The sequence below is a fragment of the Pantoea sp. C8B4 genome (assembly GCF_051336905.1).
GTDB lineage: Bacteria > Pseudomonadota > Gammaproteobacteria > Enterobacterales > Enterobacteriaceae > Pantoea > Pantoea rwandensis_B.
Genome location: NZ_JBGMNK010000004.1, coordinates 1 through 115,343, shown reverse-complemented (window position 1 = coordinate 115,343; position 115,343 = coordinate 1). Strand labels below are relative to the sequence as shown.

Below are 115,343 nucleotides of genomic sequence, written 5' to 3'. Positions count from 1 at the left end.
CCTTTTTGCGTGTTACCACCGAGACCCAGCAGAGGCATCAGGGTTTTGAACGCGAGGATAATGTCGAGATCGTTACCGCCCACGCGGCAACCACTGTGGCCCAGCAAACTTTCACGACGGTCGGTTTTATTGCGCCACTCTGGGCCCATCAACAGCATCGAGCAGTCGGTCGTACCGCCGCCGATATCCACCACCAGCACACGCGTCTCTTTCTCCAGCGTGGCTTCAAAGTCCAGCCCGGCGGCAACCGGTTCAAACTGAAATTCCACGTCGCGGAAACCCGCACGCTTCGCCGCACGCAGCAGAATACCCTGCGCCTGCTGGTTTGCCTCTTCGCCGCCCAGGCCCTGGAAGTTGATCGGGCGGCCGATCACGGCTTGCTCAATCGCACGGTCTAGTTGGGTTTCGCCCTGTTGGCGAATGTGCAGCATCATGGCGCACACCAGATCTTCGAAGAAGGCAATTTGCTGTGGTTTAAGGCCGTTGGCGCCAAGGAAAGATTTCGGTGATTTCACGAACCACACTTCTTCCGGATCCACCATATAGTGTTGCAGCGCGGTCAGGCCGAACTGCACGCTTGCCGCGGTCACTTCGATATCTTCTTCGCGGTTATAGCGCAGGGCACGCTGGAGCAGCGCGGTACCCTCGGTGTCCGGTGTTGGCACCTGATGGTGGCGGTGCAGCCATTCGCTGATCGCTTCACGCGTGGGTGCACAAATCATGGAGGGAAGCAGGCGCTGACCCTTCTCCAGTGTCAGCAGGCGCGGTGTACCGTTATCGCTGACCGCGATAGAACAGTTGGCCGTGCCGTAATCGAATCCAATGAACATTTTATCCCCCATGCCAGAAAAAAGGGGGCGACTTTAGCGCAGCCAGCGCGGGCTGGCAATGATCACATTTGTACTTCCTGATAAACGTGATATTGACCACGGCCCGCATGTTTCGCGCTGTAGCAGGCGACATCTGCCTGTGACATCACCACATTGCGGATGCAGTTTTGCTGATCAATCTGCGTGATCCCGGCGCTGGCGCCCACATGATAAGGATGATCGTGCCACAGGAAGGTGTATTCGTTGACTGAGGTGACAATGCGCTGAACCACATCGCGCACCTGGTCAACGTGACTGTTCGGCAGCAGCACGCCAAATTCATCGCCGCCCAAACGCGCCAGCATATCGCTGCTGCGCAGATGTTTTTGCATCAACTCCGCCAGTTCACGCAGCAGGGCGTCGCCTGCCGCATGACCAGCGTTGTCATTCACCGCTTTGAATTTATCCAGATCGATAAACACCAGCACATGCTGAGTGTTGTTAGCCGCGGCATCGTTCACCACGCGTTTGAGTTGCTGTTCAAAGCTATGGCGATTCGGTAGCCGCGTCAGCATATCGTGCGAAGCACTGTAGCTGAGGCGTTTCATCATTTTGCGTGATTCACTGACATCCTGAATAACCATCACCGCACCGATGCTGGCGCCGGTAAGGGTTTTCAAGGGGGTAATGCTGTAGTGAATTTCCACCTGCACACCCTCTGGCGTATGCAGCACCAGCTCTTCTTCCAGATCGGGTGAGGTTTTTATGCCTGGCAAGTTACACAGCAGCAAATTCTCTACGCGCGGACCGTTAGCACCGCGCGTGATATTTAACAGCTCGCTTAACGCCACTCCCGCCGCTTTTTCCTGCGGCCAGCCGCTCAGTGTTTCGGCCACCGGGTTCATAAAGGTCACGCGCATCTCATCGTCGGTACTGATCACCGCTTCGCCAATCGAATCGAGGGTGATCGCCATCCGCTCTTTTTCCTGGAACAGCGCTTCGTTGAGCGCGCGCAGTGGCGTAATGTCCTGACAGATGCCGAGCATGCGCTCGATTTGACCATCCTGACTGAGAATACGGTTTGCCTCGGTGCGCACATAGCGCGGGCCGCCGGGCAGATTGACACGATATTCCAGGTGGAAAGCGCTGCGCCGTTCGATCGCCTGCTGCACGGTCAGCGCGGCGTTTTCACGTTCGGCGGGATCCAACAGATGCAGCCACACGTCATAGGTGGGCACCTGATGGGGTCCGAGCGCGAACAGTTCATACATGCGTTTATCCCACAGCATCTCACCGCTCAGCAGGTTCCACTCCCACACGCCGATACCGCCCGCCTCGTTAGCCAGCGTGATGCGTTCCATCAGGCGGCGATTCACCTGTTCACTCTGTTTGAGTTCAGAAATATCGACTATCTGCGCAATAAAATAGAGCGGCTGGTATCCAGCATCGCGCACCATGGAAACCGTCAGGCGCGCCCAGACGATTTCGCCATCTTTGCGGAAATAGCGCTTCTCCATGGTGTAAGTCATGATGTCACCCGCCACCAGACGTTCCAGCTGTTGCAGGTCGCTGTTGAGATCGTCGGGATGGGTAATCTGCTGGAAAGTGAGTTTTTTCAGTTCGTCAGCCGGAAAGCCCAGCGTGTGGCACAGCGACTGATTGACCTGCTGCCAGCCACCGTTGGGCGACACCAGCGCCATGCCAATCGCCGAGTACTCCATTGCATTACGGAAGCGGGTTTCACTCTCGCTGATATGATGCTTTTCGCGCTGGAACGCATCCATCACCAGCGCCATGACATGGCTGGGAAGGAGCACTAACAAGAACGGCAGCCAGGTGCTGACCTGGCCGAGCAACAAGCCGTTTTGCGCCAGATTAACAAAGTTAAACGCCAGCAGAATCGAGATGAAACTCGCATTCAGGAAGAACAGCACAAAGGCTTCGAATTTCGGTAGCCGCACGGCGCACCAAAACAGGATCACCACGATAAAAGTGAACGGCCACGGCAGAAATCGCAGCGATAAGTAACTGGCGAGCAGGGTGACGATCAGGGTCAACAGGGTTTCCAGCTGATGGCCGGGGCTGATTAATTGGCGCAGTGGCTTATTGGGCCACAGTAACAGCACGGGTCCAAATGCCAGTACGCCGATCACCTCGGAGATCACCCATGTCGAAAAGAAGGGCAGAGACGCGCGATGCCCCACATGCAGCATCCACACTGCCACCACACCGCCAATCAGGGGGGCAATCAAACCGGCGCAAACGGCGAAACGCACCCAGTCGAGTAGCGAGTTAAGGGGATTTCTGCGGTCAAGCAGCGCGCGCAACATCAGGCCGCCCAGAATGGCCTGTACCATATTCAGAATGGAAAACTTTATGTTGCTCAGCGCCGGGCCAATAACGATTAAGTTGGCCAGCGTGGTGCCGATGACACAGCTTAGCAGCAACAGCGGCACATGTTTTGAGGGGGCGCGGAACACCACCACCGTCATCAGGGCGGTGGAGTACCAAAGCGGGGAAATACGTCCGCTGACCACAATCAGTTCGAGACAAAATAGCGTCAATAAAAAGGCCAATGCACCCAGAAACAGTGCGTTGAGCCATTTTCTTTGCGGTCTATCCTGTGAGGTTAATATTTCCAGGGTCATGCACGAATCCAGCAGCGCGCATTCGTTACACGTCGAAAAATGCGCCAATCATTCTCTGTTTTGCATGCTAGCACATCTGCATAAGATGTCTGCGCAGAATCTAGTTTAGCCCTGATTCAATGAAAGTTTTGGCCCTGACAGAAAAAAGATTAATCGCGAAACAGATCGGCGCGCGTATAGGGTTTTTCTAATCCGGCGAGATGGGCGGAAAAACGTTCAAGAAATTGCTGCGTGGTGGCAACGCGGCCATGACTCATCAACACCAGCGGTACCAGCAGGGCGACACACACTTGTGCCAGGCTGAAGCCCTTCAGGGCGGTGCGGCGCTGTGTCAGCAGGAATGCACTGCTCAGCGTAAAGCCCAGCATCAGGCCGGTGAGCACTTCACTGAAGGAGTGCGCGTGGATCACAAGGCGTGACAGGCCGACCATCATCGGGATCAGATAGCCAATACCGATGGTGAATGCGCGCCAGAAGATGGGGAAGCGGCCCGAAACCAGCCACATCATCACCGGCCAAAGCGTCGCTGACATGGCGCTGTGGCCGCTGAATCCGGTGAAGTTAAATCTGGCGCTGCCAATGCCAAACCCGAGAAACAGGATTTTAGACAGGCTAACCAGCAGGCCCGCCAGGCCAAACGCGAGCAGCCAATACCAGACAGTCTGGCGGTTGTCGCTTTTCCACGGCAACACCAGCGCGATAATCACGGCGGTCGGGATCAGCAACATGCTGTCACCAAAATAGGTCAGGGTTTTCCAACTCATATTTTTCCTTGGGCTTTATTGAGTCAACCTGGGTGGTACACCACTCAGGCAGGAGAACAGTGTATCGATTAAGCATCTGGCTGCAAAAGGGGATATTCTGAAAAGCGGCGGGCCCATTTCTCTGGCATCAAACAGGTGAAATACCTATAATTGCCGCCAACTAACCCTCTCAATCGGCCCATTGCGGTTTCGGCTTCAATTGGCTCCAGTTATCAGGTCTTAAAAAAGTATGACTGACAAGTCTCATCAGTGCGTGATCGTTGGCATCGCAGGTGCATCCGCATCCGGAAAAAGTCTTATCGCCAGCACGCTCTATCGTGAAATCCGTGACCAGGTCGGTGACGAGCATATCGGTGTGATCCCCGAAGATGCCTACTACAAAGATCAGAGCCACCTCACCATGGAAGAGAGGGTGAAAACCAACTATGACCATCCCAGCGCCATGGACCACGATCTGCTGTTGCAGCATCTGCGCGCGTTAAAGGCGGGTCAGGATATTGAGTTACCGGTTTACAGCTACGTTGAACACACGCGCACCAGTGACTGTATTCATCTTAAGCCGAAAAAAGTGATCATCCTTGAGGGCATTCTGCTGCTGACCGATGCGCGTCTGCGTCAGGAGATGAACTTCTCCATCTTCGTGGATACTCCGCTGGATATCTGTCTGATGCGTCGCATGAAGCGCGATGTGAATGAGCGTGGTCGTTCGATGGATTCGGTGATGAGCCAGTATCAAAAGACCGTGCGTCCAATGTTCCTGCAGTTTATTGAGCCATCCAAACAATACGCTGACATTATCGTGCCGCGTGGCGGGAAGAACCGGATCGCCATCGATATTCTCAAAGCCAAGATTAACCAATATCTTTGAAATTACTGCGTCCGGATGGACGTGACGCGTGAAGGTTGTCACAACAGTGGCGACCTTTCGCTACACTTAAAGCATGGAGACTCTGCGATGAGATTATGCGATCGCGACATTGAAGCCTGGCTCGACAACGGTAAACTGGCGATTGACCCGCGCCCACCGGTTGAGCGCATTAATGGCGCTACCGTGGATGTGCGCCTCGGCAACCAGTTCCGCACTTTCAGTGGTCACACTGCACCGTTTATTGATTTGAGTGGCCCAAAACACGAAGTCAGCGCCGCACTGGATCGCGTCATGAGCGATGAGATTGTGCTGCCGGAAGGGGAAGCGTTCTTCCTGCATCCGGGTGAGTTAGCGCTGGCAGTGACGCTGGAATCGGTCACGATTCCGGATGATCTGGTGGGTTGGCTCGATGGCCGCTCATCGCTGGCGCGTCTGGGCTTGATGGTGCACGTGACGGCACACCGTATCGATCCAGGCTGGCAGGGCCGCATCGTGCTGGAATTCTACAACTCCGGTAAGCTGCCGCTGGCGCTGCGCCCGGGCATGCTGATTGGCGCATTGAGCTTCGAGCCATTGTCTGGCCCGGCAGCACGCCCCTATAACCGCCGCGAAGATGCAAAATATCGTGGTCAGCAGGGTGCCGATGCCAGCCGTATCGACAAAGACTGATGTTCGCCTAATGATTCAACGTGCGGCAAAGCGGTAAGAGGGTGAATCCCCGGTAGCTGGCATCAGTGTGTGACTGGGGTAAATGAACGCAGCCAACGCCGCTGCAGCATGAAGAATGACGGTGATGAGGGATTATGAGAAGAGTGATAACGACGCTGGCCATCCTGTTAGTGGTGGTCGTGGCGGGCATGACGGCACTGGTGTTGCTGGTCAATCCCAACGACTTTCGTACCTATATGGTACAGCAGGTAGAACAGCGCAGTGGTTATCAACTTGAAGTCAGCGGTGGCCTGCGCTGGCACGTCTGGCCGCAGCTCAGTATTCTCGCCGGGCGCATGAGCCTGACCGCACCTGGCGCCAGTCAGCCGATGGTCACCGCAGAAAATATGCGTCTGGATGTCAACCTCTGGCCGCTACTTTCGCATCAGCTGAGTGTCAGCCAGGTGATGCTGAAAAATGCCGTGATTCGCGTCACGCCTGACAGCGCCGCCCAGAAACCGAGCGGTTCACCGGTGGCACCCACGGACGCGGAGCCGGTGGTAACGCGTACCAATGGTTGGTCATTCGATATTGCTAAACTGCGCCTTGCCGATAGTCTGCTGATCTGGCAGCAACCCGGCGGCGACGAATACAACTTCCGTAATCTCAATCTCAGCCTCGATCAGGATGCCAGCAAAACCGCCAGCATCGAACTCGCCACGCGCATTTCACGCAATCAGCGTAATGTGAGCGTCAACCTGAAAGGGCAGATGAATGTGGCGCAGTATCCACATCGGCTGGTGGGGCAGATAGAGGAGATGGATTACACGCTGGATGGCGCTAACCTCCCGCCGCAGGGCATCAAAGGGGCGCTGAGCGGGCAGGGCGAGTGGAATGCCGATAAACAGCAATTCGCGTTGCAAAAGATGCAGTTGACGGCCAACGACAGTACGCTGGATGGCAGTGCCGAAGGGCGTTTAATGTTGCCGCAGCAGCTCAATCTGGCTTTACACGCCACGACGTTGAATCTTGATAATCTGATGGCCAGCGCGCCCGCCAGCGACAACAGCACCCCGCAGCATGCCAGCGTGACGCGCACGCCCGTGATCGCTGAACCACGCACGCGTACCAACGCTGACTCGCCGTTGAATCTGATGGATTTAACGCTGAGCCTGAATGCGGATTCCAGCGTGTGGCGCGGATTGACGTTGAGCAATCTGCAGATCGATGCCAGCAATCAGGAAGGGTTAATGACCCTGAACAAACTGCAGGGGAAAATCGGCGATGGGCACTTCTCGATTCCGGGCAGCATTGATATCCGCCAGCCGGCGACAAAAGTCGCCTTGCAGCCGGAAATTGAAAACATCGCCATTGCACCATTAATGAAAGCGCTGGAACTACCGGAGAGTTTGCAGGGCACGGTCTCTCTGAAAGGCGATCTCAGCGGCACGGGCCTGAGCGTGGATGAAGCGAAGCGTAACTGGCAGGGTAACGCCGAGCTGGAGGCCACCAACCTGCAACTCGCCCAGCTTAATCTGCAACAGATGGTGCGCCGTGCTGTGGCGCGCGTGAGTAATAGCGTAACCAATGATGAGCCTGATGATCAGGGGATCCAGCAGCTGAGCGGTCGTATTAGCCTGAATCAGGGCAAGGTTGTCATGCCAGATCTGCAGGGTGGCAGTAGCCGCCTGGCAGTGCAGACCAAAGGCACGGTTGATGTGGTGAACCAGCAACTCGACGTCACCTTCAATATGATGCTGCGCGGCTGGAAAGGTGACGCTAAGTTAGCGAGTCTGCTCAACGGCCAGTCGATTCCACTGCGGATGTACGGTGGCTGGGACAACTTGCAGTACTCACTACCGGTTGATGATGTGGTGCGCCAGCAGTTGCAGAGCGAAGCGAAGTCGCGCCTGAACGAGTGGCTGGATCGCCAAAAGCCTGCGGTGCAACAACATTAATCTACCTGTGATGCCGTTATGCCTGACTTGATTGGGCATAACGGCGTCGGTTACTGTGACAACTCAGGCGCGGGCACAATTTCCACTTTCTGTACCCGATGATTTTCCACCTGCAGCGTGCGCAATAAATAATCTCCCACCTGTAACTCTTCTCCCTCTTCAGGCACATGTTGCAGGCTGTCCATTAATAATCCGGCCAGCGTGTGGTAATTGCGTTTCTCATCCAGTGGTAAGTGCACATAGGCTGCCAAATCCTCTAAAGGAATATGTCCGTTCGCCACCCAACCGCCATGCGGTAATGGCTGGATATCATAGCGCGCATCAATCTCCTCGCCTTCATTCGGCAGATTCCCGGCGATCGTCTCCATCAGGTCGCTCAGGGTGACCACGCCTTCCACCGATCCAAACTCATCGACCACAAACGCAAAATGGGTGCGGGCGTGGCGGAACTGCTCCAGTGCCTGCAATAACGTCAGGCGTTCGGGAAAAATCAGCGGTTGCTTCACCAAAGCACGTAAATCAAGAGAATGGCTGTGCAGCGACTGATGGAGCAAATCAATCACATGTACCACGCCGAGCGGATCTTGCCCGCGCTCGGTAATCAGGATGCGGGTGTGCTGATTGTTATCCAGCTTAGTCATGATTGCGGCCGGATCTTCACTCAAATCGATGTGCTCAATATCGTGGCGTGACGTCATGATGCTGCTGATGTGCCGCTGCCCTAAACCGAGTACGCGGGCAATCATGCGCCGCTCCTGGCGATTGAATAACGCGCCTTCATCGCTGTCACTGAGCAATGAAGCGGTATCGGCGTCCAGTTCGGCACGCTGGGCTTCACCGCGCAGAATGCGCAGCACGGCTTCTGAGGTACGCTGGCGCAGCGGGCGTCCGGCGGTGAGGAAGCGGCGGCGATTAAACAGCGCCAGCTGATTAAACATCTCGATCACTATTGAGAAACCAATCGCCGCATAGAGATAGCCTTTTGGAATAATAAAGCCGAGGCCTTCCGCGACCAGACTGAAGCCAATCATCAGCAGGAAACTCAGGCAGAGAATCACAATGGTGGGATGACCATTCACAAATCGCGTGAGCGGCTTACTCGCCAGCAGCATGAGCAAAATGGCAATGGTGACCGCCGCCATCATCACCGGCAGCTCGTTCACCATGCCGACAGCGGTAATCACCGCATCAAGCGAGAAGATGGCATCCAGCACCACAATTTGCGCGACCACTGGCCAGAATTTAGCACCGTTCTTACTTTGACCGCTCTCTTCGTCGCTCCCCTCCAGGCGACTATTGAGTTCGGTCGTCGCTTTATAAAGAAGAAACAGCCCGCCGGAGAGCAGCAGCAGATCGCGGGCGCTGAAATTGTGCTGGAACAGGGTAAACAGCGGTTGCGTGAGAGTCACTAGCCAGGAAAGCGATGCCAGCAACACCAGTCGCAACAGCAACGCCAACAGTAAACCGATCACGCGCGCACGGTCACGCGCTGCAGGCGGTAACTTTTCGACCAGAATGGCAATAAAAACCAGGTTATCAATACCCAGCACCAGCTCGAGAACGATTAGCGTGACTAATCCTGCCCAGAGCGACGGATCGAGGATCCACTCCATCATGCTTGCATCACCTGAATGTCTGAAAATGCGTTTTGTCTGATGATAGTGAATCAACAGGCAAGGTACAAATGAGGCAAATCGCGCTATATCACCCCGTTGACCTGGGTTTTAGGCATATTCTGAGAAGCGACATTTCGTCGATAAGATGAATGTATGGATAAACTTCACCGCATCGTGATAGTGACGATTAATTCTAATATTCACGCGCAAGCGTACGTTTTTAATGCGAAGCAGTCCGAAGGTGAGTATCGAATTATTCTGAATTTTACGCAGGAATGGGCTGAAAGGGATGGCATCAATACTTATGGCTGGTAGTCTTTTTCCTAAAATAGTGCAGGGGACACGGGGCCTACTTGTAAACAAGCCAGTAATAACTAGTATAGCAACGTGTTAGTAAATGTCTGCGCCGAAGTTGTTAATAGCGCGCTGTTTAGCTTCTTAATGTTATGAATTGTGATCGTGCACGGGATTAGTCTGGCGCTGGCTAAGAATAATCTCAGTGAATGCGATAAAAATAGATGCGATTGCAGCGGTATTGGCAGCGACAGCCAAGGGCGGTAGCGTGCCTGAAGTGCTTTTCTCCGTTCAGATTAGGGCTAAATCGTGGCAAGGGAAGTCAGACTAATCTGTTGGTATTTATTGCAATTCTTTGGCTTTACTAAAAAGAGAATTGGCATAAACACCGGAGCGTTTGCCGCAGATAGCCTCTCCGTTAGCAGTGGATATATCGCTCATTTATTACACAGGGCAGAGGCGTTAGGGATTAGGGAAATAAAATAAAAGAGTTAAATATGCGCGATAACCAAATTACATATAAAAGTCTCCTCACTAAAATTTTACTGGCGTGCTCGGATTTAATTTGTTTCAACGCGGCATTGTTTATTGCTCTGGCGGTGATTAATTCGTTCACAGATTCTCCACTGGCAGATATATCTGAAAAATACCTGCACTTAAAAATCGCCACCCACGTTTGTTTATCGATTATTTGCGTAGGCTGGTTCTGGGTTCGCCTGCGTCATTACACTTATCGCAAGCCATTCTGGTTTGAGCTGAAAGAGATATTTCGTACCATTCTTATTTTCTCTGTCATCGATTTGTCAATTTCAGCCTTATCACAGTGGCAGCTGTCGCGCTTTGTCTGGGTCACCACCTGGATTCTGGCGCTGATTTTAATTCCACTGGCACGCGCCATCTCTAAGCGCGTACTCAATCACTTCGGTATGTGGAAGAAACAAACCATCATCATCGGCAGCAGCCGGAATGCTGAAGAAGCCTGGCAGGCGCTGCAGAGCGAAGAGGTGATGGGTTTTGATGTGATTGCCTTCTTCGATGTCGATGGCAGTTGTCCGCAGGCCAGCATCTCTGGCGTACCGGTACTGCACAATGAACAAGAGTTGTGGCAGCTGACGCACAGCGAAACCCAGTTCATCGTGGCGGTGGAGTTTGAACAGAGCCAGCATCGCGACAACTGGCTGAAAATGCTGGCAATGCATAACTGCCGTTCAGTCTCAGTGATTCCAACCCTGCGCGGCGTACCCCTTTACGGTACCGACATGGCCTACATCTTCAGCCATGAAGTGATGATTCTGCGCGTGAACAATAATCTGGCGAAACGCACTTCGCGCTTCCTGAAACGTGCTTTCGATATCGTCGGCGCCCTCGGCATCATCATTGCGCTGTCGCCAGCGCTGCTGGTCCTCGGCTTTATGGTTGGACGCGACGGTGGCCCACCGATTTACGGTCATGAACGCGTCGGTTTGAATGGCCGTAAGTTCAAATGCCTTAAATTCCGCTCGATGGTGATCAACTCGAAAGAGGTGCTGGAGGAAGTCCTGCGCACTGATCCGGTCGCTCGCGCCGAGTGGGATAAAGATTTCAAACTGAAGAATGACCCGCGTATTACCAAAGTTGGCCACTTCATCCGTAAAACCAGTCTGGATGAACTGCCGCAGCTGTGGAATGTGGTACGCGGCGACATGAGCCTGGTGGGCCCACGTCCAGTGATTGAAGACGAACTCTGTCGTTATGCCGGTGATGTTGATTATTACCTGATGGCGAAACCCGGCATGACGGGATTGTGGCAGGTTAGCGGTCGTAACGACGTTGACTATGAAACGCGCGTCTATTTCGATTCGTGGTATGTCAAAAACTGGTCGCTGTGGAATGACATCGCGATTCTGTTTAAGACAGTGGGTGTCGTGCTGAAACGCGATGGCGCTTATTGAGAGTAGAAGGGCAGGGGACGACGTCATTATCCCCGTCTGAAATGCCGGTGCTGGGAGTGCCTTAACTGACAACTGCCATTATCGAGCCTGAATAGAGTCGGTGACTTGCCGGCAGGGTAATCACCGACTTTAGTTGATGTCGTCTCAGGGCACGGTGACAACATAAAACCAAGGGAGCGCATAATAATGACCCACAGTTTCAGTGTTTAACCCGTCAGTTTTATTTTTTTATAAGACGCTACACAGCGGCGTTTTCGCCTCTATCAATCATTAACTGATAGCGAAGAATCAGATGATAATGAAAATTAAATTGATACCTTTACTGGTATCCGCGACTTTTCTCTCCGGGTGCACCATTGAACCAGGTTCGCACCTTTCCACTAGCGGAAAAGATGTCATTGAGCAACAGGATAGCAACTTTGACATCGATAAATACGTCAACGTCTTCCCGCTGACGCCGCGTCTGGTTGAACAGATGCGTCCGAAGCCACTGGTTGCGCAGGCCAACCCGGCGCTGCAAACCGAAATTCAAAGCTACGAATATCGCGTGGGCATTGGCGACGTGCTGAATGTCACCGTATGGGACCACCCGGAGCTGACCACACCAGCGGGTCAGTATCGTAGCGCCAGTGACACCGGTAACTGGGTACAGGCCGATGGCACGATTTTCTACCCGTACATCGGTAAAGTACGTGTAGCCGGCCGCACCGTAACGGAAATCCGCGCTGAAATTGCGCGCCGCCTTGCGCAGTTCATTGAAAGCCCGCAGGTGGATGTCAATGTTGCGGCGTTCCGCTCACAGAAAACCTACGTGACCGGTTCGGTGACCACCTCCGGCCAGCAGGCGATCACCAACGTCCCGCTTACCGTACTCGATGCCGTCAACGCCGCCGGTGGCTTAGCTGCCGATGCAGACTGGCGTAACGTCGTGCTGACGCACCAGGGTAAAGAGCAGCGCATTTCGCTGCAGGCGCTGATGCAAAACGGCGACCTGAGCCAGAACCATCTGCTGTATCCGGGCGATATTCTCTACGTACCGCGTAACGATGACCTGAAAGTCTTCGTGATGGGCGAAGTGAAACAGCAATCCACGCTGAAAATGGACCGCAGCGGCATGACGCTGGCCGAAGCGCTGGGTAATGCGGCTGGGATGGATCAAACCACGTCCGATGCCACCGGTGTCTTCGTTATTCGTCCTATTCGTGGTGCCAACCGCACCAAGATCGCCAACATCTATCAGTTGAATACCAAAGATGCGGCATCGATGGTGATGGGCACTGAATTCCAACTGGAGCCGTACGACATCGTCTACGTCACCGCCACGCCAATTACCCGTTGGAACCGTGTGATTTCTGGGCTGCTGCCAACCATCGTGGGTATCGACGATGCAAGCTCCGCAGCACTGCGTTTCCGCAACTGGTCTAACTAAGGTTTCAGTATGATCAAGTCCGTGTTAGTCGTCTGCGTCGGCAATATCTGCCGCTCCCCTACCGGGGAGCGTCTGTTCCAACGCGCGCTACCTTCAACTCGGGTGGCTTCTGCAGGGCTAGGCGCTCTGAAGGGGTTCCCGGCGGACCAGACTGCCAGCGATGTTGCCGCATTACACGGCGTATCGCTGGAAGGCCATCATGCTCAGCAGTTAACGGCCAGTATGTGCCGTGACTATGACCTGATTCTGGTGATGGAGAAGCGCCACGTTGAGCAGGTGAATCGCATCGACCCAGCCGCACGCGGAAAAACCATGCTGCTTGGGCACTGGCTCAATCAGCAGGAAATTGCGGATCCGTACAAAAAAAGTCGCGAGGCCTTCGAAGAGGTCTACGGGTTACTGGAAAACGCTACCCAGAAATGGGTCAACGTACTAAGCCGATAGTTGGGAATACCCATGAATATTAAAAACAAGGTTATGACCGCGCCAAAAGAAGATTCGAGTGGATGGGATCTGGCGCATCTTGTGGGACAGCTAATTGATCATCGCTGGATCATTGTGGCCGTTACCGCCTTCTTCATGTTGGCAGGAACGCTCTACACACTGTTTGCAACGCCTATTTACAGCGCCGATGCCATGGTTCAGGTAGAGCAGAAAAACACGGCTTCTGTTCTGAATGAACTGCAGGATGTGATTCCAACCACACCCGCTTCCGACACTGAGATTCAAATCCTCGAATCCCGTATGGTGCTGGGCAAAACGGTCAATGACTTAGGTCTGGATACCGTGGTGGAGCAGAACTACTTCCCAGTGATTGGTAAAGGTCTGTCGCGCCTGATGGGCAACAAGCCGTCTGAAATCGCCATTTCTCGCCTGGAAATTCCGCGCACTATCGATAAGCGTACGGTGCAGTTGGAAGTGACAGGGCCGCAGACTTACACCGTGACCAGCGAGGGTGATGAGCTGTTCAAAGGCCGCGTGGGTCAGTTGGAGCAGCATGGTGAAGTCACTATGCTGGTCAGCGGTATCCAGGCTGATGAAGGGACCAGCTTCAACGTCACCAAACTCACTGACTTGCAGGCCATCAGAGCGGTGTTGAACGCGCTGACCGTTGCCGATAAAGGCAAAACGACCGGTGTGCTGGGTCTGGAATATCAGGATGAAGATCCGGAGCGTGCCAGCAAAGTACTGAATCAGATCGTGAACAACTATCTGCTGCAGAACGTTGACCGCAAATCTGAGCAGGCTGAGAAGAGCCTGGAGTTCCTGCGCAACCAACTGCCACAAGTGCGTAGCAGTCTGGATGATGCGGAGAACAAGCTCAACGCCTATCGCCGCCAGAATGAATCGGTGGATATGTCGCTGGAAGCGAAATCGGCGCTCGACTCATCCGTTAGCGTGCAGAGCCAGTTGAACGAACTGACCTTCAGAGAAGCTGAAGTGTCACAGCTCTACACCAAAGATCACCCGACTTATCGCGCGCTGCTTGAAAAACGCAAAACCCTGGAAGATGAGCAGGCAAAACTGAACAAGAAAATTGCCGGTATGCCGCAGACCCAACAGGAAATTCTGCGTCTGACACGTGATGTGCAGTCAGGTCAGGAAATCTACATGCAGTTGCTGAATCGCCAGCAAGAGCTGGGAATCAGTAAAGCCAGTACCGTGGGTGATGTGCGCATCATCGACCGTGCGGAAACCGCCGGTAGCCCGGTGGCACCGAAGAAAGTGTTGATTATTGCCGCCAGCTTTATTCTGGGTCTGATTATCTCGGTGGGTCTGGTGCTGCTGAAAGCGCTGTTCCATCACGGTATTGAGAATCCTGAGCAGCTGGAAGAGCTGGGCATGAACGTCTATGCCAGCGTACCGCTGTCAGAGTGGCAACGTAAGAAAGATACCGAAGCGCTGGCGCGTCGTGGTCACAAAGAGAAGAGTGACCCACATAATACGCTGCTGGCGTTGGGTAATCCGACTGACCTCTCCATCGAAGCGATTCGCAGCCTGCGTACCAGCCTGCACTTCGCGATGATGGAAGCTAAAAACAACATTCTGATGATTACCGGTGCCAGCCCGGGAATTGGTAAAACCTTTATCTGTGCCAACCTGGCGACTCTGGTATCGAAAGCAGGCCAGCGTGTGCTGTTCATCGATGGTGATATGCGCCGTGGTTATACCCATGAGCTGCTCGGTTCGGAAAACAAAATGGGTCTCTCCAATGTGTTGTCCGGCAAGAGTGAGTTCTCACCGGCCATGATTCAGAAAGGCGTGTACGGTTTTGATTTCCTGCCACGCGGTCAGGTACCACCGAACCCGTCTGAACTGCTGATGCATCGTCGCATGAGTGAGTTGCTGGATTGGGCGAGCAAGAACTACGACCTGGTGCTGATTGATACCCCACCAATTCTGGCGGTGACCGATGCTTCCATCATCGGTAAGTTGGCCGGTACGTCGCTGATGGTGGCGCGTTTCGAAACCAACACCACCAAAGAGTTGGATGTTAGCTACAAGCGCTTCGCGCAGAACGGTATCGAGATTAAGGGTGTCATCCTGAACGCCGTGGTGCGTAAAGCGGCGAACTCCTACGGTTATGGTTACGACTATTACAACTACGAATATAAACAGAAAGTGTAACGCACCCTGTTATTGACTTAGAGGCGGCATCTGCCGCCTCTTTTTGCGTAAGGAATGACACCATGGCACCCTATTGGGTTATATCCGGATTGTTGCTTCTGATTTCATTGAGTGAGCTTATTGTCAAAAAAGATGAGCGCACTTCGGGTCTGATGCTCTACCTGCTGTGTATCGCCACCGCTATTCTGATTGTGTTTGCCGGGATCCGCGGTTTGGGTACCGGCATGGATGACCTGCAGTATCGGACATTTTATACCGGCTTTATTGAAAGTCTGCAGATCAACGGCTTTAGCGCCACCGTCGAGCTCTTCCGTTATGAGCCGCTGATTTTTGCCATCGCCTGGCTAACCAGCCTGATTTCCAGTAATGCTGACACCTTCTTATTTGTATTCAGCATTCTGGCGGTGGGGACCAATGCGGTATTCTTCCGCAAAATGTCACCGTACCCGATCCTCGCGCTGGCACTCTATTCCGCCCATATCTACATCAACAAAGACATGAACCAGATTCGCTTTGGTCTCAGTTCTGCGCTGTTTTTGGGGGTGCTCTGGTGTCTGTATCTGAAGCGTTACTGGGGAGCGTTCGGCTTTTTCCTGCTCTCTTTCTTCAGCCACAACACCGGAATTATGGTGGTCACGGTCTTGCCATTCTTGTTTATCCGTCAATGGCGCTATTGGCCGGTGCTGATTATCTTGCTGAGTATCCCGATGTCGAAGTTCGGCGGGACAAACTTTATCAGCTTGATCAGTGCGCATATGGGCGCGATGGGGGAGAGGGCGGAAGGCTACAGTGCTGAAGCATCGAATACCGCGGATGGCAGTATCTTCTCGGTTTCTAACCTTAAAAACATCATGCTGGTGTGTATGTTTGTCTATTTCATGCTCAGCGATGAATTGAAACGCAACAACGCTGAGCAGTGGCGTTTTAACTATCTGATGATTGTGACCTTCGCGCTGGGCGGGGCCATCAGGATCTTCTTCTATAACTATTCATCCGGGGCAAGGCTTTCCAACTACCTGTTGCAAGTTGAGCCTATTTTACTGACCTCGTTGATCTATCAATCACGGCAATTACTCAAACCGGCGATGTTCGCGATGTTCAGTTTCTTTCTTGTTTATTACCTCTACTACAACACCATCTCGCAGAAACAGGCCGTTGTCGGCTACGAGGTGGCGCAGGAGTTCAAAATCTTTAGGTAACAGAGAGGTAACATGACAAGAAAATTGATGGTTTTAGCCTTCGCGCTGGCACCGATTGCGGCGATGGCAACACCGGGTTTAAGCACGTTGCAGATTGACGCATTCGGTGATTCCACGACCGCGGGTGTCATCAGCAAAGACCGTAAAAGCAGCATCACCCAAGCCAGTGAAATCGGTGAATTGACGCAAATGCTGCAACAGCAGTATGGCGATCGGGTCAACATCGTGGTGAAAAACCACGGCGTTCCCGGTGCGCAGGCCGCTGAGTTGTTGTACCCGCATGGCGGTGATGATCAAAGCCATTGGGAGGACTTAATGAAAACCTCCCCAGCCAAAATCGTTTTGATCAACTACGCCATTAACGATGCCCGACACTATTTTTTCAAGGATAAGAAGGTGCACCTTGAAAGCCCTGAAGAGTATGGGCGGATTATCACGCGCCTGGTTGAAGTGGCGAAGGAGAACCATAAACAGGTTATTTTGCAGGAGCCGAATCCCATTTGCGGCAAAGCGGAACGTTGGAATGTTTGGCCCTACGTCTGGCAACTTAATCAGGTGGCTAAGCAGCAACAGGTTGCCGTGGTTCACCAGTATAGCGTGATTAAAGAAGATCGTGACTGGCAGTCGCAGATGTCTGACGACTGTATTCATCCGCTGGAGTCACTGTATAAAGCCAAAGCGGATCGTACCTTTAGTATTGTAAGCCCACTTGTTCAGCAAAGTCTTGCGCAGCAAAGCCCCTAACCTTGTTGTGTCGATTTTATAAGGGATCCTGATATGTACATCATGATTATGGTGGTTTCGTTCTGCCTTGCATTGCTCATTTTACATGCCTGCTCATATCATCGCGGTATTTATAATGATAAAGGCGTGAAGAGTATTTCTGGCCTGCGTGCTTTCCTTGCCAGTATTGTCGCCTTTTCTCATTTTGTTCATTATATTTACGGGCTGGATCAACCGTGGATATATGATAAAAACTATTTTGCCTGGTTCTCTGAGGGCAACTTTTTTGTGAACTCGGGTAAATTCGGCGTCTTGCTGTTCTTTATGATTTCGGCATTCCTGTTCTATCGCTGGCTGGATAACGATACGCTCACCCCTGCACAGTTGAGTGGAAAACTCTGGCGTTCACGCGTTCGACGTATTGTGCCGATGTTTTGGTTCTCAGGTTTCGTTATTTTTACCATTGGTGCGCTGCAAGGTGCGCTGGTGCCGCCGTTGCAAGCGCTGAAAGATGCCGTTTTATGGCTGCTGTTCATTGGCAGTTACAACGTTGGCGAGATGTCTACAGCGGTGGTGAACTCCGGCGTGGAGTGGACGCTGCGTCTGGAATGGCTGCTGTATTTGTCTATTCCCGTGATTTATTTCCTCAACCGTTTAACGCGCGGGAAATACAAAACCCTGCTGATCCTCTCGTCCATCGGCGTTATTTTCATCATTGCCGTCGCATTACGCTTGTATGGGAAAACCTATACCGATCCGCGTCCGGTACTCGGCTTTGCGATGGGATATTTTGCTTATAAGTTCCGCGATAGATTTGCTGGTTTACGCCATTCCCGCAGTGCGGCAATCCTCAGCCTTGGATTGGCCGTATTCTCTCTGTTCTTCACCTCAAATACCTTCTTCTATGTCTTCTTCCTGATATCCCTGACGGTGATCTTCTTTATTGTCAGTAGCGGTAATTCGCTGATGGGACTGCTGGAAAATAAGACCTTGATGTCGATTGGTGAAGTGAGCTATAGCCTCTATTTGATTCATGGCGTGGTGCTGTACGGTATTGAGCAAATCCCACCGACGTTATATCCGCATAATTACTGGATGTTCACGCTGTTATCTACACTGTTCTTTGTTGCGGCGTTTTATGTCGCAAAAATGACCTATCTTTGGGTGGAAAAACCGTTTATCGGCAGCAGTGGCGGTAAGTCTAAAGCAGCAACCAAAGCAGCAGCCGAAAATTAAGAATTTGACTGATTACCTTCGCTTAATATTCGTATTACTGTTAACCAGAAGTTTTTAGAGGTACTGGCAATGCAGGATATTCGTTTCTCAATTGTAATTCCCGCGTATAACGCGTCGAAGTCGATTGTAACGACGCTGGATTGCGTCAAAGCGCAAACCTATCGCAATTTTGAAGTCATCATCGTGGATGACAAATCGGCTGATGCCGCTGAACTGGCACAGGTGGTGCGCAGTGAGCGTTATCAGGATCTGGACATCAAACTTGAGCTGTCTGAGGTGAAACTCAACGGTGCCGGTGCTCGTAACAAAGGTATCGAACTGGCTGAGGGCGATTTCATCAGCTTCCTTGATGCCGATGATGAGTGGGGCGTTGATAAGCTGCTCACCGTTTATGACACCATCACCAAACTTGAAGCGCAGGGTAAGTCGAACTATCTGATTTTCAGCCAGGTGAACATTCATCAGGATGGCCGTTTCCTCAAGGTGATGCCGATGCAGGAACCGGGCAAGAATGAAACCATCGCTGAATATCTGTTTGGCTGTTACGGCTTTATTCAAACCAGCACCATTGTGTTGAAGCGCGAAGATGCCGATAAAATCCGTTTTGATGCGCGTTATATTCGCCATCAGGATTACGATTTCTGCATCCGTGCTGACCGCATGGGCTATGAATTTGTGATGATCGATAAGCCGCTCGCCACCTACCATCTGGTGACCAAATTTGGTTCCAAGCACAAAGGCGAGTCGGTGAAGTACTCCTTCTTCTGGCTGGACACCATGAAGCCGCACCTCACGGCACGTGACGTCCATACCTATAAGGCGTTCAAGCTGCCGCTGCGCTACAAGATGGATGGTAAATCACTGCAGGCGAGCCTCAGTTTCGCGCGCTACTTCTTCCTGACCAATCGTGATAACCGGGCTTATTTCCTGAATCGACTGTTCGATAAGGTGAAGTCCCGCTTCTCTGGCGGGCGAGCCGTCTCCTGATTCACTTTATATAAATTTCACTTGCTCCCGCACCGGGAGCAATTTTTTGGTTCCTGACACTCCGGGTATGCAAATGACAAATCATGTTGGCACCGTCGGTATCGTGATGCCGATGTATAACGCGCGTAAAACGGTATTGCGTGCGGTAGAGTCGATCGTCAATCAGACCTATAGCGACTGGCATCTTTATTTAATAAACGATCAGTCCACCGATGATTCGCTGGCCTTTGTACGCGAACACTGCACTGATGCGCGCATCACCATTCTTAACAATGACGTCAACCTCGGTGCGGCGGAAACACGTAACGTGGGTCTGCGTGCCGCGAAAGAAGAGATCATCGCGTTTCTTGACAGTGACGACGAATGGCACGCCGATAAACTCGCCGAACAGACTGCGGCGATCGCGGCGGGTGATGATTTTGTCATCACGCATTATCACTACAAAACCAAAACCGCCGACCACGATATTCTCTACAGCAAACCCTATCTCCAGCAGGAAAACTTCGTGAAGAAGCAGTATCGCGTCTGCTTCTCTTCCGTGTGTTTTCGCCGTCCTCCTCAGGGCATCTTCTTCCAGCGTAAAGGGCATGAAGATTTCCTGTTCCTCTACGAACTGTTCCTCCGCTACAAGCAAGCTCGGGTGATCCAGAAGACGCTGGTCAACTATTACGAGCTGGGCGATTCCCTCTCGCGCAATAAGAATAAAGCGGCGAAATGGCACCTCGAATTATTAAGAATTATCTATAAAAACAATCCGTTAAAAATCTATTACTATTACGGCTGGTATATGGTGAACGGCGTTCTCTTCACCCTGAAGCATCGTTAAGACCCGGCATCCTTCGTGTTGTTACGACGTGAGCAGCACGCAGGCGTTGGGCCTTAAGTTCACATTTTGAGGTGGAAAGCGTTATATGAAAAAGATCGTTTTAGTGATTAAGGATGCCTACTCCTACGCGGGCACGGAAAACATCTGTAATTTCATGTCGGAGTGCCTCGGAGAGCAGCACGCCGTCACCATTTATTCGCTGGAAGGGCACGGAAAAACCTTTTATCCGTTCGATCGCGTGAAAGAGATCGTCAGTTTTGAAGGGCACAGCAACCCGATTAAAAGCGCTGTCGCCAGCATTCATCAGCAAGGCTTCGACAGCGTATTTCTGATCAGCATGGGCCGGCTGAGCGTGATGTTCGCCTTCTGGAATTTGATGGCGATGAAGAAAAAACGCTTTAAAGCCTACGCCTGTGAACACATCGCGATTAACTCCTTTAGCAAGCCGATCAAAGCGCTGAAGTGGATGCTGCTGCGCTATTACGACCAGGTCATCGTGCTGACGGACAAGGATCATCAAGTGTTCAGCCGCTGGAATATCGCCAGCAAGCAGATCCCCAACCCGGTGGTGTACAAGGCCTTTCAGCGCCAGAGCCGCAGCCGTCAGGCGCTGGCGGTGGGGCGTCTGGATAATCAAAAAGGCTTCGACCTGCTGCTGGATATCTGGGCTGATTTCAGCAAAACCCATCCTGAGTGGACGCTGGTGATTGCCGGTGACGGTGAATTGCGTCAGCAATTGCACGATCAGGCTGCGGCGTTGGGCATCACCGACAGCGTGAATTTCGTCGGCAAAGTCAGCAACATCAACGATTACTACCGTGACAGCGACATGGCGCTGATGACCTCGCGTTATGAGGGCTTGCCACTGGTCCTGCTCGAAGCGAAATCCTGGTCATTGCCTGTGGTGGCGTATGACTGCCCAACCGGCCCACAGGAAATCATCAACCACGGGGAAGATGGTTTCCTGGTGCCGATGAATGACAAATCGACGTTTCTGGCGCGGATGGAACAGCTGGCGAGTGACGATAGCCTGTTCTACGCCATGAGCGAAAAAACCAAAGAAACTGCGCTGAAGTTTGACGGTAACCAGATCAAACAAAGCTGGCTGGCGCTGGTTTAAGCGTCCGTTCTCGTGCCTCCGGGATCACATTTATGGCTGTTACGCAGCCCCATGACCACGGGATTGAAAGCATGAAAAGAAGAGAAGTCTTGCAAACTGCAGCCTCCTCCATTGTTGCCGCGCTCTCAGTGAGCGCATTTTCCAGCTATGCAGCAAAAAGTGGTCAACCTGCTTTGAAAGCAGTCGATCCGTCCAGCGTACCGCAGGGCGATGTGCCGATTTTAACGCCGGAAAATGTCTACACCATGCCACCACAGTTCTGGCAGAACTTTGAGGGCAAATTGTGGATTGGGCAGGCCGGTCAGGATGCCAGCAAAGCGGGCAATCAGATTCCGGTCTTCCTGCGCGATGCCAGCGGTAAAGTGTCACAAATCAGCCAGCCTATTGCGCTGAATAAGGGCAACTTCGCGCAATTCATCCACGATAATGCAGCGTTGATCGCCAATCCTTCGCACTCCATGGTGGTGGAAGACGACCAGGGGAATACGCTGTTTTCGATTGCAGATGTTTCGCGACCCAACCCGAGTAACTTTAGTCAGCGTCTGGCGCAGCCGAATGGCTATCAGTTGATTGGCGAAATCCCGTCGGTCGATGAGTTACGGAAAACGCGTCCGCTGTTCGCCGGTGCCAAAATCAAGCTGAAAAGCTGGCATGAAGGCTTAGAAGTGGGCGGCGGGGAATTCGTTGGCGCTTTTGGTGACGACAAAGATGATGGCGGCGTTATCTTCAGTGGACAAGGCTTCTATTGGCGTCGCGTGGTTGAAGATTTTAACCGCCTGACGCTGTTCGATTTTGGCGCCATTGCCGATGCCAAAACCGATGCCGCACCGGCGATAAAAGCGATGTATCAATGGTCAATTGATGCCAATCAGCAGATCTGTGTGCAGTTCCCGGCAGGCAATTTCTTCGTCACCGAGTGCGATTTCGGCAATGAACAACGACGCTACTTCCGCATCTCCGGCGCGATGGTCAATTTTGGCTATTTCCCGGCGACCACGCTGACTTCAGACGGCCGCTCTGAATTCCTGTTCCAGGTGAACGCGCGTTGGACGGAAATCTCCAATCTGATTTTCAACGGCCAGAACGATAAGCGGCCTAATAAGCAAGGGCTGTTCCGCAACACTTGTCCCGGCGGGCAATTTTTCCGCGGTGCCTGCCTGCGCCTTAATCAGGTTGGCGGGGTGTCGTTGAGCTTACTGGATACGCTGGATTGTAAAATCGACCAGTGGTACGCCAATGCCTGTACCGGCGATGTGATCAAAGCCAGTTGGTCAGGCCAAAAGGCTGGCGCCTGGGATCACAGCACGGCGATTGAACTCTCCAACTTCAACGCCCAGCACTGTAAAGGCGGTAAGGTGTTGAATCTGCCGCGTTGCAGCCAGTCGATCATTCATAACGGCTGGATCGAGCACAGCGAGTTTCCCGGTGACATTTCCAATGGGCAGTGGATTATCGACGCGCTCAGCATTGAAGACTGTAAAAATCCGCTGATCGCGCACAACTCGCGACTGAACATGCGCCAGACCAACCTGCAAGCGGGGAGTTGGATCGACAACTCGATGGAAGGCGAGCGTTGGCTCAACATCTGGGAGATGGGATCAACGCGCGTGGAATCTTACGGTGTCGCCATCGATGGCAGCCTGAAATACAACTACATCACTTCACGCTTCCGCCTGGCGAATAACACCAACCAGGAAACCTGGTTTGAACTCGGCAACTTTTACTCACCTACGGTGGGTGACAGCTGGGAGATCGAGGTGTTTGGTCAATCGCAATTCAATAATGGCACGGCTAATCAGCCGTTAATGAATGTCATTGATGGCAAAGGCACCGGCGGTCGTGCGGTGATTCATCTGCAACGCAAAACCAAAAATGCGGAAGCCAGCTGGTCAGCCGAAGGCAGTTCACCGGTGGTGGATGTTCGCTTTGAACCGCGTTCAGAGACGGACACGAAAGTGTTCGTCAAGCTGGCCGGTTGGACACCTACTACCGCGATTTTGATTAAAAGCACCGCCAAGGACCGCTTCCTCACCGGACGCTGTGCGCGTGTGGATGCCACCATGGCGCAGGGCAGTCCTGCCAGCGGCAGCCAGCAGGCACCGCAGCGCTTCAGCCTGCACAACGGTAAAGCGGGTATCGGCGGCAACGAGCAGGGCGATCTGCTGCTGGCCTCGCGCGCGCTGAAACCGGAGCAGGTAGATACGCGTGCGCCGAAAGGATTTGTCTCGGTGGTGATTAACGGCGAGCAGGTAGCGTTACCCTATTTTGCAGTGAAGTCGTAATGCACGAACCGGAGAGAACGCAGCTGTTTGCGTCCTCTCCGGGAAAAGTTGGGAGCGGCCTTCAGGTCGCCCGTTTGAGAACAGATTTTCTATTTTGGGCATTGTTCCCATTGCAGTTTTTTAACACAGAGTTCACTTTGCCCGTGCAGGAAATGGCGTGGCTTGTAAAAAATTAAAAAAATTTTTCTGGAGTGTTTATGAAGATTTTATTGGTGGGAAACCATACCTGTGGAAATCGTGGGGATGGCGCGATTTTACGTGGACTGATCGACTCTTTGCAGTCTGCGCGTGGCGACCTCGATATTGATGTGATCAGTCGTTATCCAACAAGCTCCGGGTACTTATTGCAACAGGATATCCAGCAGGATTCCCTGTTTCTGCATAACAGCAAATCAGCGAAAGGGCTGGTGGGCAGCGTTAAACGTAAAGTGGCCAACCGTCTGATGCCCGAGATCATGATGGCGCATCTGGGCAAGGGTGGCCTGTACAAATCGTTTTCTGTGCCGCCACATTTGGCGCAGTTCACCAAAAGTCTGGAACAGTATGACGCCATCATTCAGGTGGGCGGTTCGTTCTTCGTCGATCTGTATGGTGTGACGCAGTTTGACCACGCGCTCTGTGCATTGATGGCGAAAAAGCCGCTGCATATGGTCGGTCACTCCGTGGGACCCTTTGAGAACCCGCGCGTGAATGCGCTGGCCAACTTCGTGTTCGATCGCGTCGATAGCCTGGTGCTGCGTGAAGAAGTTAGCTTCGATCGTCTAAAACAAGACGGTGTCACCACCAATCGAGTGAAGAAGGGCGTGGATACCGCCTTCCTGGTGAAGGCGCGTGATGTGGAGAACCCGAGCCACAATCTGCTGCACTGGAAAAACATCATCAGCGCGCGTAAAACCATCGCCATCACCGTGCGTGAACTGGCACCGTTCGATAAACGTCTCGGCGTGACGCAGAAAGAGTACGAAGCGGCCTTCGGGAAAGTCATCAATGCGATGATTGCTGAAGGCTATCAGGTGGTGGCTTTCTCTACCTGTACCGGCATCGACAGCTACGCCAAAGACGACCGGATGGTCGCGCTGACGCTGCGTGACCACGTCGAAAATCCCGAGCATTACCATGTCATCATGGACGAGTTCAACGATCTCGAACTCGGCATCCTGCTAAGCCATTGTCACCTGACCATTGGCACCCGCCTGCACTCCGCCATCATTTCCATGAACTTCGGTACCCCAGCCGTGGCCATCAACTATGAGCACAAATCGCTCGGCGTGATGAAGCAGCTTGGACTGCCGCAAATGGCCACCGACGTGCAAAGCCTGATGGATGGCTCGCTGATCGACAAAGTGCAAACCGTGCTGGCCGATTACGACAATGTGAAGCGCAAAGTGGATACCGCGGTGGCGCAGGAGCGTGAAATTGGTAACCGCATAACGGCAGAAATTCTCAACGTGCTGGGGTAAGTGATGAAGCTGACCTTTTTCACCATGCGTTTTCCGGTTGCCTCTGAGACGTTTGTCCTCAATCAGGTAACGCATTTCATCGATGCAGGCTATGACGTGGAGATTATCTCCGTGTTTCCAGGCGATATGATCAATCGCCACGCCGCGTTCGATGATTACAATCTGGCGGCGAAAACTCACTATTTACTGCCGGAAGAGAAAGTCTCGAATCTCGATAAGCTGACGCAGCGCATTGGTTTGATGCTGCCGAAAATCGCTAAGCCGGCGTTGATCAAATCACTCAATGTCGGCCGCTACGGCCAGCAGGCGAAAAAGCTGCTGCTGCCGGCGATTGTTGCTAACGCGAAGCAAACCTACACTGCGGATGTGTTTCTGGTGCACTTTGGTTATGCCGGTGCGCTGGCCAACAAACTGCGTGAGCTCGGCGTGCTGAAAGGCAAGCAGGCAACGGTGTTCCACGGCGCGGATATTTCGCGCCGTCACATTCTCGAAGAGCACAAGCTCGATTACGTCAACCTGTTCAAACAAAGCGAGTTGATGTTGCCCATCAGCCATTTGTGGGAGAACAAGCTGATTGAGATGGGTTGTCCACGCGAGAAGGTGCACGTGACGCGCATGGGCATCGAGCCGGAGAAGTTTAACTTCAGGCCGCGTGAGGCGTTTCATCAGCCGCTGCGAATTGTCTCGGTGGCGCGCTTGACCGAGAAAAAGGGCTTAGACGTGGCGGTAAAAGCCAGTGAAATTCTGCGCAACAACGGTGGGCAGTTCGAGTTCACCATTATCGGCAACGGTGAGCAGGACGGCATGATGCGTGAACACATCGCGCGTGCCGGACTGGAAGCCTTTGTCACTATGCCAGGTTTCAAGCCGCAAGAGGAGATTCGTCAGGCGTTGAACGATGCCGATATCTTCCTGTTGCCGTCCAAAACCGCGGCGGATGGCGATATGGAAGGCATTCCGGTGGCGTTGATGGAAGCGATGGCGGTGGGGCTGCCGGTGGTCTCGACCTATCACAGCGGCATCCCGGAGCTGATTCAGAACAACGTCAGCGGCTGGCTGGTCTCGGAAAACGATGCCGAAGAGTTGGCCGACACGTTGCTGCGTCTGTCACGCGGTGATGTTGATGTCGCGCCGGTAGTGGCTGCCGCGCGACACAAAGTGGAAACCGAGTTCAATCAGCACATCGCTTATGGTGAGCTGGCTAAAATTCTGGAGCGCATGGTGTGAGCGGATTAAAAAAACAGGCCGTCTGGCTGTTTGGCAGTACCTGCTTCGCGGCATTGCTGCAGGTGTTACAGCTCAGCGTTCTGGCGCGAAAACTGGAAGCACATGAGTTGGGTTTATTAGCCATTATCAACGCCATTCTGGCGGTGGCAACGGTGTTGCAGGATATGGGGATGAGCAGCTACATCGTGCATCGCCAGGATATCAACCGCCGCCAGCAGAGTACCATTTATTGGGTCAACGTCTCGCTCAGCTTGTGTACCGGCTTGATTATGCTGGCGATTGCCTTCCCGGTGGCGTGGTTCTATCACCTGCCTGAATTGACAGGGCTGATTATGCTCACCAGCCTCAACTTCCTCGTACTGGGACATCTGTCGCAGTATCAGGCGCACTATGTGAAATCCAAACGTATGGTGACGCTGGCGAAGATTGAGATGGCGACCAAGCTGTTCGCGTTTATCTGTACCGTGGCGATGCTGTACTTTACTTCGCTCACGGTGGCGGCGGCGATCCTTGGACTGTTCATCAATGCCTTTACGCGCATCCTGTGCATGATTTACTTCGGGGAGAAGTCGTGGCGTCCAACGTGGGAGTTTGAAGGGGCGACCTTCATCAGCGCGGTGCGTTACGGCATTTACCAGCTGGGTTCACAGACCATCAACCAGCTGCGTACCCAGGCGGATGCACTGATTGTGGGTAAAGTGATGGGGGCGGAGATGCTGGGGATCTACTCGCTGGCCAAAGAGTTGATTCTGCAGCCGCTGAAACTGGTCTCGCCGGTGATTAACCGTCTGGCGCTGCCGCGTTTCGCCGAGAAGCAGCATGATCCGGAGCAGCTGAAAAATCTGTTCCTGAAAGGCACCTTCGTCATCATGTTGTTCAGCAGCGCGATGTATCTGGCGATTGGCATTCTTTCGCCGGTGATCGTACGCGTGCTGTATGGCGCGTCGCATGAGCAGGTTTACCATCTGATACCACTAATGCTGCTGTTCGGTATGCTGCGCCCGATGGGTGGCTTAACCGGCGCGATTTCCCAGGCGAACGGCAAGACTAACGTCGAGTTCTACTGGAACATCGTCGCCAGTCTGGTGGTGGTGGTGGTGTTGGCGACAACCTACATCTGGCCGAACGTGCTGTATGTGGCGCTGACGTTGTCTATCTCGCAGGTGCTGATTTCTGCCTTCGCCCATCCGTTCTTTATCAAGCCGGTGATTGGTATCCGCTTTATGCCGTATGCCCGCCAGTGGGTTTCGGTGTCGGTGGTGTTTGTCGGCCTGATGATGCTGGTGAATCACTTTAACTTGTTTGTGATGCCGGAGTGGTTTGAGGGTTGGCTGTAGGTTTTGCCATCACTACGTGATCTGCGCGGGCATGCACTTGCTGTCTGCACAGATCCGTAACGGCGACATGTATGGCGTAATGCCGCTCGCTTAAGCCAGGGAGTGCGTATTCAACCCGGTTCTCCCTCAATGCGCACCCTACGAAATTCGCACCGAACAATGTAGGGTTGCCATTTATGGCGACCAAAACGCGCTCAACTGACAAGCATTACTCCATTTATGGCGCAGTCTACCCGCACGCACCACGATAAAATCCCGCTGAACTCATTCTGTAAACCACTGGTCTTAACCTCTGCCACTTTTCCATTGACCTCTCACTGTTTTTCAGCGGTTTAGCGCCTCCATTTTGCTTCGGTCAGGCGAAGCGGCAGCCCGCCATTTTGGCGATTTTTGATGTGGTGACAGAGAGTTAGTGCCGGATTTTCAGATAAAGATTATACTTGCTGCACCGGCCGATCCTGCATAATCGACCCCACGTATTCACTTCATGAAATGGAATAAATATGACCAAGCTTAAAGCAGTAATCCCGGTTGCGGGTCTCGGTATGCATATGCTCCCTGCAACGAAAGCCATCCCGAAAGAGATGCTGCCTATCGTCGACAAACCAATGATTCAATACATCGTTGACGAGTGCGTAGCGGCGGGCATCAAGGAGATTGTGCTGGTCACCCATGCTTCCAAAAATGCAGTGGAAAACCACTTCGACACCACTTATGAGCTGGAAGCGCTGCTTGAAGCGCGCGTAAAACGTCAGCTGCTGAGCGAAGTGCAATCAATCTGTCCTCCTGGCGTGACTATCATGAACGTGCGTCAGGCGAACCCGTTGGGCCTCGGCCACTCAGTGCTATGTGCGCGTCCAATGATCGGTGATAACCCGTTCGTCGTGGTGCTGCCAGACGTGCTGCTGGATGACTCAACCGCTGACCACCTGCGCTACAACCTCGCCGCGATGGTCGCACGCTTCGAAGAAACCGGGCACTCACAGGTGCTGGCGAAACACATGCCGGGCGAAGACCTGACCGAATACGGTGTTCTGACTACCGAGCAGCCAATCGACAATCCTGGCGACATCAGCACCATCACCAACATCATCGAAAAACCAGAGGTAGGCCAGCTGGATTCAGACCTGACTGCGGTTGGTCGTTATGTGCTGTCTGCGGATATCTGGCAAGAGCTGGAAAAAACCGAGCCGGGTGCATGGGGCCGTATTCAGCTGACTGATGCCATTGCGTCTCTCAGCAAGAAAAAACCGGTAGATGCACAACTGCTGACCGGTACCAGCTTCGACTGTGGTAAAAAAATGGGCTACATGCAGGCCTTCGTTTCTTACGGTCTGCGTAACAACACGCAGGGTCGTGATTTCCGCGAAGCTATCCAGAAAATTCTGGCGAAATAATCCATTCTCATGCCGCGCCGCTTGCGCGGTTTAAAGGAGTACACATGGCTATTTTGGTAACGGGCGGAGCAGGGTACATCGGCTCCCATACGGTGCTGGCGCTGTTAGAGCGTGGCGACGACGTTGTGGTCCTGGATAACCTTTGCAATGCTTCGCGCGAAGCCGTCAATCGCGTGGAGAAGCTGTCTGGCAAGAAAGCGGTGTTCGTTGAAGGCGACATCCGCGATCGCGCTTGCCTGCGTGACTTGTTTGCGGCCAACGACATCTCTGCAGTGATTCACTTCGCGGCGTTGAAAGCCGTAGGTGAATCGACCCGCATGCCGCTGGAATACTACGAGAACAACGTGGCGGGTACTGTGGTGCTGCTGGAAGAGATGCGCGCTGCAGGCGTGTGGAACTTCATTTTCAGCTCTTCTGCGACCGTATACGGCGCCGATGCACCGGTTCCTTACGTGGAAACCACGCCAATCGGTGGCACCACCAGCCCGTACGGTACCTCTAAGCTGATGATCGAATTCGTGATGCGCGATTTCGCCAAAGCAGACCCAAATTTAAAAGCCATCGCGCTGCGCTACTTTAACCCGGTTGGCGCGCATGAGTCTGGCGAGATTGGTGAAGACCCAACCGGTATTCCTAATAACCTGCTGCCGTATATCGCGCAGGTGGCGATTGGTCGCCTGGAGAAGCTGGGCGTGTTTGGTGATGACTACGACACGCCAGACGGCACCGCTCAGCGCGACTACATCCACGTGGTGGATTTGGCCGAAGGCCACCTGAAGGCGCTGGATCATCTGCCAAAAGTTACCGGTTACAAGGCGTATAATCTTGGCGGCGGGGTAGGGTTCTCGGTGCTGGAAATGATTAAGGCTTTTGAGAAGGCTTCTGGTAAGGCCATTCCGTTTGAGTTTAAGCCGCGTCGTGATGGCGATCTGCCGGCGTTCTGGGCGGATGCAAGTCTGGCGAATACCGAGCTGGACTGGCGGGTAACGCGTGGGATCGATGCGATGATGCGCGACACGTGGAACTGGCAGAGTAAGAACCCGGATGGGTTTAGGTAAGTCGTCAGCTCTCTAAGCAAAAAGCCTGTCAAAACTGACAGGCTTTTTGCATTTGAGACCTCACTGATTGGACAAATTAAGCTGGGTGCTAAGCTTTATTCAAATCAGTCAAAATGATAGGATTTGTCGCATATCAGTTATTTTCGCGCCCTGTGATTCTTAAGCGAACAGTACTCATGATGCTTGAGGGTTTTGAAAATACCTGGAAACCCTGAGAACATCTGTGAGTTTCATTTAAACTATCAATCGCTGTGGATTTAGCGACTTAAATGAAATTCACGCAAGATAGCTTTCAATTGACTGTTGCAAGTAGCAAGCTGGTAGCTTTGAGCCAGGGGCGGTAGCGTTGTGTTTTGCAAAGAGCAATGCTGATAAGTTCAAATATTATCCTTCCAGGATGTGGTTCTGTTGATTTTTAAAGCTAACGATGTTTTTTTGCACAGGACTACAGTATTTGCATCGGTTTCATGATTTCGCTTTACAAATATTAAAAATCAGAACTGCTTTGTTAATGTGAAAGTTAATATCTTTCGCAATAGATTGTTTGTTGCAAGTTGACGCGAGAATTGAGGCTTGAATTATAGTTAATCACAGTTGTGAGAAGTTTGATAAAGAATTCGAAGTTAATAGTTTATGTGAGTCCTGTTAAGTAGATAAGACTTTTAGAAAGCTATATGTATCCAATCTTTCTGAATTAAAAGTTAAACAGGTCTCGAGTTTTTAGTTGAAATGTAGTGCGAGCAAGAGCGGAACATACACGTGAAAATACTGGTTACTGGTGGTGCAGGATTTATTGGGTCGGCAGTTATTCGCTATATCATTAATAATACGAAAGATAGCGTTGTTAATATTGATAAATTAACTTATGCCGGAAATCTCGAATCGCTAACTGAAATAGAAAATAATGAACGCTATGTTTTCGAGCGAGCAGATATCTGCGACAGCGAAGCCATGGTAGGCATTTTTGCTAAATATCAACCTGATGCTGTAATGCACTTGGCTGCGGAAAGTCATGTTGACCGTTCTATCACTGGCCCCGCGGCTTTTATTGAAACAAATATAATTGGAACCTATGTGCTCCTTGAAACAGCACGCACATATTGGAACCAACTTGATGAAACGCGAAAAAAAGCATTCCGGTTTCATCATATATCTACAGATGAGGTGTATGGAGACCTGCCTCACCCTGATGAATGTGCAGAAGGGGCTGTTCTACCGTTGTTTACTGAGAAAACAGCCTACTCCCCAAGCAGCCCATATTCATCATCTAAAGCATCAAGTGACCATTTAGTTAGGGCCTGGAGCAGAACTTATGGATTACCGACATTAATCACCAACTGCTCAAACAACTATGGCCCTTATCATTTTCCTGAAAAACTCATTCCATTGGTGATTCTCAGTGCATTGGCAGGTAAACCATTACCGGTTTACGGCAATGGCGAGCAGATCAGGGATTGGTTATTTGTTGAAGATCATGCCAGCGCTTTGTATAAAGTTGTGTCAGAAGGGAAAATAGGTGAGACCTATAACATTGGCGGTCATAACGAGCGAAGAAATATAGATGTAGTAAAAACCATCTGCAAAATCCTGGATGAAGTGGTTAATGAAAAACCTGCTGGCATTCGCCAATTCGAAGAACTAATTACTTACGTTACAGACCGACCGGGGCATGATAGACGTTATGCTATTGATGCAAGCAAGATACAAGAAGATTTAGGTTGGGTCCCGGAAGAAACTTTTGAATCAGGAATTCGTAAGACTGTAGTTTGGTATCTTAACAATCAGCGCTGGTGGCAGCGTATTCTTGATAAAAGTTATGCAGATACTAACCGTCTTGAGGGAGGGGAATAATATGAAAGGGATTATACTTGCGGGGGGATCTGGAACCAGGTTGTACCCAATTACTCGTGGAATATCTAAGCAGTTACTGCCAATATACGACAAGCCGATGATTTATTATCCTCTTTCAACTCTGATGTTGGCAGGGATAAAGGATATTCTTATTATTACAACGCCTGAAGATAATGAAAGTTTTAGAAGACTGCTAGGCGATGGTAAGGATTTTGGCGTTGAAATTCAATATGCTATACAACCTAGTCCTGATGGATTAGCACAGGCATTTCTAATTGGCGAAGAATTTATAGGAAAAGAAAAAGTCTGTTTAGTATTGGGCGATAATATTTTTTATGGACAGTCTTTCACTCGTTCATTAGCAGATGCAGCAAACAGGATGGAAGGTGCAACGGTATTTGGCTATCAAGTTAAAGACCCTGAGCGTTTTGGCGTTGTAGAGTTTGACGCGCAAATGCGGGCTGTTTCAATTGAAGAAAAACCATTAAAGCCAAAATCTAATTATGCTGTTACTGGCTTATATTTTTATGATAACCGTGTAATTGATTTTGCAAAAAAGGTTAAGCCTTCCTCCAGAGGTGAATTAGAAATTACGACAATTAATGAAATGTATTTAAAAGACGGTTCACTTCATGTGGAACTTCTTGGGCGTGGTTTTGCATGGCTAGATACAGGTACACATGAAAGTCTACATGAAGCTTCATCTTTTGTGCAAACTATCGAAAATGTGCAAGGACTTAAGATTGCATGTTTGGAAGAAATAGCCTGGAGAAATGGCTGGCTGAGTTCTGAGCAGGTGAATAATTATGGCATGTCTATGAAGAAAAACGACTATGGCCAATACTTAATAAACCTGGTCAAAGACTCCGGAAATAAATGATGAAAGTACTCGTGACAGGAAAAAATGGGCAAGTAGGATACCTTCTTTCACAAAAGTTAGCTCTTATTTCCAACATTGAATTACTTGCAGTTGATAGGCGTGAGTTAAATATAGTTGATTCTGCTGAAGTGAAATATAAGGTTTCGGAATTCAAACCTGATGTAATAATCAATGCTGCGGCCTACACTGCTGTTGATAAAGCAGAACAAGAAAGAGAATTAGCATTCGACGTCAATTGTAGAGGCGTTAAGAATCTGGCTGAAGCTGCAGAAATGTGTGGTGCATTGTTAATTCATATTTCAACAGATTATGTATTTCCCGGTAACAAAATAGGGGACTATAAAGAAGATGATTTAACAGGGCCGACAAGTGTTTATGGCCAGTCAAAGCTTGCAGGTGAGGATGAAATAAAGAAAATTAGCAGTCGGTACTTTATAATCAGAACTGCATGGGTATTTGGCGAGCACGGAAATAATTTTGTTAAAACCATGCTTCGCTTGGCAGAAACACACTCTAAATTACGTATTGTTTCAGATCAATTTGGCGGTCCAACATATGCCGGAGATATTGCCGATACCATTATTCACATGCTAAATAAAACACCTGAGCAACAATTATCTAATGGTGTTTATCATTATACGGGATTGCCGCATGTGAGTTGGTGCGAGTTTGCTCAATCAATTTTCAAAAAGGCTCGTGAGCAGGGTTTAATTGAATCCATTCCCGAGGTATCACCCATTACTACAGATGAATACCCAACACCGGCACAGCGGCCTGCCAATTCAAAATTAGATACAACACGAATCACGCAAGATTTTGGTGTGCCAGCAAGTAACTGGATGAAAGCATTAAACTCAATTAAAGCTTATAAGAGTTAATAAACAATGAAAGTTATTGGAACTAACATCCCAGACGTAAAAATCATTGAACCGATGGTTTTCGGTGATGATCGAGGTTTTTTCATGGAAACATGGAACCAAAACAAATTTGAAGAGCTTGTTTCTGGCAAACCCACCCGATTTGTTCAGGATAACCATTCGAAGTCCAAAAAAGGGATCCTTCGTGGCTTGCATATTCAGAGCGAAAACACACAAGGGAAATTAGTTCGCGTGGGCGTTGGAGCTGTGTACGATGTTGCTGTTGATGTACGTAAAAACTCACCAACCTGCGGGCAGTGGGTTGGGGTTGAACTTTCGGCAGAGAATAAACGTCAACTTTGGATTCCTGAAGGTTTTGCTCACGGTTTTTATGTGTTGTCCGAATCAGCCGAGTTTATTTATAAGTGCACCGATTACTACAACCCAAAAGCAGAACACTCAATAAAATGGGATGATTCTGACTTGAATATTTCCTGGCCTATTGACCACGATATCGAAATTCTCTTGTCAGAAAAAGACATGAAAGGCCTATCTTTCAAAAACTTTATGACAATTTGAGGATAGTAATGAAATTTAGCACTCATACAGACTTAGTATTGCAGATCGCACGGCGAAATGTTTATTCACGCTACAAGGGGTCAACACTTGGTATCTTTTGGAGCTTGCTTAACCCTCTTTTTCTTTTAGCTGTATATACGCTGATATTTGGCTTTGCTTTTAAAACAAAATGGGGTGGTGGTTCACTCGCAAGTTACCCCGTCATACTCTTTTCTGGTTTAATATTTCATTTCTTCTTGATTGAACTGCTAATGAGTAGCACGCAGTTAATTAGCAGCAATTCAAATTATGTTAAGAAAGTTGTTTTTCCATTAGAAGTACTGGTTTTATCCAATTTTATAGCGCAGTTTTTTAACTTGCTTATTGGTGCAGTTTTACTGTTGGTCGCTGTTATCATCACCGGCGAGAGTTTTGTGCGATCTGTTTTAGCCTTGTTAATTGTTCTCCCTCCATTTCTTATTTTAACGCTTGGGCTTTCTTATATTTTTAGTGCACTTGGAACATATATCAAAGATATTACGCACGTGGTCAATTTAGCTTCTACAATGTTTTTATTCGTGAGTCCTATTCTGTTCCCATTAAGTGTGTTTCCAGAAATCGTTAAAGCAATTGTTTATTTAAACCCAATATCTTTAATTGTCATCGATTTTCGCTCTGTAGCATTTAACATTGAGGCATTTTCCATAGTTGGCTATGTTGTTTACACTTTGTCTGCAGTTGCATTGTTTGTGATCGGCCGTTGGATGTTTAAAAGGTTGAGTAGAGGGTTTGCCGATGTCGTCTGATTATATTATTAATATCGAAAACTTATCGAAAGATTTTTATCAATATCGTTCGCCGTTCCATAACGTATCAAGCCTGCTAAAGAGAACTCCCGGAGAAGGGACTGCAAAATTTACAGCTGTCAACAACGTTACATTTGGCGTACGCAAAGGTGAAAGGGTTGGTATTGTAGGCGCCAACGGTGCAGGAAAATCTACCATCTTGCAAATGATTGCAGGAACTTTACAGCCCACTCGTGGAAGCATCGAAGTTCGTGGAAAAGTAGCGGCTTTACTTGAATTAGGGGCCGGTTTTAATCCTGAATTTACAGGGATAGAAAATATCTATCTCTATGCTTCATTACTTGGGATAAATAAGCAGACAACCGAAAGCCGTATTGATGCCATACGCGATTTCGCAGAAATCGGTGATTTCATCTACCGCCCTGTGAAAACATATTCGAGTGGTATGTTTGTACGATTAGCATTTTCAGTGGCAATTAATGTTAGCCCTGATATTTTAATAGTAGATGAAGCGCTATCAGTTGGAGATTATCTCTTTCAGACTAAATGTCATCGTGCATTTGAACAGTTTCAAGAAGAAGGAGGAACGGTTCTCTTTGTTTCGCATGATTTGACTGCAGTCAGGAATACCTGCGATAGGGCTATTTTGATTGACAAAGGTTGTGTGTTATTAGATGACAAACCTGATATTGTCGTAAATTCTTATCAGGAGTTAATGAAAACCAAAGAAATCCAATGGCTAAAAAGCCAGGTAGCTTTGAGATCAGAATATCGGTTCGGTTTAGGTGGGGGTAAGATCGAAGATGTGATGTTCTCAACAGCATCTAATCAAAACGTGACTGAAGCACAGGTTGGTGAATCGCTCACCATTTCAATTACCCTCGATTTAGAAAGTGATTTTGAAAATCCTGTTTTTACACTTACTCTTCGTAATACATCTGGGATAGATGTCTGGGGTTTTAATAGCAAGAATTTAGGTATCTCAATTAAACCTGGTGCAGGTAAACGTAAGATCACTTTCAATGTGCCAAATAATTTAGGTTTAGGGTCTTATACTGTAAATGCAGGCCTAATTGATATGCTTTCTGATGGACAATTCAGTGAACATGATCATCGTTGGGGAATGAAATTGTTTAGCATTATTGGCACCAGTAAAACAATTGGATTTATAAATATGGAACCAATTTTGATTAAACAAGAGGACTCATTCTAATGGCAACTGAAAGACTATACTTCTCATCAGATGAAAACCTCGATATTAAACAGAATGCGTATGACGTAGAAAATATCGAAAGACATGAATCCCGTTACTATTTTGCGGCAAAACATCTATCTTCAAGTATGTCTGTGTTGGATTGTGCCTGTGGCAGTGGATACGGTAGCGACATACTCAAAGATTATTGCAATAATGTCACGGGGGTAGATATTGATCAAAGTGCAGTTGATTTTGCAAAATCGAAATATACATCTGAAAAAATCAACTATCTTTGCGGCGACATTCGTGAGTTAGCCGACTCATTGCAAATGGTTGATACTGTTGTCTGCCTTGAAACTCTTGAACATGTCCCGGATCCGAGGATTTTGCTCGATGGATTCATGAAGGTACTAAAAGATGATGGACAATTCATTGTTTCAACACCTGTAAGAGAAGTTAGCAGAAGTAATCCACTGAATAGTTATCATTACTTAGAGTATACCAGTGACGATTTACGTCGAGTCCTTAATTATTACTTCCTTGAAGTTGATATATATTTACAGGATCAAGATAAATTCTATCGTATTGACGATGAAATACACTGGGGTTTTGTTGTGGCAGTCTGTAAATATCCAAAGAACAGAACAATTCAAGATATTAGCTTACTGATTAAAGATAAAGAGACTAAAAAAATGAGCGAACAAAGAGAACAGTCTTTCATTTCAGAATCAGCAAGTGTAGCAGATTCAGTAGTGTACAAGCCTTCCTTCGATGACGGAATTTATCATATCAACGATGGGGCTGAAATTCGTGAAAATGTCGTCCTGGAAACACACCATGCCGGCATATTAGCGTTAGGGAAAAAGTCAGTCATAGGTTATGGGTGTTGGCTTAATGCTACAGGTGGAATAGAAATTGGTGAAAACACTTTAATTGGTGCGAATACGATAATCACTTCTTCTTCGCATCATTTCAAATCAGAGGTGCCAATTAGCGAACAAGGTATGTCATTCAAAAAAGTCACTATTGGTTCCAACGTATGGATTGGCAGCAATGTTTCAATCCTCGAAGGAGTGACTATCGGAGACAACTCGGTTATTGGTGCTAATAGTGTAGTTAAAGATGACGTTTTACCAAATTCAATGGTTAAACCAGCAGACGGATTAGTAACCCAAAAACTCGTAAAAAACTCAGTTGTTTTCTACTTACTACCATTCTCTATTCGTAATGATGCATTAACCTTCCAGTGCATCTATGACCGTTACAAAAAGTTAGCAAATTCATTTATTGAACAAAATTGGGATGTTGCATTTATCTCTACTAATGAACTTGCAAACGTAATTCGCGAAGATGGGTGGAAATGCATTTCACCCGCTGATTTTAATACGGATTATAATAATAATGAATGGTTCGAGCGCTGGAAAGGGGTGTTGAATGGTTCTGAGGACGTTCTGCATGAAGCATTTATCTCTCAATCTATTGAGCATCTCTCTCCGCAAATGATTTTTTGTTGGAACTATGATGGGCTTCTTAAAAAGCACTGCTTAAATAATAATATTAGTGTGTATTTTAATGAGTTAGGGTTGTCGCGCAATCCTAATCCAACAATTTATTATAGTGACGCAGAAGGTGTAAATAGCACAAGTTCGCTGGTCGATTTTTGGCAGGAGTTCCGACACTTTGAACTTTCTGAAAATGAGCGAACTATTGCACGCTTAACACAAGGTAAGGTAAGAGCTAATTATCGCATTTCAACTGAACGACAATCCGAGATGCGTCTGCAATTGGGACTGTCAGATAAAAAAATCATATTGATCGCATTACAAGTTGAAGATGATTCTAATATCGTTGCTGGTTCTAAGTTCGATACGATGCAGGAATTTGTCGCTGAATGCCTGAGCCATGCAAGGGATGATATCCAGTTTATTATCAAAAAACACCCTGCGCAGGCGCAATGTAAAATTGAAGTCGAAAATGTTCCAGTGATCACAAATGAGTATTCCACGCAGGAACTTGTAGCAATCGCCGACGGCATTTTTACTATCAATTCTTCGCTAGGTTTTGAAGCATTAATTGCGGGTAAAAAAGTATTTACATTTGGTGTTGCTCCATATGCAGTTGATGGTCTCGTTGTCGACATGACCAAAGAAACGCTCTCAGAACCGTCTTTCAAAGGTGACAAGATCGCAGGACATGATGATGAACTTCTTAAGTTCACTTATCTCACATATCATCAATATTTCTTTAGTGAAGATAAGTTTTTCAATGCTGAGTCACACATACGCAGATACCTATTGAATAAATCTGCAGGTAAGATGAGTACCTCTTATTTATTTGATAGTGGTTCTTTCTTTAAAGATCGCGAAATTTTGATTAATCGCTTCCAAAATAAAGTATTACAGAATTCAATTCTGGGTTATGAAAAATGGATTGAGTCACTCAAAGTTACGGAAAAAAATGCGATGGAAATTTCAGAATGGGCACAGACACTCAATGCCAGGTTGCAAGAGTATGAAAACAGCAGTCGTGCACAGAGGTTGATTAATCGTATTCGTCGTATTTTTAAATGATTTAGGAAAGAATGATTATGAAGGATTCTATTAAAAGCATTGTAAGGCCAATTTATTACCGCATGTCACCTTTAATGCGCGCCAGGGTTAAAAAATTATATAGAAATCTAAGGGGCATCAACGATGTCCAACAGCCACTGTCTACTTCTTTTGATGATGCGGCCCGGGTTCAAGGCGATATTTCTTGTCTTAGATTATTGGGAGAAAAAAAATCAGGTTTAGATATCTTGTTATTCCCTGTTATTGATTGGGATTTTCGCTTACAACGACCCCAGCAATTGGTTAGAGAGCTAGGAAAGCAAGAGCACCGCATTATATATTTCGCAACTACGTTCAATGTAAGTACTGTGCCTGGGTTTGTTATTCAGAGAATAGCCTCAGACGGTGTTGTGCTATGTAAATTGAACATTAATAAGCACGAAGTAAATATATATAAAGATAAGTTGGATCCTGAGCAGGTAAAATTCCTGATTCATAGCGTTTATTTAGCGAGGCAAGCATTTGGCTTCGGTTTTACAAACTCGATAATCGACTTACCGTTTTGGCGTGAGGTTGTTGAGGGGCTAGCATCTAATCATATTATTTATGATTGTATGGATCACCATGCAGGATTTGAAAATAATGAATCGTCGATGCTAACAGAGGAGGAAATGCTCTTTAAATCTTCTGATTTAGTCATAACTACGGCTCAGCGGTTGTCCGAGAGTGTTGCACAATATAGTGACAACATCATTATTCGTAATGGCTGTGAGGTTGAGTATTTTTCTCGCATTCCTGAAAACGGAGTATTAACTAAATCGCGCCCAGTCGTTGGTTATTATGGTGCTATTGCAGAATGGTTTGATTTCGATCTGCTTATTGCCGCAGCAAAAGCATATCCACAATATGACTTTGTTTTAATTGGGGGCGTAACCGGAGATATCTCTGCTGCGAAGAAAATTGAAAATATCAAGTTTCTTGGCGAGGTACCTTATGCTCAATTAACGCCATATTTAAAAGATTTTGATGTTTGTTTGATACCATTTAAACTCATTGAGTTAACGCTTTGCACCAATCCTGTTAAAGTCTATGAATATTTAGCTGCTGGTAAACCCGTAGTTTGCACTGCAATGCCAGAAGTTATCATTATGGATGAAGTTGTTCATGTAGCTTATTCGCAAAACGAGTTCATTCAAAAAATCGCCCTGGCAATGAGTGAAACCGACAATGCAGCACTAAGAGAGACTCGCAGAGAGTGGGCGAAAGGTCATGATTGGGCAAGCCGCGCTCATCAATTAAGTGAAGCTATCTACTCATTAGAAAGTAGTAAACCCAAAGTTAGCTTAGTGGTTCTGACCTATAATAATCTTAATTTAACCAAAGAATGTTTGCACAGTATTGAAAGAAATACTGAGTATGATAACTACGAAGTTATTGTTGTAGATAATCTGTCAACTGATGAAACTCGTGAATACCTCATTCAAAATTATTCTAAAAAAGAAAATTACACAATTATTCTGAACGATGAAAATGTAGGTTTTGCTGCGGGTAATAATATTGGATTAGAAAAGGCAACAGGAGATATTCTTGTTGTTCTTAACAATGATACCTATGTCTCGCCATTCTGGCTCGGCGGATTGGTTAAAGCGCTCAAACAGAATCCAGATCTTGGTCTGGTTGGCCCAGTGACCAATAATATAGGTAATGAATCTAAAATTAATATTCATTATGATACTTGGTCTGAGATGAATGTTAAATCTCTGCAATATATTACCTCCCATAGCAACCAACTTTATCGCATGGATTGTTTGGCCTTTTTCTGCGCAGCGATACGTCGCGATGTTTATGAAGAAATTGGTGGTATATCTCTGGATTATGGGCTGGGCTTCTTTGAGGATGATGATTATTGCAAGCGGGTTAAAGAAGCTGGATGGGGAATGGCGGCAGCAGAAGACTCATTTGTGCATCACCATTTATCTGCCAGTTTTAATCAGCTCAAAAACAATAGAAAAGAACTGCTGATGCAAGAGAACAAAGTCATCTTTGAAAAAAAATGGGGGCCGTGGGTTCCACATAAATACCGGAAAGGTGTACACTAAGATGATCCTTGTCTATTTATCGCCTGTACGCTGGGATAGTATTGCTCAGCGTCCTCACTTTTTTGTTAAGACAGCACTCAATTCTGGGTTTAAGTCGGTAATTTGGATAGAGCCAACAGCATCCCGATTACCAAAGCTTGCTGACTTAAATACTAAGGTAAGGTCAGTTGAAGCAAAGAGCTTTGAAAAGCCCGATAACGTGCACATCATCAATAGTCATTTCTTACCCATAGAACCTCTTGGTAAGATATACGATATTGTTAACTGTAAAGCGATTGAGTCTGTATCAGACAGCGTTAAAAAGATCATTTCGGGAAAACGGAGTGTTCTAGTTATTGGCAAGCCAAGTCGTCTGGCGATTTCACTTCTCGATAATATCTCATTTGATGATACAGTCTTTGATGTAATGGATGATTATTCACATTTCTCAAAAGGTATTTCATCAAAGAATATATCTCGTAATTTTAATTCAATAATTTCGCGTGTTAATCGCAGCTTCTTTTCATCTAACAACTTGATGAATAAGTATGGCGGTTTATGTGACTCCAGCCATCTTATATTGAATGCATGTGATCAAGAGTTCTATCAACGTTGTCTTATGATAAAAAAGGACAATGACCGCGATCACAGGGTTTTTGGATATGTTGGGAGCATTGCTCAATGGTTTGATTGGGATGTCATCATTAAGCTTGCATTGGACAATCCTCAAGACAAAGTCGTCTTAATAGGTCCGAATTATGAAGTTAGCATACCTAACCTGCCTGCTAATATTGAGTTAAAGAAAGCTGTATCTCATGACAAAATACCTGAGATAATGTCTTCTTTTGATTATGGTTTAATACCATTTAAGATTAATGAGCTAACTCAATCTGTTGATCCAGTGAAGTATTATGAGTATTTAGCTTGCGGTCTGACAATAATAAGTACGCGTTTTGGTGAGATGACATCGAGGATTGAAAAAGGAGAGGTTTCAGATTTTGATAACTATGTTAACTTCAAATCCCCTTTGAGATCATCACCACCGCAATGGCATGAACGTTTTTCCTCGATTATCGAAGAGTTAACTCATGTTTAACGATATCTTTAATCGTTTAGTTTTAAGTTAAAATAATTATATTTTATAGTTTGAGTATCAATTGGCGTGGTTCCAGCTTTGATAGATATATGTGGTTTTTAGCCGTGAAAATTGGATTCATAGCTCCGTCCATGATGTTGCAACGCCAGTAGGTACGATAATTATATCTGCTATTAGTGTAATTGTTGGTTTTCATCTTCTTCTTTCTTTTTTATCTTATGATATTAATAATTATCCTCAAGAAGCTGTAACTCCAACACTGGTTGACACGAACAAAGATAAAATTGGTTAATTAAACTCGTAAAATTTAACGTAGGATAATTTATGAACAAAATTAAAATTCTTTCGGTTTTTGGTACTCGGCCAGAAGCCATTAAAATGGCACCCGTTGTCGAGCATTTAAAGAATGATTCCCGGTTTGATAGTAAAGTTTGCGTGACTGGTCAGCACCGTCAAATGCTTGACCAGGTATTGAATCTATTTAATATTAAACCAGACTTTGACCTCAATATTATGAGGCCTGGGCAAGACTTAACTGATGTAACAACATCCATATTGTTAGGCCTACGAACAGTTTTTGAGGAATTTAAGCCTGACTATGTATTAGTTCACGGTGATACCGCGACCACACTCTCAACGACTATTGCTAGTTACTATCAACAGATTAAAGTCGGACATGTCGAAGCAGGATTACGCACTGGCAATATCTACTCACCTTGGCCAGAAGAAGGAAATCGTAAAATTACAGGTGCATTAGCAAGTTTAAACTTTGCGCCTACTCAAACTTCTGCCGATAATCTGCTTCGGGAAAATATTTCTCCAGATTCTATAATTATTACAGGCAATACGGTTATCGATGCTTTGTTCATGGTTAAACAAAAGTTATCCGATAGTCCTGAGCTTACAAAAGAAGTATCAAAAACCTTTGAATTTATTAATTCAGAAAGAAAGATTGTTTTAATTACTGGCCATCGTCGCGAAAGTTTTGGCGGTGGATTTGAACGGATCTGTAATGCAATTCTCAAGTTATCGAAAAAATTTACAGACGTCGATTTTGTGTACCCCGTACACATGAACCCCAATGTTCGCAGTGTTGTTAACAATACGTTAGTGGGCCAAAATAACGTCTATCTCATCGAGCCTCAGGATTACCTGCCATTTATTCATCTAATGGACTCAGCGTATATCATTTTGACGGATTCAGGAGGTATCCAGGAAGAAGCTCCTTCATTAGGAAAACCTGTATTAGTCATGCGTGATACTACGGAACGTCCTGAAGCGGTCTCAGCAGGAACAGTCAAACTGGTTGGTACGGACGAAAATAAGATATTTAACGAAGTCGCATTACTGCTGGAAAACAATGATGCTTATAATGATATGAGTTATGCTCATAATCCATATGGCGACGGAATGGCATCAGCACGAATTGCTGATGCTATAGCCGAATCATTGAAGGGTTAATTCGATAAGTGGTAAATAAAGTAACTCATTAAATACCACCGGAAGTGTCTCGAAAAGAGCTTCCGGTTGTTAAATGCCCCTTTATGAATTGCTTTTATATTTGGTAGGTAAGTGACTTGCATTTTCATTTTATTTGCACGTCTGCAAATATCGACATCTTCAAAATACATAAAATATTTTGGATCAAACCCGCTCAATTTCTGATAGACTGCCTTTTTAAAGAGCAAAAATGATCCAGCTGCCCAATCCACTTTTTTGGGTTTATTGATTGCTGATTTATCGTATGCATCTGAACGGTGATCTTTGCTAAGAAGACCTTTCAATGGCCCCGTCAACTTTGGAAATCTTCTCACCGACATCTCTGGCTTAAGATAATTTTCGTCATAGAAGAGATTAATTGTGAAGATGTCTGATTCACTATTTATTATCTCTTCGCGTAATTTAGCCATTTCTGAAGTTTCGATTATTACGTCAGGGTTGATAACCAGGAAGTAGTCATCTTCATTAATCTTCTCTTCGCGCACGAGATAATTAAAAATGTAGTTGTTATTTTCTCCAAAGCCAAGCCCATAGTTTTCGTCAAGTAGTAAGATATTATTTTTAACTGAAAACTCTTTTAATAGCGTTGTCGCAGGGGTATTGGATTTTATTACAATAAAATTGTCTTTTGCGAGATTTGGTAGTGTGGCATTGTTGACGATCAACTGGTCATGGTTGTGATTAATGATGCTTAAAAATATCATACTCAGTTTTGCCATTGGCCGTTTTTAGGTTGCTATTCTGTAGATGTTACTTTCCTATGTCTGTATTGGCAACTGCATTTGACAACTTGCTAAAAAATAAGCAATTGGTGTGTGCCTATCTTACTAATCACTGGTACTCTCCAATCAATTTTGCTCGCCTGGCGCGATGATTTAATCGGTTAGCTTGCCATGAGTTCGTTTTTTAAACAGATTGCATACTAGACTCTGACATTTACGTCTTATTTATAAGACATTCGCAGGTTATCCTTTACTAACCCCTGCATATCTCATTTTTAGTATCAATTCCTTCATTGATATCTCCCTGAAATATCCATTATCACTGTAGGTGCTTATCTTATCTTGCTGAGCGCACGATTTTCCCGTCGATATAACCGTGCTTGATGTTATAAACTATGATTTTACCCCTGTGGACATGTTTCGCAGGGTATCCACACCTGACAGGAGTATGTAATGTCCAAGCAACAGATCGGCGTTGTAGGTATGGCAGTAATGGGCCGTAACTTGGCTCTTAACATTGAGAGCCGCGGTTACACTGTTTCTATCTTCAACCGTTCACGCGAAAAGACTGATGAAGTTATCGCTGAAAGTCAGGGCAAGAAACTTGCTCCATTTTACACCGTTGAAGAGTTCGTTGAATCGCTGGAAAAACCACGCCGTATTCTGCTGATGGTGCAGGCTGGTGAGGCAACTGATAAAACTATCGCTTCTCTGACTCCTCACCTCGACAAAGGTGACATCCTGATCGACGGCGGTAATACTTTCTACAAAGACACCATTCGTCGCAACAAAGAACTTTCAGATCAAGGCTTTAACTTCATCGGTACTGGCGTTTCCGGCGGTGAAGAGGGCGCACTGAAAGGTCCTTCCATCATGCCTGGTGGCCAGAAAGAAGCCTATGAACTGGTTGCGCCGATTCTGGATAAAATTGCCGCACGTGCAGAAGATGGCGAAGCTTGCGTTGCTTACATCGGTCCAAACGGTGCTGGTCATTATGTGAAGATGGTGCATAACGGCATCGAATACGGTGACATGCAGCTGATTGCTGAAGCCTATGCGCTGCTGAAAGGTGCGTTGGGTCTTAATAACGAAGAACTGGCTAAAACCTTTACTGACTGGAATAACGGTGAGCTGAGCAGCTACCTGATTGACATCACTAAAGATATCTTCACCAAGAAAGATGAAGATGGTAAGTATTTGGTTGATGTGATCCTGGACGAAGCCGCTAACAAAGGTACCGGTAAATGGACTAGCCAGAGCTCACTGGATCTCGGCGAGCCGCTGTCTTTGATTACCGAATCCGTGTTTGCACGTTACCTCTCTTCACTGAAATCTCAGCGTGTTGCTGCTTCTAAAGTACTGAGCGGTCCGCAGGCTAAAGCCTTTACCGGTGACAAAGCTGAGTTTGTTGAGAAAGTACGTCGCGCACTGTATCTGGGCAAAATCGTTTCATATGCTCAGGGCTTCTCTCAGTTGCGTGCTGCTTCAGAAGAGAATAGCTGGGATCTGCACTACGGTGAAATCGCGAAGATCTTCCGTGCTGGCTGCATCATCCGTGCTCAGTTCTTGCAGAAGATTACCGATGCTTACGCAAGCAATGCGGACATCGCAAACTTGTTGCTGGATCCATATTTCAAAAACATTGCTGACGAATACCAGCAGGCGCTGCGTGATGTTGTTTCTTACGCGATTCAGAACGGCATCCCGACTCCGACCTTCTCGGCAGCCATCGCCTATTACGACAGCTATCGTTCAGAAGTTCTGCCAGCAAACCTGATTCAGGCTCAGCGTGACTACTTCGGTGCGCATACTTACAAGCGCATTGATAAAGACGGTGTATTCCACACTGAGTGGCTCGACTAATAATTGTGAGGCTTCCTTCGGGAAGCCTCAATTTTTTACCCCACCAACAACTCTCCCTCTCTGCCCGCATTTTCCCCCGCCAACCTCACTACCAGCATTCCCGCCGTAGCAAACTTCATAAGATTTCGCGCATACAGCACCCCACCAAATTCTGCCACCAACGGTGTCACCTGGTCGGTAATCGGATCCACAATCTCCGCCACCACTTCACCCGGCTTGATCCACTCACCCAACTCACGGCGATTCAACAGCAATCCAGAATGCGGTGCATGGATATACTCACAACCTGCCAGCGGTGTCGCGGGATTGATCAGGGCAGGGGACTCACCTGTTTCACCCGCAATATAGCCGCCTTCAATCAACGCATTAATTATCGCATCCGCATCCTTCTCCGCCTGTTGCGGCGACACATCAGCAACCCCACGTAACTCCAGCGTCACTGGCAACAAACCACGAGGCATTGGATACTCACCACCAAATCGCTCAGCCAGTGTCAGCCACGGTTCACAGCAGGCCTCATCAAAGGGTTCGCCACCGGAGATTTGCGCCAGCAGTTGCACTTCACTGCCTAACCAACGCGCTAATGGTTCGATATCCTGCCATGCGTGCGGCGTGGTATACAGATGCGGCAATGCGTCCCAGTCGCAGTGCAGATCAATCATCAAATCTGCCTGACTGGCCATACGCATTAGCGTGAAGCGCTGCGCATCCAGTTCGGTACGAGCAATGCGATCGCGATAGTGGCGATCAATGGCATCACGGATCAGCCGTTTGTTCTCATATTCACTTTGCGTCAACGAACCGGCCAACTCTTCAGCCAGGGTATCGCCTAACGCCGGGAAACGGCGATTGAAATCCTGACCTGAAAGCGTATGGAATCGACCCAAATGGCTGCCGTGCCAGTGTTGACCCATCGCCAGCGGATTTGCCACCGGCACCAGCGTAATTTTGGATTTGAGCTGGCCGGCAGATTCCAGCGCCAGCAGCTTGTGTTTCAGATACCACGCCACCGCCATACCCGGCAGTTCATCACCGTGCAGTGCCGCCTGAATGTAGACGCGCTGCTGGGAATCGGTACCGAAATGAAAGCTGACGATTTCGCGCTGTGTACCGAGGGAAGCACTTAACAAGGGATGATGTTGTTGTTGCATGGCGAGGTCGATGTCCTGTATCTACGGCACGCTGAACGTCGTGCCTGATTAATTTTGATGACTGGAATTATAGTGCTGCTGTGAAAATGAGCGGGTATGAAGCCGCTAAATTTGCGCTCGCTCATGTTAGCAGCGCGAACAGGGCGGCCTGAAGACCGCCCCTGCATTGATTAATGCTGGATCGAAATGTCAGTGGCGAAGTACTTCTTCTGGATCTTGTCAAAAGTGCCGTTTTTCTTGATTTCAGCAAAGGCGTTATCCAGGGCTGTTTTCAGCTCTTCATCGCCTTTACGCAGACCAATCGCCGTACCTGGACCGATAATCGGATCTTCCACAATCGGGCCAGCCAGTTCGAAATCTTTGCCTTGCGGATGTTTCAGGAAGCCGTTAGCTGCCTGTGCTGCATCGGTGAACACCACATCCAGACGGCCAGAAATCAAATCACTTTCCACCTGCGCCTGATCGCCGTAAGGCACCACGTTTACACCGTGTGGCTGCCATTTTGCCAGCGCATAACGTTCCTGCACGGTTCCTTGCTCAACGCCAACCGTTTTGCCTTTCAGCGATTCAGCCGTTGGCAGCAGGCCAGAGCCTTTGCGCGCAATCAGCTGGGTGTGCGTATCGTAGAGCGGCACGGTGAAGTCAATCTGCTTCAGACGCTCTTCCGTGATCCCCATATCAGAGAGGATGGCATCGAACTTACGTGCTTTCAGCGCAGGGATCATGCCATCGAACTGGCTCTCCACCCAGACGCACTGGGTTTTCATCTGCTCGCACAGCGCATTGCCAAGGTCGATATCAAAACCAACCAGCTTGCCTTGTGGTGTTTTGGATTCAAAAGGAGGGTAAGTTGGATCTACAGCGAAACGTACCTGTTCAATCTTTGCCTGCGCGCCAAATGCGCAACCTGCCAGCACGGCCAGCGCCAGCGTTTGACGCAGGCGGGCAGTAAAACGAGAACTTGCCATAATAACGGTCTTCTTTTTTCGTGATGTGGAACAAAGCAGAGTACCGATCACTGTCCGCCATGGCAATTAGCAGATTATTTTCATCACGTTACCATTATGAATTGCACTGTAATCCGCCACATTCAGCACCACGGATTTTTCCAGCAGACCGGCATTAAAGGCAATTTCGTCGTAGCGTTCAAACAGCAGTGGGTCGACGACCAACTGTAGATCAGGATGGAAACTAAAAGGTGGAATGGCACCAAACACGCAGCCGGTTAACGCATCCACTTCAGCCGGAGAGGCTAATGAAGCACGACGACCGCCAACCGCTTCGGCCACTTTGCTCAAATCCGCCTGTTGGTCAGCCGGTAGAACCGCCAGCACATGCTGTTTGATGCCGTTGCCTTTGACATGGCACACCAATGCTTTGGCGCCTTGCCCCACTTCCGTCCCGCGAATCTCAGCAACAGCTTCACATTTTCCAGTCGCTGAATGCTCCATCACGCGATAACGCGCCTTGTGTTGGTCGAGTAGGGCGATCAGTTTTTCATGCGTGGTCACAGGGGTACCGTCCTTATAAAGCGCCATGGTTGAGCCGCGAAGTGCCAGGTGAAGAGGGTGATAAACGCGCGGGTGAGTTGCGACACGATTCACGCGTTAATTTGAGAAGCCTACTGCTGAAGCCAATAATGAGAAGCATACTGCTCAAAATCAGCCTTTGAAGCCAATTTTGAGCAGCTTATTGCACAATCTGTTACTTATGACGCGCACGCAGATTATTAATAATCGTGCTCAAATCCAACTCTTGATCCTGCAGCAGCACCATCAGGTGATACAGCAAGTCAGAGGCTTCGTTGGTCAGCTCATGACGGTCATTCACTGTGGCAGCCAGTGCGGTTTCCACACCTTCTTCACCCACTTTCTGTGCGATGCGCTTGGTGCCGCTGGCATACAGTTTCGCGGTGTAAGAACTCTCAGGATCGGCGCTCTTACGTGAAGCCAGCAGCTGCTCCAGCTGATACAGGAACGCCCAATCTGGCGCAGCCGGTGAGAAGCAACTTGATGTTCCGAGGTGGCAAGTTGGCCCAATCGGGTTTGCCAGCACCAGCAGGGTGTCGTTATCACAATCCGGCGTGATGCTCGCGACCTGCAGGAAGTGACCGGAGGTTTCCCCTTTGGTCCACAAGCGGTTTTTGGTGCGAGAGAAGAAAGTGACGTTGCCTTCCGCCAGCGTCTTTTGCAGCGCTTCCTCATTCATATAACCGTGCATCAGCACTTCGCCAGAAACGTTGTGCTGGACGATGACGGGCATCATGCCCGCGGTTTTGGCCCAATCCAGTTTGGCCAGTTGTTCTGCAGTTAACACGCGCGAATCTCCACACCGTTGTCGATCAGGAAGTTTTTCAACTCGCCAATATTGATAATTTGTTTGTGAAACACTGAAGCGGCCAGCGCACCATCGACGTTTGCCTGTTCAAAGGCTTCGAGGAAGTGCGGCATGGTGCCTGCTCCGCCAGAAGCGATGAGGGGCACTTTACACACGTCACGGACTTTCTTCAGCTGCACCAGATCGTAGCCATTACGTACGCCATCCTGGTTCATCATGTTCAGCACGATTTCGCCCGCGCCCAGCTTCTGCACTTCCTGCACCCAATCCAGGGTTTCCCAGGTGGTGACACGGGTACGTGACTCATCGCCGGTATACTGGTTGACGTGATACTTGCCAGTGGCTTCATCAAACCAGGTATCAATACCCACCACGATGCACTGCACGCCAAAGCGATCCGCCAGACGCGTGATCAAAGTTGGGTCAGCCAGCGCCGGGGAGTTGATGGAGATCTTATCCGCACCGAACTGCAGAATGCGCGCGGCATCCTCCTCACTCTTGATACCGCCCGCCACGCAGAACGGAATATCAATCACTTCTGCGACGCGTGACACCCAGCTTTTATCCACCACGCGGCCATCGGAAGAGGCGGTGATATCATAGAACACCAGTTCGTCAGCGCCTTCCTGCGCATAGCGCTGCGCCAGAGGCACGATATCGCCAATAATTTCGTGGTTGCGGAACTGCACGCCTTTCACCACTTGTCCGTCACGGACATCGAGACAAGGAATTATCCGTTTTGCCAGCATGCAATCGCCTCCGCTACGGTGAATTTATCTTCCAGTAAAGCACGACCGACAATCACGCCCTGTGCGCCACTGCCACGTAAGGCAGCGATGTCATCTAGCGATCCAATGCCGCCGGAACTCTGAAACGCGATGTCGGGGAAGGCATCAGACACTTCTTTATACAGCGCCACGTTGGAACCACTTAAGGTGCCATCGCGGGAGATATCGGTGCACAGCACGTGCTTCAGGCCAACCGGCTGATACCAGCCGATCACTTCTTCCAGTGTTACGCCAGCCGCTTCCTGCCAGCCACTGATCGCCACTTCTTTACGATTATTGGCGTCAATGCGCACATCCAGCGCCAGTACGATGGCATCGGCGCCGAACTCGTTGAACCAGCTTTTCACTTCCTCTGGCTGCTTCACTGCCGTGGAGCCCACCACCACGCGGGTCGCGCCGGCCGCCAGCAAGGCTGCAACGTCTTCACGATTGCGGATGCCGCCGCCGACCTGCACCGGTACATTCACGCCGCGCAGCAGGGTAGTCAGCAGAGGGATCTGGCGTTTAGCCGGATCTTTGGCGCCAGTGAGATCCACCAGGTGCAGCACTTCCGCGCCCTGACGTTCGTAATCCTGCAGGCGCGGCAGCGGATCGCTACCGTAGTCGCGCTGCTGGCCGTAGTCGCCCTGATGCAGACGCACCACTTTGCCGTCGATTAAATCTAATGCCGGGATAATCATCACATCTCCAGGAAGTTTTTCAGCAACTGTGCGCCTGCTTTGCCAGAACGCTCCGGGTGGAACTGCACGCCGAAGAAATTATCTTTCTGCAACGCAGCGGTGAACGGATGGCCATAATCGCACTGGGCGATGGTGGTAGCATTCACTGGCATGGCGTAGCTGTGCACAAAGTAGAAGTAGCTGCCGTCCGGGATATTACGGAACAGGTGGTTGCCAGCTTGCGAAGTGATCTGGTTCCAGCCCATGTGCGGCAAGGGCAAACCCTGGGTATCCATCAGCGAAACGGGTTCATCCACCAGACCCAGCGTGGTCACGCCGCCGTTCTCATCGCTCCCACGACCCAGCAGCTGCATACCAAGACAAATGCCGAGCACCGGTTGGGTACAGGCTTTGATCAGATCGATCAGGTCACGCTCTTGCAGCTGATTCATGGCGGCTTGGGCGGTGCCCACGCCCGGCAGCAACAGCTTATCGGCGCGCAGCACCACATCCGGATCGCGGCTCACCTCGGGCGTATAGCCGAGGCGCTCAATTGCCCACTTCACGGAGGAAAGGTTGGCGCACCCGGTATCGAGAATCACCACGTTCATCACAGCACTCCTTTCGAACTCGGCAGGGTGTTGCCATCCACGCGAATTGCCTGGCGCAAGGTGCGGCCAAAGGCTTTGAACAGGCTTTCCACACGATGATGGTCGTTCTTACCTTTGGTTTTCAGGTGCAGGGTGCTCATCATGGCGTAGGAGAGGGAGCTGAAGAAGTGCTCAACCATCTCGGTGCTGAGATCGCCGACACGCTGGTAGCTGAACTCGGCTTTAAATTCGATGTGTGGACGACCAGAGATATCCAGTGCGCAGCGCGCCAGGCACTCGTCCATCGGCAGCACGAAGCCGAAACGGCCGATGCCTCGCTTGTCGCCCAGCGCTTTCAGCAGCGCTTCACCCAGCGCCAGACCGGTATCTTCCACGGTGTGGTGATCGTCAATATAGAGATCGCCTTTCACGTCGATGTTCATGCGGAAGCCGCCGTGTACGGCAATCTGATCCAGCATGTGATCAAAGAAGCCGACACCGGTGTTGATCTTGCTGCCGCCTTCGCGGTCCAGCCACACTTCCACTTTGATCTGCGTCTCTTTGGTGTTGCGTTGCACCAGCGCGTGGCGGTCACGCTTTGTCAGGCGTGCCTGGATCGCGTCCCAGTCAATACCTTCCGCACCGTAACGCAGGCCCTGAATGCCCATGTTCTCAGCCAGCTGGATATCGGTCAGGCGATCGCCAATCACGTAGCTGTTTGCGGTATCCAATGCGCCTTGTGCCAGCCAAGCTTCCACCATTTTGGTTTTCGGCTTGCGGCAATCACAGTTATCTTCTGGCTTGTGCGGACAGATCAGGATGTCGCTGAAGTTCACACCCTGTGAAGTCAGGATCTGCATCATCAGGTTATGTGGGCCATCAAAATCAGCCTGTGGGAAGCTGTCGGTGCCCAGACCATCCTGATTGGTGATCATCACCAGCTGATAGCCGGCATTTTGCAGGGCCAGCAGCGCAGGGATGGCGTTCTTTTCAAACGCCAGCTTCTCCATGCGATCTACCTGAAAATCCGTTGGCGGCTCAGAGATGATGGTACCGTCGCGGTCGATAAAAAGGGTCTTCTGACTCATGCTTGCTCCACTGATAAGGCTTGCAGCGCGGCGATCAGGCGCTCGCACTCTTCACGGGTGCCGATGGAGATGCGCAGGCATCCCGCAAGGCCGGGGTTTTTGTTTTGGTCGCGCAGAATAATGCCTTGATCCCACAGCGTTTTAAACACTTTTGGCGAATCAGTGAAACGCGCCAGAATATAGTTGGTTTCGCTCGGGAACACCTGCTGCACCACGCTCAACTGTGGCAGCTGTTCAAACAGCCAGGCGCGATTGGCGTTGAGTTCCGCCACGTGCTGACGCATCAGTGCAATGCCTTCTTCGCTCAGCGCCTGTCCCGCCACATCAGCAACCGGGGTCGCCAGCGGGTAAGGAGCGATCACTTTCATCAACAGGTCGATCACTGGCTTGTTGGCCAGCGTAAAGCCACAGCGCAGGCCAGCCAGCGCAAAGGCTTTTGACAACGTGCGCAGGATCACCAGATGTGGATATTCTTTCAACCAACCCGCGAGAGTCGCTTCCGGGCAGAACTCAATATAGGCTTCATCGGCGACCAGCAGTGCTTTACCGGCGGTCATCTCCAGCAGTTTGCGGATATCATCTTGATTGATCAGGTTGCCGGTCGGATTGTTCGGGCTGCACATGTAGACCACTTTCACGCCGTCTAACTGGTCCGCAATCGCCGGCAGGTTCAGCTGCCAGTCATCCAGCGCTGCCACGGTGCGATACTCAATGCCGATGGTTTCCGCGCTCACGCTGTACATGCCATAAGTCGGCGGACAGAACAGAATCGCATCCTTGCCCGGCTCACAGAAGGCACGCATTAACAGCTCAATGCCTTCATCAGCGCCACGGCTGACAATCACTTGCTCCGGCGATAAACCGGCATAAGCCGCATAGCGCTCAATCACCATCTTCGGCTGGCATTCCGGATAGCGGTTCAGCGTTTGCTGAGACAGCTCAAAGGGCACCGGAAGCGGGAATTCGTTGGCATTCAGCCACACATCACCGTTCCCCCCCAAACGACGCGCAGATTGATATGGCGTCAACGCGCGCACATTGGCGCGGGCTAAATCTTCAATGCTCATGCTTGCTCCTTCAGCGCGGCAACACGCAGGGTAACGGCGTTCTTGTGGGCTTCCAGCTGCTCAGCGGCGGCTAAGGTTTCAATGGTGGCAGCCAGATTGAGGAAGCCTTGCGGCGTCAGTTCTTGCACCGTCATACGCTTCTGGAAATCGGCTAATCCCAGGCTGGAACAGGTTGCGGTATAACCGTAAGTCGGCAGCACATGGTTGGTGCCGGAAGCGTAATCACCTGCCGATTCCGGTGACCAGTCGCCCAGGAAAACGGAACCCGCACTGGTGATCGTATCCACCAGATCGCGTGGCTGGCGCGTCTGAATAATCAGGTGCTCAGGACCGTACAGGTTGGAAATTTCCACACACTGCGCCAGATCGCGCAGCACGATCAGACGGCTGCTCTCCAGCGCCTGACGCGCCGTGGTAGCACGTGGCAACTGCGCGAGCTGTTCTTCCACCGCCTGAGCCACGCCTTCAGCCAGTTTCAGCGAAGGGGTCAGCAAGATGACCTGTGAATCCGGGCCGTGTTCTGCTTGTGATAGCAGATCAGAAGCGACAAATGCCGGAGTGGCACCTTCATCAGCAATCACCAAAACTTCTGATGGGCCAGCAGGCATATCAATCGCAGCACCATCCAAACGCTGGCTCACCTGGCGTTTAGCTTCGGTGACGTAGGCGTTGCCTGGGCCAAAGATCTTGTCGACTTTCGGCACGGTTTCAGTGCCGAAAGCCAGCGCAGCAATCGCTTGTGCGCCACCAACCTGAAACACTTCTTTCACGCCGCACAGTTGCGCGGCATAGAGAATTTCGTCGGCAATCGGCGGGGGAGAACAGAGCACCACACGACCACAACCGGCGATACGTGCTGGGGTTGCCAGCATCAAGACCGTAGAGAACAGCGGGGCAGATCCGCCAGGAATATACAACCCAACCGATTGCACCGGACGGGTGATCTGCTGGCAGCGCACGCCAGGCTGCGTCTCGATATCCACCGCGGGCAGAATCTGCGCGTTATGGAAAGTTTCGATATTACCGACAGCCACTGCCATCGCCTGCTTCAGCGTATCGCTCAAGCGATCGCTGGCGGCTTGCATCTCTTCTGGCGTGACGCGCAGGTTTTCCACCTGCGCCTTGTCGAAGCGCGCGCTGAACTCGCGCAGCGCATCATCGCCTTGTTCTTTTACTTGCGTCAGCACATCGCGCACGATTTCGCTGATGCTCGCCGAAGCAGAAATTGCCGGGCGCATCAGCAGCGCTTGCTGCTGTTGTTCATCACACTGTTGCCAGTCAATCGGGGTCATGATTGTGCTCATGCTGTTACTCCAACATTTTTTCGATTGGCAGTACCAGGATGGAGCTGGCACCCAGCGCTTTCAGTTTTTCCATGGTTTCCCAGAACAAGGTTTCACTGCTCACCATGTGCATCGCCACGCGGCTCACTTCGCCTGCCAGCGGCAATACGGTTGGGCGCTCGGCACCTGGCAGCAGGGCGATCACTTCTTCCAGGCGCTCGCTTGGCGCGTGCAGCATGATGTACTTGGATTCACGTGCTTTGATGACGCCCTGAATGCGCGTCATCATTTTGTCGATCAGTTCTTGTTTCGCCGCTGGCAGTTCGCCATCGCGCTGAATCAGTACCGCTTTAGAACGGTAAATGACTTCCACTTCGCGCAGGCCGTTGGCTTCGAGGGTGGCACCGGTCGATACCAGGTCGCAAATGGCATCAGCCAGACCCGCACGTGGCGCGACTTCTACAGAGCCGTTCAGCAGGCAAGACTTAAAGGAAACGCCTTGCTTATCGAGATATTTCTTCAGCAGGTGCGGATAAGAGGTGGCAATACGTGAGTTCTGCAGGCACTGCGGGCCGGTGTATTCTGCATCTACGGGCATCGCCAGCGACAGGCGGCAGCCGCCGAAATCGAGACGGCGCAGGGTGAAGTAGCGAGGATCTTCGCCTTGTGCACGGCGGTCCAGCAGCTCTTCTTCCAGCACGTTCTCACCGACGATGCCGAGATCCACCACGCCATCCATCACCAGGCCAGGGATATCGTCATCACGCACACGCAGGATATCGATAGGCATGTTCTCCGCAAACGCAATCAGACGCTGCTGCTGAAGGTTGATTTTGATACCGCAGCGGGCCAGCAGTTCGCGTGATTCATCACTTAAACGGCCAGATTTCTGCATAGCTATGCGAATACGGGTGTTATCTAACATGTTTCCTATCCTCTTATTCAATCCTGTCTGAACTCAGTTGGGTTGCGTTCGCCCATAAAAAAACCCCCGGAAGATGATCTTCCGGGGGCTCTCTTTGCGTTCGCACCACTGGAAGATCCTAATCGTCTCCCAGCACACATCGCCTGAAAGACTAGTCAGGATGATGGTGATGATGGTGGTTGAACTGAACGCGTGTCATAGTAAATTCCGTTGCTGAATGAGTATTCATTTGCGTGCTGATTAACCTAACGAAGATGGCGGCGCTTGGCAACCCTTTTTTAACGTCAGTTATCGGAACCTTCCGCAACAGTTTGCGCTGGTTTGCCATAATCGCTGGGACTAAGATGAAGTGTCTTAGCGCTGTAAAGCAGGAGTCGGTATGAAAAAAGTCGCGATTGTAGGTCTGGGATGGCTGGGTATGCCGCTGGCGATGGCGCTGACGGCGCGCGGCTGGCAGGTAACCGGTAGCAAAACCTCCCCCGATGGTGTGGATGCTGCGCGCCGCTGCGGTATTGAGGCATTTCAACTGGTGCTAACACCCGAGATTGAATGTGAAGCGGATGAGTTGGCCACGCTGATGGCGGTGGACGCGCTGGTGGTGACGTTGCCTGCCAGCCGCACGGTGCAGGGCGGAGAAGATTACATGCAAGCCGTGCAGAACGTGGTCGATACGGCATTAGCACACAAGGTGCCGCGCATCATTTTTACCAGCTCGTCGTCGGTGTACGGCACCGGTTCGGGCGTCATGAAAGAGAGCAGTGCGCTGCAGCCAGAAAGTGTGGCGGGCAAGACGCTGGTAGAACTGGAAAACTGGTTGCATGATCTGCCCGGTACCAGCGTGGATATTGTACGACTGGCGGGTCTCGTCGGGCCAAACCGTCATCCAGGGCGCTTCCTCGCCGGGAAGATTGGACTGGAGAATGGCGGTCATGCGGTCAATCTGGTGCATCTGGATGATGTCGTGGATGCCATTGTGCTGCTGCTGCAAACGCCGAAGGGTGGACGCGTGTATAACTTGTGTGCCTCAAAGCATCCTGCGCGTGATGATTTCTATCCGTTTGTCTCGAAGCAGTTAGGGCTGGTGGCACCAACGTTTGTTGCCGAGCCGGAGCGCGAGGCGGGGAAAGTGGTGGATGGGTCGAAGATCTGTAATGAGCTGGGGTTTGAGTACAGCTACGATGATCCGATGAAAATGCCGCTGGAGTGAGGTTAGCGTTCGAGTGCCGACTTTTGCACTTTTTCCGTAGCGGCGAGGTTTATCACGCGTTGTGCAAAACCCACGCAATAAACTTTGCCGCTACAATACGTTACGGCTAAACCCCCAACCGATCCCGTAACGCGTACCACACTGCGCCCATCGCCGTCAGTGGCACTTTAAACCGCCTGCCGCCGGGAAACGGTAAATGCGGCAATTTGGCAAAGGCATCAAATCTTTCTGCCTGTCCGCGCAGCACCTCGGCAATCAGCCTTCCCGACAAATGGGTACAGGTCACGCCATGTCCGCTATCTCCCTGCATAAAGAACGCATTCTTCTCGATCTGTCCAAACTGTGGCATACGTGACAGCGTCAGCAGGAAGTTACCGCTCCAGCGGTGGCTGAATTTCACCTCCTTCAGCTGCGGGAAGGTGCGCAACAGCTTGGGGCGAATCAGCGCTTCAATATCATCCGGCTCGCGCGCGCCATACACCACGCCGCCGCCATACAACAGGCGGTTATCGGCGGTGAGGCGGAAGTAATCCAGCAGGTAATTACAATCTTCGACGCAGTGATTGTTCGGCAATAAACCCAATGCCTGATCGCGGCTTAATGGCTCTGTGGTGATGATTTGCGAGCCGCACGGCATGCTTTTACGGCTTAGGCGCGGTTCAAGTTGTGAGGGGAGATAAGCATTACCGGCAAAGATCACAAAGGTGGCAGTGACTTCGCCTTTAGCGGTCTTTACCCGATGCGGCTCGCCGTATTTTACTTCAAGCGCAGCGGATTGTTCATAGATACGCCCACCGTGCCGGCGAATTGCTTCGGCTTCACCCAGCGCCAGATTAAGCGGATGCAGATGCCCGCCGCGCTTATCCAGTAAGCCGCCGACGTAGCGATCGGTCGCCACTTCGCGACGAATCGCGCGCTCATCCAGCAGTTCTAATTGATGGTTGCCATAGCGCTCCCAGTTGGCTTTTTGGCTGCGCAAGTGGCCCATCTGGCGCTGATTCAACGCCGCAAAAATGCCGCCTGGGCGGTAATCGCAGGCGATGGCGTAACGATCAATGCGATCGCGAATAATCTCAGCGCCCTCAAACATCATATTGCCCAGCATCTTCGCCACGTCTTTGCCGTAGCGCTGTTCGATAACGTCCACGTCGCGGCTGTAAGAATTCACCACCTGGCCGCCGTTACGACCGCTGGCTCCGAAACCAATCCTGGCCGCTTCGAGTAGCACCACGTCATAACCGGCTTCGGTCAGAAACAGCGCCGAGGAGAGGCCGGTAAATCCGCCGCCAATAATACAGACATCACACTGCACCGATTCCTGCAGTTCGGGCCACGGCTCATGCGCATTAGCCGTTGCTGCGTAATAACTTCCCACATGTTGCATCACATCCTCCTTTAGCGCGTGAACTCAGAAATTCGCTGGGGTGTGCGCACTGACGATGCGACACGGCAGCTCAGACGTATTGGTAAAACTGTGCGGCAAGCCGGTATCGATCACATAACTCTCGCCACAATAAAGGTGATAACTCTGACCATTGACCACCAGCGTGATTTCCCCTTCCAGCACCGTGCCGGTCTCTTCGCCAGGGTGACGCAGTTTCTCTCCGGTGCTGGAACCCGGTTCGTAGCGTTCAATCAGCATCGCCAGCGCACGTTTTTCAGCGCCGTTCTCCACCAGACGCAACGACACGCCGAGGCTGCCGATCTCCACGCACTCTTCCGGACGGACAATAACGCGCGGTGTGCTGTTCACCTTGGGCTCCGAGAAAAATTCTGACAACGACAAGCCGTACACCTTCAGCAGTTTCTGTAGGGTACTCAGCGCTGGGCTGACTTTGTCCTGCTCAATGGTGCTGATGGCACTGTGAGTGAGTCCTGACAACTCAGCGACGCGACGCTGAGACAATCCCATCTCCTGCCGGATTTGCGATAAACGTCGCCCGGGCGCCAGAGTGGCATCATTCATGGCTGTTTTTCCTTGTGATAACAGACAGCAGCGTGGATAAAAGCCGCGAACAAGCGTTGCGAGGCCGGGTCCTGGTCGGAATGCCACTCCGGATGCCACTGTACCGCAAGTGCAAACGGGTGCTGACGCAAACTCACCGCTTCAATCAGCCCATCAGGCGCACGTGCTTCAATACGCAGCTGCGGGCCGGGTTCGCGGATGCCTTGTCCATGCAGAGAGTTCACGGCAAAGGATTGCGCGCTGCCCAGCACCTGGCTCAATAAACCTTCCGCTTCAGGCTGCACTTCATGCACCGGCGCGTATTGCTGTTCGAGCGGTAGCGCATCATCCTCACGATGTTCCTGAAACAGGTGCGTCATGTGCAGCTGGCGATGCAGGGAACCCCCGTTGGCCACCACCAACTCCTGCAAGCCCCGACAAATACCCAATATCGGCATTTTTTTACCGATTGCATGAGTGATCACACCAAATGCAAGGCGATCGCGTGCCGGATCGGCATGTTCCTCTTTACCCTCTTCGCCATAATGCCAGGGCTCAATATTACTCGGGCTGCCGGTGAGTAAAATGCCGTCCAGCAGCGTCATACTGTTTTCTAATAGATAAGGGGCGTGCATCAGTTGGTGGGGCAAAGGCAAGGGAACACCACCGGCAAGCACGATGGCATCGAGATACTTATTGTGAACCGTCTGTCCGAGATGGCTGCCGATGTGGTTCTGACACATCACTACGCCAATCAAGGGTTTGTCAAAAATAATGCCCATAACGTCTCCGCGTTGCTGTTCAATATTTTTACCGTTTTTGCGCGTCCGGCCTAAAAAGTGTGCAATATATTGTCAATCTAGCAACCGGTTGTTCGTTCTTCCAACAGAATTGTTACATTTGCACACTTTTTGCGTTAGCGCTATGTTAGAAGAGTGGCTGTTATTTTGAGCATTGCGCGAACCAATACTAAACGGTAAAGGGCGGGTGGGAACATGACGAACCTCGTAGAAGTAGAAGACTTCACGCGGCACAGTGAAGAGAAACGAACAAGCGCGTTCCAGCTGGAGGTCAAAACCTGGCTGGAACGCCATCCTGAAACGCAGTATGTCGATATTCTTCTAAATGATTTAAATGGGGTATTTCGCGGAAAGCGCATTCCCATCGCTGCATTGGCAAAACTGGAAAAAGGGTGTTACTTCCCGGCCTCGGTTTTCGCCATGGATATCCTCGGTAATACCGTCGAAGAAGCCGGACTCGGACAGTCCCTGGGTGAACCTGACAACCTCTGCATCCCGGTTCCCGGAACCTTAATTCCCTCTGCCGCCGATCCTGAACGCATTGCGCAACTGCTGCTCACGATGTGTAACCAAGATGGCACTCCCTTTGACGTTGAACCCCGCAATGTCCTCAACCGCTTGTGGCAGCAACTGCGCAATCGAGGGCTATTCCCGGTGGTAGCGGTAGAGCTGGAGTTCTATCTGGTGGATAAAAAGCGCGATGCGGAAGGCTATATCCAGCCACCCTGTGCACCGGGCAGCGACGAACGTAACATGCAGAGTCAGGTTTATTCGGTCGATAATCTCGACCACTTTGCGGATGTTTTGCGTGAAATCGACGATATTGCTAAACAGCAGGGCATTCCTGCTGATGGCGCGCTGGCGGAAGCTTCGCCGGGCCAGTTTGAGATCAACCTGCATCACACTCGTGATGTATTAAAAGCCTGCGATCATGCCATTTTGCTCAAACGTCTGGTGCGCCAGGTGGCGGAAAATCACGGCATGACGGCGACCTTTATGGCCAAGCCCTATGAAGAGTATGCGGGGAGTGGCATGCATGTGCACATCAGCATGCTGGACGCCGCCGATCACAACGCTTTCTCTCTCGATGACGGCAGCGATTCGCCGCTGTTAAAACGCGCGTTAGCAGGGATGATCGATTTAATGCCCGCTTCAATGGCGCTGCTGGCACCGAACGTGAACGCTTATCGCCGCTTCCTGCCTGAGGCTTACGTGCCCTTGCAGGCTTCATGGGGACACAACAATCGCACCGTTGCTTTACGTATTCCCTGTGGCGATGTGGATAACCACCGCGTGGAGTATCGCGTAGCCGGTGCGGATGCAAATCCTTACCTGGTAGTGTCAACAATTCTTGCCGGTATTTTGCACGGTCTGGATAATCAACTGCCCTTACCGCATGCGGTGCAGGGCAATGGTCATGAGGCGGAAGGGCTGCCATTACCGGTCCGCCAGAGTGATGCGCTGTATGAATTTGAAAATAGCTATCCACTGCAAAAACTGCTGGGCGAGCATTTCAGCGGTGTGTGGCACAGCTGCAAACAGAACGAGTTAATGCAGTTTGAACGGCTTATCACCGCCACGGAGATTGACTGGATGCTGAAGAACGCCTGACTTGCAGAAGAATTTCGCTAACGTCTTGTGCCGATGGCATAAGTTGGGGCAGAATACGTGCCCTGCAAAATACGAAAAATAACCGACGCTTATCACGTCGGTTATTTTTTTGCAGATTGCAGTACACACACAAATTACCGAGGCCGGACACGCATCCGGATAGATAGATACTGACAACACGCTTGGGCGTGAGATTTGAGGAAAACAAAGATGGGGCTGTTTACAATTGCACCAGCGCAAGCTGGTTCTCGCTTTCGTGATGATTACGGCGCGGCGACAATCGCAAACACTAATATCACTTCTCACTGCAGCACGTTGCGCAGTATCCCGCAGATCACCTCTGTTGGGGGCCTGAACAATGTCGCTTAACACCTCCGCACCACAGCGTGCACACCTGAAAAAATCCCTGACTCTGATCCCGGTTGTCATGATGGGCCTGGCGTATATGCAGCCAATGACCCTGTTTGATACTTTCGGTATCGTCTCTGGATTGACCGACGGCCACGTCGCCACCGCTTATGCTTTCGCGCTGATCGCGATACTGTTTACTGCCGTGAGCTACGGCAAGCTGGTACGCCGCTTCCCATCTGCGGGCTCCGCTTACACCTATGCTCAGAAGGCTATCAGTCCGCACGTCGGCTTTATGGTGGGCTGGTCATCACTGCTGGACTATTTGTTCATGCCGATGATCAACATCCTGCTGGCGAAAAGCTACTTTGAGACGCTGGTGCCGGGCATTCCATCGTGGATTTTCGTGGTGTTGCTGGTGGCCTTTATGACCATCTCTAACCTCCGCGGTATCAAAACCGTTGCCAACTTCAACAGCGTGATCGTCGTGCTGCAAGTGGTCGTGATGGTGGTGATTACCGGTATGGTGGTTTACGGTGTGGCGCACGGTGTTGGCGCAGGAACCCTGACCAGCAGCAAGCCTTTCTGGTCTGAGAATGCTCACGTAGTGCCGATGATTACCGGTGCGACAATTCTGTGCTTCTCGTTCCTCGGCTTTGATGGCATCAGTTCGCTGTCAGAAGAGACCAAAGATGCAGAACGTACCATCCCGCGCGCGATTTTCCTGACCGCGCTGATCGGTGGTGTGATCTTTATCGGTGTGTCTTACTTCCTGCAGTTGTACTTCCCGGACATCTCGCGTTTCCAGAATCCGGACTCTTCACAGCCTGAAATCATGCTGTTTGTAGCGGGTAAAGCGCTGCAGATTGGCATCCTGATTTTCTCTGTGGTCACCGTGCTGGCGTCTGGTATGGCCGCACACGCAGGCGTTTCCCGTCTGATGTATGTGATGGGCCGTGATGGCGTGTTCCCGCAGCGTTTCTTTGGCTTCGTGCATCCGAAATACCGCACGCCGTCACTGAACGTGCTGTTGGTCGGCGCTGTGGCATTGCTGGCGATTAACTTCGACCTGGTCACGGCGACTGCGCTGATTAACTTCGGTGCGCTGGTGGCATTCACCTTCGTCAACCTCTCAGTGATTGCGCAGTTCTGGATCCGTGAAAAGCGTAACAAGACGCTGAAAGATCACCTCAACTATCTGGTGTTGCCAGTGATGGGTGCTTTAACAGTGGGCGCGTTGTGGATCAACCTGGAAGAGACCTCAATGGTGCTCGGCCTGGTGTGGGCAGCGGTCGGTATTATTTACCTGGCGTTTGTTACTCGCACCTTCCGCAATCCGGTTCCGCAGTTCAGCGAAGAAGTGTAATTTTCGCTGCGTAATGCGTAGCGGATAAAGACTTCGTGTTGTATGCAAAAGGTCGCCATATTGGCGACCTTTTGCTTTTATCCCGGTACACTCAACCCGCCAGCACCAGCTCCCAACTCCCCGCGCTCAGTGTTTCACGTCCCGCTTTACTTAATTCTGTATCGGTCACCAGGGTATCAAAGCGCTCCAGCGGTAATGCCAGATGCGTGGCAATCTTGTTGTATTTCGAACTGTCGCTCAGCAGCACGCGTTTACTGCTGACATCGCTGGCCGCCAGCTTGACTGGCACCTTATCTTCATCCGGTGTAAACAAGCCGCGTGGCCCCCAGCAGGAGGCAGAAATAAACGCGATATCAATTGCCAGCATGCGCAGACTTCTCGCCGCCGCTTCGCCCACGCTGGAGCGATTCTCACGGCATACGGTGCCGCCAGTGTGAATCAGTTTGCAGCCGCTGCTCTCCATCAATAAACGGGCGATCACGAAATCATTGGTGACCACCAGCAAATCGTCGCGCTCGACTAACTCACGGGCCAGCGCCAGCGTCGTGGTGCCTGCATCGAGATAAATGCAGCTGTTGCGTGGGATGTGGCGCGCGGCAAACTGACCAATCGCCATCTTTTCACTGCTGTACATGCTGGTTTTCGCCAGATGTGATGGCTCGGCCGCCAGACGATCGGCCGAGCGCACGCCGCCCGATACCGACAGCACGGCACCTTGCTCTTCCAGCTTCTGCACATCGCGACGAATGGTCATGTGCGAAACGCCCAAACGCTCGGTCAGCTCGGCAATGCTTACCACGCCGCGTTCGGCAACCAGCGCTAAAATTTGTTGATGACGTTCTACCGGAATCACATCGATCTCCCTGAATTACCAATTTTTCACATTGTAAGGCATCAATTCACAGCCTGCAGCACAAATTATCCCAGAGAAATGTTAGCAAATACCCCGCCGTACTGGGCGTTCCCGTGAGGATGCTGTGGTGTGAATCGATGTTATGCGTTGTGCGTGTAAGTTAATTTTTGTGATTTACCGCACGTTTCTCCGCCAGTAACTGCGGCAGAATTAACACCATTGAACAAAATATCACTTAAATTAACAGCGGAGGTGTGCTGTGTCAGCAACCGTGAATAACATTGGCGTCATTGGTTTGGGTTCCATGGGCATGGGCGCAGCGCAGTCCTGTATTCGCGCTGGATTGAACACCTGGGGCGTTGATTTAAATCCGCAGGCGCTGGAAACCCTGCGTCAGGCGGGTGCGCGCGATGCACAGACTTCCGCTGCCAGCTTCGCCGCAGAGTTAGACGCCGTGCTGCTGTTGGTGGTCAACGCCGCGCAGGTCAAAGCGATTCTGTTTGGTGAAACCGGTCTGGCGGCACAACTCAAGCCGGGTACTGTGGTAATGGCCTCTTCTACCATTTCTTCACAGGATGCCCAGGCGATTGAACAGCAGCTGGCCCAACATCAACTGCTGATGCTGGATGCGCCGGTCTCAGGCGGCGCAGCAAAAGCGGCGATCGGCGAGATGACGGTGATGGCGTCCGGCAGCGATGAAGCCTTTGCCCTGCTGAAGCCGGTACTGGATGCGGTTGCCGCCAAAGTGTATCGCGTGGGCAGCGAAATTGGCCTGGGATCAACGGTGAAAATCATTCACCAACTGCTGGCGGGTGTTCATATTGCGGTAGGTGCTGAAGCGATGGCGCTGGCTGCGCGCGCAGGCATCCCACTCGACACCATGTACGACGTGGTCACTAACGCTGCGGGCAACTCGTGGATGTTTGAGAACCGCATGCGTCATGTGGTGGACGGTGACTACTCACCAAAATCTGCCGTCGATATCTTTGTGAAAGATCTTAACCTGGTGGCCGATACTGCCAAATCGTTGCATTTCCCGCTGCCGCTGGCTTCCACTGCACTCAACATGTTTACCGAAGCGAGTAATGCAGGCCACGGCCGCGAAGACGACAGCGCAGTCATCAAGATTTTCAGCGGCATCACGCTGCCAGCGTTAAAGGAGAAGTAACCATGCGTTTAGGCGTGATTGCAGACGACTTTACCGGTGCAACGGACATTGCCAGCTTCCTGGTGCAAAACGGTTTGCCCACGATTCAATTCAACGGCGTGCCGCAAAGTCATGGCGATGTGAGCGCGCAGGCGATTGTCATTAGCCTGAAGTCACGCTCTTGCCCGGCGCAGCAGGCGATTGATCAGTCACTGGCAGCGCTCGCCTGGCTGCAGCAGCAAGGCTGCGATCGATTCTATTTCAAATACTGCTCGACCTTCGACAGCACCGAACACGGCAATATCGGCCCGGTGACCGATGCCTTGTTGGCCGCACTGGGGGAAACGCAGACGGTGATCTCCCCAGCGCTGCCAGTGAATGGCCGCACGGTGTATCAGGGCTATCTGTTTGTTGCCGACCAGCTGCTGTCTGAATCGGGCATGCGTCATCATCCGGTGACACCAATGACCGACAGCAATCTGGTGCGTCTGATGACACGCCAGGCGAAAGGGCAGGCGGCGGTGATCAATGCTGCACAGCTCGATAAAGGCGCGGCCGCGGTGCGTGAACAACTGAATGTGCTGAAAGCACAGGGCATCAACTATGTGGTGCTGGATGCACTGAACGAACAGCATCTGTTGACACAAGGTGAAGCCCTGAAAGAGACAGTACTGGTCACCGGCGGTTCGGGTCTGGCGATTGGTATCGCACGCGCCTGGGCCACCCAACAGCAAAACAGCGATGCCGAGCAAGCGGGTCGTCCACAAGGCGATCGTGCAGTGGTGATTTCTGGCTCTTGCTCGCAGATGACCAATCGTCAGGTTCAGGCCTATCGCCAGCAAGCGCCATCGCACGAGGTGTTGGTTGAGCGCTGCCTCGGCGATGCGCAAGCTTACGCGCAGGAGCTGTGTGATTGGGTGGCAGCGAATAACGAGCAGCCTTTGGCACCACTGCTGTTTGCCACCGCGGATGCACAGCAATTGCAGGCGATCCAGCAGCAATATGGCGCGGCACGCAGCAGTGAAGCGGTTGAGCATTTGTTTGCCGCCGTCACCCGTGAGCTGAAATCACGGGGCTGGCAGCGCTTTATCGTCGCCGGGGGCGAAACCTCTGGCGTGGTTGCACAGAGCCTGGGCGTAACGGCGTTCCATATCGGCCCGATGATTTCCCCTGGGGTGCCGTGGGTGCGCGACATCCAGCAGCCGCTGTCGCTGGCCCTGAAGTCGGGCAACTTTGGTGACGAACAATTCTTTGCCCGCGCACAAACGGAGTTTTCAGCATGACCGAACAACAAGCACGCGAAGAGATGGTGCAACTGGGCGCGTCCTTCTTCCAGCGCGGATACGCTACCGGTTCAGCCGGTAATCTTTCACTGTTGCTGGAAGATGGCAATCTGCTGGCGACCCCCACCGGTTCTTGCCTTGGCGAATTGCAGGCCGACCGCCTGTCAAAAGTGACGATGCAGGGCGAGTGGATTTCCGGTGACAAGCCTTCTAAGGAAGTGGCGTTTCACCGCGCGCTTTATCTGAACAATCCCGCCTGCAAAGCGGTGGTGCACCTGCACAGTCACTATCTGACCGCGCTTTCGTGCCTCAACGATCTCGACAGCGAAAACTGCATTCGCCCGTTCACGCCCTATGTGGTGATGCGCGTGGGCGATGTGCCCGTGGTGCCGTATTACAAACCGGGTGACGATCGCCTGGCCGAAGATCTGGCGCAGCTCGCGCCACGTTACAACGCTTTTCTACTGGCCAATCACGGCCCGGTAGTGGTCGGAAAATCGTTGCGAGAAGCGGCCAATAACACTGAAGAACTGGAAGAGACCGCGCGTCTGATGTTCACGCTCGGCGACCGCTCAATTCGTTATCTTACCGATAGCGAAGTGGCGGAATTGAGGAATTACTGATGCCTAAGTTTGCAGCCAATTTATCTACGCAGTTCGGCGAATTACCGTTTATTGAACGCTTTGCCGCAGCGGCTAACGCCGGTTTCCGTGCGGTGGAGTTCCTGTTCCCGTACGACTATCCGGCTGAGGTGATCAACGCTGAGCTGGAGAAACATCAACTGGACCTGGTGCTGTTCAACACCGCTGCCGGGAACGTGCAGGCGGGTGAGTGGGGCGTGTCGGCGATTCCAGGACGTGAAGAAGAGGCGCGTGCCGATATCGATCGTGCGCTGGAATATGCGCTGGCGCTCAACTGCCCACAGGTGCATGTGATGGCGGCAACGGTGCCTGAAGGTGCCGACCACGCTGCATACGAAGAGACCTTCGTGCGCAATATGCACTACGCCGCTGAGCGTTTTGCGCCACACGGTATTCGCCTGCTGCTGGAAGCGCTCAATCCGGTGACGAAACCGAATTACCTCTACTCCAGCCAGTATCAAACGCTGGCGATGATGGAACGTATCGATCGTCCTAACGTGTTTACGCAGTTGGATCTGTTCCATGCGCAATTGGTAGACGGCAACCTCAGTCATCTGATTCGCGAGTACGCCGGGCGTTATCGCCATATTCAGATCGCTTCTGCGCCGCATCGTCACGAACCAGACGAAGGCGAGATCAACTATCCGTACCTGTTTAACCTGCTCGATGAAGTGGGCTATGACGGTTGGGTCGGCTGCGAATACTTTCCACGCGGTCGCACCGAAGCGGGCCTCGGCTGGTTCGCACCGTACGCGAAATAACTTTGTTGTACCGACCTGCACAGGGCCTTTACGCCCTGTGCGGGGAAAAATTGCCTGAATCCGTCAATACCAGAGAAAGCTGTACCCAAAATATACTAATATAATTAGAGGTTTATCATGTCTACCGCGTTACTGCTCGCTATTGCGACAGCCAGCATTGTGATATTGCTGCTGCTGGTGATAAAAGCCAAAGTCCATCCGTTTGTTGCTTTACTGATTGTCAGTCTGATCGTCGCCATCAGTACCGGGATTCCGGCTGATAAAATCATGGAAACCATCTTTAGCGGCATGGGCAACCTGCTGGGTCATATCACCATTATCATCGTGTTGGGGGCGATGCTCGGCGCAGTGATTGAAGCCTCGGGCGGTGCCGAATCACTGGCGCAGCGCTTCAGTAAGTCGCTCGGTATCAAACGTACCGTCGCAGCCCTGACCATGGCGGCATTCATCCTGGGTATTCCGGTATTCTTTGAAGTCGGCTTTATCATTGTGATCCCGCTGATTTACGGCTTTACCAAAGTGGCGCGCGTCTCACCGCTGAAATTCGGTTTACCGATGGCGGGTGTGATGTTGACCGTGCACGTAGCGTTGCCGACACACCCAGGCGCAGCCGCCGCAGCCGGCATTCTGCATACCGACATGGGCTGGTTAATGATGCTCGGCATCCTGATTTCAATCCCGGTGGGTATCGTCGGCTATTACGTGGCAAAAGCGATGAACCTGCGTCAATACCACCTCTCAGTGGATGTACTTGAGCAGTTACAGCTGGCAAAACCTGAAGGCACGCCAAAAAGCGAAGTGCCACCACCGGGTGCGATGACCATCGCGGGTCTGATTGTCGTGCCGATTGTGCTGATCGTATTGGGTACGCTGGCGCACACCATGCTGGCGGAAGGCAGCATTCTGCGTGACGTGATGACGGTGATTGGCAATCCGCCGATTGCGTTGCTGATTGCGCTGGCACTGGCGGCATGGCTGCTGGGCGTGCGTCGCGGCTGGAGTAAAGAGAAGCTGGAAGACTTAACTGGACGCGCGATTCCAAGTTCAGCCAGCGTGATTCTGGTCGCCGGTGCGGGCGGTGCATTCGGTAAAGTGTTGGTGGAATCCGGTGTCGGTAAAGCCCTGGCGGTGACGCTGGAAACCCTGCATCTGCCTCTGGTGCCCGCTGCTTTTATCTTGTCACTGGCACTGCGTGCGTCTCAGGGATCGGCCACTGTGGCGATTTTGACCACCAGCGGCTTGTTGAGTCAGGCGGTGGGCGATGTGACCGATATGCAGCGCGTGCTGGTCACATTGGCTGCGTGCTTCGGTGGCCTGGGCTTGTCCCACGTTAACGATGCCGGTTTCTGGGTGGTAACGCGCTATCTGGGGCTGTCAGTCGCCGATGGCCTTAAGACCTGGACCGTACTCACCACGCTGATGGGGTTAAGTGGCTTTGCGCTGACCTGGCTGGTGTGGGGGATGATTTAAGGTATTAAGCGGTCGTCATAAATGGCGTAATGCCGCTTACTTAAGCCAATGAGTGCGTATTTAACCCGGTACGCATAAATGCGTACCGGGTTAAATGGTGCACCGATTCGAATGACGAATTTATGGGTATCGGGTCGAATGGTGCACCGATTCGAATGACGCATTTATGCATACCTGTCGCATGATGCACTGATTCGAATAACGCATTTATGCGCACTTGCTGGGCGGATAACGAATTGATACCCACCTGGCAACCTTTAAGACACCAACTCCTGCGCATACAGATACAACGCTTTCAGCTGCGCCATCTTCTCCGCATTATCCTCATGCAAGCTCGCTAACGACTCCAGCTCTAACAGGAACGCCTGCACGCGATCGGCATTCAGTGCTTCACGGCGATGCTGCAACCAACGCTGCTGCTCGTGATCATCCAGCGTGCCGGGGAAGTTACGCGCACGATAGCGGAACAGCAGTTTCGCAATACGTTTATCGTCGAAGGTCAAATCCAGTGCCGGTAGATTCTGCGGCGGCGTCTGACGCACAATGTTCATTGCCGCACGATCCGCATCGCTAAAGAAGCCGTCATACAGTTGCGCATCGACATCATCGGAAGGTTTGAACGGCTCCGCTTCAGCAAACAGCGTCACTGCTTTCTCGCGCACTTCGGCATGCTGACGCAGCAACGCCAGGTTCGCCAGACAGCGCTCACGATCTATATTCAGGCGTGCAGCATCTTCAGGACGTAAGGTATTCCCCGGGGCTAACACCGGGCATTTATTAATGTGCACCAGCTTAATCGGCACTGCTGCGCGGTCACCTAACTCACTCTGTTTGGTATACAACCGCTCGCGCAGTTCATCCGCATCCAGTTCCAGCAACGGCGACATATCGCCCGCCAGATCCACCACAATCAGCGCATTACGATTATCCGGATGCCATGCCAGCGGAACGACCCAACTGGTGTTGCCACGTGCCGCACCGAACATGCCGGAGACGTGCACCAAAGGCTTCATCTGCGGAATATCAATCAGGTTCATCAGTTTCTGCTTGTTGCGATGGGTAAACAGAAACTCGAACAACTTCGGCTGCTTCTCTTTCACCAGTTTCGCCATTGCCAGCGTGGCATACACATCCGACATCGCATCGTGCGCCTGTTCGTGCGCCACGCCGTTGGCCTTGGTGAGATGTTCCAGTTTGAAGCTGGGGAAGCCGTCATCGTTTTCCGGCCAGATAATGCCTTCCGGGCGCAGGGCATAACAGGCGCGCATCACATCCAGCAGATCCCAACGTGAATTGCCGTTCTGCCAGCTCCAGCCGTAAGGATCGAAGAAATTGCGATAGAAGATATTGCGCGTCACTTCATCATCGAAGCGCACGTTGTTGTAACCAATCACACAGGTTTGTGGCTCGGTAAACAGCCCATGAATTCGTTCAGCAAATGCCGTCTCTGTTACGCCGCGCGCTTTAGCGACCTGTGGCGTGATGCCGGTGATCATCACCGCTTCCGGCTGCGGCAGATAGTCATCGGCGGGCTGGCAGTAAAACACCTGCGGTTCACCTACGGCGTTGAAATCTTTATCGGTGCGCAGCCCGGCAAACTGCGCCGGACGGTCCAGTGAGGGACTTTTACCGAAGGTCTCGTAATCGTGAAACAAGAAGGTGAACTCAGAGGCGGGCACGGCAGTATCCTGGCAATAGAAAATCAACGCACAGAATAGTCGTGTGCAGCAGGCAGCACAACCTTGTTTACCGCTGCTGCGGGCAGGCACACAGCATTTGTCCGCAGTTCATACTTTTTTTCAATTTATTCAACTATCCAGGCGCTAATTGCCGTAAAACGTGCGGCGGTAAATTCATTTTTTGATTTGAGGAAGAAGTGTTGAAAAGGCGTCTGCTGGTAACTGTATCTGGAATGATTGTTTGGGCATCACTGGCACACGCTGACGACAGCATGCCATTCCCGATGACACCTCCGCCGATCGATGCGGCTTCGTGGGTGCTGATGGACGCGACCACGGGCCAGATCCTCACCGCCGGCAATCCCGATGAAGAGCGTAATCCGGCCAGCCTCACCAAGCTGATGACCGGCTACGTGGTGGATCGCGCGGTTGATCAGAAAAAAATCACCCGTGACGATGTGGTCACTGTCGGTAAGGATGCCTGGGCTGCGGGTAATCCGGTGTTCAAAGGCTCCTCACTGATGTTCCTCAAGCCCGGCGATAAAGTGACGGTACGCGATCTGATGCGTGGCGTAATCATCGACTCCGGCAACGACGCCTGTGTGGCGCTGGCGGATTATGTGGCGGGCAGCCAGGACAGCTTCGTCAATATGATGAACAACTACGTACAGAAGCTCGGTCTGGCGCATACCCATTTTGAAACCGTGCACGGCCTGGATGCACCCGGCCAGCACACCACCGCGCGTGATTTGGCGGTGCTGTCGCGTGCCATCATCAATGGTGAGCAGGATTTCTACGCCATGTACGCGGAGAAAACCCTAAGCTGGAACGGGATTACGCAAAATAACCGTAACGGTTTGTTATGGGATCAAAACCTTCACGTTGATGGCATGAAAACAGGCCATACTGAAACGGCAGGTTTCAACATCATCGCGTCGAACATTGTTGGTCGTCATCGCCTGATTGCGGTGATCATGGGCGGTAAGAGCTCGAAAGGGCGTGAAGAGCAGGCGCGTAAATTGCTGGTGTGGGGCCAGAACAACTTCGATACCGTGCAACTGTTCCATGCAGGTAAGAAAATCGGCACCGAAAACGTCTGGTACGGCAATCCGCACAAAGTGGATGTCGGCACCACTCAGGATATTTATCTGTCTCTGCCGCGCACCGAAGTTTCAAACGTCATGGCGAAATATGTGATTGAGCGTAAAGACCTGGAAGCACCGCTGAAAGCCGGTGAGCAGGTGGGTGAAATCCAGGTGATGGATAAAGATAAGCAGTTGGCGAGCTATCCGCTGTATGCCTTACAAGGTGTGGATAAAGCCGGCATCATCACGCGTATCAGTGACTACGTAAAACAGAAATTGTAATCCGCAGCGGATAGCTGAGTCGCTCCCATGGCACAACAGCATGGGAGTGAAACAGTGAAGCTTTCTGCTGCTGAACGGAGGCAAAGGTATGAAAGCATCTATCGTTGAACGCAATCCTCAAAGCTGGCTGGGCTACCATCTACAGGGGCCGTGGCAGGAAACCGTGCCGCGTGGGTTTAACCAGCTTAAAAGCTGGGTCGAGCAGCATGGTATGACAGGCGAGTGGCTGGCCATCTATTACGGCAATCCTGAAGTTCTGCCGCCGGAAGAACTGCGGGTTGAAACGGTGATCACCGCGCCTGCCGATGCGGTGCCCTCCTATGGCGACGACATCGAACAAGGGTTGCTACCCGGCGGGCCATATTTTCATGCGCGCATGGAAGTGATGAATAACGATTTCTTCACCGCCTGGCACAGCCTGTTTGATCACCTCAAGACGGAAACCGACTGGCAGGTGGATAATCGCCCTTGCTTCGAACACTACCTGTCCGACGGCTCCGACAGTGGCGACTGGCTGGTGGACATGTACATTCCAGTGCGTTCAGCCGACTAATATCATCAGTGCGTTACCTCGATGTTTCATAAGAGAAAATAAGATGTAGCGCACTTGTTGAATCGTAAAAAAAGAGCGGAAATAGTGCTGCGCAGCACTCAATGTTCGTGCCGTGCCAGGGTAACATAGCGCGCAAATTTTTATCGTTTCCGGACCACCATGTTACGCGCCGACAAACCCATCTCTGCCATTGAGTTCTGGTTCTACCGCCACTATCGCGCTGTGCACGGCGTGCGCATCGCTATTGCCTTCGTGCTCTGTTTTCTGTTTGTGCGTTTGACGGATATTCCGGAAGGAACCTGGCCGCTGATCACCCTGGTGGTGGTGATGGGGCCGATCTCGACCTGGGGCAATGTGTTTCCGCGCGTGATCCAACGTATCAGCGGCACTTTTGCCGGGCTGGCATCGGGTTTGATTGCTCTGAAACTGGAGCTGATCTCGCTGCCGATGATGCTGTCATGGTGCTTCGTGGTGATGATTATTTGCGGCTATCTGACGCTGGGTAAGCACCCTTATATGGCGCTGTTGATTGGTATCACGCTCGGCGTGGTAGTGGGTGCACCGGCCGGTGACTTCACCGTGGCGCTGTGGCGTGGCGGCGATGTGATCCTGGGTTCGATTATGGCGCTGCTGTTTAGTGCGATTCTCGCTCAGCGCGCCTATACACACTGGCGCATTCAGTTGTCCGATTCATTTCTGGCGATGGCGAAACTGCATCACACCGGCTTTTCCGCTAACCTGCTGGAAAAACCCAGACTAAACAAACCATTCCAGAAACAGCTGACCAGCGTCATTAAGATGCGCGCACTGCTGGAACCGGCCAGCAAAGAGACGCGCATTCCTAAATCGGTGTTTGAAGCGATTCAGACCATCAACCGTAATATGGTTAACACGATGCAGATGCAAATTGATGCATGGTGGTCATCACGTGAGAGTCACCTGTTGCTGCTCAATGCCCCGACGCTGCGCCGCAGTCAGAAAATGACTGAAGACACGTTGAACGCGCTGGCCACATTGATGGTGAAAGGGGAGACGGAAGGCGTGATCGCCAACAGCCATGAGTTGGAAGAGATCACCCAGGAGCTGGAGCAGTTGATTGCCAACCGCAGCGGGCGCTTAGAGACCACGGCGATCTATGGCTACGTGTGGTTGAGTCTGGAACAGGCGCGTCAACTGGAGCGCATTACGGACCTGGTCCGTCTGGCACTGCGCAAATAGTTTTCTCAGGCAATGACTTAATGTGAATCACCCTTTCTTTGCGCTAAGATAAGTGCCTGTCCGAAATTAGCTGTGAAAATTGCGAACTCAGCTAGCAAGCCGCTAAGCTGTAGCTCACCCGTCATACTTCAAGACGCAGGTGCGTTAGCTACATTCACACACCCCGGTCACTTACTGATGTAAGCTCGCGGGGATGTGTACATTTGCTGCCTTCCTGCGCCTTGAACTATCTAGGGTGTATGACTATTCCGCCTGCCGCGGCAGGCTCAAAGAAAGGTGCCAACATGGAAAATGCCAAGCAATCATTTCAGGACGTGCTGGAGTTTGTACGTATGTTTCGTCGTAAAAACAAACTGCAGCGCGAAATCGTGGATAACGAGAAGAAAGTCCGTGATAACCAGAAACGTGTGTTGCTGCTGGACAACCTGAGCGAGTACATCAAACCAGGCATGAGCGTTGAGGCGATTCAGGAAATCATTGCATCCATGCGTGTGGACTATGAAGACCGCGTCGATGAGTACATCATCAAAAATGCTGACTTGTCGAAAGAGCGTCGCGAGCTGTCGAAGAAGTTGAAAGCGATGGGTGAACCAAAGCCGCAGTAAAAATGTTGGGACCGTAAGGTCCCAAATTTTTTGCAGCGTAACGGCTTTCATTCTGCATTGCCTGCCGCGGCATGCGCAGTAGCCTGTACTGCTTTAACCTGGTCAGGCTTTGGGTTTTAATTGTCGCGCTAATGCCTGCAACTGACCGGCGATCTCCGCCATATCCACATCGCCTTGCGTCGGCGCAGCTGTTGTTTCGCGCAATACCAGCTCGGTTACCAGCGGCAGGGGCTGTACCGCTTCTCCGGCCAGTTCCGCCAACAAGCGGTCCACAGATACCGCCCCCAACTGCTGCAAATCCTGACGCACGGTGGTGAGCGGCGGCTGATACCACGCACTCTCGGCAGTGTCGTCATAACCAATAATCGACATCTCTCCAGGAATCTTCACGCCGTGTTGGTGCAGTGCACGCATCGCCCCAAGCGCCATCTGATCGTTCGCCACCAGCAGAGCCTGTGGCAGGCGATCCGGCAGCAACTGCAATAGCGCGTGATATCCGGATGCCGCACTCCAGTCACCATGCAATACGCATATCGGCTGCAACTGGTGTGACGATAACGCCCGTTGCCATGCAGTGAAGCGCGCACGCGCCGAAGCCGAACTTTCAGGCCCATTCAGCACGCCAATCTGCTGGTGGCCCAACGCGATGAGATGCTCTACTGCCTGCTGCGCACCCGATTCACTCTGATACTGGCACTGGCTGACAGCAGCATGTTGTTCAACATCGAGAAACAGCACAGGCTTACTGCCGCACTGCTGCTGCACCTGCGCCGCCTGTTCAGCATCGAGCGGCAGGTTGATGAGTAGCGCATCAACGCGCTGCGCCAGCAGTTCATTCACCGTGTCCTGGGCATTTCCGGCCGTATTCGCCATGGCGATCACCAGATGGTAACCCTGTGCGGCGGCACGTTCATGGATCGCAGAGGCAATCTGTGCCGGGGCCATCAATGCCAGATCGCTGGTTGCCAGCCCCAGCGTGCGCGTGGCTTTTCCTGCCAGCTGCTGTGCCACGCGGTTGGGCACATAGTTCAGCTGTTGCATCGCGGCTTCGACTTTGGCGCGCGTGCGTGGCGAAACCTGCACGGAATGGTTGAGCACACGGGAAACGGTCTGGTAGGAAACCCCCGCCAGTGCAGCGACATCATCGAGGGTAACGGAACGCGCAGTCATAAACTCTCCTGAATCTGATAGCGGCGAGTGTAGCAAATTTTTCTCTGCTGTCGCGGAGTTAAGCCGCTACACTGCCAGTGTTAATGCGAGGAGAACGCGATGCAGCTCAATAGCCAACAGATTCAGGATATCAATACGCTTGCGGCCTGGCTGGCGCTTGACCACATGCCGACAGATGGCACGCTCGAGGTTGATTTGGCAATTCTTGCCGGTCACGCGGTACTGCCCAACGTTGAAGGTGTGATTGCGCTGGCGAAGAAGTATCAGCTGCCTCTGATGATCAGCGGCGGTATCGGTCATTCCACGGTGCTACTGGCGGAGATGATCGCTAATCATCCGCTTTATCGTCAGATTTCTACCCAAGGCAAAAGCGAAGCAGAGTTGCTGGGCGACATGGCGCGGGTGTTTGCCGCACTGCCGGACGATCAGTTGCTGCTGGAAACCGCCTCACGCAACTGTGGTGAGAATGCCGCCTTCAGCCAAAAACTGCTGGATGAGCAGAAGTGGCAGCCGCAGCATGTGCTGCTGGTGCAGGACCCACTGATGCAGCGACGCACCTGGGAAACCTTCCGCTACCAGTGGCGCGACCGCACCGATGCGCCTGAATTTATCAGCTGGCCGGTGTTTGTTCCGCAGGTGATGATGGATGCCGGTATGCTGCGCATTATCGGTGCGCCGCCGCAAGGGTTGTGGTCGATGGAGCGTTTTCTCTCGCTGCTGATGGGTGAGATCCAGCGCCTGCGCGATGATGAAAACGGCTACGGTCCGCGCGGCAAAGGTTTCCTCGGGCATGTGGATATCCCGGATGAGGTTGAAGCAGGCTGGCAGCGCTTGATGCAACTGAAAGGCGTGCAGTCGCGTCTTTGAACATCAGGCCACCACCCACAGTGGCCCAACAATCCCCGTAGGGTGTGCATGTTGTACGACGGATGTTAACCATCAGGTCACCAGCAACAGCGACCTTACAAACCGCGCAAAGGTGCGCTTTTATGCGCACCTGGCCCGAAAACCGCAGCGGTTAACGTGGCGCAACTATGCGCTGCGATTCTGTAAATACACCTGCAAATTCACATACACCGCATTCAACAACGGCGTCACCACGCCACTGCGTGCGCCTCGCACCAGCAGATCGCCAATCACCTGATCCGCCTCAATCTCATAACCCTGGGTTAAATCGCGATACATTGAAGAGGTCATCGCTACCTGTGGATTATTCAGCGTCTCATAAATCTTTGCCGTGACCGCTGGCCGTTCCTGATAGCCGTCAGCAGCAAGCACTGAAAGCACTTCAGTAAAAATTCCCTGCAACAAGGCTTCACCACCTTGAGATCGCAACACTTGCTGGGTATTACCCCGCGCGATGCAACACACCGCCCCTAAGGTGCTCAGTAGCAGCCACTTCTCCCACAGTTCGCTGATGATGTTGTCAGCAAAGACCGTATCGAATTGCGCGATGTTCAGCGTCTCATCGACACGTTGCAGACGTGCATCATTGTGCCCATCAAGTGCACCGTAGTAGAGGATATGCAGTGGCGTCATCTGCACCACTTCACCTTGTTCACCCAGCGTGGCGTTGATTTTGCAAAGGCCGCCAATCACCTTGTCGCCAAAGCGTGCGCGCAGCGTATCGATATGCCGCATGCCGTTGAGGATCGGCATGATCAGGGTTTCTGGCCCGACGGCGGGTGCGATATCCGCGATAGCCTGATCGAGCCCGAAGCTTTTCACCGTCAGAATGATCAGATCAAACTGGCCTGTCAGCTTGCCGGTTTGCGCCAGCTGCGGCTGAATCACTTCTGTGCCGCCCGGCGTTTTTAGCACCAGACCGTTTTGCTGCAGTTGCTGAAAACGGCGCTCGCGCACCAGAAAAGTCACATCACGTCCTGCTTGCGCCAGACGTGCACCGAAATACCCGCCGGTGGCTCCGGCGCCGACAACCAGAATGCGCATGGTTAGATTTCCCGTTGAGAGTGAGACCCTTACCATAAATCGCAGCGGCAAGGGTTTCCAGCTATCAAATGTTTAATTTTGCACAGATTGCGGCAGTAAGGCGCAGGGCAGATCCTGATAACAGACCGGGCGCAGGAACCGTTGTATCGCTGTTGCCCCTACTGAAGTGGTGCGACTATCACTGGTGGCCGGGAAGGGGCCGCCATGTACCATGGCATATCCCACATCTACGCCTGTCGGGAAACCATTAGCGAGAATGCGCCCGGCACGTTGCTCCAGCAGGGGTAATAAGGTCGCGGCCAGTGGCTGATCCTGCGGTGCTAATTGCAGCGTTATGGTGAGTTGTCCCTGAAGTACCTGCAATGCTGCCATGAGTTCATCCTGATTTGTGCAACGGACCAGCAACGATACCGGGCCAAATACCTCATTCTGCATCTGGGGTTGATGAATAAAGTCTCGCGCGTGAGTGATGTACAACTGCGGCTGGCCCTGATTGGGGCCGTGCTTTTCTTGCCCAACGGCCAGGGGTTCAACCCCTTCTAACCCGGCGAGCGCGGCAGCGTGCTGTTCACAAGCGACGGCAATGGCGGGCGTTAACATGGTGGCGCTGGGCTTCTGGTGTAGGGCTTCACAGGCGAACTGCACAAAGCGATCAAAATCTTCGCCATCACAAGCGAGTACCACGCCGGGGTTGGTGCAGAATTGGCCGCAGCCCAGCGTCAATGAATCAACAAATCCTTGTGCTAATTTCTCTGCTCGTTGTTGCAGCGCGCCGGGCAGTAATAACATGGGGTTAATGCTACTCATCTCGGCATAAAGCGGAACCGGGCGCGGACGTTGCTGCGCCAACTGCAATAACGCCAGGCCGCCGCTGCGAGAACCGGTAAATCCTACGGCGCTGATGGCGGGATGCTGCACCAATGCGCTGCCACTCTGCGCTGACGTGCCGTGTAGCAGTGAAAATACCCCTACTGGCAGTTCGCATTGAATGACTGCTTGCGTGATAGCGCGGGCCACAAGCTCACTGGTACCGGGATGCGCCGGGTGTGCTTTGACCACCACCGGACAACCCGCCGCCAGTGCGGAAGCGGTATCGCCGCCTGCTACTGAGAAGGCCAGTGGAAAATTACTGGCACCAAATACGGCTACCGGACCTAATGGCACCAGGCGTTGACGCAGATCGGGACGCGGCAACGGTTTACGCTCCGGTAGTGCAGGCTCAATAAGGGCTCCCTGAAATGCACCCTGGTCGACCACATCCGCGAACAGATTAAGCTGGCCGATGGTACGCCCACGCTCACCTTCAATCCGCGCGCGGGGCAGGGCCGTTTCCTGCATCGCACGTTCAATCAGTTCATCTCCGAGCACCAGAATGTTTTCGCCAATCTGGCGCAGGAATCGCGCACGCACGTCGAGGCCAGCCTGGCCGTAAGCGATGAACGCCTCTGCCGCGCTTTGACAGGCGGCATCGATTTGCGATGCATCGGCTTCAAAAAAAAGCGGTTCCAGCGCGCAATCTCGTTGTGGATCGATGGCCTGAAAGGCCTGAGCTGCGCCGCGCTGGCGTTGTGTCGCAATAAAGAGTTCTCCCGTGAGTGTCATGCTGTCTCCTCCGTTAATGATTCCACCAGGCGCAACAGCGCCACCATGCCGGGATCGTCGAGCCCCTGCGATTTCCCGGCAAACATCCGGGCGCGCCCCATGCGGTTAGGTAAAGGTCGGAAATGATCGAGCGCCTGCTGCAGAGTGCGCTGCAGGTCGCCAGTTTGAGCGGGTTGTTCCAGGGTGATCGCCAGAGCGTGTAATCCATCCAGGACCGTTTTATCGCCCAGGGTTGCACCGCCGCGTTGGGCTAAGGTGGCGATCACCTGATGCAGCAGTGTGGCGGTCTCGGCACGCGTCAGTTCACTTTTATCCTGACTGAATTTGCTGGCGGTGATCAGCGCTTGCGCGAGTAAGGTACCGAAGCTGGAGCCCGAAGCTTGCATACAGGCCATGGCGGCAACGCGGAAAACGTCGCTCAAGGCCGCATCCGCTGCCACTGTCTGCAGTGCGCTGTCGGTCAGTTGTGCACACTTTTCCAGTGTGGCACCGAGATCGCCATCTCCCAGTTGACCATCCAGCGCATTTAACTCGGCGCTGTATTCGGGGATGCGAGTGCAAACGTGGCGCAAGGTGGTGGCTAATGGCGTCATGGCTGGCTCCAGAAAGGGCTTGAGGCGGGGGCACGCAGCAGGGCTTCCAGCTCGCTATCGAGCGCGCACAGGCTGAGTGAAAAGCCGCTCATTTCCATTGACGTGGCGTAGCGGCCAATCAGAGGTTGCACCAACGTGACCTGCCTATCCGCCATGCGCTGTGCCACCCGGCGATAGAGAATGTAGAGTTCTTCCAGTGGCGTGGCGCCCAGGCTGTTGACCATTACGCTGAGTCGCTCACCGCGCCCGGCAGGGAGTTCCTCCAGCAGTCGATCAATCATCTCGTCGCACAATACATCGGCGGTGCGCAGTTCGCCTTGCCAGATGCCGGGTTCACCGTGGATGCCCATACCCAACGCGATTTCGTTTTCTGCCAGACTAAAGGCTGGCGTGCCCGATTCCGGCACGATGCACGGTGACAGCGCAACGCCAATCGAACGCACCGCGCTGACAGCGCGCTGTGCCGTGGTGGTCACTGCCGATAAATCTGCTCCAGTTGCTGCTTTCGCACCGGCTAATTTATAGGCATACACCAGTCCGGCCACTCCCCGTCGTTTATGGGATTCTGCTTGCGGGGCACTGGCCACATCGTCGGTCATGCGTACCTGGGTGACCGCCATGCCTTCGAGTTCCGCCATTTCCGCAGCCATTTCAAAGTTCATGCGGTCACCGCCATAATTTCCATACAGTTGCAACACGCCGGCGCCCTGATGGCTGGCCTGCATCGCCGTTAAACAGTCTGCTACACGCGGTCCGGCAAATACGTTACCGATGGCGCAGGCATCCACCAGTCCACGGCCCACGTAACCATGAAATAAGGGGAGATGGCCGGAGCCACCACCGGTCACAATCGCGACTTTAGGTTCCTGAGCATGATGCAGTGCCAGCACGCGGCCGCTGTCACCCAGCCGTTGGTAATGGTGAGGATGGGCGGCACACAGGCCGTCCAGCATCTCGTCGACGTAGCGTTGGGGGTCGTTGCAAATTTTCTTCACTCTGCTTCTCCTGTTGCCAGGCGACGCCCCCGCGCAATGTACTGCGCTACTCGGGTAGCGCGGGAAGGTCGCCGCGGCGGGTTGTGATCGAACCTGCGGCAGCCGGGCGGGAAGGTGTCCATCCCAACTCCAGCGATATTTTGTTGGCCATCTCCATCACCAGGCCTGAAAGTCCTTCAAGGCGTGCCAGGGGCAGACGTTCAGCCGCACCGGAGACGCTAATGGCGGCGAAAACCTGACCGTTTGCCGCCCGCACCGGTGCGCCAATGCAGTGCACGTTCAGTTCGTTCTCCTGCAAGTCCAGCGCATAGCCCCGTTCACGAATGCGCGCCAGTTCGGCTTCCAGCGCCTCGCCATCCGTGATGGTGTAAGCCGTGCGTTGTGGCAGCGAATCGGCGATGATTTTGCGAATCAGCCGTGGAGACTGCCAGGCGAGAAACGCTTTGCCCACGCTGGTGCAGTGCACCAGTGCCGCTTCAATACGTGTGATAGTGGTATTGCCGGTACTGGTCATCTCCTGACGCTCAACAAACGCCATTTGTGCACCATCGAAAATGCACATGTGCGTGCTTTCTCCGGTGATCAGTTGCAGTTGTGCGGCATAGGGGCGCGCATGGCTGTCGAGATCCAGGTTCTGAATCACTAAATTTCCCAACTGAAACAGCTTCATACCCAGCTTGTAAGTCTCGCGTTTGCCGTTCTGCTCCAGCAGACCAATATCCCGCAGCGACGAGACCAGTCGGTGCGTTGTCGCGCGCGGCAATCCGGTGCGCGCCGCAATCTCCGCTGGCGTTAAATTGGCATCACGCTGCGAAAAACATTCGAGAATTTGCAGTACCTTGGTCAGGCTTTTAATCGATGCCTGATTCAGTTTTTCCGCCTCGGTTCCGCTGTTTGTACTCATACCCACCTCAAAGATCAGCAACAGAGAAGCGTGCTTCACGCACCCGCTCAGTTCACAGTATTTTGCCCTAATGGCTCTTATACTGAGACACTTGCGCCAGAATAGCGCCTTTTCACGAGCCTGCCACCCCCAACTTCCTTGTATTTCGATTTGTATCTCATATTGTGGGATATGACTGTCAATATGTTCGACTTAATCCTTATTGTAAAGTGGTCATCGAACGATGTCCGACAATGAAGTTCGCTTAATGTTGAAGTCTGTAGAGTGATTTAGTGCCATTTTTTCAGTAATTTAACGCTATGATCGATATGATCAGCGGTTATTGGGTTGTATGAAATTTGATCTTGATATGTGATCTTAATTCCACAATGAGAGATTTGATGTTGATCAATTTAACTATGTCTCACATTAATTGATTAACGCGAGTCGTTATCGCTTTAATCAGCGTCTTGAGAGACAGGAGCAAAAAATGAGTCAGCAGATTGCAAGCCAGGCCAAAGAACTCAAAGCCAAACTGCGCGGCGTCTTGCCGCCGATCACCATGCCCTTCAACGCCGAAGGTGAATTGGTGCGCGGTGGCTTGAAAGAGCAGATCGATTTCATCATTAATTCAGGTGCCAGTGCGATTGTGGTGGGCGGCAGCACCGGGGAAGGGCATACGCTGTCCGATGAAGAGTTTCGCCAGGCCATGCACGAAGCCTATGAAGCCAACAATGGCCGCGTGCCCTTTGTCGCCGGGTTGATTGTTAACAGCACCCGTCAGGCCATTGCACGAGTGAAAATGCTGGAAGGGATGAAGCTGGATGCGCTACAGGTGACGCCCGTGCATTACCTGTTCAAGCCGGACGATGACGCCACCGTACGTCATTTCCGCGAAATTTATGAAGCCACGCAAACCCCTATTCTGATTTACAACGTGATCCCGTGGAATTACCTGAGTCTGGATCTCATGAATCGCATCATGGATGAAGTGCCGGGTGTGGTCGGTATGAAGCAGAGCGGCGGGGATCTCAAGTCAGTTTCTGATTTGCTACTGCGCTGCCCTGAGAAAATTATTGTGAGTGGGGTGGATGCACTGCTCTATCCTGGCTTTGCCATCGGTTGTCAGGGTGCGATCTCGGCCTTGACCAGTGCAGTACCGTCGGTCGTGGCCAGGATGTTCAAAGCAGTGGAAGAGAACGATCACGCCACCGCTCGCGATATTCATTTCCGTCTGAGTGATTTGTGGAGCCAGCTGCCGCACGACAATCTGCCCGCCTGCGTGAAATATATCCAGAGCCTGCAAGGCGTAACGCTGTATCAGCCGCGTCCGCCAATGCAGCCGGTCAGCGATGCGCTCAAATCCAATATTAAAGCGGCGTTTGACCGTCTGATGGGCTGATTTGCACCCCCGCTCAGCGGGACATTATAAAAAAATCACGCCACGACCCGCTTAAAACGGGCGTGGCGGAGGTGCAGAAAGATGAAATTTGACCACAACCCTACACTTGAACCTGATACGGCCTCAGTACCACGGGAAACCCCACGTGAGGTGGTGCGCCCGAAACATCATCTGCGCTGGGCGATTATCGGCATCATTATTCTGTTAACCATTACCAACTACCTCGATCGCGGCAATTTGTCGGTGGCGGCACCCCAGATCATGCAAGATCTCGGCATCAGCCACGCGATGATGGGCGTGATACTGTCGGCTTTTGTCTGGCCTTACGCCATTATGAACCTGCCAACCGGCTGGGCAGTGGACCGCTTTGGTGTCAAAGTCCTGCTGGCACTGGCGGCAGGGCTCTGGTCACTGGTCGCGATTCTCACCGGCTTTGCGCGCAACATCGGCACTTTTATTGGCCTGCGTATCGCGTTAGGGGTCAGTGAAGCACCGTTGTTTCCTGGGGCGTTAAAAGCCACCGATACCTGGTTCCCGGATCGTGAAAAGGCGGCGGCGACCAGCGCCTATATTGCCGCCACTCAAGTGGGGTTAGCCCTGGCTCCGCCGATATCCACGCTGTTAATGGCGGCCTTCGGCTGGCCTGCGATGTTTATCATCATGGGTTTAATCGGTTTTGTGGCGCTGGTGGGCTGGCTGGTGCTGTACCGCGAGCCGGAGAAGCATCCCTGGCTGCATAAAGATGAACTGCGCTATATCCGTGAAGGGCAGGCCACGGCACAGCAGGCATCCGATGCGCCACGCGTGACAGTGCGCGAGTGGGGTGGGCTCTTCAGACATGCCTCTGTCTGGTACATGGTCATCGGTGGATTTTGTCTGCAGTACGTTTTCTGGTTTTACATTGGCTGGTTGCCCACCTACCTGCAACAGGCGCAGGGTTTTACCCTGAGTCGGGCGGGCTGGTTGTCTGCGCTACCTTACATTGCAGGTGGTGTGGCGGTGCTGATTGGCGGACGCTTCTCAGATCGCCTGGTGAGGAAGGGATTGGATCCCTTCAATGCGCGTCGTTATACCATTGCGGGAGCCGCGTTGCTGACGGCCGGCGCGATGTTTGTGACAGCACTGGTGAATGGGGCGGCGCTTGCCGTGGTGATGCTGACGCTGGGCATGTTCACTTACAGCTTGTCGTCGGGTAACTACTGGACACTGGCGGCAGAAGTGGTCACCACTAAAAAATGGGTGGCTTCAGTAGGCAGTATTCAGAATTTTGGCGGCTTTCTTGGCGGGGCGTTCGCGCCCGTAGTCACCGGGATAGTGGTGGATCATTTTGGCGGATTCGTGCCGGCACTGATGCTGGCGGGATTCATGGCGTTGATATCGGCAGGCATGTATGGCCTGGCCTTGCGCCACCGTCTACCGGTCTGACTTTTCAGGAGTGACACCATGGATGCGACATCGCAACTTGCGACCGCTGAAGAGCGCAGTGCGCCCCCTGAGTTGACGCAGCGTCAGCTCAGGCTGACCCTGATCTCTTCGCTGATTGGCACCGCGTTAGAGTGGTACGACTTTTATCTGTATGGCACGGCAGCGGCGTTGATATTTAATCATTTGTTTTTCCCCTCGTTGTCGCCATTAAGCGGAACGTTAGCCGCTTTTGCCAGTTATGGCGTTGGCTTCCTCGTGCGCCCAATCGGCGGGCTGTTCTGGGGCTATATCGGCGATAAATACGGTCGCCGGCCGGTGTTGATCGGCACCTTGATTCTGATGGGTTTAAGCACCACGGCGATTGGCCTATTGCCGGGTTATGCCAGTATCGGCATTGCGGCCCCGTTGTTATTGACCTTCTTGCGCTTACTGCAAGGTTTTGGCGCAGGAGCCGAGTTCAGTTCGGCTATCACGCTCAATGCAGAAAAAGCGCCCGCACACCGTCGTGGTTTCTACGCCAGTTGGTCGGGTGTGGGCATTGGCTGCGGCGTCTTGCTTTCTGCATCGGCCTTTGCCCTGGCACAACAGATGCCACAAGAGGATTTCGTCAGCTGGGGCTGGCGCGTGCCGTTCCTGCTCAGCATCGTGGCGGTGTTTATTGGTGGTGCGATTCGCCTCTATGTGACGGAATCCCCGGTGTTTCGCAAGCTGGCTGCAGAGCAGAAGCTGACGCGCGCCCCTTTTGTGTCGGTGTGGCAAAACCAGCGTCGCAACTTCTTTGTGGCGCTGGGTGCCCGCATGGCGGAGAACACGGCGGATTTCTTCCTGCAAGTGTGGACGATCTCCTATGTCACGCAATCACTGCACGTCAACAGTGCGATTCCCGTGGCGGGTGTGTTGCTTGGGTCGGGCATCGGTTGCATCACTATTCCCCTGTTCGGTGCGCTCTCTGACCGTATCGGCCGCAAGCCGGTTTACATCGGCGGCGCACTGTTGTTTGGCGCGGGCATGTTCCCGTACTTTTGGTTGCTCAACAGCGGTAATCCTTGGCTGATCATTAGCGCCATGGTGGCGATGATCTCGCTGGCTAACTACTCGATGTTTTCGGTTCAGGCAGCATGGTTTGCTGAGTTGTTTGATGGAAGGACGCGTGTCACCGCCATCTCCATGTCACGCGAAATCTCCTCGATCTTTGCCGGTGGGTTGGCGCCGATCATCGCCAGCAGCCTTTTGTTGTGGTCAGGTGGCCACTACGGCGCCGTGGCGATCTACATGATCGTCCTGAGCATTATCACCATTGTTTCCGTGTGGCTGGGTCCTGAGACCCGCGGTTGCCGCCTCGACTAAACCTCAATCCTGCGTCGGGAGTTCAACATGCACTTACATGAATTGACCGCCAGTGCGGCGGTCAGTCGCACCGCTTCGCGCGGAGAAATGCGCAAAATCGTCACCGCCAGCGTGATGGGCACCATTATCGAGTATTACGATTTCACGCTTTACACCACCGCCACCGCGCTGGTGTTCAATAAAATATTCTTCCCCGGTGAATCACCGTTGGTGGGCAGTCTGGCCGCATTCGCCACCTACTTTGTCGGCTACTGTGCACGTCCGCTGGGCGGGGTGCTGTTTGGTCACTTCGGCGATCGTATCGGCCGCAAGTTCGCCTTGATGATGACGTTGATCATCATGGGCCTTGGCACCTTCCTGATTGGGTTGATTCCGCCCTACGCGCAAATTGGCGTTTGGGCCCCCATCGCATTGGTGGTGCTGCGCTGTCTGCAAGGTATTGGCATTGGCGGTGAATATGGTGGCGGGATGACCATGGTGGTGGAACATGCTCCGCCGGAACGGCGTGGGTTTTACAGTTCGCTGGTGCATATTGGCGTGCCAGCCGGGTTCCTGCTGCCGATTATTTTTATCACCATTCTTAATGTGGTATTGGACGAAGCCGATTTCCTCAGCTGGGGCTGGCGCGTGCCGTTCCTGCTCAGCGTAGTGCTGCTGGGGGTGGGGATGTTTATTCGTAGCCAGATTGAGGAAACACCCGCCTTCAAACGGATGAAACGTGATGGCACCCAGGCGAAAGTGCCGGTGCTGGAAGCCTTGCGCTATCACACCCGGGATGTGGTGCTGGGTATCGGTGCCAAAATTGCCGAAAGCGGACTTTTCAACATCTACGCGGTGTTTGCCATTAGCTACTGCGTCAACGTGCTGGGCATGAAAAGCCAGATCGTTCTGTATGGCATCCTGCTGGCTTGCTTGCTGGAGTGCTTCACTTTACCGCTGTTTGGTCGCATGGCCGATCGTTATGGCAAAAAGCGCGTCTATATTGGCGGGATGATCGCTCAGGCGTTGCTGGCGTGGCCCTTTATGCTGATGCTGGCAAGCGGGCAACTTCCCTTGATTTACCTGGCTATCGCACTGGGTCTGGCGATAGGGCACGGCAGCACCTTTGGTGCGCAGGGGGCATTTTTCTCTTCACTGTTCCCGGCACGGGTACGCTACAGCGGCTTATCCCTGGTGCAACAGATCGGCCCGATTCTTGGTGGCGGGTTATCACCGATGATCGCCACCGCGCTGCTGGTTAGCGGGGAAGGTTATGGCTGGGTGATTGGCTATATGGTGTTTATGGCGCTGCTCTCTGCCCTCAGTGCGTGGCGGTTGCGAGATGCAAAGATGGAGTAATCGACAGGATGCCTTACTAAATCAATCGACTTCTGCCTATGTTTAAAAAAGGCTCAAACTGTTCGTATTTACTCGTACAATAGGTCTATGCTGTTGCGCAGCGGCGGGCAATGGTGCCCGCCCACTTTTCCAGTCGAACAGACTAAGGACGCATCATGCCCCGACCCCTACCTATCGAACGTTATCGCAATATCGGCATCTCCGCGCACATCGATGCCGGCAAAACCACCACAACGGAGCGCATCCTGTTTTATACCGGAATGAGCCACAAGTTAGGTGAAGTGCACGATGGCGCGGCAACCACCGACTGGATGGCACAGGAGCAGGAGCGTGGCATTACCATCACCTCGGCGGCGGTGAGCTGCTATTGGCCGGGAATGGATGGCAGCTTCACGCCGCACCGCATCAACATCATCGACACGCCCGGACACGTGGATTTCACCATCGAAGTGGAGCGATCCATGCGTGTGCTGGATGGCGCCGTCATGGTGTATGACGCCGTGGGTGGCGTACAGCCACAGTCGGAAACCGTGTGGCGCCAGGCTAACAAGTACCACGTACCGCGCATTGCCTTCGTCAACAAGATGGATCGCCAGGGCGCGGACTTCTTCCGCGTGGTACAGATGATGAAAGATCGTCTGCATGCCAACCCGGTGCCGATTGTGATTCCGATTGGTGCGGAAGAGCACTTCGCAGGCGTGGTGGATCTCAACAAGATGCGCGCCATCTATTGGGATGACGCCAGCCAGGGCATGACGTTCAGCTATGCGCCGATCCCTGATGAGTTGCAGGCGCAGGCTGCCGAATGGCGTGAGAATATGGTGGCCGCTGCGGCGGAAGCCAGTGAAGCGTTGATGGATCGCTATCTGGAGCAGGGTGATCTCAGCGAAGAAGAGGTCATCGCGGGCTTGCGTCAGCGCACGCTGATTGGCGAGATCCAGCCGATGCTGTGTGGTAGCGCGTTCAAGAACAAAGGTGTGCAGCGCATGCTTGATGCCGTGATTGAGCTGATGCCTTCACCACTGGACGTGCCGCCGGTTTCCGGTGTGAACGAAAAAGGCGAACACGATGAACGCCATGCTGATGACGATGAACCGTTCTCGGCGCTGGCCTTCAAACTGATGAGCGATCCCTATGTGGGCCAACTCACCTTTGTCCGCGTCTATTCAGGCGTGCTGCGCAAAGGCGACAGCGTGTGGAATGCGGTGAAAGGGCGTAAGGAGCGCATCGGACGTATCGTGCAGATGCAGGCTAACGATCGCATCGAAATCGAAGAAATTCGCGCGGGTGATATAGCCGCCTGTGTCGGTTTAAAAGAGGTGACCACGGGCGAAACGCTGTGCGATCCCAATGCGGTAATCACGCTGGAACGTATGGAGTTCCCGGACCCGGTGATCTCTCTGTCGATTGAGCCGAAAACCAAGGCTGATCAGGAGAAAATGGGGCTGGCGTTGCAGCGATTGGCCGCAGAAGATCCGTCATTCCGCCTGCACACCGATGAAGAGTCGGGGCAGACAATTATCTCCGGTATGGGTGAGTTGCATCTGGAGATTATCGTTGATCGCATGAAGCGTGAATTCGGTGTGGAAGCCAACATTGGTCGGCCACAGGTCACCTATCGCGAAACCATTCGTAAGATGGTTCGCGATGTGGAAGGCAAGTTTGTGCGTCAGTCAGGCGGTAAAGGTCAGTATGGTCATGTGGTGCTGACGCTGGAGCCGCAGGCAGCAGGCGCCGGTTTTGCCTTTGAAGATGCCACCAAAGGCGGCGTTGTGCCACGCGAGTTTATTCCTTCGGTGGAGAAGGGGATTCGTGAAGCGCTGAACAGCGGCGTACTGGCGGGTTATCCGGTGGTAGACCTTAAAGCAACGCTGACCTTTGGTTCGTATCATGACGTCGACTCCTCGGAAATGGCGTTCCGCATGGCGGCGATTTTCGGTTTCAAAGCCGCGGCAAAACAGGCTGATCCGGTGATCCTTGAGCCAGTGATGCAGGTGGAAGTGGAGACGCCAGAAGAGTATGCCGGTGGTGTGATGGGCGATCTGTCCTCACGTCGCGGTACGCTGCAAGGCATGGACGAACGCTTTGGCGCTCGTATCATCCGTGCGGAAGTGCCGTTATCGGAGATGTTTGGCTACGCCACCACGCTGCGATCCATGTCGCAGGGCCGTGCCACTTACAGTATGGAGTTTGCGCATTACGCTGAAGCACCACGCAACGTAGCCGAGGGAATTATCGCGGCGCGTGCGGAGTAATGTTATCGGCGGCAGGGAAGCCGCCACTTAATGCCCTTTCAGATCATGACTCGTAAAGTACGCATGACAGCGCCGGATTGCAGATCGCCATAAATAGCGACCTTACGGTTTTATTTCCCGCCTTAAATGATTTCATCACAACCTTTGCCACTATTGTCGTTTTACATTTATTTATCCGGATTTTAATAATTTAGCGGAAATTAAAAACAGACCGAAGTCGGACTGATTAAAAATAACACCTGCTATCACCAAGGATAATATGAAAATAAATGCAATTTCTCTGGCACTGGGCCTCAGTTTGCTCAGCGGCGCACCTCACGTTGTTGCCGCCGATAAACCGGTGACCGGTGGCAGCCTGACGGTGGGCGTAGAAACCGAACCCACCACCTTTAACCCGCAGCTGAACGGCCAGGACAAAGCCGAGATCACACTGCGTAACTTCTGGGAATCGCTGTTGGCACGCCGTCCTGACGGCAGCTTTGTGCCCTGGTTGGCCGAAAGCTATCAGGTCAGCGAGGATAGCAAAACTTTCCGCTTTAACCTGCGCCGCGATGTCACCTTCTCCAACGGTGAAAAATTGGATGCGAACGCGGTGGCTGAAAATTTCCGTCAAACTCAGGTGGCGCAATACTGCGCCGGCACCAGCCTGTGCCTGATGGGATCGCATATCGACAAGATCGAAACGCCTGACGATCATACACTGGTGATCACGCTGAAAGCGGTTTATTCGCCGTTCCTCTCCTTCGCCGCTGGGCTGCAAATCCTCTCTCCATCAAGCTGGAAATCGTCGCAGCTGAAATCCGGCGGTCCAGAGATTGCGGGCACCGGGCCGTTTATTCTGCAAAGTTACGAGAAGGGCCAGCAGGTAACCTTCGTCAAGAACCCGAAATACCACTGGGCGCCAGCCACCGCTAAGCATCAGGGGCCGGCTTATCTTGACCGTGTGACCTATCGCTTCCTGCCAGAATCATCAGTGCGCACCGGCGCGTTGCTCTCAGGTCAGGTCGATGCCATTGAAGGCATTTCGGGTAACGATGCCGGTGAATTCAAGGACAACAGCGATTTCACCTATCAGCATGCGCTGAATACCGGTACGCCGTACTCGCTGTTCCTCAACGTCGAATACGGTCCGACCCAGGATGTGAAAGTGCGTCAGGCGCTGTTGCAGGGGCTGGAGATCGATCCGCTGCTGAAGTCGGTGTATCGCGGTGAACGCACGCGCGCTTGGGGTATCACCTCACCGATTGACCCGCTCTATAACAACCAGTTGGAAGGGAAATACGGCAATAACCCGGATGCTGCCAATAAACTGCTGGATGAAGCGGGCTGGCAAACCCGTGATAGCGAAGGCTTCCGCACTAAAAATGGCGAACGCCTGCGCATTGAACTGATTCAGGCACAGGCCACGGTGCGTGACCAGCGTGACGTGTTGTTGCAGGCTATTCAGGCTCAGGCGCGTCAACGCTTGGGTATCGACCTCAAGCTCAATTATGTGGATTCCGGCACCTATGCGGACGTACGCAAGAGCGGCAAGTTCGGCACCATCGCTAACTCCAACACGCCGACCGATGGCGTCGATATTGAGAATCACTATCGGCCGATAGCCCAGGGGGGTGCGATTAACTACAGTCGCGTCAACGATGCCAGTATCAATACCTTGCTGGATAAGGCGGCCGCAACGCTGGATTTGCAACAGCGCCGTCAGTTCTACAGTGAACTGCAACAGCGCGCACTGCCGCAACTGGCCTTAGCGGTTCCGCTGTACGAACCGGAAGATCAATTGGCCACCGCCAGTTATGTGCACGGTTACGGGTTCCGCAGTTATAAACAGATGCCGGAAAGCGTTTACGATGTGTGGTTAAGCAAACACTGATCCATAAAAACGATTTGTAGCGGCATGATTTATTGCGCGTGTATGAAAAGCAGCTTTATTGCTCATCGGCGCGCGATAAATTTTGCCGCTATGCTGCGTGCCGAATAAAACGAGGGTGTTATTTCCCACAATTAACAAATCGATTGCCACTATTCTCGTTTTACTTTAATTCCCCGGATTTCAATAATTCCCTGAAGATTAATTCAGGAAACCCGCAGATGAGCCAATCTATTCAGGTCGCAACCCCCGACGATGCCGAAGAAATATTTGCCCTGTTACAACGGGCGTACGCCTCGCTGGTGGCGCTGGATGTGCATTTCACCATCTCGCAGGGCAACGTGGAGCAAGTCCGTCGTGTCATTGAACAGGAAACGGTGCTGGTGCTGCGCAAATGGAAGCGAGCAGTGGCGACCGTGACGGTACGTTTTCCATGGCAGCAAGAGACGGATGCGCCTTCCTCTTTGCCGTTTATCCACTGGTTTGCCGTGGACCCCGATTACAAGGGGCAGGGTTATGGCCGTGAAATCATCAGCTACGCCGAAGACACACTGCTGAAACAGACACTTAAAGCGCCAGGCGTCTATCTGGCGACGGCCACTAAACATCCGTGGCTGAGCGAGCTTTATCTGCGTCGTGGCTATCAGCCTTTCTATCATCGTACCAATGCGTTGGGCGAAGCGCTGGTGTTCCTGAAAAAGGAATTCCACCCGCAGCCCATCGCCAATATTGCCTGATTTACCGCAGTTAAAATAACAGGGACATTATGAAAGCGAATTCAATCACGCTCGCACTGGGGCTAGCGTGCCTGCTGATCACGACGGCGACGTTGGCCGCAGAACAACCACGCAACGGCGGTTCACTCACCTATGGCGTGGAAACTGAACCGGCACCGTTAAACCCGCAGTTAAATGGTCAGTCAAAAGCTGAAGTCACGCTGCGTAATGTGTGGGAATCACTGCTGGCGCGCCGCACCGATGGCAGTTTTGTGCCGTGGCTGGCGACGGGTTACGAAGTCAGCCCGGACGCGAAAACCTATCGATTCACGCTGCGTCCTGACGTCACTTTCTCGAACGGTGAGAAACTGAATAGCAGCGCGGTGGCGGAGAACTTCCGCCAGGTTCAAGATCCAAAATACTGCGCCGGAACCAGCATCTGCGCCTTGAGCGCACGCATTGCCAGCGTTGAGACACCCGATAATGACACCGTGGTGATCACCCTAAAAGAGGGTTATGCGCCATTCCTCTCGTTTGCCGCAAAGCTGCAGATTCTGGCTCCCGCTAGCTGGCACTCCCCACAGCTCAAAGCGGGCGGTAAAGATATCGCCGGGACCGGGCCGTTTATCATCGAAAGCTACGAAAAGGGGCAGCAGCTCACGCTGGTGCGCAATCCACACTACAACTGGGCTCCGGCGACTGCACATCACCAGGGTCCGGCATATCTGGAACGGGTGACGTACCGCTTCCTGCCAGAATCCTCGGTACGTACCGGCGCGTTGCTTTCCGGACAGTTGGATGTAATTGAAGGCATCTCGGGGAATGATGCCAGCGAGTTTAAAGACAGTGCGGATTTCACCTACCAGCACGCCCTCAACACCGGTACACCCTATTCGTTATTTCTCAATGTGGACTATGGCCCTACGCAGGATGTGAAGGTGCGTCAGGCGCTGCTACAAGGGTTGGATATCGATCCGTTGCTGAAGTCGGTGTATCGCGGTGAGCGCACCCGTGCGTGGGGCATCACCTCACCCGTGGACCCGCTCTACAACAACGATCTGGAAGGGCAGTACGGCAACAACCCGACGGTGGCCAATAAACTGCTCGATGAAGCGGGATGGCAAGCGCGTGATAGTGACGGTTTCCGCACCAAAGCGGGCCAGCGCCTGAGCATTGAAGTGATTCAAGCACAGGCCACGGTGCGCGATCAGCGTGATGTGCTGCTACAGGCGATTCAGGCGCAGGCGCGTCAACGTCTCGGCGTCGAGATCAAACTGCGTTACGTCGATTCCGGCACCTATGCCGAGGTGCGGAAAAGCGGCCATTTCGGTTCGATCGCTAACTCGAATACCGAAACGGACGGTATCGACATTGAAAACCACTACCGCCCGGTCAATGCCGGCGGGGCGATCAACTACAGCCGGGTAAATAGTCCAGAAATCAACGGCTGGCTCGATCAAGCTGCCGCCACCCTGGATATCAACCAACGCCGCAAGTTCTACAGCCAGCTGCAACATTACGCACTGGCGCAGCAGGCTTTGGCGATTCCGCTGTATGAACCGGAAGACCAGATTGCGGCAGCCCGCTATGTGCACGGTGCAGGTTTCCGCAGTTATAAGCAGATGCCGGAGAACGCTTACGACATCTGGCTAAGTGACCATTAATCAGGAGGCGAAGATGAGTCTGGAAAGCATCGTAACCCGCGCACCACGACCGCGTAAGCCGGCCCTTTGGCGCGGTGAACTGTCGCGCCGCATTATCGGCCGCTTGCTGGGAGGTGTGCTGGTGCTGTGGGCTGCCGTCTCACTGGCCTTCCTCGGTGTGCATTTAGCACCCGGTGATATCGTCAGCCTGCTGATTGGTGAGCAGGTACGCACCCCGGCGATTGAAGCGGCGATCCGAGCCGAATGGGGGCTGAACGAGCCGCTGTGGTGGCAGTATCTGCATTATCTGTGGCGAGTACTGCACGGCGATTTTGGCCGTTCCTACATGCTCAACACTGAAGTCAGTCATCTGCTGGCGACCCAGCTGTGGCCGACCATCAAGCTCACGCTGGCGGCACTGCTGGTGAGTATTATTTTCGCCGTGGCAATAGCTGTGGGAACGGCACATCGCCGTATCGGGCGCCGTGTTGCCAACAGCGTTGAGTTACTGCTGGCGTCCACACCTTCTTTCTGGATGGGCATCGTGTTGCTGTTTATTTTCAGCTTCACGCTGCGCTGGTTCCCGGTGGCTGGCGATCGATCGTTATCTTCGCTGGTGTTGCCCGCGCTGGCGCTGGGACTGGCACAAGGTGCGGTGGTTGCACAGTTGCTGCGACGTGAACTGGAGCGCGCCATGGATGCCCCGTTCACACTGACACTGCGCGCCTGGGGCGTGGGGGAAACCACCCTACGTTTGCGCCATGCACTGCGCCATGCTGCGTTACCCGCGGTGACCTTAACCGGCTGGCTGGTGGGTGGCTTACTGAGCGGCGCGGTAATCACGGAGCAGGTGTTTGGTCGCCCTGGTCTCGGCAAGCTGACCGTTGATGCCGTATTAGCCAAGGACCTTCCCGTGGTGCTGGCGGTGGCGATTCTCTCGGCGCTGATCTACGTGGTGATGAGTACGCTGGTCGATATCCTGTCGTTGTGGATCGACCCGCGTCTGCGTGGGGAGAACAAATCATGATTGCCGCATTGCAAAGGCTACCCGCCACATTACCCTGCGCGGTATGGCTGGCACTGCTTTACCTGGTATTACTCGCCATCGCGGTGATAGCGCCAGGTGTGCTCACCCACAGCGATCCGCTGTTAGCCGATCCGGTCAATGCCCAGTTGCCACCTTCCGCCGCACATTGGCTGGGCACCGATCAGCTTGGACGCGATCTGCTGACTCGCGTCATTTACGGTAGCCGCTATTCGCTGTTGATCAGTGTGGCCGCCATGGCCCTGGCGGTGGTGTTTGGCACCTTACTGGGTCTGCTTGCCGCGCTGGCGCGTGGTGTGATCGATGAGCTGTTAAGCCGTGCGGTGGACGTGATCTCCGCCTTTCCGGATCTGCTGCTGGCACTGATGCTGATCGCCTTTACCGGACCGGGCACCAATAACCTGATAATTGCACTTGGCGTGGCGTCGGTGCCGCGTTTTGCCCGCGTGGTGCGTGCACAAACCTATACGGTGATGACCTCTGGGTACGTCGAGCAGGCGCGTACATTTGGCTTGTCACGCTTCACTTTGATCACTCGCCATATTCTGCCACATGCCATCGCGCAGGTGCCGGCCTTAGCCACGTTGGGTCTCGGCACTGCCATTATCGGTACCGCCGGATTGAGCTTTCTCGGCATGGGGCCGCAACCGCCGACCGCCGAATGGGGCTTGATGCTGGCGGAAGGGCGTAACTATCTGCGCAATGCCTGGTGGATTGCCGTATGGCCGGGGGTATTTATCACCCTGACCGTGATTGCGGTGAACACGCTGGGCCGCTATTGGCAGGCCCGTTTTGAAGGGAGAAGCGCATGAGCCAGCCATTTATTGATATTCAAAATCTCAGCATTCGCTTTGGCCCACAGCAGGTGGTGAAAAATCTCAACCTACAGGTATGGCCAGGTGAATCGGTGGCGCTGGTAGGGGAATCGGGATCGGGTAAAACCCTGACCGCACGCAGTTTGCTTGGCCTGTTGCCCGAGGGGGCGGAGATCAGTGCAGACCGCTTCATGATTGATGGTCGCGATATGCGTAACGCTAACCGCGCTGACTGGCGCGCGCTGCGCGGTCGGCGCATCGGCTATGTATTGCAGGATGCGCTGGTTTCACTCGATCCGTTGCGCCGGATTGGACAACAGCTGAGTGATGCATTGAATGCCGCTGGGCATCGTGAAGGGATTGAGGAGAAGAGTCTGTCCCTGCTGAAAGCGGCAGGTATTCATGATGCCGAGAGCCGCCTGGCGCGCTATCCGCACCAACTCTCCGGTGGTCAGCGCCAGCGCGCGTTGATTGCCACGGCATTGGCGGGCAGTCCGATGCTCTTGATTGCTGACGAACCCACCACCGCGCTGGATATGACCGTGCAGCGCCAGATTTTGCAGCTGCTGGCACAACGCCGTCGCGAAGGGCATGGCTTGCTGCTGATCAGCCACGACCTGGCGGTGGTGGCTGAGCTGGCGGATCGTGTGCTGGTGATGCGCGATGGCGAAGTGGTGGAGCAGGGTGAGAGTGGCCCGCTGCTGCAGCGCCCGCAGCACGCCTGGACACAACGCCTGTTGCGCGCGGTGCCAACACCGGCCACCCGTGGGTTGCGTCTGAGTGCCGCAGAACCCACGCCGCTGCCGCCGCGTCCGCTGCCGGGTCATGCACCCTTACTGCAGGGCATTAACCTGAATAAAGCCTATGGCGATCGGCAGGTGCTAAATAACATCAATTTCACACTGCATGCCGGGGAAACTTTGGGTGTGGTCGGAGAATCTGGATCGGGCAAAACTTCGTTAGTGAAAGTGGTGATGGGCTTAACCGAACCCGACAGTGGCACGCTGCAACTTGAAGGCGAACGCTGGGACCGCCTGCCAGAGAAAGCCCGTCGCGCACGTCGTGCTCGCTTACAACTGATCGCGCAGGACCCGTTCAGCTCTTTCGATCCACGCTACACGGTCGAGAAAATCATCGGTGAAAGTCTCGACAGCGTGGGGATTTATGGCGATGCACGGCGTCAGCGCGTGCGGCAATTGCTGGATGAAGTGCAGCTTGGCGATCGCTTCCTGCAGCGCTATCCACAGCAGCTGTCAGGTGGGCAACGACAACGTGTGGCGATTGCCCGTGCCTTCGCCCCCAATCCGGCACTGTTAGTGGCGGATGAACCCGTCAGCGCATTGGATGTGTCGGTACAGGCACAGGTGCTGGATCTGCTGGCAGAGATGCAGGCCGAGCATGGCACCGCACTGCTGTTTATCTCTCACGACCTTGGCGTGATCCAGCATCTGGCGGATCGCGTGCTGGTGATGCAAAACGGTCAAATCGTCGAGAGCGGGGCGCTAACGCAAGTCTTTGCCGCCCCACAGCATCCGTGGACACAAAAACTACTTCAGGCGCTGCCGGTCATCCCTGACTGGCAGCCCGCACACGTATAAGAGGAGCACGACATGAGTCAGACACAACGCCAGCTGCGGTTAGGCGCCATCATCCAGGGTGTATCCGGCAATACGTCCGCATGGCGCCATCCTGACGCGGTGGCGGATGCCAGCATCAATGTGGATTACGTGCTGGATCTGGCGCGTAAAGCCGAACAGGCAAAGATCGATTTCCTTTTCGTTGCCGATGGCTTGTACATCACCCCTCAGTCGATCCCGCATTTCCTTAACCGCTTTGAGCCAATAACGCTGCTCTCGGCGTTATCGCTGGTGACGAAAAACATCGGGTTAGTGGCGACACTTTCCACCTCGTATAGCGAGCCGTTTACCGTAGCACGTCAGTTTGCCAGCCTCGATCACCTCAGCCATGGGCGTACGGGATGGAATGTGGTGACCTCCCCGCTGGAAGGTTCAGCGAAAAACTTCTCACGTGCCACCCATCCTGAGCATGATGAGCGCTACCGCGTGGCCAGCGAATATCTTCAGGTGGTGAAAGGGCTGTGGGACTCGTGGGAAGAAGGTGCTTTTGTGCGCGACAAAGCCAGCGGGCAGTTCTTTGACGCGAGCAAGCTGCATACCCTGAATCACAAAGGTCAATACTTTGCGGTTCAAGGGCCGCTCAACGTCGGGCGCTCACCGCAGGGACGCCCAATCGTGTTTCAGGCAGGCGCTTCGGAAGCGGGGAAAGCCTTTGCAGCAGAAGCCGCCGATGCGATCTACACCCGACAGGAGACGCTGGCGGAGGCACGCGAGTTTCGTGAAGACGTACGCCGTCGTTTAGTGGCGCGTGGTCGTGATGCCGACGATATTCGCGTGTTCCAGGGCATTAGCGTGATCATAGGTGCAACTGAAGCGGAAGCTGAGCAGCGCTATCAGCAAACCGCAGAACTGGTGACCATCGATAAAGCGCTGGAGTATCTGGGGCGCTATTTTGAACATCATGACTTCAGCCAATATGCGCTGGACGAACCCTTCCCGGAGATTGGCGATCTCGGTGAAAACAGCTTCCGCAGCACCACTGATAAGATCAAACAGAATGCCCGTGAGCGCGGCTTGACGTTGCGCCAGGCGGCACTGGAAGAGGCGACGCCACGGCCCAGTTTCCTCGGCACCGCGCAGCAGGTGGCAGACGGACTGGCACAGTGGTTCCTCGAGGGGGCGACGGACGGCTATATCGTGCGCGGCGGTACGCCGAATGCCTTTGATGATTTTGTCGAGCAGGTGATCCCGCTGCTGCAGGCGCGTGGAATCTATCGAACAGACTATGAAGGTGAGACCTTGCGTGAGAATCTGGGATTAGCCGAGCCGGAAAATCAGTTTGCCGCCCAGCGTCGTCCGCAGGTGGCGTAATACTCTGTTAAAGCGCCGCCAGCACGCGGCGTATTACTCTGTTAATGCGCCGACAGCATGTGGCGTATTACTCTGTTAAAGCGCCGTCAGCAAATGGCGTATTACTTTGTCAAAGCGCCGCACAACCCGTAGCGGCGCGATTTATCGCGCATCATTTAACCGCAGCTCACCTGGCAGACAGACAACACATATCGCCGCTAACCCTCCTATCACAACGCCGTCACACCGTATTCCGCTGCCTGATCTTCCCACGCTTGCACCTCATCGTAGAATGCGCGTTCTGGCACAGCAAAACCGCTGATCAGACTCTGTGCCAGCAACGGCTGATACTTCTTATCCGTGGTGAGTTCGGTCAGGGCGCTGCGCAAATGCTCAAGGGTGGCGACATCTGTTTTCGCGGAGGTGATCAGTGGCAGGGCGGCGCACAGCGGGGTTTCGCCGATGATCTCTAACCCGGCCAATTCTTCAGGATGGTGAGCACGCAGCAGTGCCCAGGTGATGCAATCGATCGCCGTAATATCCGCACGCTGTTCACGCAGCGCGGTCAAAGACTGACGATGACTGCCACTCAGCAGCGTCGTACTAAAGAACGTGCCAGCGCGAGCCAGTGGGGCTATCACATAGCGCAGTGAGTTATAGCCTGAGTGCGAATCCTCGCTGTTGCACACCGCGCGGCGACCGCGAAAATCACTCAAAGTGAGATTCTCATCCTCCTTACGCGCCACTAACCAACTGCGATAGCGTAATCCCTCGCAACCCTGTGCGCTGGATTGAAATGCCCCAACCAGTTGCACATCAGGCAACAAAGCAACCAGCGGATAGCCGCAGGTCTGGCTCAACAGCACATTATCATCGCGCCAGTGGGGTAAGAGATCGGTGTGCCACTCAACCTCAGCCAGCACGCCGCGATGGGTCAACAGCGTCGTTAGCGCTGTGGTCAGGCCAAGCGTCGTCGGGTGATGGATGTCGTACATTGGCAATGAAATGATTGGCATGCTGTGCATCCTTGTGAGTTCCCGGATGGGCGTTTACATCGACCGGTTTGCGCCAGAAGCGCAGCAACCACTCGCCATAACCGGCGACGCGGAAACCGTGATTGCGCTGATGGTAGCCGTCGCGATACAGCAAATAGACTTTGCGCAGGCCGTACCATGGCAAACCGGGCAGATCGTGATGTACAGAATGATAGTTGAGATTCAGAAATAGCAAACGCCACGGCCACGCGGCTTCGTTGTTAACGGAACGTGCCAGCGGGGCCTCTTCTGCGCGATGCTCGTAAAAGGAGCGTACTTTAGTCAGTGCCAGCGCTGGATAACTGACCGCAACCACAAACCACAGCGGCGACAATCCTTGCTGCTGCATCCAGTAAAAAAGCCCAGCTAGCAGCGTCAAATGAATTACCCACATTGAAACCGCGGCACGATCGCGCGCCAGCAGCATCATTTTCAGCGTAGCCAGGATATCCAGCAACGGTGCTAACAGCAAACGACCGGGAAAGGTATTACGCAGATGGATGACGCGCTGTTGCCACGGTTTGAGCTGCGCCCAGCGTTCCGGTGACAGGTAATAGGTTTCCGGGTCCTCATCCGGTTCGGTCAGAGTGTGATTACGATGATGGGCCAGATGCGAATCACGATACAGCCCATAGGGGTACCACACCGCCAGCGGCAGAATGCCGAACAACTGATTGAGGCGTGGCCAACGGGTAGGGTGGCCGTGGATCAATTCATGCTGGAGCGACATATACCAGGTGGTCAACACGATCAACAGCAGGGTAGTCACGAACAGTCCCAGCGTTTGCCAGAAAATCACGCAGGCGAACCAGCCGCCGTAAACCGTCACCATCAAAGCCCAGGTGGGCAGCTCACTGCGCCACAGCCAGCTGCGGCCCAGTTGATGCACCACTTCGCGCTGCTGTGCGTTGATATAGTCGTTTGCCATGCGGATACCCTAAACCTGCAAAACCGGGGAAATTCTGCGCACGATGATTGATCACCGTGATAAACACAAAGACCGTGTTTTTATGACTTATGCAAAAAAGTTGATGAAGCGCGCGAAAACTATTGGCTATCAGTCACCTCTTGCGTGGCGTAACCTTTCTCCATCGAAACGTAATGCATCACGTGCGGGCCAGTGCGGCCCCCCTGGAGAATTTCACTATGAAAAAGATTGGCTTCTTGTCCTTTGGTCACTGGACCCCGTCATCGCAGTCAGCGACCCGTTCCGCTCAGGATGTTTTACTGCAATCCATCGATTTAGCCGTGGCGGCGGAAGAGCTGGGCGCGGATGGCGCCTACTATCGCGTACACCACTTTGCGCGTCAGTTGAGCTCACCTTTCCCGCTGTTGGCGGCAGTCGGTGCCAAAACCAACCGCATTGAAATAGGTACTGGCGTGATCGATATGCGCTATGAGAACCCGCTGTATATGGCGGAAGATGCCGGTGCGGCAGATCTGATTTCTAACGGACGCTTGCAGCTGGGATTAAGCCGCGGCTCCCCGGAGCAGGTTATCGAGGGTTATCGTTACTTTGGTTTTAACCCGAAAGAGGGTGAAACCGATGCCGATATGGGACGTCGTCATACTGAAGAGTTATTGGAAGTGCTGCGCGGTGAAGGTTTTGCCAAACCGAATCCACAGCCAATGTTCCCAAATCCGCCGGGATTACTGCGTCTGGAGCCGTTCTCAGAAGGCCTGCGTGAGCGTATCTGGTGGGGATCCGGCTCAAACGCGACATCGGTTTGGGCAGCACAGCAGGGGATGAATCTGCAAAGCTCCACACTGAAGGATGATGAAACCGGCGAACCGTTCCACATCCAGCAGGCGAAACAGATTCGCGCTTACCGTGAAGCCTGGAAAGCAGCTGGGCACCAACGTGAACCGCGTGTTTCAGTGAGCCGCAGTATCTTTGCGCTGACCAACGATATCGACCGTGCTTACTTTGGTCGCAGTGGCCAGGATCAAGACTCTGTGGGCTTCCTTGATGAGAAAACCCGCGCCATCTTTGGTCGTAGCTATGCCGCCGAGCCAGAGCTGCTGATTAAACAGCTGGCGCAGGATGAGGGCATTGCCGAAGCGGATACGCTGTTGCTCACTATCCCGAACCAGCTGGGCGTGGATTACTGTGCACATGTGATGGAAAGCATCCTGACCCATGTAGCACCTGAGCTGGGCTGGCGTTAAACCTTAAAAGGCGCACTTTTTGAAGTGTGCCTTTTCTTAACCATCACCTTAATCAGTATATCAATCTAACTTAAATTAAAAGATAACTCTGGTAACCCCAAATATTGCAATTTAGGGTTATTGGAGTTATCTTTCTGCTTTCAGGACGAAGCAGAGAATGGACATGGATAGCAGGTCATTAATGGCTGAGATCAAGGCCGATGGTTGGGAGCTGATTCGGATTAACGGCAGCCATCATCATTTTGTGCATCCCACCAAGAAAGGTCTGGTAACGATTCCGCACCCCAAAAAAGATCTGCCGATTAAGACGGTAAAAAGCATCCGCAAACAGGCCGGGCTTGCAGTCCATTAAACTGAGAGAGGTATTCATTATGTTCTATCCGATTGCGATTGAAGCGGGTGATGAAAGCACGGCGTTTGGTGTCACGGTTCCTGATTTACCTGGCTGCTTTTCAGCCGGAGATACGCTGGAAGAAGCGGTAAAAAACGCGAGAGAAGCCATTATTGGTCATTTGGAATTGATGGTTGAGTTGGAGCAGGATATTCCCGCGGTTTCAGAGTTAAAAAGCGTGATGAAAGATCCCGCCTATACAGGTTATGTTTGGGTGTTGGTAGAAGTCGATGTCACACGCATTTTAGGTGGTTCAGAGAAGATTAATGTCACTCTGCCGAAGCTGTTAATTGACCGGATTGACCGTTGTGTCGCTACCCATCCGGAATTTAAAACCCGTTCAGGTTTTCTGGCTCAGGTGGCACTAGAACGTATTGCCAAAACTCGCGAGTAAACTGTTGGCAAATACGGGCCTCCGCATTATTGCTGAGGCCCGCATTTGTGAGCCGCATGCCTCAGGCGTTTCTGAGGCGATAATGTTAATTAACCCCTAACTCCCACCACAGCTTATCCAGCGCATAGTAACGGTCACGTTCGCTTTCGGGTTGGTTGAGGTCGCGTTTCCATGGCTTAGCCAGAATAAAGTGTAGATTCTTCACGTCCCCTTCACGCCACATCGCGCTGTGCTGGAATGGCAGCGTTTTCAGCGCGTTGTAGATATATGGCAGCGGCAGCCAGCGATGCTCAAACACCTCATTAAGCAAATCTTGTTCTGAGAACGGATAGCGGCGTAAATCAGTTATCGCTGCCACTTTTTGCTGCAACCAGCTAAACACGCCTTGATCCGGCTCCAGTACTAAAAAGCCGCCATTCAGATAGCGATCAAGGTTAACGGGTGCCGCTTCACCGCGATCCTGCCAGGTATAATGGCAGTTCTCCGGTTGCCAGCTGGCGGGATAGCTGGCGATTTTGTTGGGGTTGCAGCGGCAAGCGTGGCAGGCAGCCAGCGCGTGATCACCGAGATCCAGCGTGAACAGCTCATCCATGTTGCGCAGCACCAGCATATCCGCGTCCAAAAACACCACGCGCTCGCAGCCCGTCAGTTCCCATGCCCGCAATTTGCTCCACACCTCGCCAAACTGGGCTGAGGCATAATGCTGTTCTAGCTCGGCATTCGGCATCAGGGGTTCAACGGGATGAATCACGCATCCCAGTTCCTGCAAGGCCTCACGTGTTTCGGTATCAATGGTATCGGTCACCATCACAATCAAGGGCCATGCCGTTTCACTGCGTTTTAATGAACGGTGCAGCGCTTTCACGCCGATAAAATAGTCGGGCTGCGTCAGAAGTGTTACCCAGGCGTACATAAATTCTCCCCCGTCAAAATTCAATCAAATAAAGCCGTGACATAGTCATTGCTAAAACGACACTGCGGATCGAGCTGTTCACGCACCGCGCGGAAGGCATCCCACTGTGGATAGATCTCTCGCCAGCTGTAGCGCTGTGGGTCGTAATATTTGCCCCAGTGCGGTCGCCCACCTTCTGCGGCCAGCAATTTCTCCACTTCGGTGAGGAAGTGCAGGCCTTCCTGGGACAGCGAACCGTCATCGGCGTAATAGACCACGAAGCCAAAGAAGCAGGTCGGCTGCTGATAAGCCGGGCTGAGCCAGGCTTCGGAAGCGCCGGTGCAGCGCAGGATGATGGGGTAGTGCATGTGCGGATGATTCTCCGCATACCAGGCTTTGATTTTGCTGATAATCTCCGGGGTTCTGTCCAGCGGCACGCCAATTTCAACATTGATTTGCGGCACGGCAATACCGCGACAAAACAGCTGGTAGATATCGCCGCTCAGGTCGGTGAAATCGCGAAAACGCGTTACCGTACGGAACTGTTTGCCGCCTTTACCTTCGATCTGCGTATCACGATGCATGTGCGCCAGCGTCTGATCGATGGTGTCATTCAGACTGCTGTCGGTATCCTCGCCATGCTCGATCACCTCCCCGCCACTGGCGTGCCACGCCTGAACATCTGCTTCACTGGCGGGGTTGGCATTCCAGACGTGCATCAGGTTGTCATCCACAAACCACCAGGCTTTGCTCAGCTCATATTGTTGATTCCAGTGCGGCAGATCCTGCTCCAGGGTATCGGCAGACACCGCGAATTTATGGCAGGTAAACAGGCGAAATGGCTGGGTACGCAGCGTTATGGCGGTCACAATCCCCAGCGATCCCAGAGACGTCTGTGCGGCAGGAAAATCTGCCTCACCCCGATGAAATTCTCGCACGCGGCCATCAGCCATGACCATACGGATGCTGATCACTTCATCCGCCAGTGAACTCTGATCCAATCCCTGACCGTGGGTGCCCGTCGCTATCGCGCCAGCCAGCGTCTGCACGGATATCACCCCTGGCGAGCATGCCAGCATGCGATGGCGTTCAGTGAGGGCATCAAACACCTGCTGTAAAACCGTACCAGCAGCAAAAGTGACGCTATCGGCATCCTCTGCCAATACGCCTTGCATGGCACTGAGATCCAGCAACAGATCGTCGGCATTTACGCACAGCATGCGGCCGGGTGATAAACGGCTGCCGATGACGCGCACTTTGCCACTGGATGATTTCAGGCGTTGTCGCAGTTCGGCTTCATTATGTGGCTGAAAGACTTGCTGGCGTTGGCCCACCACGGTGTTTTGCGCCCAGTTCCATAGTGCGCTGTCTTGCTCTGTGTTACCTGTGTTGCGTAAAGGATAAAGATGGGAATCTCTGTTCACTACGGCGTTCCTTAGACTGAGGTCTGTGACGGTCCCAAGGCTTTAAGCGTAGACCATCACAGTGCTCCCCAGGTTTAAGGCGCCTTGCAGATGTAGCGTAGCGTTGCGGTAACGGCCAGTTGGCGGTTACGACGGATGCTATCCTCTTCCGTATCCTCAGGGGTGAACAGGAAGTGGAAGGTATAGCGGTTGGCGACGTGGTGCACACAGATACTGCTCAGCAAGCGGTGTACGTCCACGGTATTCAGGCCATCAATGAAGATGCCTTGCTGCTGGCCGCGAGTCAGGATGTCATCCAGCAGGTCCAGCGTACTCTTGTTCAGTGCTTTGATGCGCTCGGACTGCACGATGTAGCGTCCGCGCAGCAGGTTCTCAGTACACACTAAACGCATGAAATCCTGATGGGTAGCGTGATAGTCGAAGCTGGCTTCGACCAGTTTAATCATCGCCTGCTCGGGCTCCATCTTGGCCAGGTTCAGTCCGGTTTCATGTTCACGAATCGCCTGATAAACCTGCTCCAGCACCTCAATATACAGCTTCTCTTTATTGACGAAGTGGTACACCACCATGCGTTTGGTGGTTTGTGCGTGTTCAGCGATCTGCTCAAGGCGTGCACCCTGCATGCCAAACTCGGCGAAGGTCTTCAGGGCACCGGCAAGGATGCGTTTTTTTAGCCCTTCCGGGTCATTTTTACGTTTCGTTGTAGTGTCCGACATAGCGCTCAATACAGGTCAATCAAAACGGCATGGTATCACAGCCACTCTCTCACTTGTGGCGATGCGAGCGGCTGCGTGTTTTTATTCTTTTCAGGAATAGCATTCCTGGATAAATCATAATGCAGGAATAAGCATCTGCGTATACTGCGGCTAACTGTTCATCACAGCCGTCGGTTTTACCTGACGCCATAATAACGATGAGGAAATAACTATGCACACACACCTGGCATCTGCCAAAAATAAATCCTTGGTCACCGCTAACGCTTTGCTGCTGGCGAGCACTAAAGGCACCGGTGAAACGGCCTGGTAAGGATTAAGCATGACGATTTTCTCAGGAGCCGAAACGCCCTTCAATGCGCTAACGCGTGGTGTGGTAGAGAATGCGCAAGACCGTGAACGTGTTGCTCGCGAAAGCGGCAGTGTGGTGCGCTTACAGGGTGTTTCACGTCGCTTTGGCCAAACTCAGGCGCTGCGCAATATTTCACTGACGGTGCAGAAGGGTGAAATTCTTGGCCTGATCGGCCGCAGTGGTGCGGGCAAATCGACGTTGATTCGCTGTCTGAACGGACTTGAGCATCCTGATGAAGGCGTCATTGAAATTGAAGGCCGGAAAATTACCGGCCTGTCGGAAAAACAACTGCAATCGGTGCGCAGTCGGGTTGGTATGGTGTTCCAGCACTTCAACCTGCTGTCGGCGAAAACCGTGGCGCAGAACGTGGCGCTGCCGCTAAAAATTGCCGGTCTGGATAAGGTGCAGCGTGCCCAGCGCGTGGCGGAATTGCTGGAACTGGTCGGTCTTGCGGATAAGGCACAGCACTACCCGGCGGCGCTGTCGGGCGGACAGAAACAGCGCGTCGGCATTGCCCGTGCACTGGCGGCAAGCCCGGCGCTGCTGCTGTGTGATGAAGCAACCTCTGCGCTCGATCCTGAGACCACCCGTTCCATCCTCGCGTTGCTGAAATCGCTCAATCAAAAGCTGGGCATCACTATTCTGCTGATCACTCACGAAATGGAAGTCATCAAGTCGGTGGCACACCGCGTGGCGGTGATTGATGCGGGTGAGATCATTGAGCAGGGCCCGGTGTGGCAGGTGTTCGCCCATCCCCAATCCGAACTGACACGAACCTTATTGCGGGGTTTGCTGCCGCAGTTGCCAGAGGCGCTGGCCGCACGGATTACCGAGCAGAGGCAGGGGGAAGCCATCTACAGCGTGCACTTCGCTGGCGAAGACGCGCAGGGCGATTTGTTGACACGATTCGCGGCGGCGTTGCCCGGCAAGTTCCGCTTATTACAGGGCGGCATCGACCATATTCAGCACTACGCCGTGGTGCGTTTCTTTATCGCGCTTCCGGTCGCCAACGTGGCCGATGAGCTACAGATTCTCAGCTGGCTGCGCGGGCAGCAGGCACAAGTGGAGTTAGTCGGTTATGTCGCCAGTGATGATTGATTTATTGCTCAACGCGTTGGGCGAAACGTTATTAATGACGCTGATTTCAGGGTTGTTTTCGCTGGTGGCCGGCTTACCGTTGGGGTTGATTCTGGTGATAACCAGTGCGGGCGGCATTGCGGAACATCGCGGCATTAACCGGGTGCTGGGGCTGGTGATCAACGGTTTTCGCTCACTGCCGTTCATTATTTTGCTGGTGGCGCTGATACCGTTTACCCGTTTTCTGGTCGGCACGTCACTGGGGACCTGGGCGGCGATTGTTCCGCTGTCGATCACCGCAACGCCCTATTTTGCTCGCGTGGCAGAGGTCTCGCTGCGCGACGTGGATCGCGGCTTGATTGATGCGGTGCGTGCAATGGGGGCCAGCAAGTTGCGTATCGTCTGGGATGTCCTGATTCCTGAAGCGCTGCCCGGCATACTCTCGGGGTTTGTGGTGACGCTGGTGGCATTGATCGGTGCATCAGCGATGGCCGGGGCGATTGGCGCGGGCGGATTAGGGGATTTGGCGATTCGTTATGGTTATCAGCGCTTTGAAACTTCTGTGATGATTGCGGTGATCGCTGTGTTGATTGTGTTGGTGTGCGGCATTCAGTGGGTCGGCGATCGACTGGTGCAGCACATCGATAAGCGACACTAGTTTTCACGCGATACATTGCCTGGCTACCGATGTTTAGGGGCTGCGAACCGTAGCTGATATCCAGCACGCTAAGCATTTTCACGGTGCAGCCTCCAGGCAGCCCAATTCGGGCGTGCCAGGACACGCCGCTGCGAAATAACCGTAGTGGCGCAATTTGTGAAGTGAATCCCTAAATCAGTTGTGCCTTTTCCCGCAATCCTTATCACTATTTCTTGATAAACATCAGCAGGTAACGCGCTTAGAGTGAGGGCATTCGATTGCCTTGATTCAGGAGACTTCGTTATGCCGCTGAACACCCTTCAGCTCACGCTGGAAACCCATCTCGAACAGCACAACGCCGCGTATATTGCAGTGGCGAAATCGATCTTTGCTAAGCCGGAAACCGGTAACAACGAATACTTTGCCAGTGAGCAGTTGACGCGATTGCTTACTGAGCAGGGCTTTGAAGTGACGCGCAACGTTGCGGGTCATGAGACCGCGTTCTACGCGGTGAAAGCCAGCAGTAAGCCGGGGCCAACCGTTGCCTTCCTGGCAGAATACGATGCGCTGATCGGCATCGGCCATGCCTGCGGACACAACCTGATCGGCACCACCAGCGTCGCAGCAGCTATTACGCTGTCTCAGGTGCTGGAACAAACCGGCGGTCGTGTCGTGGTGTTAGGGACGCCAGCGGAAGAGGGCGGGCTGGCGGGTCCCGGCGGACCCAAAGGGAATGTGAAGAAGCGTTTTGTCGAAGCCGGGCTACTCGATGACGTCGATGTGGCGCTGATGGTGCATCCCTCAGGTAAAACGCGCCTCACCGAATCGACGCTGGCGAACAATCATCTCTACTTCCATTTCTATGGCAAACCTTCGCACGCAGCCAGTGCGCCGCATGAAGGTATTAATGCGCTGGATGCGCTGGTGCTGCTGTACAACGGCATCAGTGTTTTGCGCCAGCAGTTGCCGGATGGCGTGCGCGTGCACGGGATTATCACCAATGGCGGCCAGGCACCGAACGTCATTCCGGAATACGCCTCGGCGCACTTTTACATTCGTGCCGATAGCCGCGAGGTGGTGGAGTCCCTCGAACCTAAGCTAAGAGCGATCGCAGAAGGGGTGGCGCTGGCGACGGGCGCTCGCGTAGAGATAGACCATCAAATTGGTCCGCGTGATTTCAAACTTAATCCCGCACTGGATGCCTTGTTGCTGGCGGAGTTTCGTGCGGCGGGTGAGCAGGTCGATCTCTCGCCGCAGCACAATAAAGTCTCAACCGATGCCGGGGACATCAGCCATGCGGTGCCCACGGCGCACCCCTGGCTGAAAATCGGCCCGGATGATCTGATTTTTCATACCGTGCCGTTCCGTGAAGCTGCCAATTCGGACCGCGGCTATCAGGCGTTGCTGATCGGCGCACGCGTGCTGGCACGCACCGGGTTACGTCTGCTGATTGATGCAGACGCACTTCAGGCCGTTCAGGCCGATTTCATCCGTCAGGCCTAAAGGAGATTAGGGTGTCGCAAACGTATCGTCGCAAACTCAAAACATTAGTCGGTGCCAGCAGTGTGATCTCCGCGGGCAATGACCACCAACCTGGCGTGGGGATCACGCGTGCTATTGAACTGGCGAAAATCGCGGAGCGCGAGAAAATCACCGGCCTGTTCACCGCTGATTTGCTACAGACCGATCCGGCCGGTTTGGCGGGTACGACGGGCACACAGGATCCGCTTATCGCATTAGCGGCGTTAAGTCAGGTGACGTCGCAGATTGGCCTGATCGCTACTGTCAGCACAAGTTGGCTACACCCTTATAATCTGGCACGTCAGGTCGCCACGTTAGACCATATCAGCGGCGGCAGAGCAGGCTGGAATGCGGTGACATCCTCGGTCGGTGAGGAGAATTTTGGTGAAGGCCAGCTGCCACCGCCACAGGAACGCTATGCACGCGCCACCGAGTTTATCGAAGTGATGAACGCGCTGTATGATGCCAATGAACGGGCGGCAGTGCAGCGCACGGCAAGCGGTGGCATTCGCCTTGACCCTCGCAAACTGCATCCTATCCATCATCGTGGTGACTTTTTCCAGGTCGCCGGCCCACTGAATGTGCCGCCGCCCCCGCAGCGTCGCCCCGTCCAGTTTCAGGCCGGGCAATCTGAGGCGGGTGTCACGCTGGGTGCGCGCTACGCCGAGGTGATCTACACCTCGCAGCCCACCTTTGAAGCGGCACAGACGTTTGTGGCTGATGTGCAGCAGCGTGCGCGACGTTTTGGCCGCGAGCATAATCCACCGCTGATCATGAACTCATTCCATTCCATCATTGGCGAGAGCGATGCGGACGTAGCACGCCGCTTACGCGACAAACATGACCGCATTAATTATGAACAGGGCCGATTGCGTGTCGCGGATATGCTGGGCGGCGAGGTGAATCTGACAGAGATGCCGCTTGATCAGCCCCTGCCAGCTGCTTTAATTCCACCGCTGGAGCAGGTGCATCGCCGGCAGGGACGAGCCGCCATTTTCCGCCAATATGCGCTGGAAGGGTTGACGCTACGTGAGCTGATTATCAAAGCAGAAGAGACGGGACACTGGTTTGTCGCGGGTACGCCAGAGCAACTCGCCGATGCTATTGAACAGCGTTATCAGGCGGGCGTACTGGACGTGATTTCCCTGCACGGTCTGGGGAGCCCAGACCAGCAAGATTTGCTGTTAAACGGACTGCTTCCCGAACTGCGTCGGCGTAACCTGCTGGATAGCGACTATCAAGGCAGCGATTTCCGCAGCAGCCTGGAGCTGGCACCTTTACCGCCTGCCGTGGATTAGCGTTTACGTTGATGAGGGCCACGCCCGCTCAGGACAACTGAGCGGGCATTTTTTTGGAATCTCTATCGACAGGTCATTACAGATAAAGTGCCTGATTTGGCATACTTCGCCACACTGATTATCGCCTTTAACCTATATAGCATTTGACCTATATCGACAGGAGCGTATCATGTGGCGGATAGTAACAACGGACACTTTTGATGATTGGCTGGTGGCGCAAGATGACACTGACCGAGCATGCGTCTTGTCTGTATTAATAGTATTGCAGCAAGCAGGCCCAGCGTTATGCAGTCCTTACGCTGACACCCTAAAAGGCTCTCGTTTTAGCAACATGAAAGAGCTTCGTATTCAAAGCAAAGGTGTTCCTATCCGGGCTTTTAACGCATTTGATCCCTGGCGCAGCGGTGTAGTGCTTTGCGCAGGTCATAAGAGTGGTAATGAAAAGCGTTTTTATGCCGGGCTGATCCCGCTCGCAGATAAAGAATTCACGCATCATCTTCAACGCGAAGAGAGAAAGGAGTAACGGTATGGGCAGAACACTTGAACAAATTCTTGCAGCTGAGAGGCCGGAAGTGGTGGCTGAAGCTAACGCCATGGCTGAAGAAGTATTACTGAATATCCACCTTGCTGAATTGCGTGAAAGAGTAAAAAAAACTCAAGTGGAGATCGCGCAACAATTAAATATTAAACAGCCTACGGTTGCAGGAATGGAGAAACCAGGTCGGGATTTAAAACTCTCGACGCTTAAGCGCTATGTTGAAGCTGCAGGAGGAAAACTCCGCCTTAACATTGAGCTTCCCGATGGCTCGCATTACGAATTTGTCGTTTAAACCCCTTTGTAACCCTCCATCCGTGAAAAAACGGTGCGTTCTTGCGCACTGTTTCACGCGCTTGCGCATCTGTTCTCTCTGTCACCCTTGCATTCCATTCCGCAAAAACCATCCCAGCACGTAACTTTTTGCATACATGAAAAATACAAAGGAAATACAGTAAAGTAGTAAAATTTTACCGACACTAAAAAATAAATTAATAAATATCAGTAAATTACACTCATAACTTTTTCGAATTATTTTTCATGATGAATTTTGGAGATGATCACAATCTCAAGTTTTGGGTGTCCTGGACATGTTTACACCACCTGAAATTCAGCATAGTTTGAACATGGAGTTAACCTGTGATTAACAGACAAAAGCGAACAAATGCGTATTGGGTCAGTACACCGCTAATCAATGATGAAGAAAGACACCCTTCAAGTGGGTCATGCTTAATTTCATTATTTATGTTCAGGGATTAAACGCAGGGCTTTTCAATTTCAAGGTCAGTTTCTTTCTAAAGGAAATACCTCAATCAACTAATGATGTTTTTTCTATTTCTTTAACGTTCCGCCAAATCATTTTTGATTTGGACAGATCGCTGCGCCTGCAGAGAAATGAATAATTCAGGAGAGACCCTGTTATGAGCAACACCAATATATCCATTGAAGATGTTCCCCTTAATAATTTTCACCAGTTAATGTCACTGCGCGCGGGTGGCGGTTGGATCCTGGATGGCTATGTGCTGAGTATCATCGGCGTGGCGATCGTGCAGTTTTCACAGCACCTGCAACTTGATACCTTCTGGCAGGGCATGGTGGCGGCTTCAGCGATGCTCGGTACTTTCTGTAGCGGTTTCCTCGGCGGATGGTTGACCGATATTGTGGGTCGTCGTCGTTTGTTCTTCGTTGGACCCATCCTGTTTATTCTGGGATCGGTGGGCACTTTCTGGGCGGAATCAGCACTCACGCTGTTTATCCTGCGTTTCCTGGTGGGTGTCGGAGTGGGGTTGGAATATCCGGTTGCCGGGTCACTGCTCACTGAATTCCTGCCGCAGAAACACCGTGGTAAACGTTTGGCGGGTTTAACCATTCTCTGGTTCGCTGGTGCGGCGTTAGCTTACATTGTGGGTAACCTGATCCTCTCGATTGGCGGAGATGCAGCATGGCGTCTGGTACTGGCCAGCCCAGCAGTGCTGGGGGTACTCCTGTTCGCTCTGCGAATCGGCACGCCGGAATCGCCACGCTGGTTAGTCAGCAAAGGTCGTTTTAATGAAGCCGAGCAGATCATCAAGAAAGTATACGGACCAGAATTTTCGCTGAAAAATATGCCAGCAGAGTCGGTGGAAGCCAAAGTTACGCTGAAGGATCTGGTTCGCTCTGGCTACGGCAAACGTATGTTATTTGTCTCGGTGTTCTGGAGTGCTGCTGTCGTGCCGATGTTTGCGGTGTATTCCTTCGCACCGGTGGTATTGAAAGCGCTGAATCTGGACGGCGAATGGGCATCACTGGGTTCGATCGCTATCACTTTACTGTTTGTGGTGGGCTGTATTGTCGCTACCCGCTTGATTGACAGCATGGGCCGCCGCCGTTTGATCATTCACAGCTTCTTGTGGTCAAGCCTGGCACTGCTGGCATTAGGCATGTTCTCGCACGGTTCTGAAATGCTGGTACTGGTGATGTTTGGTGCTTACGCGGTGTTTATCGGCGGCGCGCAGGTGCTGGAACTGGTGTATCCCAACGAACTCTTCCCAACAGAAGTGCGTGCCTTTGCCGTCGGTATGGGCTCATCCATGTCACGCATCGGTTCTGCGGCCGGGACCTGGCTGGTGCCGATCTCCCTGCAAAATCTGGGTATCGAATACACCATGTATGCTGCCGCGATGGTTTCCTTTATTGGTCTGCTGGTTTCAGTGTGGCTGGCACCGGAAACGCGCAACATGACGCTGAGCCAGGCGGCTTCGCTGGCGCGGTAATAGCAAGCAAAAAATATTAGTGATACAAAAGCCTGTTCAGATAAATTGGCTGTACCTACTCAGTTGAATATCCAACTTTATTGGGTAAGTCGAGACACCTGAACAGGCTGTTAAAGGATAGTTTTTTATTATCCCACAACCTGTTGAACGCACAATTAATACTCAGCCCACTGTATTTCATCATAGTAGAGTTCAGTCTCTCTGTCAGTCGACAGTACTCTTTAGTCTAATCAGAGATGATTGAGTTTTGGTTGTCTAGATTATAAATTTAAAGTGTTTATTCCATCCATAGCACCATCCCACTTTGTAATGTCAGGTTTCCTTATTAATGCGCAGCTTTTAATAGCTTGCTTCAAATATTCATTCTGGAAGTCTGATTTATGAACGGCGAGCAAATTATCAAAATTATATTTTCTATATTTATTTTGGGCTTTAATTACAAATTCAGGGCAGATCAATAACTCATTACCCAGTGAGAAAATAATCGTGCCTTTTATAAATAAGTATTTTTTGTTAGTGACACCAACATGATTCCAAACTGAAGTAGGGAACATGTCATTTGTATAACTCTGTCTGTTTAACGAATAAATATGCGCTTCGCTTTCAATAATCCCGATGTTTTTTAAAGCACCTCTTACAACAAGACTTGAGAAGTTTGGAAGGATTAGCATTAATATAAAGAAAAATGAAAGTGAAGCCGTTGAAGATGCCATGATGTTGTTTTTTATATTGGATTTCATGTTTTTTTCAGTAAAAAACATTATGGCTGGTATATATGAAATGAAAACAAAAGTAATAGCGGTGCCAACAAAAAATAATACCCCAGCGTTACTTTCCGCAGTGCTGAGGCGTAAAATAAATGACAAGGGGACTATTGCAGTCATCCCTGAAAATAAGGAAAATGCAGAAATGATGCATTTCATTTTAATAAAGTTTTTACTTTTAATTACCTTCCCTTTTTTGTAGTAAATGTGGGCTTTGTTTCTTTTTATTGAAAGAAAATGAACCATGAAGAAGCTAACAAATGAAAATATGGAGAGTGTTATTATGAATATGTTATCTTTGATGTAATGTGGGGTGCCGCTAATGAAAGAAATTATCATTATGCTTGAAATAAATAAAATTGATACACTGCAGGAAATCAAAGGAATTCTACTGATTTTTATAACTCTTGATAATTCATTATTCCAGTTTAATAAAAGTATTTGACATAAAACCATGCTTGGTAAAGAAAAAGTAAAGATTAACCCTAGTGATATAATGGTAAATGATATTATCAAGGCGAACAATGGGCCCTTGTCATCTAATATTGATGGGAGGAGATTTAATTGACCAATGCTATCTAAATAAAACCATAAGATAAAATAGCCAAAAGCTAAGAGGAATGGGATGGTAGCTATTACTTCTTTTATTACTTTTTTAAAATCAATGCTTATTGTCATGAAGCTTTATTCCCTGTTTAGATTGTCTTTAAGGTTATGCACTTATATCAAGATGCGCAATTTTTAATATTTTGGCATCTTTACAAAATAAATC

Annotated in this window: 99 protein-coding genes, 2 pseudogenes and 1 other annotated feature (1 of these 102 running past the window's edge); of the genes and pseudogenes, 67 read left to right on the top strand and 34 right to left on the bottom strand. The window is 52.2% G+C overall.

All coding sequences use genetic code 11. The features are described 5' to 3' along the window. The 3 genes from yegD to ACCW76_RS06860 all read right to left on the bottom strand — a co-directional run. Nucleotides 1–830: the 5' portion of a molecular chaperone gene (yegD, locus tag ACCW76_RS06870; protein WP_436338116.1), read on the bottom strand. It extends 523 nt beyond the left edge of the window; the window shows 830 of its 1,353 coding nt (coding positions 1–830); the start codon lies at nucleotides 828–830; its stop codon lies off the left edge, out of view. Between the two features lie 62 nt (nucleotides 831–892). After that, a complete protein-coding gene (locus ACCW76_RS06865; protein WP_436338115.1) occupies nucleotides 893–3,457 on the bottom strand; it encodes a diguanylate cyclase in 2,565 nt (854 codons plus the stop codon). A gap of 149 nt (nucleotides 3,458–3,606) precedes the next feature. Continuing rightward, entirely contained in the window at nucleotides 3,607–4,221 is a 615-nt protein-coding gene (locus tag ACCW76_RS06860) for a phosphatase PAP2 family protein (protein ID WP_436338114.1), read from the bottom strand. 229 nt (nucleotides 4,222–4,450) lie between these two features. Between ACCW76_RS06860 and udk the strand changes: the two genes are divergently transcribed. The 3 genes from udk (at nucleotide 4,451) to asmA (ending at nucleotide 7,695) form a co-directional block, all read left to right on the top strand. Beyond that, complete coding sequence (udk, locus tag ACCW76_RS06855; RefSeq protein WP_034824830.1) at nucleotides 4,451–5,089, top strand: uridine kinase; 639 nt, start codon at nucleotides 4,451–4,453, stop codon at nucleotides 5,087–5,089. An 87-nt stretch (nucleotides 5,090–5,176) separates the two neighbouring features. After that, nucleotides 5,177–5,758, top strand: a complete 582-nt coding sequence (gene dcd, locus ACCW76_RS06850; protein WP_034824828.1) for a dCTP deaminase — start codon at nucleotides 5,177–5,179, stop codon at nucleotides 5,756–5,758. Between the two features lie 134 nt (nucleotides 5,759–5,892). After that, nucleotides 5,893–7,695 carry an outer membrane assembly protein AsmA gene (asmA, locus tag ACCW76_RS06845; protein WP_436338113.1) on the top strand — a complete coding sequence of 601 codons (1,803 nt, stop codon included), beginning with the start codon at nucleotides 5,893–5,895 and terminating at the stop codon, nucleotides 7,693–7,695. Between the two features lie 50 nt (nucleotides 7,696–7,745). On the opposite strand, the gene ACCW76_RS06840 is transcribed toward asmA, so the two are convergent. Next, nucleotides 7,746–9,311: a TerC family protein gene (locus ACCW76_RS06840; RefSeq protein WP_436338112.1), complete on the bottom strand. Its 1,566-nt coding sequence runs from the start codon at nucleotides 9,309–9,311 to the stop codon at nucleotides 7,746–7,748. 791 nt (nucleotides 9,312–10,102) lie between these two features. Here ACCW76_RS06840 and wbaP point away from each other — a divergent pair. From wbaP to wecB, 28 genes and pseudogenes are all read left to right on the top strand, one after another. Then, on the top strand, nucleotides 10,103–11,536 hold the full coding sequence (wbaP, locus tag ACCW76_RS06835; protein ID WP_436338111.1) for an undecaprenyl-phosphate galactose phosphotransferase WbaP: 1,434 nt from the start codon (nucleotides 10,103–10,105) through the stop codon (nucleotides 11,534–11,536). Nucleotides 11,537–11,834: 298 nt separating this feature from the next. Then, nucleotides 11,835–12,965 carry a polysaccharide export protein gene (locus tag ACCW76_RS06830; RefSeq protein ID WP_155287990.1) on the top strand — a complete coding sequence of 377 codons (1,131 nt, stop codon included), beginning with the start codon at nucleotides 11,835–11,837 and terminating at the stop codon, nucleotides 12,963–12,965. Between the two features lie 9 nt (nucleotides 12,966–12,974). Beyond that, nucleotides 12,975–13,409: a protein-tyrosine-phosphatase gene (locus ACCW76_RS06825; RefSeq protein ID WP_034824796.1), complete on the top strand. Its 435-nt coding sequence runs from the start codon at nucleotides 12,975–12,977 to the stop codon at nucleotides 13,407–13,409. 12 nt (nucleotides 13,410–13,421) lie between these two features. Further along, nucleotides 13,422–15,593, top strand: a complete 2,172-nt coding sequence (gene wzc, locus ACCW76_RS06820) for a tyrosine-protein kinase Wzc (RefSeq protein ID WP_436338110.1) — start codon at nucleotides 13,422–13,424, stop codon at nucleotides 15,591–15,593. Nucleotides 15,594–15,655: 62 nt separating this feature from the next. Further along, nucleotides 15,656–16,792 carry an EpsG family protein gene (locus tag ACCW76_RS06815; protein WP_436338109.1) on the top strand — a complete coding sequence of 379 codons (1,137 nt, stop codon included), beginning with the start codon at nucleotides 15,656–15,658 and terminating at the stop codon, nucleotides 16,790–16,792. Nucleotides 16,793–16,804: 12 nt separating this feature from the next. Then, nucleotides 16,805–17,536 carry an SGNH/GDSL hydrolase family protein gene (locus ACCW76_RS06810; protein WP_436338108.1) on the top strand — a complete coding sequence of 244 codons (732 nt, stop codon included), beginning with the start codon at nucleotides 16,805–16,807 and terminating at the stop codon, nucleotides 17,534–17,536. A gap of 126 nt (nucleotides 17,537–17,662) precedes the next feature. Further along, on the top strand, nucleotides 17,663–18,751 hold the full coding sequence (locus ACCW76_RS06805; RefSeq protein ID WP_240474699.1) for an acyltransferase family protein: 1,089 nt from the start codon (nucleotides 17,663–17,665) through the stop codon (nucleotides 18,749–18,751). Between the two features lie 69 nt (nucleotides 18,752–18,820). Beyond that, the gene (locus ACCW76_RS06800; protein WP_038645955.1) at nucleotides 18,821–19,738 is read left to right on the top strand and encodes a glycosyltransferase family 2 protein; all 918 of its coding nucleotides are present in this window, start codon (nucleotides 18,821–18,823) and stop codon (nucleotides 19,736–19,738) included. Between the two features lie 73 nt (nucleotides 19,739–19,811). Further along, nucleotides 19,812–20,564 carry a glycosyltransferase family 2 protein gene (locus tag ACCW76_RS06795; RefSeq protein WP_436338107.1) on the top strand — a complete coding sequence of 251 codons (753 nt, stop codon included), beginning with the start codon at nucleotides 19,812–19,814 and terminating at the stop codon, nucleotides 20,562–20,564. Nucleotides 20,565–20,649: 85 nt separating this feature from the next. Then, on the top strand, nucleotides 20,650–21,684 hold the full coding sequence (locus tag ACCW76_RS06790; RefSeq protein WP_436338106.1) for a glycosyltransferase: 1,035 nt from the start codon (nucleotides 20,650–20,652) through the stop codon (nucleotides 21,682–21,684). A gap of 71 nt (nucleotides 21,685–21,755) precedes the next feature. Next, complete coding sequence (locus ACCW76_RS06785) at nucleotides 21,756–23,966, top strand: phage tailspike protein (RefSeq protein WP_436338105.1); 2,211 nt, start codon at nucleotides 21,756–21,758, stop codon at nucleotides 23,964–23,966. A gap of 197 nt (nucleotides 23,967–24,163) precedes the next feature. Further along, the gene (gene wcaK / locus ACCW76_RS06780; protein WP_045832318.1) at nucleotides 24,164–25,426 is read left to right on the top strand and encodes a colanic acid biosynthesis pyruvyl transferase WcaK; all 1,263 of its coding nucleotides are present in this window, start codon (nucleotides 24,164–24,166) and stop codon (nucleotides 25,424–25,426) included. A gap of 3 nt (nucleotides 25,427–25,429) precedes the next feature. Beyond that, complete coding sequence (locus ACCW76_RS06775; RefSeq protein ID WP_200680233.1) at nucleotides 25,430–26,653, top strand: glycosyltransferase; 1,224 nt, start codon at nucleotides 25,430–25,432, stop codon at nucleotides 26,651–26,653. Beyond that, nucleotides 26,650–27,990 (top strand): MOP flippase family protein, encoded by a 1,341-nt coding sequence (locus ACCW76_RS06770; RefSeq protein ID WP_045832317.1) that lies wholly within the window; start codon nucleotides 26,650–26,652, stop codon nucleotides 27,988–27,990. Before ACCW76_RS06775 ends, ACCW76_RS06770 begins: the two co-directional genes overlap by 4 nt. Nucleotides 27,991–28,493: 503 nt before the next feature. Next, nucleotides 28,494–29,387: a UTP--glucose-1-phosphate uridylyltransferase GalF gene (galF, locus tag ACCW76_RS06765; protein WP_436338104.1), complete on the top strand. Its 894-nt coding sequence runs from the start codon at nucleotides 28,494–28,496 to the stop codon at nucleotides 29,385–29,387. A 44-nt stretch (nucleotides 29,388–29,431) separates the two neighbouring features. Beyond that, a complete protein-coding gene (gene galE, locus ACCW76_RS06760; RefSeq protein WP_436338102.1) occupies nucleotides 29,432–30,445 on the top strand; it encodes a UDP-glucose 4-epimerase GalE in 1,014 nt (337 codons plus the stop codon). A gap of 759 nt (nucleotides 30,446–31,204) precedes the next feature. Next, nucleotides 31,205–32,296 carry a dTDP-glucose 4,6-dehydratase gene (gene rfbB, locus ACCW76_RS06755; protein ID WP_436338101.1) on the top strand — a complete coding sequence of 364 codons (1,092 nt, stop codon included), beginning with the start codon at nucleotides 31,205–31,207 and terminating at the stop codon, nucleotides 32,294–32,296. Between the two features lies 1 nt (nucleotide 32,297). After that, nucleotides 32,298–33,176 carry a glucose-1-phosphate thymidylyltransferase RfbA gene (gene rfbA, locus ACCW76_RS06750; RefSeq protein WP_436338100.1) on the top strand — a complete coding sequence of 293 codons (879 nt, stop codon included), beginning with the start codon at nucleotides 32,298–32,300 and terminating at the stop codon, nucleotides 33,174–33,176. Then, nucleotides 33,173–34,054: a dTDP-4-dehydrorhamnose reductase gene (gene rfbD, locus ACCW76_RS06745; protein WP_436338099.1), complete on the top strand. Its 882-nt coding sequence runs from the start codon at nucleotides 33,173–33,175 to the stop codon at nucleotides 34,052–34,054. Before rfbA ends, rfbD begins: the two co-directional genes overlap by 4 nt. A 6-nt stretch (nucleotides 34,055–34,060) precedes the next feature. Further along, entirely contained in the window at nucleotides 34,061–34,612 is a 552-nt protein-coding gene (gene rfbC, locus ACCW76_RS06740; RefSeq protein WP_436338098.1) for a dTDP-4-dehydrorhamnose 3,5-epimerase, read from the top strand. An 8-nt stretch (nucleotides 34,613–34,620) separates the two neighbouring features. Further along, complete coding sequence (locus tag ACCW76_RS06735; RefSeq protein ID WP_436338097.1) at nucleotides 34,621–35,397, top strand: ABC transporter permease; 777 nt, start codon at nucleotides 34,621–34,623, stop codon at nucleotides 35,395–35,397. Next, nucleotides 35,387–36,610 carry an ABC transporter ATP-binding protein gene (locus ACCW76_RS06730; RefSeq protein WP_436338096.1) on the top strand — a complete coding sequence of 408 codons (1,224 nt, stop codon included), beginning with the start codon at nucleotides 35,387–35,389 and terminating at the stop codon, nucleotides 36,608–36,610. The genes ACCW76_RS06735 and ACCW76_RS06730 overlap by 11 nt, the downstream gene beginning before the upstream one ends. Beyond that, nucleotides 36,610–37,080 (top strand): annotated as a pseudogene (locus ACCW76_RS06725) (class I SAM-dependent methyltransferase); the annotation flags it as partial. The gene ACCW76_RS06730 and the pseudogene ACCW76_RS06725, both read left to right, overlap by 1 nt. A 528-nt stretch (nucleotides 37,081–37,608) precedes the next feature. Then, nucleotides 37,609–37,732, top strand: a pseudogene (locus ACCW76_RS06720) (DapH/DapD/GlmU-related protein); the annotation flags it as partial. Between the two features lie 2 nt (nucleotides 37,733–37,734). Further along, nucleotides 37,735–39,162: a capsular polysaccharide export protein, LipB/KpsS family gene (locus ACCW76_RS06715; protein WP_436338223.1), complete on the top strand. Its 1,428-nt coding sequence runs from the start codon at nucleotides 37,735–37,737 to the stop codon at nucleotides 39,160–39,162. Between the two features lie 17 nt (nucleotides 39,163–39,179). Next, nucleotides 39,180–41,240, top strand: coding sequence for a glycosyltransferase (locus ACCW76_RS06710; protein WP_436338095.1), 2,061 nt, complete (start codon nucleotides 39,180–39,182; stop codon nucleotides 41,238–41,240). A 1-nt stretch (nucleotide 41,241) separates the two neighbouring features. Then, nucleotides 41,242–42,315: a hypothetical protein gene (locus ACCW76_RS06705; protein ID WP_436338094.1), complete on the top strand. Its 1,074-nt coding sequence runs from the start codon at nucleotides 41,242–41,244 to the stop codon at nucleotides 42,313–42,315. 333 nt (nucleotides 42,316–42,648) lie between these two features. Continuing rightward, complete coding sequence (wecB, locus tag ACCW76_RS06700; protein ID WP_436338221.1) at nucleotides 42,649–43,776, top strand: non-hydrolyzing UDP-N-acetylglucosamine 2-epimerase; 1,128 nt, start codon at nucleotides 42,649–42,651, stop codon at nucleotides 43,774–43,776. Here the strand turns inward: wecB and ACCW76_RS06695 are convergent. After that, nucleotides 43,773–44,534 (bottom strand): glycosyltransferase, encoded by a 762-nt coding sequence (locus ACCW76_RS06695; RefSeq protein ID WP_436338093.1) that lies wholly within the window; start codon nucleotides 44,532–44,534, stop codon nucleotides 43,773–43,775. The two genes, wecB and ACCW76_RS06695, sit on opposite strands and share 4 nt — an antisense overlap. Before the next feature lie 456 nt (nucleotides 44,535–44,990). Here ACCW76_RS06695 and gndA point away from each other — a divergent pair, with 456 nt between their 5' ends. Further along, a complete protein-coding gene (gene gndA, locus ACCW76_RS06690; RefSeq protein ID WP_436338092.1) occupies nucleotides 44,991–46,400 on the top strand; it encodes an NADP-dependent phosphogluconate dehydrogenase in 1,410 nt (469 codons plus the stop codon). Between the two features lie 35 nt (nucleotides 46,401–46,435). On the opposite strand, the gene ACCW76_RS06685 is transcribed toward gndA, so the two are convergent. The 12 genes from ACCW76_RS06685 to hisL all read right to left on the bottom strand — a co-directional run bounded on the left by ACCW76_RS06685 (nucleotide 46,436) and on the right by hisL (nucleotide 56,487). Continuing rightward, entirely contained in the window at nucleotides 46,436–47,551 is a 1,116-nt protein-coding gene (locus ACCW76_RS06685; protein ID WP_200680227.1) for a succinylglutamate desuccinylase/aspartoacylase family protein, read from the bottom strand. A gap of 170 nt (nucleotides 47,552–47,721) precedes the next feature. Then, nucleotides 47,722–48,519 carry an ABC transporter substrate-binding protein gene (locus tag ACCW76_RS06680; protein ID WP_436338091.1) on the bottom strand — a complete coding sequence of 266 codons (798 nt, stop codon included), beginning with the start codon at nucleotides 48,517–48,519 and terminating at the stop codon, nucleotides 47,722–47,724. A 66-nt stretch (nucleotides 48,520–48,585) separates the two neighbouring features. Continuing rightward, a complete protein-coding gene (locus tag ACCW76_RS06675) occupies nucleotides 48,586–49,089 on the bottom strand; it encodes a YbaK/prolyl-tRNA synthetase associated domain-containing protein (protein ID WP_436338090.1) in 504 nt (167 codons plus the stop codon). A 166-nt stretch (nucleotides 49,090–49,255) separates the two neighbouring features. Continuing rightward, nucleotides 49,256–49,867 carry a bifunctional phosphoribosyl-AMP cyclohydrolase/phosphoribosyl-ATP diphosphatase HisIE gene (gene hisIE, locus ACCW76_RS06670; RefSeq protein WP_034824749.1) on the bottom strand — a complete coding sequence of 204 codons (612 nt, stop codon included), beginning with the start codon at nucleotides 49,865–49,867 and terminating at the stop codon, nucleotides 49,256–49,258. Beyond that, nucleotides 49,861–50,637, bottom strand: a complete 777-nt coding sequence (gene hisF, locus ACCW76_RS06665; RefSeq protein WP_034824747.1) for an imidazole glycerol phosphate synthase subunit HisF — start codon at nucleotides 50,635–50,637, stop codon at nucleotides 49,861–49,863. Before hisF ends, hisIE begins: the two co-directional genes overlap by 7 nt. Next, a complete protein-coding gene (gene hisA, locus ACCW76_RS06660) occupies nucleotides 50,619–51,356 on the bottom strand; it encodes a 1-(5-phosphoribosyl)-5-[(5-phosphoribosylamino)methylideneamino]imidazole-4-carboxamide isomerase (protein WP_045815223.1) in 738 nt (245 codons plus the stop codon). Before hisA ends, hisF begins: the two co-directional genes overlap by 19 nt. Continuing rightward, on the bottom strand, nucleotides 51,356–51,946 hold the full coding sequence (gene hisH, locus ACCW76_RS06655) for an imidazole glycerol phosphate synthase subunit HisH (RefSeq protein ID WP_045815222.1): 591 nt from the start codon (nucleotides 51,944–51,946) through the stop codon (nucleotides 51,356–51,358). The genes hisA and hisH overlap by 1 nt, the downstream gene beginning before the upstream one ends. Beyond that, entirely contained in the window at nucleotides 51,946–53,013 is a 1,068-nt protein-coding gene (gene hisB / locus ACCW76_RS06650) for a bifunctional histidinol-phosphatase/imidazoleglycerol-phosphate dehydratase HisB (protein ID WP_097116671.1), read from the bottom strand. Before hisB ends, hisH begins: the two co-directional genes overlap by 1 nt. Continuing rightward, complete coding sequence (hisC, locus tag ACCW76_RS06645) at nucleotides 53,010–54,080, bottom strand: histidinol-phosphate transaminase (protein ID WP_045832300.1); 1,071 nt, start codon at nucleotides 54,078–54,080, stop codon at nucleotides 53,010–53,012. The genes hisB and hisC overlap by 4 nt, the downstream gene beginning before the upstream one ends. Continuing rightward, complete coding sequence (hisD, locus tag ACCW76_RS06640) at nucleotides 54,077–55,384, bottom strand: histidinol dehydrogenase (protein ID WP_436338089.1); 1,308 nt, start codon at nucleotides 55,382–55,384, stop codon at nucleotides 54,077–54,079. Before hisD ends, hisC begins: the two co-directional genes overlap by 4 nt. A 4-nt stretch (nucleotides 55,385–55,388) precedes the next feature. Continuing rightward, nucleotides 55,389–56,288 (bottom strand): ATP phosphoribosyltransferase, encoded by a 900-nt coding sequence (gene hisG / locus ACCW76_RS06635; RefSeq protein ID WP_034824735.1) that lies wholly within the window; start codon nucleotides 56,286–56,288, stop codon nucleotides 55,389–55,391. Between the two features lie 54 nt (nucleotides 56,289–56,342). After that, nucleotides 56,343–56,464: a sequence feature (His leader region), on the bottom strand. After that, nucleotides 56,440–56,487 carry a his operon leader peptide gene (gene hisL / locus ACCW76_RS06630; RefSeq protein WP_100396937.1) on the bottom strand — a complete coding sequence of 16 codons (48 nt, stop codon included), beginning with the start codon at nucleotides 56,485–56,487 and terminating at the stop codon, nucleotides 56,440–56,442. It overlaps the preceding feature by 25 nt. Before the next feature lie 180 nt (nucleotides 56,488–56,667). On the opposite strand from hisL, the gene ACCW76_RS06625 reads away from it, so the two are divergent. Continuing rightward, nucleotides 56,668–57,495 (top strand): SDR family oxidoreductase, encoded by an 828-nt coding sequence (locus ACCW76_RS06625; RefSeq protein WP_045832298.1) that lies wholly within the window; start codon nucleotides 56,668–56,670, stop codon nucleotides 57,493–57,495. 106 nt (nucleotides 57,496–57,601) lie between these two features. Here ACCW76_RS06625 and ACCW76_RS06620 read toward each other — a convergent pair whose 3' ends face one another. The 3 genes from ACCW76_RS06620 to puuD are packed head-to-tail and all read right to left on the bottom strand — an operon-like array spanning nucleotide 57,602 to nucleotide 60,222. Continuing rightward, nucleotides 57,602–58,879: an NAD(P)/FAD-dependent oxidoreductase gene (locus ACCW76_RS06620; protein WP_436338088.1), complete on the bottom strand. Its 1,278-nt coding sequence runs from the start codon at nucleotides 58,877–58,879 to the stop codon at nucleotides 57,602–57,604. Nucleotides 58,880–58,903: 24 nt separating this feature from the next. Next, nucleotides 58,904–59,461, bottom strand: coding sequence for an HTH-type transcriptional regulator PuuR (gene puuR, locus ACCW76_RS06615; protein WP_034824711.1), 558 nt, complete (start codon nucleotides 59,459–59,461; stop codon nucleotides 58,904–58,906). Then, nucleotides 59,458–60,222, bottom strand: coding sequence for a gamma-glutamyl-gamma-aminobutyrate hydrolase (gene puuD, locus ACCW76_RS06610; RefSeq protein ID WP_436338087.1), 765 nt, complete (start codon nucleotides 60,220–60,222; stop codon nucleotides 59,458–59,460). Before puuD ends, puuR begins: the two co-directional genes overlap by 4 nt. A gap of 213 nt (nucleotides 60,223–60,435) precedes the next feature. Here puuD and ACCW76_RS06605 point away from each other — a divergent pair, with 213 nt between their 5' ends. Together ACCW76_RS06605 and ACCW76_RS06600 are read left to right on the top strand one after the other, a co-directional pair. Continuing rightward, nucleotides 60,436–61,851, top strand: coding sequence for a glutamine synthetase family protein (locus ACCW76_RS06605; RefSeq protein ID WP_038646030.1), 1,416 nt, complete (start codon nucleotides 60,436–60,438; stop codon nucleotides 61,849–61,851). Nucleotides 61,852–62,209: 358 nt separating this feature from the next. After that, on the top strand, nucleotides 62,210–63,565 hold the full coding sequence (locus tag ACCW76_RS06600) for an APC family permease (protein ID WP_038646033.1): 1,356 nt from the start codon (nucleotides 62,210–62,212) through the stop codon (nucleotides 63,563–63,565). A gap of 91 nt (nucleotides 63,566–63,656) precedes the next feature. Here the strand turns inward: ACCW76_RS06600 and ygbI are convergent, their stop codons facing one another. Then, nucleotides 63,657–64,418, bottom strand: coding sequence for a DNA-binding transcriptional repressor YgbI (ygbI, locus tag ACCW76_RS06595; protein WP_045815211.1), 762 nt, complete (start codon nucleotides 64,416–64,418; stop codon nucleotides 63,657–63,659). A 259-nt stretch (nucleotides 64,419–64,677) separates the two neighbouring features. On the opposite strand from ygbI, the gene ltnD reads away from it, so the two are divergent. The 5 genes from ltnD to ACCW76_RS06570 all read left to right on the top strand — a co-directional run bounded on the left by ltnD (nucleotide 64,678) and on the right by ACCW76_RS06570 (nucleotide 69,720). Beyond that, the gene (gene ltnD, locus ACCW76_RS06590; RefSeq protein ID WP_436338086.1) at nucleotides 64,678–65,586 is read left to right on the top strand and encodes an L-threonate dehydrogenase; all 909 of its coding nucleotides are present in this window, start codon (nucleotides 64,678–64,680) and stop codon (nucleotides 65,584–65,586) included. Between the two features lie 2 nt (nucleotides 65,587–65,588). Next, entirely contained in the window at nucleotides 65,589–66,848 is a 1,260-nt protein-coding gene (otnK, locus tag ACCW76_RS06585; RefSeq protein ID WP_436338085.1) for a 3-oxo-tetronate kinase, read from the top strand. After that, complete coding sequence (gene otnC, locus ACCW76_RS06580) at nucleotides 66,845–67,471, top strand: 3-oxo-tetronate 4-phosphate decarboxylase (RefSeq protein WP_038646045.1); 627 nt, start codon at nucleotides 66,845–66,847, stop codon at nucleotides 67,469–67,471. Before otnK ends, otnC begins: the two co-directional genes overlap by 4 nt. Then, nucleotides 67,471–68,250, top strand: a complete 780-nt coding sequence (locus ACCW76_RS06575; protein ID WP_436338084.1) for an HPr family phosphocarrier protein — start codon at nucleotides 67,471–67,473, stop codon at nucleotides 68,248–68,250. The genes otnC and ACCW76_RS06575 overlap by 1 nt, the downstream gene beginning before the upstream one ends. A 117-nt stretch (nucleotides 68,251–68,367) precedes the next feature. Continuing rightward, nucleotides 68,368–69,720 (top strand): GntP family transporter, encoded by a 1,353-nt coding sequence (locus ACCW76_RS06570; protein WP_045832291.1) that lies wholly within the window; start codon nucleotides 68,368–68,370, stop codon nucleotides 69,718–69,720. Between the two features lie 257 nt (nucleotides 69,721–69,977). Here ACCW76_RS06570 and sbcB read toward each other — a convergent pair whose 3' ends face one another. Next, on the bottom strand, nucleotides 69,978–71,399 hold the full coding sequence (sbcB, locus tag ACCW76_RS06565; protein ID WP_436338083.1) for an exodeoxyribonuclease I: 1,422 nt from the start codon (nucleotides 71,397–71,399) through the stop codon (nucleotides 69,978–69,980). A gap of 200 nt (nucleotides 71,400–71,599) precedes the next feature. Between sbcB and dacD the strand changes: the two genes are divergently transcribed. The 4 genes from dacD (at nucleotide 71,600) to tmaR (ending at nucleotide 75,142) form a co-directional block, all read left to right on the top strand. After that, nucleotides 71,600–72,766 carry a serine-type D-Ala-D-Ala carboxypeptidase DacD gene (gene dacD / locus ACCW76_RS06560; RefSeq protein ID WP_436338082.1) on the top strand — a complete coding sequence of 389 codons (1,167 nt, stop codon included), beginning with the start codon at nucleotides 71,600–71,602 and terminating at the stop codon, nucleotides 72,764–72,766. An 88-nt stretch (nucleotides 72,767–72,854) separates the two neighbouring features. Next, the gene (locus ACCW76_RS06555) at nucleotides 72,855–73,319 is read left to right on the top strand and encodes a GyrI-like domain-containing protein (protein ID WP_436338081.1); all 465 of its coding nucleotides are present in this window, start codon (nucleotides 72,855–72,857) and stop codon (nucleotides 73,317–73,319) included. A 159-nt stretch (nucleotides 73,320–73,478) separates the two neighbouring features. Continuing rightward, nucleotides 73,479–74,537 carry an FUSC family protein gene (locus tag ACCW76_RS06550; protein ID WP_034824691.1) on the top strand — a complete coding sequence of 353 codons (1,059 nt, stop codon included), beginning with the start codon at nucleotides 73,479–73,481 and terminating at the stop codon, nucleotides 74,535–74,537. 284 nt (nucleotides 74,538–74,821) lie between these two features. Continuing rightward, complete coding sequence (gene tmaR, locus ACCW76_RS06545; RefSeq protein WP_034824689.1) at nucleotides 74,822–75,142, top strand: PTS system regulator TmaR; 321 nt, start codon at nucleotides 74,822–74,824, stop codon at nucleotides 75,140–75,142. 102 nt (nucleotides 75,143–75,244) lie between these two features. Here the strand turns inward: tmaR and ACCW76_RS06540 are convergent, their stop codons facing one another. Further along, nucleotides 75,245–76,312 (bottom strand): LacI family DNA-binding transcriptional regulator, encoded by a 1,068-nt coding sequence (locus ACCW76_RS06540; protein ID WP_436338080.1) that lies wholly within the window; start codon nucleotides 76,310–76,312, stop codon nucleotides 75,245–75,247. 99 nt (nucleotides 76,313–76,411) lie between these two features. Between ACCW76_RS06540 and ACCW76_RS06535 the strand changes: the two genes are divergently transcribed. Then, nucleotides 76,412–77,179 carry a YdcF family protein gene (locus tag ACCW76_RS06535; protein ID WP_045832287.1) on the top strand — a complete coding sequence of 256 codons (768 nt, stop codon included), beginning with the start codon at nucleotides 76,412–76,414 and terminating at the stop codon, nucleotides 77,177–77,179. Nucleotides 77,180–77,344: 165 nt separating this feature from the next. On the opposite strand, the gene ACCW76_RS06530 is transcribed toward ACCW76_RS06535, so the two are convergent. The 5 genes from ACCW76_RS06530 to ACCW76_RS06510 all read right to left on the bottom strand — a co-directional run bounded on the left by ACCW76_RS06530 (nucleotide 77,345) and on the right by ACCW76_RS06510 (nucleotide 82,395). Further along, complete coding sequence (locus ACCW76_RS06530) at nucleotides 77,345–78,262, bottom strand: ketopantoate reductase family protein (RefSeq protein WP_436338079.1); 918 nt, start codon at nucleotides 78,260–78,262, stop codon at nucleotides 77,345–77,347. Nucleotides 78,263–78,334: 72 nt separating this feature from the next. Next, the gene (locus ACCW76_RS06525) at nucleotides 78,335–79,864 is read right to left on the bottom strand and encodes an aldehyde dehydrogenase (NADP(+)) (protein ID WP_436338078.1); all 1,530 of its coding nucleotides are present in this window, start codon (nucleotides 79,862–79,864) and stop codon (nucleotides 78,335–78,337) included. Continuing rightward, nucleotides 79,861–80,457: a dihydroxyacetone kinase subunit L gene (locus tag ACCW76_RS06520; RefSeq protein WP_436338076.1), complete on the bottom strand. Its 597-nt coding sequence runs from the start codon at nucleotides 80,455–80,457 to the stop codon at nucleotides 79,861–79,863. Before ACCW76_RS06520 ends, ACCW76_RS06525 begins: the two co-directional genes overlap by 4 nt. Beyond that, nucleotides 80,454–81,452 (bottom strand): dihydroxyacetone kinase subunit DhaK, encoded by a 999-nt coding sequence (locus tag ACCW76_RS06515; RefSeq protein ID WP_436338075.1) that lies wholly within the window; start codon nucleotides 81,450–81,452, stop codon nucleotides 80,454–80,456. The genes ACCW76_RS06520 and ACCW76_RS06515 overlap by 4 nt, the downstream gene beginning before the upstream one ends. Before the next feature lie 46 nt (nucleotides 81,453–81,498). Continuing rightward, nucleotides 81,499–82,395, bottom strand: coding sequence for an IclR family transcriptional regulator (locus ACCW76_RS06510; protein ID WP_058962277.1), 897 nt, complete (start codon nucleotides 82,393–82,395; stop codon nucleotides 81,499–81,501). Nucleotides 82,396–82,825: 430 nt separating this feature from the next. Between ACCW76_RS06510 and ACCW76_RS06505 the strand changes: the two genes are divergently transcribed. From ACCW76_RS06505 to ACCW76_RS06450, 12 genes are all read left to right on the top strand, one after another. Continuing rightward, complete coding sequence (locus tag ACCW76_RS06505; protein ID WP_436338074.1) at nucleotides 82,826–83,737, top strand: dihydrodipicolinate synthase family protein; 912 nt, start codon at nucleotides 82,826–82,828, stop codon at nucleotides 83,735–83,737. Between the two features lie 81 nt (nucleotides 83,738–83,818). Next, entirely contained in the window at nucleotides 83,819–85,162 is a 1,344-nt protein-coding gene (locus ACCW76_RS06500) for an MFS transporter (protein WP_436338073.1), read from the top strand. An 18-nt stretch (nucleotides 85,163–85,180) separates the two neighbouring features. Then, nucleotides 85,181–86,509 carry an MFS transporter gene (locus ACCW76_RS06495; protein WP_436338072.1) on the top strand — a complete coding sequence of 443 codons (1,329 nt, stop codon included), beginning with the start codon at nucleotides 85,181–85,183 and terminating at the stop codon, nucleotides 86,507–86,509. 27 nt (nucleotides 86,510–86,536) lie between these two features. Further along, the gene (locus ACCW76_RS06490) at nucleotides 86,537–87,847 is read left to right on the top strand and encodes an MFS transporter (RefSeq protein WP_436338071.1); all 1,311 of its coding nucleotides are present in this window, start codon (nucleotides 86,537–86,539) and stop codon (nucleotides 87,845–87,847) included. 155 nt (nucleotides 87,848–88,002) lie between these two features. Further along, nucleotides 88,003–90,102 carry an elongation factor G gene (fusA, locus tag ACCW76_RS06485; protein WP_436338070.1) on the top strand — a complete coding sequence of 700 codons (2,100 nt, stop codon included), beginning with the start codon at nucleotides 88,003–88,005 and terminating at the stop codon, nucleotides 90,100–90,102. A 259-nt stretch (nucleotides 90,103–90,361) separates the two neighbouring features. Further along, the gene (locus tag ACCW76_RS06480; RefSeq protein WP_436338069.1) at nucleotides 90,362–91,975 is read left to right on the top strand and encodes an ABC transporter substrate-binding protein; all 1,614 of its coding nucleotides are present in this window, start codon (nucleotides 90,362–90,364) and stop codon (nucleotides 91,973–91,975) included. 218 nt (nucleotides 91,976–92,193) lie between these two features. Further along, nucleotides 92,194–92,709 carry a GNAT family N-acetyltransferase gene (locus tag ACCW76_RS06475; RefSeq protein ID WP_038646074.1) on the top strand — a complete coding sequence of 172 codons (516 nt, stop codon included), beginning with the start codon at nucleotides 92,194–92,196 and terminating at the stop codon, nucleotides 92,707–92,709. A 29-nt stretch (nucleotides 92,710–92,738) separates the two neighbouring features. Further along, nucleotides 92,739–94,352, top strand: a complete 1,614-nt coding sequence (locus ACCW76_RS06470; RefSeq protein WP_436338068.1) for an ABC transporter substrate-binding protein — start codon at nucleotides 92,739–92,741, stop codon at nucleotides 94,350–94,352. A gap of 13 nt (nucleotides 94,353–94,365) precedes the next feature. Next, nucleotides 94,366–95,358, top strand: coding sequence for an ABC transporter permease (locus ACCW76_RS06465; protein ID WP_436338067.1), 993 nt, complete (start codon nucleotides 94,366–94,368; stop codon nucleotides 95,356–95,358). Next, the gene (locus ACCW76_RS06460; protein WP_436338066.1) at nucleotides 95,355–96,188 is read left to right on the top strand and encodes an ABC transporter permease; all 834 of its coding nucleotides are present in this window, start codon (nucleotides 95,355–95,357) and stop codon (nucleotides 96,186–96,188) included. The genes ACCW76_RS06465 and ACCW76_RS06460 overlap by 4 nt, the downstream gene beginning before the upstream one ends. Then, nucleotides 96,185–97,789: a dipeptide ABC transporter ATP-binding protein gene (locus ACCW76_RS06455; RefSeq protein ID WP_436338065.1), complete on the top strand. Its 1,605-nt coding sequence runs from the start codon at nucleotides 96,185–96,187 to the stop codon at nucleotides 97,787–97,789. Before ACCW76_RS06460 ends, ACCW76_RS06455 begins: the two co-directional genes overlap by 4 nt. A 12-nt stretch (nucleotides 97,790–97,801) precedes the next feature. After that, nucleotides 97,802–99,139, top strand: coding sequence for an LLM class flavin-dependent oxidoreductase (locus ACCW76_RS06450; protein WP_436338064.1), 1,338 nt, complete (start codon nucleotides 97,802–97,804; stop codon nucleotides 99,137–99,139). Nucleotides 99,140–99,348: 209 nt separating this feature from the next. Here ACCW76_RS06450 and ACCW76_RS06445 read toward each other — a convergent pair whose 3' ends face one another. Together ACCW76_RS06445 and ACCW76_RS06440 are read right to left on the bottom strand one after the other, a co-directional pair. Continuing rightward, complete coding sequence (locus ACCW76_RS06445) at nucleotides 99,349–100,134, bottom strand: phosphate/phosphite/phosphonate ABC transporter substrate-binding protein (protein WP_436338063.1); 786 nt, start codon at nucleotides 100,132–100,134, stop codon at nucleotides 99,349–99,351. Next, nucleotides 100,031–101,080, bottom strand: a complete 1,050-nt coding sequence (locus ACCW76_RS06440; RefSeq protein WP_436338062.1) for a fatty acid desaturase — start codon at nucleotides 101,078–101,080, stop codon at nucleotides 100,031–100,033. Before ACCW76_RS06440 ends, ACCW76_RS06445 begins: the two co-directional genes overlap by 104 nt. A gap of 218 nt (nucleotides 101,081–101,298) precedes the next feature. On the opposite strand from ACCW76_RS06440, the gene ACCW76_RS06435 reads away from it, so the two are divergent. The 3 genes from ACCW76_RS06435 to ACCW76_RS06425 all read left to right on the top strand — a co-directional run bounded on the left by ACCW76_RS06435 (nucleotide 101,299) and on the right by ACCW76_RS06425 (nucleotide 103,106). Then, entirely contained in the window at nucleotides 101,299–102,321 is a 1,023-nt protein-coding gene (locus tag ACCW76_RS06435) for an LLM class flavin-dependent oxidoreductase (protein WP_045815195.1), read from the top strand. 163 nt (nucleotides 102,322–102,484) lie between these two features. Further along, complete coding sequence (locus ACCW76_RS06430) at nucleotides 102,485–102,673, top strand: type II toxin-antitoxin system HicA family toxin (protein WP_034824653.1); 189 nt, start codon at nucleotides 102,485–102,487, stop codon at nucleotides 102,671–102,673. A gap of 19 nt (nucleotides 102,674–102,692) precedes the next feature. Next, nucleotides 102,693–103,106 (top strand): type II toxin-antitoxin system HicB family antitoxin, encoded by a 414-nt coding sequence (locus tag ACCW76_RS06425; RefSeq protein WP_045832279.1) that lies wholly within the window; start codon nucleotides 102,693–102,695, stop codon nucleotides 103,104–103,106. Between the two features lie 85 nt (nucleotides 103,107–103,191). Here the strand turns inward: ACCW76_RS06425 and ACCW76_RS06420 are convergent, their stop codons facing one another. The 3 genes from ACCW76_RS06420 to ACCW76_RS06410 form a co-directional block, all read right to left on the bottom strand. After that, complete coding sequence (locus ACCW76_RS06420) at nucleotides 103,192–104,019, bottom strand: glycosyltransferase family 8 protein (RefSeq protein WP_436338061.1); 828 nt, start codon at nucleotides 104,017–104,019, stop codon at nucleotides 103,192–103,194. A 20-nt stretch (nucleotides 104,020–104,039) separates the two neighbouring features. Next, nucleotides 104,040–105,422, bottom strand: coding sequence for a D-arabinono-1,4-lactone oxidase (locus ACCW76_RS06415; RefSeq protein WP_436338060.1), 1,383 nt, complete (start codon nucleotides 105,420–105,422; stop codon nucleotides 104,040–104,042). 74 nt (nucleotides 105,423–105,496) lie between these two features. Further along, nucleotides 105,497–106,138 (bottom strand): TetR family transcriptional regulator, encoded by a 642-nt coding sequence (locus ACCW76_RS06410; protein ID WP_200538234.1) that lies wholly within the window; start codon nucleotides 106,136–106,138, stop codon nucleotides 105,497–105,499. Between the two features lie 319 nt (nucleotides 106,139–106,457). On the opposite strand from ACCW76_RS06410, the gene ACCW76_RS06405 reads away from it, so the two are divergent. The 7 genes from ACCW76_RS06405 to ACCW76_RS06375 all read left to right on the top strand — a co-directional run bounded on the left by ACCW76_RS06405 (nucleotide 106,458) and on the right by ACCW76_RS06375 (nucleotide 113,807). Next, a complete protein-coding gene (locus tag ACCW76_RS06405) occupies nucleotides 106,458–107,585 on the top strand; it encodes a methionine ABC transporter ATP-binding protein (protein WP_436338059.1) in 1,128 nt (375 codons plus the stop codon). After that, complete coding sequence (locus tag ACCW76_RS06400) at nucleotides 107,566–108,222, top strand: methionine ABC transporter permease (RefSeq protein WP_436338058.1); 657 nt, start codon at nucleotides 107,566–107,568, stop codon at nucleotides 108,220–108,222. Before ACCW76_RS06405 ends, ACCW76_RS06400 begins: the two co-directional genes overlap by 20 nt. A 282-nt stretch (nucleotides 108,223–108,504) precedes the next feature. Continuing rightward, nucleotides 108,505–109,704: a M20 family metallopeptidase gene (locus ACCW76_RS06395; protein ID WP_436338057.1), complete on the top strand. Its 1,200-nt coding sequence runs from the start codon at nucleotides 108,505–108,507 to the stop codon at nucleotides 109,702–109,704. A gap of 11 nt (nucleotides 109,705–109,715) precedes the next feature. Next, nucleotides 109,716–111,020: an NtaA/DmoA family FMN-dependent monooxygenase gene (locus ACCW76_RS06390; RefSeq protein ID WP_436338056.1), complete on the top strand. Its 1,305-nt coding sequence runs from the start codon at nucleotides 109,716–109,718 to the stop codon at nucleotides 111,018–111,020. 169 nt (nucleotides 111,021–111,189) lie between these two features. Then, nucleotides 111,190–111,543 (top strand): type II toxin-antitoxin system RelE/ParE family toxin, encoded by a 354-nt coding sequence (locus ACCW76_RS06385; protein WP_436338055.1) that lies wholly within the window; start codon nucleotides 111,190–111,192, stop codon nucleotides 111,541–111,543. A 4-nt stretch (nucleotides 111,544–111,547) separates the two neighbouring features. After that, nucleotides 111,548–111,850 carry a helix-turn-helix domain-containing protein gene (locus ACCW76_RS06380; RefSeq protein WP_038646107.1) on the top strand — a complete coding sequence of 101 codons (303 nt, stop codon included), beginning with the start codon at nucleotides 111,548–111,550 and terminating at the stop codon, nucleotides 111,848–111,850. Nucleotides 111,851–112,475: 625 nt separating this feature from the next. Next, nucleotides 112,476–113,807, top strand: a complete 1,332-nt coding sequence (locus tag ACCW76_RS06375; protein WP_436338054.1) for an MFS transporter — start codon at nucleotides 112,476–112,478, stop codon at nucleotides 113,805–113,807. Between the two features lie 260 nt (nucleotides 113,808–114,067). On the opposite strand, the gene ACCW76_RS06370 is transcribed toward ACCW76_RS06375, so the two are convergent. Continuing rightward, on the bottom strand, nucleotides 114,068–115,249 hold the full coding sequence (locus ACCW76_RS06370; protein WP_436338053.1) for a hypothetical protein: 1,182 nt from the start codon (nucleotides 115,247–115,249) through the stop codon (nucleotides 114,068–114,070). Between the last annotated feature and the right edge of the window lie 94 nt (nucleotides 115,250–115,343).

Coding starts and splice junctions, on each gene's coding strand:
- ACCW76_RS06865 (WP_436338115.1), bottom strand. CDS start 3,457: ATGACCCTGGAAATATTAACCTCACAGGATAGACCGCAAAGAAAATGG.
- ACCW76_RS06860 (WP_436338114.1), bottom strand. CDS start 4,221: ATGAGTTGGAAAACCCTGACCTATTTTGGTGACAGCATGTTGCTGATC.
- udk (WP_034824830.1), top strand. CDS start 4,451: ATGACTGACAAGTCTCATCAGTGCGTGATCGTTGGCATCGCAGGTGCA.
- dcd (WP_034824828.1), top strand. CDS start 5,177: ATGAGATTATGCGATCGCGACATTGAAGCCTGGCTCGACAACGGTAAA.
- asmA (WP_436338113.1), top strand. CDS start 5,893: ATGAGAAGAGTGATAACGACGCTGGCCATCCTGTTAGTGGTGGTCGTG.
- ACCW76_RS06840 (WP_436338112.1), bottom strand. CDS start 9,311: ATGATGGAGTGGATCCTCGATCCGTCGCTCTGGGCAGGATTAGTCACG.
- wbaP (WP_436338111.1), top strand. CDS start 10,103: ATGCGCGATAACCAAATTACATATAAAAGTCTCCTCACTAAAATTTTA.
- ACCW76_RS06830 (WP_155287990.1), top strand. CDS start 11,835: ATGAAAATTAAATTGATACCTTTACTGGTATCCGCGACTTTTCTCTCC.
- ACCW76_RS06825 (WP_034824796.1), top strand. CDS start 12,975: ATGATCAAGTCCGTGTTAGTCGTCTGCGTCGGCAATATCTGCCGCTCC.
- wzc (WP_436338110.1), top strand. CDS start 13,422: ATGAATATTAAAAACAAGGTTATGACCGCGCCAAAAGAAGATTCGAGT.
- ACCW76_RS06815 (WP_436338109.1), top strand. CDS start 15,656: ATGGCACCCTATTGGGTTATATCCGGATTGTTGCTTCTGATTTCATTG.
- ACCW76_RS06810 (WP_436338108.1), top strand. CDS start 16,805: ATGACAAGAAAATTGATGGTTTTAGCCTTCGCGCTGGCACCGATTGCG.
- ACCW76_RS06800 (WP_038645955.1), top strand. CDS start 18,821: ATGCAGGATATTCGTTTCTCAATTGTAATTCCCGCGTATAACGCGTCG.
- ACCW76_RS06795 (WP_436338107.1), top strand. CDS start 19,812: ATGACAAATCATGTTGGCACCGTCGGTATCGTGATGCCGATGTATAAC.
- ACCW76_RS06790 (WP_436338106.1), top strand. CDS start 20,650: ATGAAAAAGATCGTTTTAGTGATTAAGGATGCCTACTCCTACGCGGGC.
- ACCW76_RS06785 (WP_436338105.1), top strand. CDS start 21,756: ATGAAAAGAAGAGAAGTCTTGCAAACTGCAGCCTCCTCCATTGTTGCC.
- wcaK (WP_045832318.1), top strand. CDS start 24,164: ATGAAGATTTTATTGGTGGGAAACCATACCTGTGGAAATCGTGGGGAT.
- ACCW76_RS06775 (WP_200680233.1), top strand. CDS start 25,430: ATGAAGCTGACCTTTTTCACCATGCGTTTTCCGGTTGCCTCTGAGACG.
- galF (WP_436338104.1), top strand. CDS start 28,494: ATGACCAAGCTTAAAGCAGTAATCCCGGTTGCGGGTCTCGGTATGCAT.
- galE (WP_436338102.1), top strand. CDS start 29,432: ATGGCTATTTTGGTAACGGGCGGAGCAGGGTACATCGGCTCCCATACG.
- rfbA (WP_436338100.1), top strand. CDS start 32,298: ATGAAAGGGATTATACTTGCGGGGGGATCTGGAACCAGGTTGTACCCA.
- rfbD (WP_436338099.1), top strand. CDS start 33,173: ATGATGAAAGTACTCGTGACAGGAAAAAATGGGCAAGTAGGATACCTT.
- rfbC (WP_436338098.1), top strand. CDS start 34,061: ATGAAAGTTATTGGAACTAACATCCCAGACGTAAAAATCATTGAACCG.
- ACCW76_RS06735 (WP_436338097.1), top strand. CDS start 34,621: ATGAAATTTAGCACTCATACAGACTTAGTATTGCAGATCGCACGGCGA.
- ACCW76_RS06730 (WP_436338096.1), top strand. CDS start 35,387: ATGTCGTCTGATTATATTATTAATATCGAAAACTTATCGAAAGATTTT.
- ACCW76_RS06715 (WP_436338223.1), top strand. CDS start 37,735: ATGGTTAAACCAGCAGACGGATTAGTAACCCAAAAACTCGTAAAAAAC.
- ACCW76_RS06710 (WP_436338095.1), top strand. CDS start 39,180: ATGAAGGATTCTATTAAAAGCATTGTAAGGCCAATTTATTACCGCATG.
- ACCW76_RS06705 (WP_436338094.1), top strand. CDS start 41,242: ATGATCCTTGTCTATTTATCGCCTGTACGCTGGGATAGTATTGCTCAG.
- ACCW76_RS06695 (WP_436338093.1), bottom strand. CDS start 44,534: ATGGCAAAACTGAGTATGATATTTTTAAGCATCATTAATCACAACCAT.
- gndA (WP_436338092.1), top strand. CDS start 44,991: ATGTCCAAGCAACAGATCGGCGTTGTAGGTATGGCAGTAATGGGCCGT.
- ACCW76_RS06685 (WP_200680227.1), bottom strand. CDS start 47,551: ATGCAACAACAACATCATCCCTTGTTAAGTGCTTCCCTCGGTACACAG.
- ACCW76_RS06680 (WP_436338091.1), bottom strand. CDS start 48,519: ATGGCAAGTTCTCGTTTTACTGCCCGCCTGCGTCAAACGCTGGCGCTG.
- ACCW76_RS06675 (WP_436338090.1), bottom strand. CDS start 49,089: ATGGCGCTTTATAAGGACGGTACCCCTGTGACCACGCATGAAAAACTG.
- hisF (WP_034824747.1), bottom strand. CDS start 50,637: ATGCTGGCAAAACGGATAATTCCTTGTCTCGATGTCCGTGACGGACAA.
- hisA (WP_045815223.1), bottom strand. CDS start 51,356: ATGATTATCCCGGCATTAGATTTAATCGACGGCAAAGTGGTGCGTCTG.
- hisH (WP_045815222.1), bottom strand. CDS start 51,946: ATGAACGTGGTGATTCTCGATACCGGGTGCGCCAACCTTTCCTCCGTG.
- hisB (WP_097116671.1), bottom strand. CDS start 53,013: ATGAGTCAGAAGACCCTTTTTATCGACCGCGACGGTACCATCATCTCT.
- hisC (WP_045832300.1), bottom strand. CDS start 54,080: ATGAGCATTGAAGATTTAGCCCGCGCCAATGTGCGCGCGTTGACGCCA.
- hisD (WP_436338089.1), bottom strand. CDS start 55,384: ATGAGCACAATCATGACCCCGATTGACTGGCAACAGTGTGATGAACAA.
- hisG (WP_034824735.1), bottom strand. CDS start 56,288: ATGTTAGATAACACCCGTATTCGCATAGCTATGCAGAAATCTGGCCGT.
- ACCW76_RS06625 (WP_045832298.1), top strand. CDS start 56,668: ATGAAAAAAGTCGCGATTGTAGGTCTGGGATGGCTGGGTATGCCGCTG.
- ACCW76_RS06620 (WP_436338088.1), bottom strand. CDS start 58,879: ATGCAACATGTGGGAAGTTATTACGCAGCAACGGCTAATGCGCATGAG.
- puuR (WP_034824711.1), bottom strand. CDS start 59,461: ATGAATGATGCCACTCTGGCGCCCGGGCGACGTTTATCGCAAATCCGG.
- puuD (WP_436338087.1), bottom strand. CDS start 60,222: ATGGGCATTATTTTTGACAAACCCTTGATTGGCGTAGTGATGTGTCAG.
- ACCW76_RS06605 (WP_038646030.1), top strand. CDS start 60,436: ATGACGAACCTCGTAGAAGTAGAAGACTTCACGCGGCACAGTGAAGAG.
- ACCW76_RS06600 (WP_038646033.1), top strand. CDS start 62,210: ATGTCGCTTAACACCTCCGCACCACAGCGTGCACACCTGAAAAAATCC.
- otnK (WP_436338085.1), top strand. CDS start 65,589: ATGCGTTTAGGCGTGATTGCAGACGACTTTACCGGTGCAACGGACATT.
- otnC (WP_038646045.1), top strand. CDS start 66,845: ATGACCGAACAACAAGCACGCGAAGAGATGGTGCAACTGGGCGCGTCC.
- ACCW76_RS06575 (WP_436338084.1), top strand. CDS start 67,471: ATGCCTAAGTTTGCAGCCAATTTATCTACGCAGTTCGGCGAATTACCG.
- ACCW76_RS06570 (WP_045832291.1), top strand. CDS start 68,368: ATGTCTACCGCGTTACTGCTCGCTATTGCGACAGCCAGCATTGTGATA.
- ACCW76_RS06555 (WP_436338081.1), top strand. CDS start 72,855: ATGAAAGCATCTATCGTTGAACGCAATCCTCAAAGCTGGCTGGGCTAC.
- ACCW76_RS06550 (WP_034824691.1), top strand. CDS start 73,479: ATGTTACGCGCCGACAAACCCATCTCTGCCATTGAGTTCTGGTTCTAC.
- tmaR (WP_034824689.1), top strand. CDS start 74,822: ATGGAAAATGCCAAGCAATCATTTCAGGACGTGCTGGAGTTTGTACGT.
- ACCW76_RS06540 (WP_436338080.1), bottom strand. CDS start 76,312: ATGACTGCGCGTTCCGTTACCCTCGATGATGTCGCTGCACTGGCGGGG.
- ACCW76_RS06535 (WP_045832287.1), top strand. CDS start 76,412: ATGCAGCTCAATAGCCAACAGATTCAGGATATCAATACGCTTGCGGCC.
- ACCW76_RS06530 (WP_436338079.1), bottom strand. CDS start 78,262: ATGCGCATTCTGGTTGTCGGCGCCGGAGCCACCGGCGGGTATTTCGGT.
- ACCW76_RS06525 (WP_436338078.1), bottom strand. CDS start 79,864: ATGACACTCACGGGAGAACTCTTTATTGCGACACAACGCCAGCGCGGC.
- ACCW76_RS06520 (WP_436338076.1), bottom strand. CDS start 80,457: ATGACGCCATTAGCCACCACCTTGCGCCACGTTTGCACTCGCATCCCC.
- ACCW76_RS06505 (WP_436338074.1), top strand. CDS start 82,826: ATGAGTCAGCAGATTGCAAGCCAGGCCAAAGAACTCAAAGCCAAACTG.
- ACCW76_RS06500 (WP_436338073.1), top strand. CDS start 83,819: ATGAAATTTGACCACAACCCTACACTTGAACCTGATACGGCCTCAGTA.
- ACCW76_RS06495 (WP_436338072.1), top strand. CDS start 85,181: ATGGATGCGACATCGCAACTTGCGACCGCTGAAGAGCGCAGTGCGCCC.
- ACCW76_RS06490 (WP_436338071.1), top strand. CDS start 86,537: ATGCACTTACATGAATTGACCGCCAGTGCGGCGGTCAGTCGCACCGCT.
- fusA (WP_436338070.1), top strand. CDS start 88,003: ATGCCCCGACCCCTACCTATCGAACGTTATCGCAATATCGGCATCTCC.
- ACCW76_RS06480 (WP_436338069.1), top strand. CDS start 90,362: ATGAAAATAAATGCAATTTCTCTGGCACTGGGCCTCAGTTTGCTCAGC.
- ACCW76_RS06475 (WP_038646074.1), top strand. CDS start 92,194: ATGAGCCAATCTATTCAGGTCGCAACCCCCGACGATGCCGAAGAAATA.
- ACCW76_RS06470 (WP_436338068.1), top strand. CDS start 92,739: ATGAAAGCGAATTCAATCACGCTCGCACTGGGGCTAGCGTGCCTGCTG.
- ACCW76_RS06465 (WP_436338067.1), top strand. CDS start 94,366: ATGAGTCTGGAAAGCATCGTAACCCGCGCACCACGACCGCGTAAGCCG.
- ACCW76_RS06460 (WP_436338066.1), top strand. CDS start 95,355: ATGATTGCCGCATTGCAAAGGCTACCCGCCACATTACCCTGCGCGGTA.
- ACCW76_RS06455 (WP_436338065.1), top strand. CDS start 96,185: ATGAGCCAGCCATTTATTGATATTCAAAATCTCAGCATTCGCTTTGGC.
- ACCW76_RS06450 (WP_436338064.1), top strand. CDS start 97,802: ATGAGTCAGACACAACGCCAGCTGCGGTTAGGCGCCATCATCCAGGGT.
- ACCW76_RS06445 (WP_436338063.1), bottom strand. CDS start 100,134: ATGCCAATCATTTCATTGCCAATGTACGACATCCATCACCCGACGACG.
- ACCW76_RS06440 (WP_436338062.1), bottom strand. CDS start 101,080: ATGGCAAACGACTATATCAACGCACAGCAGCGCGAAGTGGTGCATCAA.
- ACCW76_RS06435 (WP_045815195.1), top strand. CDS start 101,299: ATGAAAAAGATTGGCTTCTTGTCCTTTGGTCACTGGACCCCGTCATCG.
- ACCW76_RS06430 (WP_034824653.1), top strand. CDS start 102,485: ATGGATAGCAGGTCATTAATGGCTGAGATCAAGGCCGATGGTTGGGAG.
- ACCW76_RS06425 (WP_045832279.1), top strand. CDS start 102,693: ATGTTCTATCCGATTGCGATTGAAGCGGGTGATGAAAGCACGGCGTTT.
- ACCW76_RS06420 (WP_436338061.1), bottom strand. CDS start 104,019: ATGTACGCCTGGGTAACACTTCTGACGCAGCCCGACTATTTTATCGGC.
- ACCW76_RS06410 (WP_200538234.1), bottom strand. CDS start 106,138: ATGTCGGACACTACAACGAAACGTAAAAATGACCCGGAAGGGCTAAAA.
- ACCW76_RS06405 (WP_436338059.1), top strand. CDS start 106,458: ATGACGATTTTCTCAGGAGCCGAAACGCCCTTCAATGCGCTAACGCGT.
- ACCW76_RS06400 (WP_436338058.1), top strand. CDS start 107,566: ATGTCGCCAGTGATGATTGATTTATTGCTCAACGCGTTGGGCGAAACG.
- ACCW76_RS06395 (WP_436338057.1), top strand. CDS start 108,505: ATGCCGCTGAACACCCTTCAGCTCACGCTGGAAACCCATCTCGAACAG.
- ACCW76_RS06385 (WP_436338055.1), top strand. CDS start 111,190: ATGTGGCGGATAGTAACAACGGACACTTTTGATGATTGGCTGGTGGCG.
- ACCW76_RS06380 (WP_038646107.1), top strand. CDS start 111,548: ATGGGCAGAACACTTGAACAAATTCTTGCAGCTGAGAGGCCGGAAGTG.
- ACCW76_RS06375 (WP_436338054.1), top strand. CDS start 112,476: ATGAGCAACACCAATATATCCATTGAAGATGTTCCCCTTAATAATTTT.
- ACCW76_RS06370 (WP_436338053.1), bottom strand. CDS start 115,249: ATGACAATAAGCATTGATTTTAAAAAAGTAATAAAAGAAGTAATAGCT.